Below are 115,343 nucleotides of genomic sequence, written 5' to 3'. Positions count from 1 at the left end.
CGCGTACGCACCGGCTTCCCCCGGGACGTCCGAGGCCATCATGCGGCGATCATCAGCGCCCTGCACGGCATCGTCGACCTGCCCACCGGCCCGCAGCGCTTCGGCAACTGGGAGGTGCGGGAGCGCCTCGGCGGTGATGACATCGTCACCGAATACCGGGCGGTCAACTCCGCCACTCGGCACTCCGGGGACTCGGCCCTGCTCCGGGTCTACCGGGCCGATCCGTTCCTGCCGGAGGAGGAGCGGCGGGCCGAGGAACGCCAGATCGCCAACGCCTACGACGCGCTGACCCGGATGGGCGGCCACCCGTGCGTGGTGGGGCGGCGGGACTTCTTTCCCATCGAGGACGGCAGCGCGTTCGTGCTCGTCCTCGACGACGTGGCCGGGCAGCCGCTCCGGACGTACCTGGACAATCCCCGGGCCGCGCTAGCTGCGGACGCGAAGCTCCGTGTGGTGGTCGACGTGCTGCGCGGTCTCGCCCACGCCCACCGCAACCGGGTGGTCCACCGGGCGCTCAGCCCCACCACCGTGCTGATCACCGAGAGCGGGCGGGCGCTGCTGACCGGTTTCGACTACGCCCGCCCGGCCGGGCCGCCCCGAGACCCCACCGTGCTGCGGCTCCTCGCCGACGCGCTCGACGAGCAGTACGTGGCCCCGGAGTGCCAGGCGCACCCGGAGAAGATGACCACCGCCTCCGACGTGTACGCGGCAGGTGTCATCGCCTACCGGGTGCTCACCGGGGAGTTGCCCTTCACCTCCTCCACCGACCAGTTCGAACGCGGCAGCGTCCTCCCTGACGCACCGATGGCGGAAGCAGGGCTGTCGGCGGGGCTCAGCGCGCTGCTCAAGCGGATGTGTGCGCAGGCCCCGTCGGCCCGGCCCAGCGCCGACGAGGCGCTCGACGAGATGCAGGCGGCGCTCGGGCGACGTCGGGAGCCGCCGACGCCGCCCCCGGCCGACCCCGCCGGCCCAGGCGGAGCGGACGAGCCGGACTTCTGGCGCCTGCCGGAAGGGTATCCGCTGACCCCGAAGTACACGGTGCGCCGCCGGTTGGGGCGCGGCCAGTCCAGCGTGGCCTACCAGGTCTACGACGACCTGGCCGGGGCCGACCGGGCGGTGAAGCTGGTGCTCCGGGACCGGGAGTCGGTGATCGAGCGGCTCCGCCACGAGTACAAGATCCTCGCCAAGCTGCCGCCGCACCCGAACGTGGTAAAGGTCGAGGTCGCCGACTACCTGCACGGCCGGCAGATCCCCTACCTCGCCTTCGAGTACGTCGAGGGGCGGGACGTCAAGGCGTTGCTCGCCGACAAGTCGTTGGGCCCGGCCGACGCGCTGGCGCTCGCCGCCGACGTGGCACGCGGCCTGGTCTTCCTGCACCAGAACGGCGTCTACCACTGCGACATCAAGCCGGCCAACCTCTACTGGAGCGAACGCGGCGCGAAGATCATCGACTTCAACATCGCGCTGCACAGCGAATCCACCCTCTCGCCGCCCGGGGGCACTCCCCGGTACGTCGCCCCGGACCTTCGCGGTAACCGCCACCTCGACCAGGCCGACCTTGCCGACCGGGACGTCTACGCGCTCGGCGTGACGCTCTACGAGTTGCTGACCGGCGGCGGCTACCCCTGGGATGCGGCGCAACCCGTACCCGGAGAGCCGCCGCGTGATCCGCGCAACTTCATCGGCCTCGGTGACCTGGCCGATCCGGTCGCCAAGATGGTCTGCCGAGCTATCGCGCCGCGTCGTAGCGATCGCTACGGCAGCGCCGAGCGGTTCCTCGCTGCTCTCGGCGAGATCCGGGAGATCCGCACGGCACCGCCCCCGCCGCCCGTTCCGGAGCCAGCCCCGGAGACCACCGGCGCGAACTCCTTCGTCGACTATCTTCAGACGCTCTACAGCCAGAGCGTCCGCAGCAACGCCGGCACCCGGGGCAAGGACACCCAGAAGCTCTACGTGGAGACCGCGCTGGACGACCGGCTTCGCCCGGCGGTGCTCAGCGGCGATCACGACCTGGTGATCATCACCGGGAACGCGGGTGACGGCAAGACCGCGTTCTTAGAGCGACTCGCCGAGCAGGCCGCCGAGCGGGGCGCGGTGACCGGTCCGCCGCGCTCCAACGGCGTCGACTTCCAGCTCCCCAGCGGTCGCTGGTGCCGGATCAACTACGACGGCAGCCAGGACGAGGGGGACACCACCAACGACGAGGTGCTCCAGGCGTTCTTCGCGCCCTTCGCCGGAAGGGACGCGTCGGCCTGGCCGCAGGACGAGACCCGGCTCATCGCCATCAACGAGGGCCGGCTGGTCGATTTTCTGAGCACTGAGGAGAAGGCGTACCCGAAGCTGGCCGAGTTGGTCCGGGCCGGGCTACGGGGGAGCCGACCCCAGCGCGGACCGTGGTGGTCAACCTCAACCGGCGAAGCCTGCTCGCCCCGACCTCCGAACTTCAGGAGTCGATCTTCGATCGGTTGCTGATCCGGCTCACCGACGAGCGGTACTGGTCGGCCTGCGGCGGCTGCGCCCTGGAGCGGACCTGCTACGCCCGGCACAACGCGCTCACCTTCGCACATCCCACCGCCGGCCCGCAGATCCGGGAACGACTGCGTGATCTCTACCGGCTCGCCGACCTGCGCGGCCGGCTGCACATCACCATGCGGGACCTCCGGTCGGCCTTCGCGTACATGTTGACCTCCGGGCGGGACTGCGCCTCGATCCACCAGTTGTACGCGGCCAACGACACCGACGCGATCCTCGACTCGCACTACTTCACCAGCTATGCCGGTCTGCCGGGCGGGCAGGACCGCCTCCTGCGGCTGTTGCGGGAGGTCGACCTGGCCAGCGCCCCGGCTCCTGCGCTCGACCGGCAGTTGGACTACCTCGGTCCGGCGGCGGGCCGGGCCCTGGTGACCGTCGACGGCCGCGGCGACCAGGATCAGCGGCTCCTCGCCCGGCTCGCCGAGCAGCTCACCCGAAGTTCGGCACCGGAGCAGGACGAACGGGCTGCCCATCGCCGATACGTCGCCGCAGCCCGCCGCCGGTTCTACTTCGAGAGCCTCGACCAGCGTCGGTCCCGCAGCCTCCTGCCGTACCGGGGCGCGGACCGACTGCTGACCCTGCTCAAGCACCCCGACAGCGTCGGGGAACGGCTGGACGAGTTGGTGGACGCGATCAACCGCAGCGAGGGGCTCACCGATCCCCGGCAGCTCGGGGACGTGCTGGCGCTACGGCTGCGTCAGGTGCCCGGGGAGACGATCCGCAGCTATCGGCTCTTTCCGAAGGACCGGCTCGCCCTCTCCGTCGGCGACGAGCCGAGCAATCCGTACCTGGAGAGCCAACCCGATGCCCTCGTGCTCCGATACCACGGTGAAGCAGGTCATCGCGCCCAGTTACGGATCCGACTCGACCTCTTCGAGCTGCTGCATCGGCTGGGGGCGGGCTATCTTCCGGGAGAAGCCGACCAGCAGGGACTCTACCTAGGATTGACGATCTTCAAAAATGAGCTCTCGGCCGCGCCGTACCAGGAGATCCTGCTCGCCTCCGCCCGGGGTGAGCTGAGCCGGGTCCGCCGGGAACCGGGCGGGCTGCTGGTGATGCATCGAGGCGAGACGGCGGGGGACCGGTAATGGGGCTGAAGCAACAGGACACCGACTTCCGTCACCCCGGGATCAGCTACATCGACTACAAGCTGCTCGACATGGACCGGGTGCTGACCGCTTTCCTGATGCGGCTGCACCACGGCGGCGCGCCGAGCCGGGTCTCCCGCAGCGCCGACCTCACCGTTGACCACTATGCCGAGGAGATGAGCGGGAGGGAGGAGAACCGGCACCTCTTCGAGGGCTTCGACGCGGAGACCACCCGGCGGTGGGTGGAGAGCCACCTGATCGACATGGTGAACCGCGGCAAGCCGACCCAGAAGATCGCCGGCCTCCGGCCGCTGTACGGCTACACCTACCGACTGCGCAACGCCCGGCACTCCCGTCCCTACGGAGCTGACGAACATCTCTACGAATTGCTCCGGCACGCTTCGGCGGGCCGCGACGGCGACACCCTGCGACTGCTGCGCGAGTTCTTCTTCCCCGACCTGAACGGTGCGCTCGGTCCATTGACCACCGACGTCGACGTGGAGACCCAGGCGCTGATCAGCTTGGTGGAAGCGGTCAAGAACAAGGTGACCGACACCCGGGACAACCGGGCACGCATGTCGTACCCGCCGTTGTTGCCGGACTCGGCGCAGCTTCTCGCCGACGACGTGGTTCGGCTGCTCTACCACCGACGGTTCATCCCCCGTAGCGTCATGATCGACTATCTCAAGATCCTCTTCGCCTTTCATCTGGGGCTCTACCACCTGAGGCTGCTCAAGACCCTGCCGGCGCTCACCGCTGGCCAGATCCCCGAGTCCCAGCACGGCTTCTTCCTCGACGTCGGTGGGACGCCGAACAGTCCAGCGGCGAAGCTCGCACAGCGCAGCGCGCAGACCTGGTACGCGCGGATCCCGGACTTTGTCCGGTCCAGCTACCTGGTCAAGAAGCTCGACGACTTCGCTCGGCATCTCCAGCGGCGCGGCAAACGGGTCACGGGTGCGGAGGGACCGGTGCCGGTGGTCGACCTGCTCCGCCTGCTCGGGCCGAGCTGGAACAAGGACCGGGACGCCTTCGGCACCTACAAGCTGACCGGACTGCTGGAGAGCACTGCGGCAGACGACCGGGAGCGGGAGATCAGAGAGATCATCGATCTAGGGCTCGACGACTTCACCACCTACGTCGAGATCGTCACCGCCTACAAGGTCAACTTCCACCGCAAGTACCTCACCGAGTGCCTCGACGCGCTGTTGCTGAAGAACCGCTCGGGCGCGATGATCGCCCAGCCCCGCCGAGGGCAGCGGCGCTTCGTCCTCGACGGTCGGCTACTCGAGGTGCTGTTGCAGATCGCCCTGCTCACGCCGGCGCCGGGCGGTGGCATGCGCACCGCCGAGCTCCGGGTCGACGAGTTCCTGGCGATCCTGCGGAACCGCTACGGCTTGTACGTGGACCGGCTGCCGCCCGGCGACGGCTTCGACCGGGCGACAATCACCGACCACGCCGCCCTGCGTGCCAATCTGGACGCCTTCGTCAGCAGGCTGCGGGAAATCGGCTTCTACTCCGACCTGTCGGATGCCTACCTCAGCCAAACCATAACCCCACGCTACGTGGTGAACACGGACGGGACGACGCGGTGAGCACGGGGCTACGAGAACTGACCGAGGACGACCTCGACAACGCGCTGGAGCGACTGCTCGCTCCCCGGCTGGTCGACATGCTCCGTCACCGGGCACCGGGTCACTGCATGCGGAACACCGATCTCGACGTGGCGCTCGCAAGCCGGCTCTGCGACGGTGTCCGCCGCGCATTGGGTCCCGACGGGCAGGTGTACGTGCTGGCCGGTGCGGACTCCGCCGCCAGCGACAACGCCGTCACCAGCACCAAGCTGATCGAGCTACGGAACCCCGACGTGCACGGCGACCCCCGGCCGCCGCTGCTGGTCTTCGTCCCCCCGGGCACCCGCGCCAGCGCCGAGGACTCCTTCGGCATCGCCACCTTCGAGCAGATCGAACTCGGCGACGTCTACGCCGACTTGGCCGACCACCTGCTGGCGGAGCTTCCCCCAGCGCTGCGCGACGGCGTGATCGAGATCTTCGGAGTGCTCCGGGAGCGCCGGTGGGTTTATGCCACGGCGATCGCCCGTGCCCGCTACCTGCTCACCGTCATTCAGAACGACAGCGACCCACAGGCCGCCGGAGCGGCGATCTTCGAACTCGGCCTGGTCCCCGACTTCGCGCTCTTCACCGACCTGCGCAGCGTCCGCACCTGGACCACCCGCAACCTGGAGAGCACCGCCACCCTCGTCGACTCGGCCAGGCCCGCGCGGCAGCGGGTCGTCGAGTTGCAACTCACCGACCCGGCGTTCCGGGCGCGGCTGGCCGACTTCCTCGCTACGGCCAGCGCGTCGGCGGAGGCCGCCGGCTTGACCGATCCCCGCCGCTGGGCTCGCCGGATCGTCGTCGACCGAGTTAACTGGCGATTCTCCTTCCAGCAGTGGCCGCTGCGCCAGGTACAGGCCGACGTCGCGCTCCGGATCACGGTCGGCGAGCTGGACCTGCCGCGCGCCGGCACCGACCCCCAGCACGTCAACGACCCGGTACTCCAGAACATCAGTGGCCAGCTCTACCTACCGACCGGAACGCACGGTCGGAACGTGCTTCCGGTCAGCTTCCAGGTCGAGCCGGACCCACGACAGGTCACCGGGCTGGCCAAGTTCGCCGTGGAGCTCGTCCCCGAGGAGGGCGGCCCGACGGGCGTGGCTACCAAGGTCAAGGTCAGTACCCTCGCCAAGTCGACGTACCGGGCGAATCTCAGGAACCTCCGCGCGGCCGGGCTGACCGCGGGCTGGCACTACGTACGGGTACTGCCGGTCGACTCAGAAGGCATCCCGCTTCCGGTCGAGACCACCCAGCCCGACCAGCCCGGCAACGAGAGCGACCGCTTCTTCGTCGTGCCCGACGGGGACGTCGACGAGCCGGAGCCGCGACAGAACCGACGCGATGTCGGGCTCACCCACGCCCTCCTACGCTGCGCTTTCGACGCGCCCGGTGACGCCGTCGAGGTACACCATCGGGCCTGGCAACACGACGGTGATCTCGTCGAGGTCAGCTTCGGGACCGCCGGTCGCGTCACCATCCCGCTCTCGCCGGTGTTGACCCGGATCCAGCGCGCTATCCTCGCCAATCCCAGACGTCTCGCCCATTGGCGGGTGTCGTCCGGCATCGGTGCCGACTCGGGCGCAACGGAAGCGCAGTCGCTGGCGTGGCCTGACCACCTCACCGAGGTGGTCGAGCGATTCCACACCGCGCGACACAGCGTCTTCACTGCTGTCCGAGGTGACCAGGAGTACATCGTCGAAGGCTGCGACCTGCGCGAGATCCGGGAAACCAGTCGGGAGTACGCCGAGCGCTATGCCGAGCTGATCGCCTGGCAGCTACGGCGAGCCGAACGCGCCTCGCCCGACGAACTCCCCGCCCGCCTGCGCGAGCTCTCCGAGATTCTCCGGGTGGACACCATCGCCGTCGAACATGTGGACGCGTACGGTGTCCGCTCCGAAGTCCTGCTGGTCGCTCCCACCCACCCCCTCCGCCTTCTTTGGCTGGTTACGTGGGCCGAATTGGGTCAGCGCTGGCTCAGCGACGTCCGGGATCAGGACCCGGAGGCGGCGGAAAGCGCGCAGGCGGCGTTGTTCCAGCTCACTCCCACCGGCTTTCCCCTTACCGTCCCGCGTTCGGGCGGTCGTCTAGCGGTGGCGGCGGAAGGTCCATTCACCTACTGGGGGGTCTATCTGCCATCGGACACCGCCGACCCGCAGGATGTCCTGGCGGGCGTCGCCGCCACCCTCCGACTGCCGGACCCGGCCGGACAGCCGGATGCCGGCCTGACCGGTCGACGACTCGCTGATCGCATCGAGCGTTACCTGCGGCTTCACCCCTACGTCACGACGCTGGCCCTGAACGCGGTAAACGCCGGCCGGGCCGAACACCTCGCGGCCGCCCTCGTCGAGTTGCAGGGTCGAGCCGAATGCGCGGACCTCAGCTACGACATCCGGCTCTTCCTGCCCAACCCGGGTCACCCCGACGCCGGAGCCGCTCTCGCCGACCTACTGGGCGGTACCTGGAGCAGCGTGGCCGAGGCGGAAGCATTCCATATGCCGGTCCCGGGCATCGTGCCGAAACTCTCGGTCGCGCTGCGGCCGATCGCCGAGTTTCGATCCGCAGCCGGAGACACCTCGGCACATCTGACCGTGCTCTTCGACGCGTTCGGTGGCGAGCAGATCGACGCGGCACCCGCAGCGCCGCCTGTTCCCGCGCCCGTCCACGGGCTCCGCCAAGACCTGGTCTCAGAGTACGGGCAGGACGCCGAGTTGACCTCGTGGCGGAAACTGCCCAGACACGGTCCGGCCTACTCGCTGCCGGGGGCCGAGGAGCTCTCCGACCTGCTCTCGTCACTTCCAGCGCTGATCTCCGCGAGCACCGCCACCGTCGCTACCGGCGAGCCTGGTGCGCAGTCGGTGCCACGGATCACTCTCTCCCTGACCGCGCAGGACCGCGCGCTGATCCACAAAGCGCATACTGTCAGCGACTGGGTGCTTACCATCGACCGTACTCTCGGCCTCGACTACTTCGACGAGCCGGGGAGCGGCGAGCGCCACCACTACGTGATCGACCACGACTCGGACCTGGGTAATCCGCTAGACCATCACGTGGTGATCAGCAGCCGATCCGTCGAGGAGTTGCGGGCGCTGCTCGACCCCGTCATCCGACAACACGGCTTTCCGGTCCACGAACGGCACGTCGCCTCGTTCTTTGATCAGCTTCGGCTTCTTTCCGGACGGCTCGCCTTCAAACTCGCCTCGACCGCGCCGACCCAGCGGACCGAAGTGTTCGGTCTTGCCTTGGCACGGCTGTACCTCGACTATCAGGGAGTCCTGTCGGACCAGGTGCTGCTTCCGCTGGACTCTCACCTGGATCTCTACCAGGAGACGCGCCGCCGTGCCGACGCCGTCGGCGAACGCACCCGGCTGCACCGGAGCGATCTCGCCCTGTTCAGCCTGGATGCTCGTCGTCGGACGATCACCTGCCGGCTGGTGGAGGTGAAGTGTTATTCGACGCTGGCTGACCCGGGTGCCTACCAGCACTTGAAGGATCGGATGCAGGCGCAGCTCGACGGTAGCCAGCGTGTTCTGGCTGAGCTCTTCGACCCTGAACACCGCCAGCCAGACCGAGTGGATCGGGTGCTGCACAACCACCGGCTGGCCACGGTCCTCCGCTTCTACCTCGATCGGGCAGTCCGCCATCGGATCATGCATGCGGCAGCAGCACGCGAAGCGCGGTGGCTCGTCGACCGGCTTGACGACGGCTACCACCTCGAGTTCACCCGCACCGGCTTGATCTTCGACCTCAATGGTCACGGTTGTGACACCGAGCACGAGGGAGGTACCGAGTTTCACCGGGTGGGCCGGGAACTGATCCAGGAGCTGATAGCGGCAATCCCCACAGACCCCGCCAGCCTCACCGCCGAGCACCCCGACGGGACGACGTTGGCCGGAGAAGACCTCTCCGTTCCCCGGCTCTGGACGGCGGCGTTCCGGGCACCGTCACGCAGCCACGACGTCCCCGCCGACGACACTGTTATCCCCGCCTACGCCACGGCTGTCAATGACGGCCCGCCACTGCCGCCGGACGTTTCGATCGACGCGGTAACCCGGTCGGCAGCCCTTGGCAGGGACGACGGCCAACCCGACGCCGCTGCCGACGAGAGCGAGCCATCCATCTCCGACCCGACCGAAACCGGACAACCCGGTCGGGAGCCGGCCGCTCTCGCCGAGGGCGAACCGACGATCGACGGAGTACCCCATCAGGCCGTCGCGCCCGCCGTCGAGTCTCCGGACACCGACCCAGGCTCCAGGGACACGAACGCAATCGGCACGGTGGTTCGCCCGGACGTGGTCTTGGGCGCAACCCGCGATTCGCCTCAATTCGGGTTGTTAGGCGAGAGTGCCGGCCTCAGGGTGGCACTCGATCTGAACGAGACCCACACCATCAGTCTCTTCGGTGTCCAAGGCGGTGGAAAGAGCTACACCCTTGGCACGATCATGGAAATGGCCCTGCTTCCGACGCCACCGGTAAACGTGGTGCCCCACCCACTGGCGACCATCGTCTTCCACTACAGTCAGACACAAGAGTACGCCCCGGAATTCACGAGCATGGTCGAGCCGAATGACGACCCCGACCAAGTACGTGAGCTCCAGACCAAATACGGCATCGCCCCCGAAGGGCTTTCCGACGTCGTCATGCTGGTGCCGGAGGATCAGCTTGAGCAACGCCGAGCCGAGTACCCGCAACTGATTGTGCAGCCGCTGAAGTTCGGCTCCGCTGAGCTGCGCGCCGAGCATTGGCGTTTTCTCATGGGTGCAGTGGGCAACCAGTCGACGTACATCCGGCAACTACAACGGATCATGCGGGCACATCGAAACGATCTCCGAATCGACGTCATCCGGCAGGGGATCGACAGTTCGGGCCTGCCGGATCATCTCAAGCAGCTGGCGCATCAGCGCCTCGATCTGGCCACCGAATACGTCGACGACGACGCTCGCATCAGGGAGCTGGTCCGCCCCGGCCGCATGATCATCGTCGACCTCCGTGACGAGTTCATCGAAAAGGACGAGGCACTTGGGCTCTTCGTGGTGCTCATGCAGCTCTTCGCCGAGGCTCAAAACGGTGGACGACGATTTAACAAACTCGTGGTCTTCGACGAGGCACACAAGTACATCGACAGCCCGGACCTGGTCGCGGGCCTGGTGGAGAGCGTACGAGAGATGCGACACAAGGGCATGAGTGTCCTGGTCGCCAGCCAAGACCCACCGTCCGTACCCATCTCGCTGATCGAGCTCTCCAATCATGTGATCCTGCACAAGTTCACGTCGCCCGCGTGGCTCAAGCACTTGCAAAAGGCGAACGCCGCATTGTCGGAGCTCACTCCAGGCAAGATGGCCGACCTGGCACCGGGTGAAGCGTACGTCTGGTCGAGCCGAGCCACGAACCGCTCCTTCACCACCAAGGCGATCAAGATCCGAGCTCGACAGCGCATCACCAAACACGGCGGAGGTACGAAGACAGCCGTGGAGGCACTGCCTCCGGGCGGCCCCTGACGATCGGAACACCGCTGGAGTTGGAGGTCAGGACCAGGCGCGCTGGAGGGCCACCCGGGCCTCCAACTCCAGCAGGTGCACCTTCCGGGGCAGACCGCCGCCGAAGCCGACCAGCTTCCCGCCCGCACCGACGATCCGGTGACACGGCACGATCACCGGGACCGGGTTCCGGTTGCAGGCCACCCCGACCGCCCGCGCCGCGCCCGGGTCGCCGACCGCCTTTGCCACCTCGCCGTAGGTGAGCGTCTCCCCGTACGGGATGTGGGTCATCTCCCCCCACACCGCCCGCTCAAACTCCGAGCCCCGGCGGATCGCCAACGGCACGGTGAACTCGGTCAACTCACCCGCGAAGTACGCGTCCAACTCCGCGACCACCTGCCGGGACAGCTCGTCGCGAGCCGGCCCGGCCGACTCCACCCGCCCGAAGTGCACGCCGCAGACCGCCGCGTCGGCCACGGCCACGGAGAGGTCCCCGATCGGGGTGTCCAGCACGGTCCAGCGCATGACCTCGATTGTCCCGCCTCCGACAGCAGGCAAACTTCCGGCACCCCCGGGCGTCTGTAGGGCGGAGGTGGACGGGTGACAGAGGTGACCGACCGGGAGTTCACCGCGTTCGTCAACGAACGGGGTGACGCGCTGCTGCGCGTCGCGTACGCCCTCGCCGGCAACCAGCACAGCGCGGAGGACCTGTTGCAGAACGCGCTGGCCAAGGCGTACGTCCGGTGGCCCCGGATCCGGGGCGACGCGGAGCCGTACGTCCGGCGGATCCTCTACCACGACCAGGTCTCGGGTTGGCGGCGGCGCAGCCGTCGCGCCGAGGTGCCGGTCGCCAACCCGCCCGAGCGGCCGGTGCCCCGGGAGGACGACCACGACACCGCCCTGCGGCTACTGCTGCGGGACGCCCTGCTGGCCCTGCCGCCCCGGCAACGGGCCGTGTTGACCCTGCGGTACCTGGAGGACCTCAGCGTCGAGCAGACCGCCGAGATGCTCGGCTGCCGGGTGGGCACGGTGGCGAGTCAGGCGTCCCGGGCGCTGGCGAAGCTCCGCCGCTCCGTCCCGGCCTTCGACGATCTGGTGACCCGTGAGGAGGTGAACCGGTGACCCGGTCACAGGAGGAGACGCTGCGGGCGGTCGTACACGAACTGGCGGGAGCCGCCGAGCGCGTGCCGGGACTGGCGGCGGCGGCGCTGACCCAGGGTCGCCGGCTGCGCCGCCGCCGGCGAGCCGCCACCGCCGGCGGCGCCACGCTGGCGGTACTCGCCCTGGTCACGCCGTTCCTCCTACTGCGCCCGGAGCGGGCAGCGCCGGATCCGACCGCGCCCACGCCCACCGTCACCCCGAGCGTGGTGGTGCATCCCACGCCCGGAGCGGACTGGACGACGAGGCCACTGGTGCTCCCCGGCGGCTGGGTGGTCGTCGGGGCGACCTCCACCGGTACGCCCGCCCGGACCGGCTACGTCCTCAACCGCCACCGCGACACCTACCTGACCAACAACCGTTACGAGGAGGTCTGGGCAGCACCACGGGGGACCGTCGCCGTGGCGGTCGACTACGACCGTCCGCAGGAAACCGGTCTGGTGGACATGGTCACCGGCAGGGTGCGCTGGGTGCGGACCGGTCAGCCGACGCTGAACCCGCACTGGTCCCCCGACGGCAGCCGGCTGGTGCTGACCCTGCACCGCAAGGACTCTGGCGAAGACTCCTTCGGCGTGCTCGACACCAACGGTCGGTTCCGTACGTTTCCCGTGGACACGCGGGTCAGGTATTTCTGCACCGACTGGTGCGTCTTCACCTGGAGTCCGGACGGCCGGGAGGTCATGCTCCAGCAGACCGACCCCGCCGCGCAGCTCTCGGAATCGGAGCCGCACGCGCGGCGCGGAGTGCAGTTCTTCTCCGCCGACGACGGCCGGCCCACCCGGTTCGTCGCGATGCCCGGTGATCCCGCCGGCCCGTGGGCCTGGTCCCCGGACGGCCGGCTGGTGGTGGTCAAGGGGCAGACGGGCCCACTGCTCGTCGAGGTCGCCACCGGAAAGGTGTGGGGCAGCGCCCCGGCCGAGGACGCGGTGTGGGTGGGCAACGACCGCCTGCTCTACCGCGACGGGGACGGCATGGTGCTCACCCGGCTCGACGGTCAGAAGCTGGAACGCCAACCCCTGCCCCAGGAACTGGGGTTCCTCCAGCTCTCCCTAGCCCCACGCTGAGCCTCACGCGTCTGGCCTGGGGTGGCCCGCATCCAGGTTGCCTGAGGTAACTAGCGTGCGGGTGTGGCCACCGGAACGCTCGTCTTCCTCATCATCGGCGCGGTGAGCGTCGCGGTGCTGGCGATCGCCCTGCTCGGCGGGGAACTGCTGCACGTCGTCCACCCCGACGTCGACGGGCCGGTCTCGCTAGAGGTGATCGCCGCCTTCGCCGGGGCCCTCGGCTTCGGCGGGGCCATCGCCAACGAGCTGATCGGCGGCGGCAGCCCTGCCATGATCGCCGGGGCGGCGGGGGTGGGCGCGCTCGCCGCCGTACCCGCGGCGTGGTTCGCGGGCCGGCTCAGCCGGGCCGCGCGGACCATGCGCACCGACCCGACCCCCACCCGCGACCACATGGTCGGCGCGCTCGGCCTGGTCGTCACCCCGATCCCCGCCACCGGGTACGGCGAGGTCCGGGTACGCCTCGCCGGGCAGCCGGTGAAGCTCAACGCCCGGGCGGACCGCCCGATCCCGGCCGGCACCCAGGTCTTCGTGGTGGAAAGCCTCAGCGAGACCAGCGTGCACGTCGAGACGTACTGAAAAACTTTCCCAGAGAGACGGACCCCCTCATGCCTCTCCTCATCGCCATCGGCGGAGCGGTACTGCTCCTCCTCATCCTCGTCATGTTCGTGCTCTCCCGGATCAAGGTGGCCGGGCCGAACGAGGCGTTCATCGTGACCGGCCGCAAGGGCCGGACCACCCAGAACGCCGACGGCGGCCGGTCCACCGACATGTCCGGACAGAAGGTCGTCCTCGGCGCGTCGGTCTTCGTCCTGCCAGTGGTGCAGAAGCTCCAGTCCCTCGACCTGTCCAGCCGCCGAATCGACGTCGGCATCAAAGGTGCGGTGAGCAAGCAGGGCATCCGCACCGACCTGCACGGCGTCGCCATCGTCAAGGTGGGCGGCACCGAGGACGCGATCCGGGCCGCCGCCCAGCGGTTCCTGCACCAGCAGGACGAGATCGAGGACTTCACCCGCGAGGTGCTGGCCGGCGCGCTGCGTTCGATCGTCGGTCGGCTCACCGTCGAGGAGGTCATCCGGGACCGGGCGGCCTTCGCCAGCGCGGTCGCCGAGGAGGCCGAGCACTCGATGACCAACCAGGGCCTGGTGCTGGACACCTTCCAGCTCCAGGACATCCTCGCCGAGGGGTCGTACCTCCAGGACCTGGGCCGGCCGGAGGCGGCACGGGTGCTCAAGGACGCCTCCATCGCCGAGGCACGGGCCCGGCAGCAGGCCGAGCAGGAGCGGCTGCTCGCCGAGGAGGCGATCGCCGAGGCGAACCGGAACCTCGCGTTGAAGCAGGCCGGCATCCAGGCCGAGATCGACGCGGCGAAGGCCAAGTCGGCGGCGGCCGGTCCGCTCGCCCAGGCCGAGCGGGACCAGGCGATCCTCACCGAGCAGCAGAAGGTGGCCGAGCGCAACGCCGAACTGAAGCAGCGTCAGCTCGACACCGAGGTCCGCAAGCCGGCCGACGCCGCCCGGTACAAGGTCGAGCAGGAGGCCGAGGCGGCCCGCAACGCGGCGGTGCTGAACGCCGACGCGCAGCGGCAGGCCACCATCGCCGCCGCCCAGGCCTCCGCCGAGCAGGCCCGACTGACCGGTGAGGGTGAGCGGGCCCGCCGGGCCGCGCTGGCCGAGGCGAACGCGATCGAGGGCGCCAAGGAGGGTGAGGCCGAGCAGCGCCGGCGTTCGGCGATCGCCGAGGCGGTCGAGCGGGAGGGCCGCGCCGAGGCCGAGGCGATCCTGGCCAAGGGACAGGCCGAGGCCGAGGCGATGGCCCGCAAGGCCGAGGCGTTCGCCGCGTACGGCGAGGCCGCCGTGCTGGACCTGCTGGTCCGGGTGCTGCCGCAGGTCGTCGAGGCGGCCAGCGCCCCGATCGGCGCGATCGACAAGATGACCGTCATCTCCACCGACGGCGCGTCCTCGCTGACCAAGTCGGTGGCCGGCAACGTCGCCCAGGGGCTCCAGCTCGGCTCCGACCTGACCGGCATCGACCTGCCCGGCCTGCTCGCCCGCCTCGGCGCGGCCCGAACCGACAACGGGACCCCGGTGACGACCACCGCCGTCGACACCAAGTAACCCAACGCCACTACGGACAGCCCCGCCCGCACTCCGGGCGGGGCTGTCCGCTCGCTGGCCCCCTGACATCTCCACGTTGTCGGGGGGTTTGTCACACCGGGCTGGTAGGTGTCGCGGTATGGAATCTGCCGTGTCGTTTCAATCGCCCGTCGTGGTCGCCCTGCCGATCGCCGACCGCCAGGAGTCGTACCGCTTCTACCAGGAGGCCCTCGGCTTGACGGCGGTCGGCGAACTGGCGTCCGACGGCGTCCCCGAGCCGTTGCAGTTCACCGTCAACGAGGGCCTGCACCTCATGCTGGTGCCCAGCGGTGGCTTCGGCTGGGCGATCAGCCCGCACGAGGTCGCCCCGCGCGGGCAGAGCGAGTGCGTCGTCAACCTGGGTGTCGCCTCCCCCAAGGAGGTCGACCGGGCGATCGAGCGGGCCCGGGGCGCGGGCGCCGAGATCGTCCGTAAGCCCGCGCAGCAGCCCTGGGGATACACCGGCACCTTCGCCGACCCGGACGGACACCTCTGGACGCTGACCGTGTCGCCCGCCGGCTGAGCCGGCACTGTTCCTGCCCGGTGGTCCGCCTCCGACAGGCGGATCCGGGCAGTAGTGGCGTGGCCGGGTGCCCTACTCGCGCTCGGCCACGTACGTCCCGCGCTGCGGCACGGTCATCGCGAGGCCACGTTCGCGCAGTAGGCGGACGGCTGCCCGAGCCGTTCCCCGCGAGATGCCGAACTCCTGTTGCAGGTGCTTCTCGCTCGGGAGCGGATGGAGGGGCAGCAACTCTCGGCGCTCGATCCTGCCGGCCAACACATCGGCGACCTGCACGTAGAGCGGCGTCGGGCTCAACGGATTGACCACGGCACCGAACCTAGGAAGGACTGAACGATCAGAAGCGTTCGGTACGTCTATAGACGTACAGGTACGTACAGGGTTACCTTCTGTAGGTGCAGGTAAACGTTCCGACAGGGGGTCCGCCCGTGCCCGGGAGAAGGACGCCGTCTCTGGTCCAGTCCGCCTGGTACGTCCTCGAGTACCACCGCCACCACGACTGCCCGCGCTGCACCAGGAGTGGCTGGTGTCCAGCGGTCGAGATGGCCCGGACCAGGATCATCGCGTGGCGTCGCTACCGCAGGCCGTGAACCGCCGCCCCGCCGGACCGCCCGCCGGACCACCACTCAAGGCCGGCGACCTCCTCGAGATCACCGCAGCGGCGAGCGTCCAGTTCGTCGCCCGGCCGATCGTGTTCCGCCTGATCCGGGTGCTCGACTGGGTCACCTTCGACGGGTGGGTCTGGCTCGACGGCTACCAGCTCGACGCCAGAGGTGACGCCGTGGCCCGGCGGTCGATTTTCGTACAACCGGCGGGGTTACGGAAGCTGATCGAGGTCAGTGCTCCGCGCCCCCGCCGAGCGCCCAACGCCGGACGACACGGCCCGACGCGTACGGCACGACCCGCCCGACCTCCGGCCAGCCGGGCCGCTTCGTCACGCTTCGACGAGCGATGAGAGCAGGGCCGCGGTTTCGGCCGGACGGACCAGCACACCGACGTGGCTGACGTCGAGCGACCGGACGTCGAACCGGTTGTCGGGGGTCAACGCGTCGGCCTCGGCGATGAACCGGTCCTGGAGGGCGATCGGCATCGACCGGTCGGCGGTGAGCCGCACGTAGGTGCGGGGGATGGTGCCCCAGGTCGCGGCGTCGGCCCGCTCCTCGCCGGCGTCCAGGCTCTCGTCCGGCTCCAGGGTGTTCAGGTACCCGTGGAACTCGTCGTCGGTGCCGTCGGCGAGGGTGGCCTCCCGGAGCGTGGCGAGCAGCGCGGGGTCGGCGGTACGCCAGTTGAAGCGCAGCGCGCCGAGTTCCATCGGGTTCGCGGTGATCAGGGCGGCGACGCCGTTCAGGGCGCTCGACGCGTTCTCCGCCGAGGTCTGGTAGCCGGCCGGGGTGTCGGCCACGCAGCACCACGCCGAGATGTAGACCAGCCGGTCGACCAGCTCCGGCGCGGCGTTACCGACCCCGGTCAGAGTGAGCCCGCCCCGGCTGTGCCCGACCAGGATCACCGGCCCGTGGGCGCGCACCTGCCGCAGGACGTCCAGCACGTGCGCCACGTTGTCCGCGTGGCCGATACCGGCCATCACGCTCGGGGCGGTCGCCAGGGCGGCGAGGTCCTGCGGTGCCTGGTACGCCGCCGGGAACGTCGCGCCGAACCCGTGACCGGGCAGGTCGACGGCGAGCGAGCGGTGGCCGCGCAGAGCCAGCTCGCGCTGCATGGGCGCCCAGGTGAACGAGTTGCTGCCGGCACCGTGGACGAAGACGAAGGTGGGAGCGGTCATTCGACGATCCCCTCGGCGCGGGCCCAGCGCAGCAGCTCCGCCTCGGCGGCGTCCCGGTCGAGTGGGCCCTGCTCCAGGCGTACGTCCTTGAGGTGCTTCCAGGCCTGGCCGACGATCGGCCCCGGCGGCACGCCGAGCAGCTCCATGATCGCGTTGCCGTCCAGGTCCGGGCGGACCCGGGCCAGGTCCTCCTCGGCCGCGATCCGGGCGATCCGCTCCTCGAGAGCGTCGTAGTCGGCGGCGAGCTGGGCGGCCTTGCGCCGGTTGCGGGTGGTGCAGTCCGAGCGGGTGAGCTTGTGCAGGCGGGACAGCAGGTCACCGGCGTCGGTGACGTACCGGCGCACCGCCGAGTCGGTCCACTCGCCCCGGCCGTACCCGTAGAAGCGCAGGTGCAGGCCGACCAGCTTGGTCACCTGGGCGGTGACGTCCTTCGGGTAGCGCAGCGCCTTCATCCGGGCCTTGGTGAGCCGCGCGCCGACCACCTCGTGGTGGTGGAAGCTGACCCGACCGTCCGGGCCGACCGCCTTGGTCGCCGGCTTGCCCACGTCGTGCAGGAGCGCGGCCAGCCGGAGGATGAAGTCGCAGCCGTCGTCCTCCAACGCGACCGCGTTGCTGACCACGGTCAACGTGTGCTCGTAGACGTCCTTGTGCTGGGCGTGCTCGTCGATCTCCAGCTTGAGCCCGGTCAGCTCGGGCAGGAAGCGCTCGGCCAGCCCGGTGTCGACCAGCAGCCGCAGCCCGGTGACCGGGTCCACGCCGCAGAGCAGCTTGGTGAACTCGTCCCGGATCCGCTCGGCGGTGATCCGGTCCAGGTCGGCGGCCATCCGGGTCATCGCCGTCCGGACGTCCGGGTGTACGGCGAAGCGGAGCTGCGCGGCGAACCGCGCCGCCCGCAGCATCCGCAGCGGGTCGTCGCCGAAGGACTCCCGGGGCGTGCCCGGGGTACGGATCACCCGCGCGGCCAGGTCGTCCAGCCCGCCGTACGGGTCGGTGAACCGGTGGTCGGGCAGGCTGACCGCCATCGCGTTGACGGTGAAGTCGCGGCGCTTCAGGTCGTCGTCGAGGTTCGTCCCGTACGCCACCACCGGGTTGCGGCTGACCTGGTCGTACGACTCGGCGCGGAAGGTGGTGATCTCCAGGCGGAGGCCGCCGCGCTGCGCGCCGATGGTGCCGAACTCCCGCCCGGTCTCCCAGATCGACTCGGCCCAGCCCTTGAGCACCTTCAGCGTCTGGTCCGGGTGGGCGTCGGTGCAGAAGTCGAGGTCCTCGCCGAGCCGGCCGAGCAGGGCGTCCCGTACCGAACCGCCCACCAGGTGCAGTTCGTGGCCGGCGCGGGCGAACCGGCGGCCCAGTTCGTCGGCGACCGGGGAGACGCGGAGCAGTTCGGCGACGGCGTTGCGCTGCGCGGCGGTGAGCTGGCGGCGGTCGGCGGCGTGGGGTACGGAGGCTTCGGACATCGGAGCGCCAGCCTAGCGGTCCGGGGGGTGAACTGGTCCGCCGGGCGCAACCTGGGGATGCGTTGACTAAGGTCTTGGACGTGTACGGGCCCGTGCCCGACCATCTCGTACCCCCTGGGAGGATCGATGAGCGGCGGGCTCTACCGCAGCGCGAACGCCGGTTGGGGGAACGACCAGCGGCCGGACGGTGCCACCTTCATCTCCGCCGAGCCGCTGAACCAGCCCGCCCTGGAGTCGACCGCCCCGCCGTCCGAGCAGGTGGCGGAGGCCAGCGCGGCGACGAACAGCGCGGTCATGGCGATCGGCAGCCTGGTCAGCCGGGGTACGGGTTTCCTGCGTACGCTCGCGCTGACCGCCGCGCTCGGCGGCGCGCTGGTCGGTGACGCGTACACCACCGCGCAGATCCTCCCCGGGATGGTCTACGAGTTCCTGCTCGGCGGCATCCTGACCAGCGTCCTGATCCCGGTGCTGGTACGCCGCCGCAAGGCCGACGCCGACGGCGGCCAGGCGTACGCCCAGCGGCTGCTCACCCTGGCGGTGCTCGCGCTCGGCGTCGCCGTGCTGCTGGCGCTGGTCTTCGCCGCGCAGCTCGCCACGCTCTACGGCGGTGACCAGTCGGGTGAGGGCTACCAGGATCTGGTCAGGCTGCTGTCGTACCTCATGTTGCCGATGATCTTCTTCACCGGCCTGAGTGCGTTGATCAGCGCGGTGCTCAACACCCGGGGGCACTTCGCCGCCCCGATGTGGGCGCCGATCCTGAACAACCTGGTGGTGATCGGCACCGCCGGGGTCTACATCGTCGTCTTCGGCGCGGAGATCATCGAGCCGAAGGACATGACCGCCGGCCGGATCCTGCTGATCGGCGGCGGCACCCTGCTCGGCGTGACGATCCAGTCGATCGGGCTGCTGCCGGCGCTGCGGAAGGTGGGCTTCCGGTGGCGGCTCCGGTTCGACTTCCGGGCCCTGGGGCTGGCCGAGCTGGGCCGGCTCGGTCTGTGGATGTTCTGCTACGTGGCGGTCAGCCAGATCGGCCTGATCGTCCTGTTCAACCTGCTCAACCGGGCCGGTCGGGAGAACGCCGCCGGTCCACTGATCTACAACAACGTCTTCCTGCTGCTGATGATGGCGCACGGCATCATCGCGGTGTCGATCATCACTGCGCTGATGCCCCGGATGAGCGCCGCCGCCGCCGACGGCCGGTACGCCGACCTCGCCGCCGACCTGTCCCGGGGCACCCGGACCGTGTCGGCGGTGCTCGCCCCGATCGCGGTCTGCTACGCGGTGCTGGCCACCCCGCTGTCGAACACCCTGTTCCGGTACGGCGCGTTCAGCGAGGAGAACGCCGAGGCCACCTCCCTGGTGCTGCTGGTCGCCGCCGTCGCGCTGGTCCCGTTCGCGGTCAGCCAGCTCTTCACCTTCGCCTTCTATGCGCTGCCGGACACCCGCACCCCGGCCCTGATCAACATCCCGGTGGTGGCGCTGCGGATCGGCGTGCAGATCGTGCTCTACGCCGCCTTCGCGGCGAGCTTCGCCGCCGCCGGCATGATGATCGGCAACGCGGTGTCGTACCTGGCCGCCGCGATCGCCTCAGCCTGGTTGCTGCGGCCCCGGATCGGGCGGATCGGGCTGGGCGGGATCGTCCGTACCCTCGGCAAGGTCCTGGTCGCGGCGGCCGGGGCCGCACTGGTCGGGTTGCTGGTCGTCGGACTGCTGCCGGGGGACGACACGCCGAGCCGACTGGAGGCGATCGTCCAGCTCGTGATCGGCGGAGCGGTCATCGCCGGCACGTACCTGGGGCTGGCCATGCTGCTGCGGATCGGGGAAATCACCGAGGTGGTCGGCATGGTTCGCCGCCGGCTCGGCCGCTGAGCGTCAACTTACGGACAGCGCGTGACGGTGGATCACCGCTGGGGATACACCTGTGGATAACTCAGCGAGCCACCGCTCAACTGCCGGTTCGGCCTGTGGATAACCAACCGTACGGATGAGTTCGATCAGCCGATCGGCGGGAACCCGGCGGCGGTCGAGCGGAGTGGACCGGTGCCGGTGGGCCCCTCCGGCCATCGCTTGCAGCCAGGCTCTAGATTTGGCACGTACATGTGCCAGCAACGTGGCCGACAACGGTCGTAACCGGACACGCCACCCATAACCGGCACCCTGTGCGGGTTCGGCGGCAAGATGACATGTCGGGGAGACACGCAACCCAGGTAAGGTCGCTCTCGACGGGTACGGCCGTCGGCGACGCTCCGCGTCGACGACGCGAGCCGGTTCCTTCACGAGGCAGAGCGGAAAGCCACATGCCCAGCAGTTCGGGTCCATCGATCGACACGATCACCGAGGGAGGACGGGTGACCCAGGTCGGCGAGGGTCAGGAGGCGGAGGAAAGCGCTCCGTCCGTCATGACCTTCGGTGCTCCCACGGTCGGTGAGATCCTCGCCGAACGGTACGAACTGGTCGAGCACATCAACGACGACAGTGCGGGCCGGCAGGTCTGGCGCGGGGTCGACGTCATCCTGCGCCGCCCGGTCGCGGTCGTACTGCGACACCCGGGTGGCGACTCGGCCACCGAGATGCTCCAGGCCGCGGTCGCCGCCAGCCGGGTGATCCACCCCAACCTGGTCGGCGTCTACGACGCCATCGACGAGGCCGAGCGGGCGTACGTGGTCCGGGAGTGGGTGGACGGCCGTTCGCTGCGGGAACTGACCGCCGAGGGGCCGTTGGATCCGGCGCGGGCCACCACCATCGGGCACGCCGTGGTCAGTGCCCTGGCCGCAGTGCACGCCACCGGGATGGTGCACGGCAACGTGCACCCGGGCACCGTGATGATCAGCGACGACGGCCGCGTGGTGCTCGCCGACGCACGGGCCGACGGCGCGGAAAGCCACGAGAACGACCTCCGAGCGGTCGGCGGCGTGCTCTACTTCGCGCTCACCGGACACTGGCCGCACGGCGAGGCGCCACTGCACGGCGCCACCGCCGGGCACGGTCGGGCCGCCATCCCGGACGCGGTCCGGGACGCGAACGGCGGCCTCGCCGCGCCCCGGCAGATCCGCGCGGGCGTGCCGGCATACCTGGACGACCTGACCATGGACCTGCTCGACCGGCAGATCGAGCCCCCCACGTCGGACGTGCTCGCCGCCGAGCTGGGCCGGTTGGACGTGCCCGCCGACGAGCAGTACCTCGAGCAGGCCGGCCCGCTCCGGTTCAGCGCCGACACGGAGGAGGAGCGTTCCCCGCTCTCCCCGGCCGGTGGCCGCAAGGTGATCTTCGGCATCGCCGGTCTGCTGGTGGTCGCCCTGGTCGGGCTGCTCATCGGCATCACCGCCTTCGGCGGCGGTAGTGACGACCCCGGCGGTCAGGCCGCGGAGCCGACCAACCCGGCGACCAACGGTGAGGCCCCGACCCCGGCGCCGGCCGCCATCCGCACCCTGAACCTCAGCCCCGACCAGGTACGCGTGATCGACCCGGACAGCCGGGCCCGGGACGAGTTCGACGGTATCGAGAAGGTCGTCGACGGCGACCAGGACGAGGCCTGGCAGACGGACAGCTACTACAACGCCAAGTTCAGCAACCTGAAAAAGGGCATGGGGATCCTGATCGATCTCAAGCAGCCGCAGACGGTGAAGTCGGTGGAGGCGCTGCTGTCCAACCGGGGCGCCACCGCGCACCTCTACGCCGGTACGGCCGACCAGCCGTCCACCTCTGCCGGCGACAAGGCCCTCGTCCAGGCGTACCAGGGCAACCAGATCGGGCCGACGCTGGAGAACCACGGCGCCAAGATGGTCTTCGACGGCTTCGAGGCCGACAAGCAGCACCGGTACCTCCTCTTCTGGGTCACCGACCTGCCCGAGATCGACCCCGGCAGGTACAAGCTCATCGTCCAGGAGATCACGGTCCAGGTGCAGTGAACCGGCGGCCACGGCGACCCGACCACTCCGCTGCGCGGGGGAGTCGATGACCGGGCGTGGCGCGGACCCTACGGGTGGCGGGCTGGGCAGCCCGCCACCTGTACTCGCCGCGAACACCGGTCCCTCCGATGCCGACCTGCTCCGGGCCCACGTCGCCGGGGACCGCGACGCCTTCACCGAGTTGTTCCGGCGGCACCGCGACCGACTCTGGGCGGTCGCGGTACGCACCATCGGCGACCGGGAGGAGGCGGCCGACGCCCTCCAGGACGCGCTGCTCTCCGCGCACCGCGCGGCGGCCCGGTTCCGGGGCGACTCGGCGGTCACCACCTGGCTGCACCGGATCGTGGTCAACGCCTGCCTGGACCGGATGCGGCGCCGGCAGGCGCACCCCACCGTCCCGTTGCCGGACGGCAACCGGTCCGACGACCCGGCGGCCACCGGCGGCGTCGAGCCGGCCGCCCCCGCCCCGGACCACGACACCGCGCTGGTGGTACGGCAGGCGCTCGCGCAACTGCCCGCCGAGCAGCGGGCCGCGCTGGTCCTGGTCGACGTGCAGGGCTACCCGGTGGCGGAGGTGGCCCGCATCCTCGGCGTCGCCGAGGGCACGGTGAAGAGCCGATGCGCCCGTGGCCGGGCCCGGCTGGCCGTCCTGCTCGGGCACCTGCGGACCGGCGGTGACGGGCCGCTGGACGGCGCGGTCGGCCGACCAGCCGGCAGGTCGGACGTGCCCGGCGTCACCAGTGGGAACCCACGGGCACCCGAGGGCGTCGGATCAGGACCGGGAGGCTCCCGGAAGCACACCGACCAGAGGGAGAACACGTGACGGCCGGGCGGTTCGGGGAGGTCGACCACGACCTGCTCGCCGACTACGTCGGTGGCGCGCTGGAGGGCACGCCCGACGAGGCCACGGTCGCCCGGTTGGTGACGGAGGACCCGACCTGGACTCGGGCGTACGACGAACTGGCCGCCGCGATGGACCGGGTCGGCAGCACGCTGGCCGCCTGGGGCGAGCCGACGCCCACCATGCCGCAGGCGGTGGCCGACCGGCTCACCGCCGCGCTCGCCGGGGCCGGGCCCGCGGCCCCGCCGACCGTGCCCGGACAGGCCGGCGGCGAGCCGAACCGGACGGTGGCCGTGATCGGCGCGTCCCCCCGACCCGCCACTCCCGGTCAGCGCCGGCGACGCTGGTCCCGTCGGACGGCGCCCGTGCTGGTCGCCACAGCGGCGATGGTCGCGGCCGGCTTCGGCGTGACCCAGTTCGTCGGCATCGGGGCCGGGCCGCAGGACGCGGGTTCGGCCCCGGAGAACGCGGTCGCGGGCGCCGCGCCGACCGGTGCGTTCCGGCTCATCACCGAACCCGTCCGCACCGACACCAGCTACACCCCCGACACGGTCGGGACGGCGATCCCCCGGCCCAGCCTGTTCGGTGCCACCGGCAGCCCTGACGGCCAGTCCGGCACCGAGTCGGGACCGCGCCGCCCGGCACCCTCCAGCGGCCTGAACCGGCTCACCGGTCGGGCGGCGCTCGACGCCTGCCTCGAGGCGGTCGGCACCGCGCATGGCCGGGGCCGGATCATCGTCGACCGGGTCGAGTACGCGGTCTTCCAGGACGCCCCCGCGCTGGTGGTCGGGTTGACGGACGCCGAGGGCACCCGCTGGATCGTGGTGACCGGACCGGAGTGCGGGGTGCCGGGATCCGGCGCGGACACCCGATACCGGACGCGGGTAGGGTGAGGTCGCGGTAACCGGACGTCCGAGGAATCACGTGACGTCACCCACCGGACGGCCAACCCGGGAATCCCCACTTCGTACGATGACGTTCTGCATGTCAGTTGCCGACGATGCCAGGCGTCGGTACTCAGATCGACATCGGTGCGCGCGCCGGTGACGAACACACACACTCGGGAGACGGCAGTGGACGAGGTCCGCAACCTGATCATCATCGGCTCGGGGCCGGCCGGCTACACGGCGGCGGTCTACGCGGCGCGCGCCAACCTCAAGCCACTGGTCATCGAGGGCGTGCAGTCCGGTGGCGCGCTGATGACGACCACCGAGGTGGAGAACTTCCCCGGCTTCGCCGACGGCATCCTCGGTCCCGAACTGATGGACAACATGCGCAAGCAGGCCGAGCGGTTCGGCGCGGAGTTCCTCACCGACGACGTGACCCGGGTGGAGCTGGTCGACACCGGCACGCCGGGCTCCGATGCGGTGAGCACCGTCTGGGTGGGCGAGACCGCGTACCGGGCCCGCGCCGTCATCCTGACCACCGGCTCGGCGTGGCGGCCGCTCGGGGTTCCCGGCGAGCAGGAGTACCTGGGCCACGGCGTGTCGTCCTGCGCCACCTGTGACGGCTTCTTCTTCCGTAACCAGCACATCGTCGTGGTCGGCGGCGGCGACTCCGCGATGGAGGAGGCCAGCTTCCTCACCCGGTTCGCCGAGTCGGTCACCATCGTGCACCGGCGCGACTCGTTCCGGGCCAGCAAGATCATGGCGGAGCGGGCGCTGGGCAACGACAAGATCAAGGTCGAGTGGAACACCGTCGTCGAGGAGATCCTCGGCGCGGACAACAAGGTCACCGGCGTCCGGTTGCGTAACGTGCACACCGGCGAGGCGAAGGTGCTCGACGTCACCGGCGTGTTCATTGCGATCGGTCACGACCCGCGCAGCGAACTCTTCCGGGGCCAGGTGGACCTGGACGACGAGGGTTACGTCCGGGTCGAGGCGCCCAGCACCCGCACCAACATCCCCGGTGTGTTCGCCGCCGGTGACCTGGTCGACCACACCTACCGGCAGGCGATCACCGCTGCCGGCACCGGCTGTGCCGCCGCGCTCGACGCCGAGCGGTTCATCGCCACCCTGAGCTGAAAGCCCCGAACACAGTCCTGGAGGAGGGTCAATAGTGGGTACAACGACGGCGGTAACCGACGCCAGCTTCGCCACCGACGTGCTCAAGTCCGACAAGCCGGTCCTGGTGGACTTCTGGGCCGAGTGGTGCGTGCCGTGCCGGAAGGTCGCGCCGCTGCTCGAGGAGATCGCCAGCGAGATGGGCGACCAGGTCCGGATCGTCAAACTCAACATCGACGAGAACCCGGAGACCGCCCGGGCCTACCGGGTGATGTCCGTGCCGACCCTCACCGTCTTCAAGGGCGGCGAGCCGGTGCAGTCGATCGCCGGCGCCAAGCCCAAGGGCGAGCTGGTGAAGCTGATCCAGGCCGCGCTCTGACCGACCCGGTCCACACGGAACCCCGTACCCCCCACCCCGGGGGTGCGGGGTTCCGCTTTCTCCGCTTCCGGGTGGGAGCGGTCCGATGCTTCCGGCAACCGAGAACACGGCGTGGTCGGTCACGGTACGCTCCGTAAGCATCCTCGACGAAGAGAGCCCCTGCGTACGACCGCGGTGGGTGGCGAGAAGTCAGCAGCCGCTAAGGGGGTCGTCCGTGCGTCCGATCCGTCCCGGTGACCGGGGGCCCGCCGTACACGAGATCCGTCGGGTCCTGGCCGACCTCGACCTGCTTCCCGCCCCCAGGAACGGAGCGTCGACGCGTTCGACGCGGTCACCGAACGGGCCGTCCGGGCCTTCCAGCAGTCCCGGGGCCTGAGTGTGGACGGCCGGGTCGGCCCGGAGACCTGGCGGGCGCTGGACGCGGCCCGCTGGCGGCTCGGCGCCCGCACCCTCTACCACGCCGTACCCGAACCGATCACCGGCGAGGACGTCCGGTCGTTGCAGGAACGCCTGCTGGAGATGGGGTACGACGTCGGTCGCGCCGACGCCGTCTACGGCGCACGGACCGCCCGCGCCGTCGCCCAGTTCCAGCGGGAGGTGGGACTCACCCCGGACGGTTCCTGCGGTCCGCACACCCTCGACGCGCTGCGCCGGCTCGGCCGGAAGGTGGTCGGTGGCCGCCCGCAGTGGCTACGCGAGTCCGACGCGATCCGCCAGTCCGGGCCGGCGCTGGTCGGCCGGACGGTGGTCATCGACCCCGGCCACGGCGGCACCGACCCCGGTGTGGTGGTGCGCGACGGGCCGCTGCGCTGGACCGAGGCGGACCTGGTGCACGACCTGGCCAGCCGACTCGAGGGGCGACTCGCCGCAGCCGGCGTCCGGGTGCAGCTCACCCGGGGACCATCGCCCCGGCACTGCCTGCCGGACACCGACCGGGCCGAACTGGCGAACTCCCTCGGCGCGGACGTGTTCATCTCCCTGCACACCGACGAGCACCACAACCCTGATGCCGAGGGGGTGGCCACCTACCACTACGGGACGGACAACGGCGTCACCTCGGCCACCGGGGAACGGCTCGCCGGGCTGGTGCAGCGGGAGATCGTCGCGCGTACCGGGCTGCGGGACTGCCGTACCCACGCCAAGACCTGGGACCTGCTCCGGCTCACCCGGATGCCGGCGGTACGCGTCGAGGTCGGCTACCTCACCTCGCCAGCGGACCGCCGTCGGCTGGTCGACCCCCGCTTCCGGGACCGGGTGGTCGAGGCGATCGTCGCCGCCGTGCAGCGGATGTACTTCCCCATCGAGCGGGACGTACCGACCGGCTCGATCGACGTCAGCGAGCTACGCGCGGTGGTGGCCGCCGGCCGTCTGACGGAGTGACCCCGCGCGCCAGCGTCCGACCCGGCCGCCGCCGTGCGGGGTCAGTTGGTGGTGCTGCTCGTGGCGGGGCGGACCGGGCGGAGCAGGCTCTCCGGGCTCATCGAACCGAGGAGCTTCTCCAGGGCGTACTCGACGTCGGACTTCCAGGACAGCGCGGTGCGCAGTTCCAGCCGCAGGCGTGGATAGCGCGGATGCGGGCGTACCGTCTTGAAGCCGACCGAGAGGAAGTAGTCGGCGGGGGCGACGCACCCACCCGACGTCAACTCGTCGACGTCGCCGAACTTCGCGTCCCCGAACGCCTCGATCGCCTTGATCCCGCGCTTGGTGAGATCCCGGGCGACACCCTGCACCAGCATCCGGCCCAGCCCGCCCCCGGCGAAGGCGGGGACCACGTGGGCGGTCGTCAGCAGCGCGGCGTCGGCGGAGACCGGGGAGGTGGGGAAGGCCATCGAGCGGGGCACGTACGCCGGCGGGGCGAACATCACGAACCCGGCCGGCATGCCGTCGACGTAGACGAGCTTGCCGCAGGAGCCCCACTCCAGCAGCGTCTGCGAGACCCACGCCTCCTTCTCCAGGCCCGGGTCACCGGCGGCACAGGCCCGGTCGGCGGAGACCGGATCCAGCTCCCAGAAGACGCACTGCCGGCACGGACGGGGCAGGTCTTCCAGGGTGTCGAGGGTCAGGCTGACCAGACGTCGCGACATTGGCGCATCCCCACAATAGGCTTGAAGGTGACGACACCGCGGAGCACGCCGCCGCGTTTGTCCCCGACGAGCGATCGTACGCCGCAAGCCGGCGCGGTGGGAGGGGACGCGCAAAGACCACCGGAACGAAGAGGCCCCTCCCCGGTCCGGGATGTGGACCCCTGCTCACATTCCATACCCGTCTCGACCAGGGCGGACTACGATCGACCAACGGTGTTCCGCGTCTCGCCACGGGCCACCCGACGGGGCAGGGGCGCCCGCCGGGCGGACCGCCGCCGGGCGGGAGCCGCCCCGAGGAACCGATGAGGTGATGTCATGACCGGCACGACGCTCGACGACTACACCGACCGGTACGCACGGCGGGTGCGTGGCATGACCGCGTCGGAGATCCGCGCACTCTTCTCCGTGGCCAGCCGTCCCGAGGTGGTGTCCCTCGCCGGAGGCGCACCGTACATCGCCGCACTGCCGCTCGACGCGGTGGGCGAGATGCTCGGCCAGCTCGCGGCCGAGCACGGCACCACCACCCTCCAGTACGGCATCGGCCAGGGCCTGCCGGAGCTACGCGAACGGATCTGCGAGGTGATGGCCCTCTCCGGCATCGACGCCTCGTGTGGCGCCTCCCCGGAGGACGTGGTGGTGACCGTCGGCGGGCAGCAGGCCCTCGACCTGGTCGCCCGCCTCTTCCTCGACCCGGGTGACGTGGTGCTCGCCGAGGGGCCCACCTACGTCGGCGCGCTCGGTGTCTTCCAGTCCGCCCAGGCCCAGGTCGTGCACGTGCCCATGGACGACGAGGGGCTGATTCCGGAGGCGCTGGAGGCGGCCGTCGCCGACTGCGCCCGGGCCGGGCGGCGGGTCAAGTTCCTCTACACCATCCCCACCTACCAGAACCCGGCCGGCGTGACGCTGAGCGAGGAGCGGCGGGAACGGGTGCTCGACATCTGCGAACAGGCCGGTCTCCTGGTGGTGGAGGACGACCCGTACGGGCAGCTCGGTTTCGAGTCGGAGGCGCCCCGCCCGCTGCGGGCCCGCCGTCGCGACGGCGTCTTCTACCTGAGCACGTTCTCCAAGACCTTCGCTCCCGGGCTACGGGTCGGCTGGATCCTCGCCCCGCACGCGGTCCGCGACAAGCTGGTCATCGCCAGCGAGGCGCAGATCCTCTGCCCCAGCGGGTACGCCCAGGCCGCCGTCTCCACGTACCTGGGCACCATGCCCTGGCGCGAGCAGCTCAAGGTCTACCGGGAGGTGTACCGGGAGCGGCGGGACGCCATGCTCACCGCCCTGGCCGATCTGATGCCGGCCGGCACCACCTGGACCCGACCGGCCGGCGGTCTCTTCGTCTGGGCCACCCTGCCAGAGGGGCTGGACTCCAAGGCGATGATGCCCCGGGCCATCGCCGCCCGGGTGGCGTACGTGCCGGGCACCGGCTTCTACGCCGACGGCTCCGGCAGCAACCACATGCGGCTCAACTTCTCGTTTCCCGCCCCGGAGCGGATCCGGGAGGGTGTCCGCCGCCTGGCCGGCGTGATGGATCAGGACATCGCCATGCGGCGGGTGTTCGGCCAGGTCAGCCAGCCGGGACGGCGTGGGCAGGCCGGCGCGGACGCGCCCGGACCCGACTTGGCATGATCTGCCCATGCCTGTCAGCCTGACCGACCCCGCCGGCTCCACCAGCTCCCCGTCGCCCGGCCCGGCCGTCGAGGAACTGCGGGTCCTCGTCCTCGCCGGTGGCCTGTCGTACGAACGCGAGGTCTCGCTGAAGTCCGGCCGCCGAGTGCTCGACGCGCTCCGCGCGGCCGGGGTGGACGCGGAACTGCGGGACGCCGACGTCGCCCTGTTGCCCGCGCTGGAGGCCGACCCGCCGGACGCGGTGGTGATCGCGCTGCACGGCGCGACCGGTGAGGACGGCTCGCTCCGGGGCGTGCTGGACCTCTGCGGAATCCCGTACGTCGGCTGTGACGCCCGGTCCGCGCGCCTCGCCTGGGACAAGCCCTCCGCCAAGACGGTGCTCCGCGAGGCGGGCATCGCCACCCCCGACTGGGTGGCTTTGCCGCACGACCGTTTCTCCGAGTTGGGCGCGGTGGCCGTGCTGGACCGGATCGTCGATCGGCTCGGGCTGCCGGTGATGGTGAAGCCGGCGCAGGGCGGTTCCGGTCTGGGCGCCGCCGTGGTCCGGGACGCCGCCGCGTTGCCGGCCGCGATGGTCGGCTGCTTCGCGTACGACTCGACCGCACTGGTCGAGCGGTACGTCTCCGGCATGGACGTGGCGGTCACCGTGATCGACCTCGGTGACGGGCCCCGGGCCCTGCCGGCGGTGGAGATCGTGCCGCGCAACGGTGTCTACGACTACGCCGCCCGTTACACCGCCGGCCGGACCACCTGGCACGCCCCGGCGCGACTGACGGACGAGACGGCGGCCCGGGTGGCCGAGGTCGCACTCGCCGCGCACACCGCGCTCGGGCTGCGGGACCTCTCCCGGGTCGACCTCATCGTGGACGACTCCGGCCAGCCGCACGTGCTGGAGGTGAACGTCTCACCGGGCATGACCGAGACCTCACTGCTGCCGCTGGCGGTCCAGGCCGCCGGGCTCGACTTCGGGCGGGTACTCGGCTCGCTGGTGGCACGGGCCGCCGGTCGGCACCCGTAGCAGCCTCAGTTCCCGCACCACAGCATCAGGGCCGGGCGGTGTCACTCCGCCCGGCCCTGCGCTTTTCGCGTCGCCTCGCCCGTCATGGATCGCTCTCAGCTTTCCACCGTTCGCGTCGTCCTCGCTTGTAGTGGATCGCCGCTCGGGTCTCTGCCGAGTGGGTGCCCCGCGAGGCGACGCCGCCCAGGGACCGGGTAGCTCCGATCAGACCGGTTCCGGCCGGTCCGCCTCGCCCACGTTGGTCTGCCGTACGTTCGGCGGCTGGTCCGGGTCGGTCCGCGGCGCGGGAATCCGCCCGACCGGATCGCCGGTGCTCTCGGCCGCCTCGATCACCGAGCCGGAGCTGACCTCCGTCCGCTCCGCTCCCATCGCGGAAACACTGAAGCTCGCCGGAGCCTGCCACTGGATCCGGGACGGCGCGGCCAGCGGACGCCCGCCGAACTCGCCGAGCCACGCCGCCACCAGGGCCAGGTTCTCCCGCCACTGTGCCTCGGAGATCGGCGGAAGGATGGAGTCCCACAGAGAGAGGAACGTTCCACGTAGTTGCAGGCGGCCGTACGGGCGGGCCAGGAACCACAGGTGCAGGTGCGAGGAGCCGTCCCCCCAGCGGTTGACGTGCACCCGAGCCACCCCGTCCAGCGATCGGATCGCCCGCTCCAGGCGTACCGTCAGCACGCCCAGCTCGGCCGCGAGCAGGTTCGACAGGTCCCCCAGGTCGAAGTGGGAGCGGGACTCCAGGATCAGCACCATCGGCAGACCCGTCGGCCGGTCCATCGCCCGGACCCGCCATCGTTCGTCCACCCAGATGTACGCCTCGTCCGGGGCGCTACAGGCGATGCATTCCCGATCCCCCTCACCCTTGCGGGGCGGCTCGACCGCGACCGGATCATCGAGTCGCTTGACGCGAAGTTCGCCCTCGAAGGGGAAGGAGGGCCATTGAGCGAAGTCCGGGACGGAGGGAGGGGTATCGGGCACGAGGCTGACCCTAGCCGAGTCCGCGACCGCTGTCCCCACCCGATTTCACAGTCCGGTCGACACCTGCCGCCGGGGCCTCTGGGCATCGCTCGCCGGACACGCACCGCCACCCTCGGCCATGATCCATCAGGTCCCACTCTTGCCCGTGAGTCGCGGATCACACCGGTAATCCACAGGCTGGTGTCGCGTTCCACGCGCTGTTTCACGTGAAACGGGACAGCCTGTGGATAACTTCTGTGGATATCCACGGGGGCGGCGGGCGGCGCTGTGGACAACGAGCGGCCACGCGCTGTAGCGATCGGAACGCCGCCGCCCGGACTCCCCGCCCCGGACTCGTCGGCGCCTGACCGCCGCCTTCCTGCGCTCGCCTGGCCGCGCGGGGCAAGCCCCGTTTGCGTCATCTATCGCTCGCGCGGGGCGGCGGCGTTTCACGTGAAACGGCGGGCGGCGGGCGGCGGGCGGCGGGCGGCGGGCGGCGGGCGGCGGGCGGCGGGCGGCGGGCGGCGGGCGGCGGGCGGCGGGCGGCGGGCGGCGGGCGGCGACGAAATATAAAACGACCGCGAGCCGGATCGGGTTCCGGGTCGCGGTCGCTTCTTCGACAGCGGAGGCGTTTCCCCCGCTACGCGAATGGGGTACGGCTCAGTCCTCCGGTTCCTCCGGCTCTTCCTGCCCGACCCCGATCAGCCCGACGATCCGCTCGAGGTCGTCCACGGTGGCGAACTCGATGGTGATCTTGCCTTTGTTCCGCCCGATGTCCACCTTCACCCGGGTGTCGAACCGGTCGGAGAGGCGGTCGGCGAGATCGGTCAGGGCGGGCGCGTGCGCCTTCGGTCGACGTCGGGCAGCCGGCGTCTTCGCCGTCCCCTCTTCGCTGAGCGCGAGAGAGACGATCTCCTCGGTCGCCCGCACGGAGAGCCCCTCGGCCACGATACGCAGGGCGAGCTTCTCCTGGGCCTCGGCCTCGTCGAGGCTCAACAGGGCACGGGCGTGCCCGGCGGAGAGCACCCCGGCCGCCACCCGACGTTGGACCTGGGGCGGCAGGTTGAGTAGCCGGATGGTGTTCGAAATCTGTGGACGGCTACGCCCGATCCGGCGGGCCAGTTCCTCGTGGGTCGCCCCGAACTCCTCCAGCAGCTGCTGGTAGGCCGCTGCCTCTTCCAGCGGGTTCAGGTTGGCCCGGTGGATGTTCTCCAGCAGGGCGTCCCGGAGCATCGCGTCGTCTTTGGTGTCCCGGACGATCGCCGGGATGTTCTCCCGGCCGACCGCCTGAGCGGCCCGCCATCGCCGCTCGCCCATCACCAGTTCGTACTTCTCGCCGTCGAGCTGGCGAACCACGATGGGTTGGAGGAAGCCGACCTGTTCGATGGAGGTCTTCAGTTCCTCCAGCGCCGCTTCGTCGAAGACCTGCCGGGGCTGCTTCGGGTTGGGGACGATCGCGTCGACCGAGATCTCGGCGAACCGCGCTCCCGGCACCGGGGAGAGCGGGATCGTCGCGGGCGCCGCCTCGGGCGTCGGAGCAGGGGCCGGCGCGGCAACAGCAGGTACGGCTGCGGCAGTGGCGCGGTCGGTCTCGGCCAGGTGTGTCGGTGTCGTGGTCTCCGGCGTCTCCGCAGGACCGGTGGGAATCAGTGCCCCCAGCCCTCGGCCCAGTCCGCCACGCGGACGGTTCTTCATGCGACGCCTCCCAGCGACTTGCCCGCACTACCCATTCCGGCTCACCGGCTCCTTTACCCCACGCTCGGCGATCTCCTGCGCGGCTGCGAAGTAACTGGTGGCACCTCGTGAACCGGGATCGTAGGTCATTACCGACTGGCCGTAACTCGGGGCCTCGGAGACCCGGACGTTACGAGGGATAACCGCCTGGAGCACCTTGTCCCCGAAGTGGTTCCGCACGTCCTGCTCGACGGCGTCCGCCAGTCGGGTACGCCGGTCGTACATGGTGAGCAGGATCGTGGAAACCTCGAGCGCCGGGTTCAGGTGCTTACGGACCAGGTTGATGTTGTTGATGAGCTGGTTGAGCCCCTCCAGCGCGTAGTACTCGCACTGGATCGGGATGAGCACCTCCTGCGCCGCCACCAATGCGTTAACGGTGAGCAGGCCGAGGGACGGCGGGCAGTCGATAAACACGTAGTCGAATTGGCCGGGGTACGCGGCGATCGCCCGAGACAGCCGGGACTCCCGGGCCACCACCGAGACCAACTCGATCTCCGCACCCGCGAGATCGATGGTGGCGGGGACGCACCACAGGTTCGGGATACCCTCCACCCCCTGGGCGACCTCTTCGAGGGGCACACTGTCGATCAGGCAGTCGTAGACGTCCGGCACCCCGGTGTGGTGCGGGACGTTCAGCCCGGTCGAAGCGTTGCCCTGCGGGTCCAGGTCGACCACGAGGACCCGGTTTCCGTGCAGGGCGAGCGCCACCGCCAGGTTCACCGTGGTCGTGGTCTTCCCCACGCCGCCCTTCTGGTTCGCGACGCACATCACCCTGGTCCGCTCCGGGCGCGGCATGGTGACCTCGCCACTGGGATTCAGGATCTGCACGGCGCGCATAGCCTCCATAGCCAACGGTGGGTCATCCTCTTCGCGCGTCGGAGTTTCACGTGAAACGTACGCGTCGTCGACCGGTTCCCCGTACGGAGAGCCGACTGGCGACGTGGGCGTGTCGATGGTGCCGAACGGTGGTCCGGAGACCGCCGCCGGAGCGGGCTGGTGCGGCACGACCGGTGCCGGAGAAGGGTGGACAGGGGCGACGACCTCGACGACCCGTCGGCCCGGTTCGTGGCCGACCGCAGGCCCGGTCCGATACACCCCGGAACCGGACTCGTCGGCCGTCCGAGGTGGCTGGTCGGTAGTGGACTGTCCATCGCCGTATCCGGACGAGGATCGTCCGCCGTAGACCGTCCCGCCCCAGGGGTTGGCCGGGACTGCCCGGCCCGCCGATGCCAGGTCGTCACTGTCACCGCCGGAAACCGGCCAGGCCGCTGGTTCGGTTTCACGTGAAACAGGGGCGGCCGTGGTGGGTTCTGCCCGTCGTCCGGTCACCCCGGGATCGTCGTCGTACCTGCCGTCGTCATGCACCTGTCATCCCTGCCCGCTTCGGATGGTCGGTCCGCACACCGTCGCTGCCGCACATACCCGCTCCACGAAGCGTACGGCCCGGCGGGGGCGACCGGGACCCGGTGACACCGACCGCCGTCCGCCCCACACTATCGACGCGCGGCCAGCCTACGGGGGACGGGCGGAGAAGGTCCATGCCGAGAATCACCGGCGTTGAAGGTCTCGCACAGGTTCAACGACCGGAGGAGCGGTCCGACGCCGGTCTGCTCTCCCGCCGGGCACTCTGGGCCGCCACCCGGGCACCGTGATCGGCGAGCAGCATGGCCAGGTCGACGCGGGACGGGTCGACGCTCTGCGCCACCGCCGGGGCGCCGCAGCCGCCCCGGTGCCTCTGTATGGAGGTGCCGGGGTCAGCGCCCCCACGACCGGCCGCCACGATGCCTCTGCGCGGAGCCGTGGGGGTGCCGGGGTCAGCGCCCCCACGACCGACCGCCACGATGCCTCTGCGCGGAGCCGTGGGGGTGCCGGGATCAACGCCCCGCCGCCTGCCGCCCAGTGCCTTTGGTGGAGCGGGGGCGCCGGGATCAGCGCCCCCGCGACCGACCGCCACGGCGGTTCGCCCGACGTGGCCCGCGTACCGGGCCGACCACTCGTTCCCGCACGATCTCCACGACGGTCGTGGGTGGATCGATCACCCCCGCCCCACACCGGTGCACGGTCGGTTCACCGCCACCGAGCCGTTCGACCGTCGCCGCGTGCTCGACGATCTCGTCGGCGACGGAGGAGCCCTTCAGAGCGACAAGGCGTCCACCTCGGACGGTCAACGGCAGGCACCAGGTGGCCAGCCGGTCGAGCGGCGCTACCGCCCGCGCGGTGACGACGTCGGCGCTGAACGGATCGCCGCCAGCCGGACCGGCGGCGGCTTCCTCCGCCCGGCCGCGAAACACCCGGACCATCCGAGTCAGCCCGAGCCCTTCGACCGCCTCGATCAGGAAAGCGGTCCGGCGGGCGAGCGGTTCGACCAGGGTGACGCGGAGATCGGGACGGGCAATGGCCAATACCAGCCCCGGCAGCCCCGCCCCGGAACCGACGTCGATGACGGTGGCGTCCTCGGCGATCCGCTCCGCCACCGCCGCACAGTTGAGCAGGTGCCGGTCCCAGATCCGTGGGGCTTCCCGAGGGCCGATCAGGCCGCGCACCACGCCGTCGGTGGCGAGCAGTTCGGCGTACGCGGCCGCCAGGTCGAGCCGGTCGCCGAAGAGGGTCCGGGCCGCCTCCGCCAGCTCGGGCGGCAGCGTCGCGTCCTGCGCGGAGGGCAACGGGTCACCGGCACCGCGCCGGTTGTCGGAATGGCTCTGCGGCGCGGAGAAGTGATTGGCTGACCGGGGGTCGACAGGCGACGGCCCGGGTGGCGTACCACCCGGGCCGGAAACGCCAGCCGTGGCGTCGAAGGTCACCCGATCAGTCCGTCGGCCGAACGATGATCCGCCGGTTGGGCTCGACACCCTCGGACTCGCTCTCCACACCGTCCATCGCGTTCACCACGTCGTGCACGCACTTGCGCTCGAACGCGGACATCGGCTCCAGCCGGACCAGCTCGCCGTACTCCTTGACCTTCTCCACCGCATTCTTGGCGACGGCGGCCAACTCCTTGCGACGGTTCGCCCGGTAGCCGCCGACGTCCAGCAGCAGTCGGCTCGGCGTACCGGTCTGCCGGAACACCGCCAGCCGGGTCAGCTCCTGGAGCGCCTCCAGGGTCGCGCCGCGCTGTCCGACCAGGTTCTGCAGGCGGGTGCCAACCACCTCGACGACCGGCCGGCCACCCGACACCAGCTCGTCGATGTCCCCGTCGTAGTCGAGGATGTCGAGCAGACCCTCGACGTAGTCCGCCGCGATCTCGCTCTGCCGGAACAGCTCACTCTCGGCCGGCGCCTTCTTTACGCGCGCCTCGGCGTCGGTCCCGGCTTCCTCGGCCCCCTTCTCCGCAGTCGGAGCAGTGTCCTCATCCGGGGCCTGGTCGGCGCGGGGAGTGCTGGTGTCGGTCACGGTTCATCTCCGTACTTCGTTCGGCCGGACCGTCGGGTCCGATGGTTCCCCGGCGTCGGCGGAGGTCTCGCCGGTGCCACCGGGCACGTCTGTACGGGCAGTGTCGCCCGTGACCGCGCGGTCGCGCGGGAGATCCGCCCGACACCGGTACGGATCCGGCCAGCGCCGGACATCCCGGCGGCGGCTCCTGGATCGGTCAGCCCCGCCGCTTGGCGGGCCCGCCCTTCTTCGGGTTGACCGGCTTGGCACCTGGCTTCGGGCCGGCGACCTTGGGAGCGGCGGGCTTCGGCGGGACCGGCTCGGGCTTCTTCCGGCCCAGCAGGCCAACGGTCTTGGCCGGCTGCGCGGTGCTACGGCCGGCGGTGCCCGCCTTGGCGGTCATGCTGGGCGGCGGCGGGTACTTGCGGAGCACCCACTGCTGCTGGCCGAGGGTGAAGAGGTTGTTGGTGACCCAGTAGATGATCACGCCGATCGGGAAGATCGCGCCGGAGACCAGCAGCGACAGCGGGATGCCGTAGAGCATGAGGCGCTGGATCATCCGCTGCTGCGGGTCCTCCGCCCAACCGGTCTTGAGGATCATCTGGCGGCTGGTCAGGTAGGTGGTACCCATCATGACCAGGACCAGGATGCCGGCCATGACCTTGACCGTGGTGCCGTTGGCACCGAGCCGGGCCAGTTCGTCGGCGGTCGAGCCGAACTTGCCGGCGATCGGCGCGGTGAAGAGCTTCGCCGCGGAGGCGCTCTCGAACTGCTCGACCGTCCAGCCGTAGAGCGTCTTGTTGACCTTGGCCGGGTCGAGGCGGCGCAGCACGTGGAAGAGGCCCAGGAAGACGGGAATCTGGAGGAACATCGGAAGGCAGCCCATAAGCGGGTTGGCCTTTTCCTTCCGGTAGAGCTCCATCATCTCTTTCTGGAGCGTCTCCCGGTCACCCTTGTGCTTCTCCTGGAGCGCCTTGACCTGCGGCTGCAACGCCTGCATGGCCCGCTGCGACTTGATCTGCTTGACGAAGACCGGGAAGAGGATCACCCGGACGGTGACCACCAGGAAGATGATCGCCAGGATCCAGGCCCAGTTCGTCCCCAGGACCGCGCCGTCCGGCACCCCGATGGCGTCCCAGGCCGCATGCCAGGCCAGGAGGATCCACGAAATCGCGTAGTAGATCCAGTCGAGACTAAACACTCAGGCTCCAGTCACGTCGGCGCGGCGGCGGGCGCCCGGCTCCGGCACCGGGTCGTATCCACCGGGGTGAAAGGGGTGGCAGCGCAGCAGCCGCCGGATCGTCAGGCCGGCTCCCCGGAGCGCACCGTGTCGCACGACGGCCTCCAGGCCGTACGCGCTGCACGACGGGTAGAACCGACAGCGGGCCGGCAGTGCCGGGCTTATCCAACGACGGTACGCGATGATGGGTCCGACCAGCATCCGGGCACCGATTGTCGCCGGCCGGGACGGGACGGGGCCGCTGCTCACCGGGACCGCCGGCTGCGGGGCGCCTGTGCTGCGGCGACGGCTGCGTCCAGGTCGGTGCCGAGCCGGGCGTAACTCGCCTCGGCTGCCGCGGGGAGGGCGCGCACCACGAGGATACTGCCGGCGGGCAGCGCGGCGAGCCGTTCGCGGACCAGGTGCCGCAGTCGGCGGCGTACCCGGTTACGGACCACCGCCGGGCCAACCGCCTTGGACACGACGAAGCCGGCGCGGGTCGGTGCGGAGGGGTGCTCCGCATCCGCTGTCCGCGCCGGCTCCGGCAAAGACGATGCCTCGGACCCGAGTGTCGGCGGCAGTGCCAGGTGGACGACGACCGCGCCACGGCCGGCGCGCCGCCCACCACGGATCACTGCGGCGAAGTCGGTGCTGCGCCGCAGTCGCTGCGCGGCTGCCAGCACGACTGCCCACGTCCTCCGAACGGGCCCGGCCGGCGTCAGGCCGACAGGCGGGCGCGACCCTTGGAGCGACGGGTCGAGATGATGGCGCGGCCGGCACGGGTACGCATGCGCAGCCGGAAGCCGTGGGTCTTCGCGCGCCGGCGGTTGTTCGGCTGGAAGGTGCGCTTGCTCACGTCAGGCTCTCCGTTTTCCGTACGCCCCGCGCGGCGGATCGCCGGGGTGTGTCGTGGTCCAGGCCACGTCGTGGCCTACGATCGGCGCTGCCCAGCGATGCGGAACCTCCACGTTCGGAACCTCGATATTCAGAACTCGACGTTCAGAAACTCGACGTTCGGAACCTGGACGTGCGGGCACCACGACGACGGACAGCAGGCACCCATCACCCTAGCAGAGGGCGACAGCGCAGCCGTTCCACCCTACGCAGGGCCGCAATGACCGTCAAACACCCCTTCCCACCGCCAGACCGGGCGGTCAGGCCGGCCGGGGCAGTGCGACGCGCCCGGGGACGAACGGTGGTTTTCGCTGATGCCGACAAGGGGCACGCCGCCCCAGCGGTTGAAGCGGCGCGGACAACGCTGTTAGCGTGCGCGCTTGCGGTCAGCGTTGTGATCGGGAGTTTCGTCCGGTGCCGCTGGCAGGCAAGACCGGACCGGGCGGTGGATCGTTCGGCACGGTGAACCCGCTTCAGCACCCGTTCAGGCAGGGGGGCAGGTCCCACCCGCATCCGGCGGGCAGCCACAATCGGTCGGTACACAGGCTGTGGATAACTTGTGGATGGGCGATCGGTCAGCCGTCCGGGCGGATGGTGTGCCGGCCGTCCGGACGCGGTGGCGAGCCCGGGACGACCGCTGGGGGAAAGCGGCGGCCGGGAGCAGAGGCGAGGGGGGTGGCACGACGATGGCCGGAACGACCGACCTTGCCGCGGTGTGGACCGCGACGACGGACGAGCTCGCCGACGAGATCATTTCGGCGCAGCAACGGGCCTACCTCCGGCTGACCCGGTTGCGCGCGATCGTCGAGGACACCGCACTGCTCTCCGTGCCCGACGCCTTCACGCGGGACGTGATCGAGTCGCGGCTCCGGCCGGCGATCACCGAGGCGCTCACCCGGCGACTGGGCCGGCCGATCCAGGTGGCGGTCACCGTCCGGGTCGCCGAGGACGGCGCGGGCCGTCCGGCGGGCACCGTGTACCGCAGCGTGCCCGAGACCGAGGCGCCCGAGCTGCCCTTCCCCGGCTACGACGCCGGCCCCGAGGCGCCGGCCCCGTTCCGGGAGGACCCGTCGGCCGTCTTCCATCAGGAGCCGGCCGTCTTCCATCCGGAGGAGGAGGACGGCACCGGCACCGGATCGCCGGCCGGTCCGGTCCGGGGCGGACCGCCCGGCGACGACGCCCTGCGCCTGATCCCGACCAGCCGGGGCAGCCAGGAACCCCTCTTCACCGCCAGCTTCGCCGAGCCGCTGCGGGGCAACCCGCCCGGACCGGACCGGCGGGGGTACGACGATCGCGACGGTGGCGGCCCCGACCGCCCGTACGACCGGCGGTACCACGACGACGCCGGACCGGTACAAAACCGGCTGCCCCGCGACGGCGGCACGGACAGCGGGCCGGGACGCGGTGGCCTGGACCACCGGCCGGGCGGGCGGGACGACCGGCGGCTCCCCGGGGGAGTGGAGACCGGCGGGAACCGGCTCAACCCCAAGTACATGTTCGAGACGTTCGTCATCGGCTCGTCCAACCGGTTCGCCCACGCGGCGAGCGTGGCGGTGGCCGAGTCGCCGGCCAAGGCGTACAACCCGCTGTTCATCTACGGCAGTTCGGGGCTGGGCAAGACCCATCTGCTGCACGCCATCGGGCACTACGCCACCACGCTGGGCAACGCCCGCTCGGTCCGGTACGTCTCGACCGAGGAATTCACCAACGACTTCATCAACTCGCTGCGCGACGACAAGACCAGTGCGTTCCAGCGCCGCTACCGGGACGTCGACATCCTGCTGATCGACGACATCCAGTTCCTGGAGAACCGGGAGCGGACCCAGGAGGAGTTCTTCCACACCTTCAACACCCTGCACAACGCCAACAAGCAGATCGTGATCACCTCGGACCGGTCGCCGAAGCAGCTCGCCACCCTGGAGGACCGGCTGCGGACCCGGTTCGAGTGGGGGCTGCTCGCCGACATCCAGCCGCCGGACCTGGAGACCCGGATCGCGATCCTGCAGAAGAAGGCCGCGCAGGAGCGGCTGTACGCGCCACCGGACGTGCTGGAGTTCATCGCCTCCCGGGTGTCGAACTCGATCCGGGAACTGGAGGGCGCGTTGATCCGGGTGACCGCGTTCGCCAGCCTCACCCGCTCGACGGTGGAACTCTCGCTCGCCGAGGAGGTGCTGCGGGACTTCATCCCGGACGGCGCCGGCCCGGAGATCACCGCAGACCAGATCATGGTCTCCACCGCCGACTACTTCGGGGTCAGCCTGGAGGACCTGCGCGGCCACTCCCGGTCCCGGGTACTGGTCAACGCCCGGCAGGTCGCCATGTACCTCTGCCGCGAGCTGACCGACCTCTCGCTGCCCCGGATCGGTCAGGCGTTCGGCGGGCGGGACCACACCACCGTCATGCACGCGGACCGCAAGATCCGCCAACAGATGGCGGAGCGTCGCTCGCTCTACAACCAGATCGCCGAGCTGACCAACCGGATCAAGCAGACTTCCTGACCCGCCCCGCCCCGCCCCGCCCCGCGCCGCGCCGGCCGTTGGCCGTTGGCCGACCTGCGTCACACCTCCACCTCCGCGACGGAGCCTCCTGCTGTCCGCTCACCCGCGTCCACGGGGCTGTGGATCACGTCCGGGATACCCACAACCCCGTTTCGCTGTCCACAGCGGGACGCGGTTGTCCACAGCAAGTTATCCACAGGCAGTGGAAAACTACGGTCTGCTCGGGTTCGGTTACCCACAGGTTGTGGACAAACCCTGGGGACGACACTGTGGACGACTGTGGACAGCCGCTCGGTTATCCACCGGTCGACGGGTGCCTGTGTACGACCTGTTGAAGGTTCTGGGGACAACGGTCGTCGGAGCCGATCCGCCTGTCCACAGACCTGGGGAGAAAAGCAGTGGATAACCGGTGGATTACCTGTGGACGACGGTGGACAACTTCGCGCCGGACGCCGCCTGTGGATGAAGACAGGAGTTTTACCCACGGTTCTCCACAGGTAAACCACCGGTGGATAACCACTCTGAGCTGCGAAAACGCGACTTACCCACAGTTTGCACAGGTGCGATGAAGACGATGGGTTATCTCTTTGAAGAGAACAAAAACCAATCATCACCGTTGGACTTCCTGTGGATCGGGCCGCTGGCCTCCGGCCGGAGCGGGCTGGCTACCGATGCACGGGGTCGGGCGCACAGCCGATACCCCCGCGCCCTAAGGTGCGATGGGTACCCGCACGGTCGGGCGGGACGGTGGGCAGCGGTCGGCATGAGAGAGTTGTCGCTGACGTCGACGCGGAGGCATTGATGAAGTTCCGAGTGGAGCGCGACGCGCTCGCCGAGGCTGTGGCGTGGACCGCGAAGAGCCTCCCCAACCGGCCGTCCGTACCGGTGCTCGCCGGGGTGATGCTCCGGGTGAGCGACGGCAACCTCCAGGTTTCCGGCTTTGACTACGAGGTCTCCAGCCAGGTCACCGTCGAGGTGCAGGGCGACGCCGACGGGGCCGCCCTGGTCTCCGGCCGCCTGCTCGCCGAGATCACCAAGGCCCTGCCCGCCAAGCCGGTCGATATCGCGGCGGTCGGCGCACACCTCGAACTGGTCTGCGGCAGCGCCCGGTTCACCCTGCCCACCATGCCGGTGGAGGACTACCCGGCTCTGCCGGAGATGCCGGAGAGCGCCGGCACCGTGGATGCCGCCGCCTTCGCCGCGGCGGTCGCCCAGGTCGCGGTAGCCGCCGGCCGGGACGAGACGCTGCCGATGATGACCGGCGTCCGGCTGGAGCTGAACGGCGACACCCTGGCCATGCTCGCGACCGACCGCTACCGGCTCGCCCTGCGCGAGATGCAGTGGCGGCCGGACGACGCAGGCGTCAGCATCAACGCCCTGGTTCCGGCCCGTACGCTGCATGACACCGCCAAGGCCCTCGGCCCGCTCGGCGGCGAGGTGACCCTCGCCCTGTCCCAGGGCAAGGCCGGCGAAGGCATGATCGGCTTCTCCGGCGGCACCCGACGGACCACCAGCCGGCTGCTCGACGGGGCGAACTACCCGCCGGTTCGGTCGCTCTTCCCACCGAGCCACAACGCCGAGGCCCGGGTGGCGGTGAGCACCCTGATCGAGGTGGTCAAGCGGGTCGCCCTGGTCGCCGAGCGAACCACCCCGGTGCTGCTCAGCTTCAGCTCCGACGGCCTGGTCGTGGAGGCCGGCGGCACCGAGGAGGCTCGCGCCAGCGAGGCCATGGACGCGACCTTCAGCGGGGATGCGCTGACCGTCGGCTTCAACCCGCAGTACCTGATCGACGGCCTGGCGAACCTGGGTAGCCAGACCGCCATCTTCGCCTTCGTCGACGCGTTGAAGCCCGCCGTGATTTCCCCGGCCGGTGAGGATGGCGAGGCCATTCCTGGGTACCGGTACCTGATCATGCCGATCCGGGTCTCCCGCTGATCGCGTAGTCCCGACCCAGAACCACCGGAGGTAGGTACAGATGCAGCTCGGCCTGGTAGGACTCGGCCGGATGGGCGGCAACATGCGCGAGCGGCTGCGCGCCGCCGGGCACGAGGTGGTCGGCTTCGACCACAACGCGGAGTTGACCGACGTTGCCTCCCTGACGGAACTGGTCGAAAAGCTCGATGCGCCCCGCGCCATCTGGGTGATGGTGCCGGCCGGCGTCACCGACGCCACCATCGACGAACTGGCCGGCGTGCTCGGCGCGGGCGACATCATCATCGACGGCGGCAACTCCCGGTTCAGCGACGACGCTCCCCGCGCCGAGCGGCTGAACGAGCGCGGCATCGGCTACCTCGACGTCGGCGTCTCCGGCGGGGTGTGGGGCCGGCAGAACGGCTACGCGCTGATGGTCGGCGGCTCCGAGGAGCACGTCGCGCGGCTGATGCCGATCTTCGAGGCGCTCAAGCCGGCGGGCGAGTTCGGCTTCGTGCACGCCGGCCCGGTCGGCGCCGGGCACTACGCCAAGATGGTGCACAACGGCATCGAGTACGGCCTGATGCACGCCTACGCCGAGGGCTACGAGCTACTCGCCGCCTCCGAGCTGGTGACCAACGTGCCGGGCGTCTTCAAGTCCTGGCGCGAGGGCACCGTCGTCCGCTCCTGGCTGCTCGACCTGCTCGACCGGGCCCTCGACGAGGACCCGGAGCTGGCCGAGCTGAGCGGCTACACCGAGGACACCGGCGAGGGGCGCTGGACGGTCGACGAGGCGGTCCGGCTCGCCGTACCGCTGAACGTCATCACCGCCTCGCTCTTCGCCCGGTTCGCCTCCCGCCAGGACGACTCGCCGGCGATGAAGGCGGTCGCCGCGCTGCGCCAGCAGTTCGGCGGGCACGCCGTCCGCAAGCGCTGACGGGTATCCACAGCCTGTGTACGTCCGCCGGCTCGAACTGGTCGACTTCCGCTCGTACGAGCGGGTCGGCGTCGACCTCGAACCGGGGGCGAACGTCCTGGTCGGGGCGAACGGGGTCGGCAAGACCAACCTCGTCGAGGCGCTCGGCTACGTGGCGACCCTGGACAGTCACCGAGTCGCCACCGACGCTCCGCTGGTCCGGCTCGGCGCCGAGTCGGCGGTGATCCGCTGCGCGGTGGTGCACGAGGGCCGGGAACTCCTGGTCGAGTTGGAGATCGTCCCCGGCAAGGCCAACCGGGCCCGGCTGGGGCGGTCACCGGCCCGCCGGGCGCGGGACGTGCTCGGCGCGCTGCGACTGGTGCTCTTCGCCCCGGAGGACCTCGAACTCGTCCGGGGCGACCCGGCCGAACGCCGCCGCTACCTGGACGACCTGCTGGTCCTCCGGCAGCCCCGGTACGCCGGGGTGCGGGCCGACTACGAGCGGGTGGTCAAGCAGCGCAACGCCCTGCTGCGTACGGCGTACCTGGCACGCAAGACCGGCGGCACCCGGGGCGGGGACCTCTCCACCCTGGCCGTGTGGGACACCCACCTGGCCCGGCACGGCGCGGAACTGCTCGCCGGGCGGCTGGAACTGGTCGCCGCGCTCACCCCGCACGTCACCAAGGCGTACGACGCGGTGGCCGCCGGCCGGGCGGAGGCCGGCATCGTGTACCGGCCGTCGGTGGAGCTGGTCGAGCCGGTGCCGGACCGGGCGGCCCTCACCGAGGCGCTGACCACCGCGCTGGCCGAAACCCGCACCGCCGAGGTGGAGCGCGGGACGACCCTGGTCGGCCCGCACCGCGACGACCTCGTGCTCACCCTCGGCCCGCTCCCCGCGAAGGGGTACGCCAGCCACGGCGAGTCCTGGTCGTTCGCCCTAGCCCTGCGGCTCGCCGCGTACGACCTGCTCCGCTCGGACGGGATCGAGCCGGTGCTGGCGCTCGACGACGTCTTCGCCGAACTGGACGCCGGCCGCCGGGAGCGGCTGGCGGAGCTGGTCGGCGGGGCCGCACAGCTCCTGGTGACCTGCGCCGTCGACGACGACGTGCCGGTGGCCCTGCGGGGCACGCGATACCAGGTCGGCGAAGGGACGGTAAGCCGTGTCGAATGACCCGCCCATGCCCCGTCGCACTCCCGGCGCGGCCCGGGACGCCGCTGGCGGCCGCTCGGCGGAAACCAGCGCGAGCACCGGTGCCGACCTGTCGGCCGGTAAGTCCGGCCCGGAGCTGGCCCGTGCGGTGCTGGACGCGGCGAAGGCCCGGCGCGAGGCGGCCCCCCGGCGGCGCGGCACGGCCGGCGGCGGAAGCGAAACCGGCCAGCGCCGCCTGCGCGGCTACTCCGGACCCGGACCCGACCCCCGCGACCCGCAGCCGCTCGGCGTGGTGCTCAGCCGGCTGATGAAGGCCCGGGGGTGGGAACAACCGACGGCGGAGGCCACCGTCTTCGGGGCGTGGGAACGGGTGGTCGGCCCGGAGATCGCCCAGCACAGCCGGCCGGTGAAGCTCGAGGACGGGGAACTCACCGTCGAGGCCCGGTCGACGGCGTGGGCCACCCAGCTCCGGCTGCTCGCCGGTTCGCTGCTCCAGCAGATCGCTCGGGAGGTCGGCCACAACGTGGTGCGCCGGCTGCACATCCACGGTCCCGCCGCACCGTCCTGGTCCCGGGGGCCCCGACGGGTACGTGGTCGCGGCCCCCGCGACACCTACGGCTGATCCGTCCCGCCCACCCGGCATCGGCGCGGGCGGAAACGGTCAGGTGGCGGCGTAGACGGCGAAACCGCGATCGGCGCAGCGCCGGTAGAAGGCGGCCAGGACGGCCAGCTCGGCGCAGGTGAAGGTCCACTGCGGCGGGTCGCCGGCCTCGTCGCGGAGCCCGTCGAGTCGGGTGTCGAGCCAGCGGAGCTGCTGCTCGGCGAGACGACCGTCGCCGAGCAGCGCGCGCAGCACGGCACTGACCGACTCGAAGGTGACCGCCTCGCCGTGCTCGCGGTGCCGGGCGACGAAGCGCTCCAGGCCGTCTGCGATCCAGGAGCAGCCGTCCGGGTCGATCACCGGGTCCTCGTCCTCGGCGGCGTTCTCCGTGGCGTAGAGCACATTTTCCAGGCCGAGCAGGAGATCCACGAGCTCCGTGTACGCGGTCGCCCGGACCGTACCGGTCTGGGCGATCAGCTCGGCCAGGGCCGCGGTCGGCGAGGAGATCTGGGGCAGCTCCAGGATCTCGCCGAAGTCCACGAACTCGGCCGGCGCCACCGGATCGTAGAAGCGGCCGGTCCGCGGCCAGAGCACCGCGACGTTGTCCAGCCCCATCAGGCGTCACCTCTTCAGTGCACGTGTCGAGCCAGTTGGTCCGATCGTCCGATTCTGCCGCTCGAAGATCAAGAGCGGCACCCCGGGCGGCGCCGCCAACGTACGGCACTGTGTGTACTCGGCGCGACCCCGGGGCGTACCGGTTGCGGCGGGTGGCCGTGACCCGACCGTCGGCGACCGCGCCCGCGAACAGGGCCACTCGTGTAGGGGGAGTTGCGGGAGGCGCGGTTCGGGCCGCAGCGGAGGTCTGAGCCGCCTTCAAGGGGTGCCGAGTGGCGGTTCTGTCGGCTGCGCACAGTAGGATTGGGGACGAGACGAAGATCTGACGCGGAGCGACGCCATGGACCCCGCCGGGCCCCGACGCGCCACGTCGTATCGAGTTGATCGCGATCCGCGGGCAACCGCGGCGACCGGCGCGTTCGGCCCGTGCCCCGGAATGTACCTGGTGCTGGTCCACGCGCTTGACGTCGCGTCCCGCCGAACCCGCGCCCGACGCGCCCTCCCGGCGCGGACGGCGCGAGAAAGTGGCCGAGGGTGGCAGACCAGGACAAGCAGGAGTACGGCGCCAATTCGATCACCGTCCTCGAGGGTCTGGAGGCGGTCCGGAAGCGGCCCGGCATGTACATCGGGTCGACCGGCGAACGTGGTCTGCACCACCTCGTCTGGGAGGTCGTCGACAACGCGGTCGACGAGGCGCTGGCGGGCTACTGCGACACCATCGACGTGGTGCTGCTCGGCGACGGCGGCGTCCGGGTCACCGACAACGGCCGTGGCTTCCCGGTCGACCTGCACCCCAAGCTGAAGAAGCCCGGCGTCGAGGTCGCGCTTACCGTGCTGCACGCCGGTGGCAAGTTCGACGGCAAGGCGTACGCGGTCTCCGGCGGTCTGCACGGCGTCGGTGTCTCCGTCGTGAACGCGCTCTCCACGAGAATGGCCGTGGAGATCCACAAGGACGGCTTCGTCTGGCGGCAGCAGTACCTGGCCTCCAAGCCGGACCCGCTGGACAAGGGTGAGACCACCGACCGCACCGGCTCGGCAGTCTCGTTCTGGCCCGACCCGGACGTCTTCGAGACGGTCGACTTCGACTTCCAGACCATCTACCGGCGGCTCCAGGAGATGGCCTTCCTGAACCGGGGCCTGACCATCCATCTCCTCGACGAGCGCGCCACCGACGAGGAGGGCAAGGCACGCGAGGTCACCTTCTGCTACAAGGGCGGCATCTCCGACTTCGTCCGGCACCTCAACGCCTCGAAGAACCCGATCCACAAGACCGTGGTCGAGTTCGGCGGCGAGGAGGAGGGCATGTCCGTCGAGATTGCCATGCAGTGGAACGAGTCCTACGGCGAGTCGGTCTACACCTTCGCGAACACCATCAACACCCACGAGGGCGGTACCCACGAGGAGGGCTTCCGCGCCGCGCTGACCACCCTCGTCAACAAGTACGGCACCGAGAAGAAGCTGCTGAAGGCCGACGAGAAGCTCTCCGGCGAGGACATCCGCGAGGGACTCGCCGCGATCATCTCGGTCAAGCTGGCCAACCCGCAGTTCGAGGGACAGACCAAGACCAAGCTCGGCAACACCCCGGTGAAGAGCTTCGTGCAGCGGGTCTGCAACGAGTGGCTGGTCGACTGGTTCGACCGGAACCCGGCCGAGGCGAAGGTCATCATCACCAAGGCGTCCCAGGCCGCCCGTGCCCGGATCGCCGCGCAGCAGGCCCGGAAACTGGCCCGCCGCAAGTCGCTGCTGGAGTCCGGCTCGATGCCGGGCAAGCTGGCCGACTGCCAGTCCACCGACCCGCGCGAGTCCGAGGTCTTCATCGTCGAGGGCGACTCGGCCGGTGGCTCGGCCAAGCAGGGGCGCGACCCGCGGACCCAGGCGATCCTGCCGATCCGGGGCAAGATCCTCAACGTGGAGAAGGCCCGGATCGACCGGGTGCTGAAGAACAACGAGGTCCAGGCGCTGATCACCGCGCTGGGCACCGGCATCCACGACGACTTCGACATGGAGAAGCTGCGGTACCACAAGGTCGTGCTGATGGCCGACGCGGACGTGGACGGCCAGCACATCCAGACCCTGCTGCTCACCCTGCTGTTCCGCTTCATGCGTCCGCTGGTCGAACTGGGGCACGTCTACCTGGCCGCTCCGCCGCTCTACAAGATCAAGTGGAACAAGAAGGGCGACGACGCCCAGTACGCCTACTCCGACCGGGAGCGGGACGGGCTGATCGCGTTGCGCCAGCAGAAGAAGCCGAACGCCCGGCCGGACGACATCCAGCGGTTCAAGGGTCTCGGTGAGATGAACTACCCCGAGCTGTGGGAGACGACGATGAACCCGGCGACCCGCACCCTGCGCCAGGTCACGCTCGATGACGCGGCGGTTGCCGACGAGTTGTTCAGCGTTCTGATGGGTGAGGACGTCGAGGCGCGCCGCTCGTTCATCCAACGTAACGCCAAGGACGTGCGCTTCCTGGACATCTGACGGTCGCCGGAGAGCCGCCGGGAAGCTGCCGGCGGTTCACCGGTCCACAGAGTTATCCACAGGTTCGCCGGTATCCACAGCCGTTATCCACAGCACGAAACCGACTCTGAGTCTGATAAGGGTTAACAGTGACCGATACTCCCGAGTCCACCCCTAACGAGCCGGAGACCCCGGAGGGCGCCGCCGTGGTGGCGCACGACCGGATCGAGCCGGTCGGCCTCGAGGTGGAGATGCAGCGCTCCTACCTCGACTACGCGATGAGCGTCATCGTGGGCCGGGCGCTCCCGGACGTCCGGGATGGGCTCAAGCCGGTCCACCGCAAGATCCTCTACGCCATGTTCGACTCCGGCTACCGGCCGGACCGGGGCTACGTGAAGTGCTCCCGCGTCGTCGGCGACGTGATGGGGCAGTTCCACCCGCACGGCGACTCGGCGATCTACGACGCGTTGGTCCGGATGGCGCAGACCTGGTCACTGCGGTACCCGCTGGTCGACGGCAACGGCAACTTCGGTTCGCCCGGAAACGATCCGGCTGCCGCGATGCGTTACTGTCTGACCGGAGATGCCCGGATTCGCACCCTTGACGGGTCGATCCGGATCGACCAGGTCGTGCCGGGCGCCGCGCCGAGCAGCGAGACCGAGATCGAGCTCAAGGTCCGCGACCGCAACGGCGACCTGGTCCGGGCCTCTAAGTTCTTCCACTCCGGCGAGCACCCCACGCTGCGGCTGCGCACCCGCGAGGGGTACGAGCTGACCGGCACCCACAACCACCCGGTGCTCTGCCTGGTGGCGGTGGCCGGCGTGCCCACCCTGCTCTGGAAGCTGCTTGCCGAGATCTCCCCCGGCGACCGGGTGGTGCTCCAGCGGACCGTGCCGGACGAGATCGGCTACCCGATGCTCGAGCACGTCGAGGCGGCCGTCCTCGCCGGTGCCTTCGTCAGCGAGGGCTGGGTGTCCGAGGGCCGGGCCGGCTTCAACAACACCGACCGGGAGTTCTTCGTCCGGGTGCTTGCCGCCTACGACCTCGCCGTCGGCGGCCCCCGGTACGTCGGCCAGCGCACCATCGCCTCCGGCAGCGTCCTGCACGAACTCGATGTCCAGGACCTCACCGCCCTGCGTACGAGCGTTCTCGGTGAGCTGGTGGGGGCGCGGAGCGCGGCGAAGTTCGTACCGGAGTTCGTCTGGCAGGGGCCGGCGGCCATCAAGCGGGCGTTCCTCCAGGCCCTCTTCGAGGGGGACGGCTCCTCATCGCTGCTCCCGCGCAACACCATCCAGATCTCGTACTCGACCCGCAGTGACCGCCTGGCCCGCGAGGTCCAGCAGTTGCTCCTGGAGTTCGGTGTGGTCAGCCGGCAGTGCCGGTACGACAACGGTGAGATCAAGGTCGTGGTGACCAACCGCCGCGACGCCCGGATCTTCGCCGCGCACGTCGGCTTCCTCGGCCGCAAGCAGGCCAAGCTGGAGTCCGAGCTGGCCTCGGTGCCGGCGACCAGCACCGCGCTCTCCACCGACCACGTCCCCTTCGTGGCCGACTTCGTCCGGGCGCACGGCGCCACCCGGTGGACCGAGCAGGACTGGCTGCGCCGGCACAACGTCGACCGGGTCGAGCGTTGGGAGCGGGACCGCGCGGAGATCGCCTCCCGGATCACCGAGGCCGACGTGCTCGACGTGGTCGAGCCGCTGGTGGACGGGCGCTTCTACTACGCCGAGGTGGCCACGGTCGAGGACGCGGGCGTCCAGCCGGTCTACAGCATCCGGGTCGACACCGACGACCACTCGTTCGTCTCCGACGGCTTCGTCAGCCACAACACCGAGTGCAAGCTCGACCCGCTGGCGATGGAGATGCTGCGGGACATCGACGAGGACACCGTCGATCTCCAGGACAACTACGACGGCCGGGCCAAGGAGCCCACCATCCTGCCGTCCCGGATCCCGAACCTGCTGATCAACGGCTCCGAGGGCATCGCGGTCGGCATGGCCACCAAGATCCCGCCGCACAACCTGCGGGAGATCGGCGCGGCCGTCCAGTGGTGCCTGGAGCACCCGGAGGAGGACGAGGCCACCACCCTCGACGCGCTGCTGGGGATCGTCAAGGGACCGGACTTCCCGACACACGGCCTGATCGTCGGCACACAGGCGATCCAGGACGCGTACCGCACCGGGCGTGGCTCGATCCGGATGCGCGCCGTGGTGGAGGTCGAGGAGGACAAGCGGGGCCGCCCCTGCTTGGTGGTCAGCGAGCTGCCCTACCAGGTCAACCCGGACAACCTGGCCGAGCGGATCGCCGAGCTGATCAAGGAAGGCAAGCTTGGCGGCATCGCCGACATCCGGGACGAGTCCTCCGGGCGTACCGGTATGCGGATCGTGCTGGTGTTGAAGCGCGACGCGGTCGCCAAGGTGGTGCTGAACAACCTCTACAAGCACACCCAGCTCCAGGAGACCTTCGGCGCGAACATGCTGGCGCTGGTCGACGGGGTGCCGCGCACGCTCAACCTGGCCCAGTTCATCCGGTACTACGTCGAGCACCAGATCGAGGTGATCCGGCGGCGGACGGCGTTCCGGCTGCGCAAGGCCGAGGAGCGGGCGCACATCCTGCGCGGTTTGTCCAGGGCGCTGGACGCGTTGGACGAGGTGATCGCGTTGATCCGACGCTCGCCCACGGTCGAGGACGCCCGCCAGGGCCTGATCCAGTTGCTGACCATCGACGAGACCCAGGCAACCGCGATCCTGGACATGCAGCTGCGTCGCCTCGCCGCGCTGGAGCGGCAGCGGATCCTGGACGACCTGGCGAAGCTCGAGATCGAGATCGCCGACCTGAAGGACATCCTGGCGAAGCCCGAGCGGCAGCGTCGGATCGTCTCCGAGGAGCTGGGCGAGATCGTCGCCAAGTGGGGCGACGACCGGCGGACGCAGATCGTGCCGTTCGACGGCGAGGTCTCGATGGAGGACCTGATCGCCCGCGAGGACGTCGTGGTCACCATCACCCGTACCGGGTACGCCAAGCGGACCAAGGTCGACCTTTACCGCTCCCAGCGCCGGGGTGGCAAGGGGGTCAGTGGCGCCACGCTGCGGCAGGACGACATCGTCAGCCACTTCTTCGTCTGCTCGACCCACGACTGGATCCTGTTCTTCACCAACAAGGGGCGGGTATACCGGGCCAAGGCGTACGAGCTTCCGGAGGCCAGTAGGGTGGCCAAGGGCCAGCACGTGGCCAATCTGCTCGCCTTCCAACCGGAGGAGCAGATCGCACAGATCATCGAGATCCCGAACTACCAGGTAGCCCCCTATCTGGTACTGGCCACGAGAAACGGCCTGGTGAAGAAGACGAAGCTCGAGGAGTTCGACTCCAACCGCTCGGGCGGCATCATCGCGATCAACCTGCGCGATGAGGACGAGCTGGTGGGTGCTGCCCTCTGCGCGCCGGAGGACGATCTGCTGCTGGTCTCCAAGAACGCTCAGGCCATTCGGTTCAACGCGACCGACGAGGCGCTGCGGCCGATGGGACGGGCCACCACGGGCGTGATCGGCATGCGGTTCAGCGACGAGGACGAACTGCTCGCCATGGAGGTCGTCCGGGAGGGCATGGACGTCCTGGTGGCCACGAACGGGGGATACGCGAAGCGGACCCCCATCGAGGAATACCCGGTGCAGGGTCGGGGAGGTAAGGGCGTGTTGACCGCGAAGATCACTGAGCGCCGTGGGGGTCTTGTCGGCGCTGTCGTGATCAGCCCGGACGACGAGCTCTTCGCGATCACCAGTAACGGTGGAGTTATTCGGACTCCGGTGAAGCCTGTACGCCGCACGCGGGATCGGAACACAATGGGGGTCAAGCTGATGGACCTCCCGGACGGCGTGACTATCGTGGCGATTGCTCGCAATGCCGACGAGCCTGACGAACAGGACTAGTAATGACGGAGACACAGGCGAAGTCGGGGAACACGGGGCCCTCGGCCAAGCCGGCCGACGAGGACGCGGCGAAGGGCGGTGCGTCTGCTGCCAGCCGCGCCGCCGTGGGCCGGGCCACGGTCCCCGCTGACGCGCCTGCCCCGAAGTTCACCCGGGCTCCCGGGATGGCACCGCCGCCTGAGAAGCCCGCCGAGGGTGCGGAGAAGGGCGACAAGACCGAGGCGATCAACGTCGACACGGCGACATCCGCCGGGATGACACCGGTCTCCGCCGCCGCCCGTCCGGGCGCGACACAGCCGATCCCGACGAAGGCGGCCCAGCCGACCGCGACCACGGGTACCCAGCCCCGGGTCGGGGTCGGCACCCCGCCGGACGCCGCGCGGCCGGGCGTCGCCCGGCCCAACGGGGGCGGTCTGCCGCCGGGGATCGGCGGTGCTGCGGCGGTCGGGGCCGCGCGGGTCAACGAGGCGGTACGCGCGGCGCGCAGCTCGGTCAGCTCCGCGGCCTCACGCGGTCCCCGCCGGGCCCGGCTGAACCTGAAGCGGATCGACCCGTGGTCGGTGATGAAGTTCGCCTTCGCGGTCTCCGTGGTGCTCTTCATCGTCGTGGTGGTCGCCACGTCGGTGCTCTACCTGGCCCTCGACGCGATGGGTGTATTCCAGAGCGTCAACGAGAGCCTCACCGACCTGGTCAGTGCCGGTGGTGGGCAGGGCGCGGACGGCTTCCAGATCACCGCCAAGGGCGTGATCCTCAGCTCGGCGCTGCTCGGGTTGGTCAACGTCGTCCTGTTCACGGCGCTCGCCACGCTCGGAGCGTTCGTCTACAACGTCTGCGCCGACCTGGTCGGCGGGGTCGAGCTGACCCTCGCCGAGCGGGACTGAGCAGGTCCGGAAACTCGCGACGCCGGGGCACCGCGAAAGCGGTCGCCCCGGCGTCGGTCTTACGGGTAAGTTCATCACCGACGGTGCGTGACACCCGACCCCGATTTGGGGCCGGCTACGCGGATGGGTTAATCTTGCTCGTCGCACGCGGGGCTATAGCTCAGTCGGTTAGAGCGCAGAGCTGATAACTCTGAGGTCGCTGGTTCGATTCCAGCTAGCCCCACCGCACACCGTCCGACGGCAGTCGAGCGCAAGGGGACGCCCCATGGTGAAGAAGCTTCTGTTGCTGGTCGGCGTGGTTGGTGTGGCGGTGCTTGTTGCCCAGCGGATCAAGGCGTCGAACGACGAGCGCGCCCTGTGGCACGAGGCGACCACCGCTCCCGACCTTCGGTAGGTTCCGACCTGCGGCGGGCTCTTCCCGCCCCTTCGGGGCCCTAGCTCAACTGGCAGAGCACTGCCTTTGCAAGGCAGGGGTTAGGGGTTCGAGTCCCCTGGGCTCCACCATCCTCACTCCTGGCCTGGCTTTTCGCCGCTGGCTCGTTGAGCGGGCATGAGACCTCGGCGCTCGGCACCGAACCCGGCTCTCCTCAGAGATCGGCCGGGGTGGCAGAAGCGGACGGTACGCGCTCTACTGCCACAGTGACAATCAAGCGAGGTTGCTTTCCCTGTGAGAGCACCGCCCGGTTTGACGAGCTGCCACCGCGCGAGCGGATTGCAGGAGATGAGCACTGGCGCGTGGCGCATGCCGTAGGCACCGGGCTGCCAGGCTGGCTCGTACTCGTTCCGCGCCGTCACGTGCTCAGCATCGCTGACCTGACCGATGCGGAGGCCGCCGGGTTGGGCTACTGGCAGGTGCGCCTGTCGCGAGCACTGCATGCCGTGACTGGCTGCGAGAAGACGTACGTCGTGCAGTTCGCGGAGGCGGAGGGCTTCGGCCACGTTCACTTTCACGTGATCCCACGGGCGGCTGATCTGCCCGCTGACCGCCGGGGGCCGAACGTGTTCGGCTTCCTGGGAAAGCCGGACGGCCAGGGGGTGAACGTTGACGATATGGACAACGTAGCGAGCGCCCTCGCACGGTGGCTGGCTCGCGCAGCCGACATCAGTCAGGGCCATCATGGGCCCTCCATAGGCCAGTAACGGCGGCATGCAGCGGTCACGAGGGGGCACGAGATGAATCCCAGCGAGCCGGCGGCCGCAGGTGCTTCGGGCACGACCGGTTGGCGGTTCGAGGTCGAGGTCGAGGAAGCTTTCGCCATTGCAGGTCGCGGCACCCTTGTGGTCGGCGAGCATCTCGGAGGTGTGATCCCGGCCGTTGGACCTGCCGTGCGGTGTGTCAGAGGGGCGCGCGAGGCGGTCGAGCGAGTGACAGTGGGAATGTTGGACCGACAGCGCGGCGGACGGCATGAGGGGCAGGTCGGACTGCTCCTCCATCGCGTTGACAAGGACCGTGTCCCGGCCGGTGCGGTGGTCCGCTCCATCGAGGAACAGCGGCCGCGGCCAGGTACACGTGGGACATGCTGAAGAGGGTGCAGACTGCCCGGGAGCCGTCGTTAGCGTTGGTCAGCGAGAGGACTCCCGTCGCTGAATCTCCAGGTCGGGTACCTCTCGGCCAGATAAGAGCGATGGCTGTCCCAGTCAGCCGGCCCGAGCAACCGCACCGGCGATAGTTGTAGCCGGTTCTCCGGATCCTGGTTGTAGCCCCAGGCGAACCCGGCCAGAGGAACGACGAATCGCCGGTCAAGGTCCCAGGGACCGATGGTCAGGAAGCTGTGTGCCTGCCATTGCACAGCACCGGAGCGCCACCGGGACGGAGCATCGAACAGCACCGGCCGGAACCCGTACCAGGCAAACGGTGCGCTGGAGTCAGCGAACAAGTCGAACGGGTCGACTTCGAATCGGTCTGTCGCGTTGGGCTCGCGGACCAGTTGCACCCAGCCCAGCAGCGACCGGTAACCGCAGGCACTGAATTCCACGGACGCAGTACATACCGGCATGCCCAGTTCACGCTCGCTCTTACCAAGGGCTACCGGATCGGTGCTCGGTACAACCTCTACTGACACACGGCCCTGATCATCACCGAAGTCAAACCGAATCTCCACGCAGTCATCCTCGCACCCTACTGGTGTACTTAAATGCCGCGATGCGCGTCGGGGACTGCTACCGGTGGTCGTAACCTTGCAAGGGGTCGGGTTTGCGGGCCAGCAGGCAGGCCTGCGGCCTTGTGCCGCCCGGCTCCTCGACGAGTCGTGCAGTGACGACCATTCCGGCCCGGTGCAGCAGCTCCCCGAGGTCGTCGGGCTGGAGGAGATGGGTGTCGTAGGAGACCGGGTGGCCGTAGGCGCGCTCGGGACGTAGCCGCCCGTCGCCGACGTGGAAGCCGACCAGCAGAAGACCGCCGGGGGCCAGCGTCCGGTGGAACTCCGCGAACACCACCGGCAGCGCCTCCGGCGGCAGGTGGAAGATCGACCACCAGGCGACGATGCCGCCGAGGTGTCCGTCGGGGAAGTCCAGCGCGGTCATCGAGCCGACGTCGAATCGCAGGGCCGGGTACGCCCGGCGGGCGATCTCCACCATCCGTGGCGAGAGGTCGACACCGGACGCGGAGACGCCGAGGGAGTCCAGGTGGACCGTGACATGGCCGGGGCCGCACCCGACGTCGGCGACCGGCCGTCCGCCGTTGGCCCGTACGGACTCGGCGAACGCGGCCAGCATTCCGCGCCCCAACGCGTCCTCCGCGAACCGTGCCGGCGCGACGTTCACGTAGTCGTCGGCGACCGTGTCGTACGACTCCCGGATAGCGGCGAGGTAGGAGGGCTCGGTCATGCCGGCGACCCTAGTGTCCTGACGGTGTCGACCTCCGGCCCGGGCGGGCGGGCTCAGCTCAGCAGGTCGTGGACGGTCGTCGCGATGAAGATCAGGATGACCAGCTCACTGACCACCCACGCGTGGGAGTCTGCCCAGTTCCGGATCTTCGGCAGTACGGCCAGGGCGCGTTGGCCGAGGGCGAGCAGCGACAGCAGCGGCAGCGCGAGCAGCAGCAGCGTCAACCCCGCGAACGGGAGCAGATGCCACCACGGCCGATGGTGGCCAGCCAGGCTCGCGGCCACCGTCAGCATGGTGGCCTCGTCGGTGGGCATGGCGGCGAGAAGCAGGAAGCCCAGCCCGAAGGCGAACCGGGGGTTGGCCTCCTCCAGCCGCTTCATCCATTTCGGCTGTCGGCCGCGCCGCGCGTAGACCATCGGTATCAGTGCCACCAGTACGACGAGCACCACCCAGTCGAGGAGCCGGTGTCCGCCCCCGCCCCCGCCGGTCGCGTCAGCGGTGTGTCGGACGGTGCGGAAGACGATGTACCAGACGCTGAGCGCGAGGAGCAGGGCGAGCCCGGCTCCCAGGACGAAGGCCAGGGAGTTGCGCCGCGCGTTCCGGGTGGAGGCGAGGAAGATCGCGCTGATGATCTGCGGGCCGGCGATCATCACCAGGGCGAGCGGTAGGACGCTCGGCAGGTTCACGTTTCGCCCCCCTTCGGCCCCATTCTCGCCGTGCCGAGCCGTCCCGGTCGCTGCTTCATGCGATACCGGCCGACCGCGTCGGACGTCGGTGGAACCTGCCGGATCTGGTGGATCAGTGCGGTGGGGGCTGGGCCTGGTCGGCGAGGTGCCGGACCAGTCGGCGCAGGATCCGCCACGTGGCGTCGTCGTCGGGGCTGCCGGTGTGTGGCCGGCGGAACCGGTCGACGTCCACCGCGAGGTCCTTGACGTCCCACTGGAGGCGGTACAGCTCGAGCATCGCCGGCCGGGGGGTCACGCCGGTCGCGGCGGCGTACGCGGTCAGGATCGACCCATCCCGTCACGGTACGAGCCGTGACCCGACCGGCCAACCGGATTGCCGCCGGGCGGTCCGGTGCACGCGGAGCGCGCCCGGCCGGGTCGACCTGTGGTGCATGGTCCGCGACGGCCAGGGTACCGCAAGTGGGTACGAACCCCCGGGAAAGTGAGGTGTGACAGCCATGCCGATCGCACGTGACATCATGACGAACGACGTGACCTGTGTCCGTGAGCAGGACGATCTCAAGTTCGCAGCTCGCCGGATGGCCGAACTGGGGGTCGGCTCGCTGCCGATCTGTGGCGCGGACAACCGCCTGAAGGGCATGCTGACCGACCGCGACATCGTGGTGAAAGTGCTCGCCGAGGGGCGCGACCCGGCCGGGGTGACCGCCGGCGAACTGGCCCAGGGCGAGGCCGTGACGATCGGCGCGGACGACGACGCGGCCGAGATCCTGCGCACCATGGGCAAGCACAAGGTACGCCGGCTCCCGGTCATCGACGGGCACGACCTGGTGGGGATCGTCGCTGTGGCCGACGTGGCGCGGTGGCTGCCGGAGCGGCCGGTGGGTGACCTGATCGAGGCCATCTCCGAGCGCGGCTGACCGCGTCAGTCCTGGCGGGGCCCCTGCGAACAGCAGGGGCCCCGCCAGGACTCAAGAGACCGACCGGAGTGCGGTCAGGACGGTGGTCGGGGCAGCCGGTCCACCAGCCGGCTGAGCGCGCCGTTGCCCAGCGTGGCGCCGAGCGCGGAACCGGTGGCGATGGTCCAGCCGACCGGGCCGAGCGGCGTGCAGCCGAAGAACTGGCTGACTCCCGGGGTCTGCACCACCGCGACCAGCGCCCCGATCGAGGCCGCGGTGGAGGCGAGCACGGTCGGGCCGGTGCCCCCGGCCATCACGGTCTGCCCGAGTTGGGTGCCGACCAGGGAGGCGAGGGCCACCGTGCCGGCCCGTCGCTGGCTGCCCGTCCAGCGGGCGAGCGTCCAGCCGGCGGTCGCGCCGAGGGTGGTGGCGGCGGCACGCAGCCCGATCTCCCGGTTCAGAGTTTCCCCGAGGGAGGTGTCCGGTCCCTCGCGGAGCAGATGGTCGCCGTCGTGGAGGCTGGGTGGCCGGACCGCGATGGCCATCGCCGGGACCAGGTCGGTGAGGAGGTTGACCAGGAGCAGTTGCCGTCCGGTGAGCGCGGACCGGCCGGTCGCGGCGGCGGTGAGCACGCTGAACGCGATCTCCCCGAGGTTGCCGCCGACCAGGATGCTCAGCGCGTGACGGACCGAGGACCACATGGCCCGCCCCTCTACCAGGGTGGCGATGATGGTCTCCAACCGGTCGTCGGTGACCACCAGGTCGGCGGCGGCCTTCGCGGCCGGGGTGCCCCGCTGGCCGAGGGCGATCCCGACGTCGGCCAGGCGGATCGCGGGCGCGTCGTTGGCGCCGTCCCCGGTCATCGCGACGACCCGGCCGCCCTTCTGGAGCGCCTGGATGATCCGTACCTTGTGGGTGGGGGTGCAGCGGGCGACCACGTCGGTGCGGGTGAGGCGGGCGGCGAGCGCGTCGTCGTCGAGCTGGTCCAGCTCGGTGGCGGTGACCACCCGCTGGTTGGTGTCGTCGGTGCTGATGGTCGCGGCGATCGCCTCGGCGGTCGCCGGATGGTCGCCGGTGATCATGATGGTGTGCACGCCGGCCTGCCGGATCCGGTGGACGGCCGGCGCGGCACTCTCCCGCACCCCGTCGGCCAGGGTCAGGTAGCCCACGAAGACCAGGTCGCGTACGTCGTCGTCGGTGACCTCCCGGCCGGTCACCCGCCGCTCGGCGATGGCGAGCACCCGGTGCCCGGCTCCGGCCCGCTCGGCCAGGGTCTCGTTCAGCCGGGTCCGGCCCGGCTCGTCCAGCGGCCGGTCGTCGCCGCCGGGCATCCGGTGAGCGACGCAGCGGGGCAGGACCCGTTCCGGGGCGCCTTTCACGCTGAGCAGCAGACCGTCGTCGGTCTCGCCGAGCGTGGCGTGGTAGCCGCGGGACGGCTCGAACGGCAGCCCGCCGACCGATCGCCAGCCGGTGGCCCCGACCTGCTCGGTGACCCCGTCGACGGTACGGGCGCCGATGCGGATCGCCCGGTCGGTCTGTTCCGGCAGCTCCTCCGGGTCGTCCGCCTCCGGGGTGGCCCGCAGCGCCGCCGCGAACGTGGCCCGCAGGTGTGGGCTGCCGGCCAACTGGTCCATCGAGGCGTACCGGTCACCGTTGCCGAACCCGGCGAGGCGGAGCTGCCCCTCGGTGAGGGTGCCGGTCTTGTCGAAGCAGAGCACGTCCACCCGGCCCAGCGCCTCGATGGTGCGTGGGTTGCGGACCAGTGCGCCGTGCTCGGCCAGGCGCCGGGCCGCCGCCAGTTGCGCGGCGCTGACCAGGAACGGCAGCCCCTCCGGCACCGAGGCGACGGCCAGGTTCGCGGCGGTCGCCGCCGTCTCGGCCAGGGGTACGCCCCGTAGTAATCCCGCCCCGGCGACCGAGATCGCCGAGGCGGCGGCCAGCGGAAGCGCTGCCCGGGTCAGGCTGCCGAGCCGGGCCTCCACCCCGCCGGCCGGTGCCCCCTGCCGGGCCAGCGCGAGACTCCGTCCCGCCTCGGTGTCGGCCCCGGTGCCGACCACCACGGCGGTGCCGTGTCCGGCGGCGACGGTGGTGCCCTCGTAGAGCATCGAGTGCCGGTCGGCGACCTCGGCGGCCACCACCGGTCGGTCGGTCTTGGCCACCGGTAGCGACTCGCCGGTCAGCGACGACTCGTCGGCCTCCAGTCCCGCCGACTCCAGCACCCGGCAGTCGGCGGGTACCGCGTCCCCCGGTTCGAGCAGGATCACGTCGCCGACCACCAGGTCGTCGGCGGCGACCACCTGCTCGGTGCCGTCGCGGCGGACCCGGGCGGTCACCGCCGTACGGGAGAGCAGCTTCGCCAGGGATCGTTCGGTGTTGCGTTGGTGCACCGCTCCGATCAGGGCGGACCCGCCGACCACCCCGCCGACCAGGGCGGCGTCGACGACCGAGCCGAACGCGGCGGATAGGGCCGCTCCGACGGCGAGGACCGGGGTGAGCGGGTTGGCGAGTTCGTCGAGCAGCGCCCGGAGCAGGTTGCCGCTCTCGGGTCCGCCGCCGGTGTCCCGGCCCCGCCGGCTGGCCGCCTCGGCGGCGCTGAGTCCGTCCGGGCCGGTGTCGAGCCGGTCGAGGACCACGTCGACCGGCATCAGGTGCCAGGCGGTGACGGTCGGGGCCGGGGTGTCCGTCCGTTGGGGCAGGCGCCGGGCCCGCCAGACCCCGTGCGCGAAGGCCAGCGCGGCGGTGCCGTTGACCGCGGCGAGAGCCCGGCCGGGCAGGAGTTCCGGGGCGGCGGTGAACGCCCCCAGCGCGCCGAGCCCGGCGCCCACCTCGGCGAGCCGGATGTTCTGCCGGCTCATCCGGCGGGCCACCCCGGTCGCCTCGACGACCAGCGCGCAGGTTCGCAGGTCGGTGCCGACGAGCAGGTGCGCGCCCCAGGGCGGCGGGTCGTCGGGTCCGCCGATGCCGAGACCGCAGTCGGAGACGCCGAGAGCCGCCCGGTCGGCGGAGACCAGCATCACCACCGCGCCGTCGAACTGGAGGGCCCGTACCGTCTCGACGAGGCGGGGACCACCCGGGAGAACGGCGTCGGCGAAGTCGTACCGCCGGGCGGCGTCGCCGGCCACCACCAGCCGAAGGCCGGCCTGCCGGGCGGCGACCGACAGCGCGTCCACGCCCGGGGCCGGCTCGGGCTCGACCTGCAGCACCGCCGTCAGGGTCTTCCCCTTGGCCAGCCCGAGCAGCAGACCGCCAGCGTCCCGTAGCCGCCGGCTGGCGTCGTTGTCCCCCGGGTGACGTACGTCGAGCCGGTCCAGCGGGGCGAGTCGCCAGCCCTCGATGTCCTGCTGCTGTCGTGGTGCGGCCGGGTCGAAGAGGGTGAAGGCGCGGGAGGCGACCTTCTCCGGGTCCGCGTCGGCCAGCGGGGCCAGGTCGACGAGGGACCCCCGGTCGGAGCCGAGCACCGCCGCGTCCAGGACCAGGATGTCGATCCGGTCGAGTTCCCGCAGCACGGCACGGTTCATCGCAATGACACCCCGGCGGGCCAGGATCCGTCCCAGTTGGGCGGCGTACCCCTCGCGACCGGAACCGGGGGCCTTCGGTAGGGAGGCGAGGGCGAGCGCGGCGGCCCGTTTCGCGCCCACCGCCGGCAGGGCCGCCGCCCCGGCCGCCGCGCCGGCGAGGAGCATCCGGTTGATGTACCGCTCGATCGGTCCGTCCGGCTTGGCGCGGGGCCGGTGGTGCGTGGGCGCGCGGGCGACGGCCCGATCCGGATCGCCGGTGAGCTGCGGCTCGGCGCGTTTCCACGCGGTCTGCTGGGCGCGGGCCTCGCCCCACTGCACGACCCGCTGCGCGCCGTCGAGCACCAGGCCGGTCCAGCCGCCGGAGAGGCCCTGCACGACCGCCTCGGCGAGTGGAAAGAGCAGGTCGGCCCGGGGGTCCGCGCGTAGTCCCCGGTTGGCCAGGGCGTGCAGCCTCGGGTGCAGGTCGATCGCGCCGAGAAGTCCGGCGACCTCGCCGGGCAGCGGGGTGAACGGCAGGATCCGGGTGGCGGCGGAGAGGGTCAGACCGAACACGTCGGAGGCGAGCCCACCGAGCGTGCGTGGGGTCCGGGGGCCCTCCTCGGGCGGGTGCGGCGGTGGGATCCCCGGGTCGGGTTGGTGTTCGCAGCGCCGCTCCACCCGCTCGATCGTCTGGATCAGGTCACGGAGGCGGGGCTCGGGTGTCTCGACGGCCACCACCACCCGACCGGACGGGGCGTTGACCCGTGCCCAGCTCACCCCGGGCTGTTTCTCCAACGCCCGCTCGACCTGGTGGGCCAGGCGGTCGCCGCCGTCCTGGCAGACCCCGTGCACCTCGATGTGGTGCCGGCCGGGCCGGGACCAGACCCGGCGGGAGGTGAGTCCGGCGGTACGGGCCAGGCGTACGGCTGCGGTGCCCGCGCCGCGGGAGGCGTCGGCCACGAGCCGTGGCACGGCCACGGGAAGGACGCGGCCGGCGATCCGACCCAGCGAGGTCATCCGACGGTACGACCGGCCAGGTGCCGGTCCGGTCCCCCGTCACCGTCGTGCAGATCGTCCGCCATCTTGCCTCCCACGCCGTGCTTCACCCGCCTCGCTTCGCCCGGCCTGGCTTCCCACCCTTCGGCCCGTCATGCCCGGTCACGAGGGGTTTTTCCGGCCGCAACCCGGACGAGGGGTCGGACACGTGGGGCACGTTCTGTGGCGCGCCCGCAGCCGCTGCCTCCGCTGTCCGGCATGAATCTGGTCGGGGGTGGAATGCGGCGGTGACGGCACAGTCGACCGAGGGGGAACAGAGATGAGGACGGAAGAGCGGCACGAGGCACGCGAGCGGGTCTGCCGCTTCGAGCGGCGGGTGGACGTTCCGCTGCTCGGTGAGGTGACGCTGCCGCCGGACAAGGTCGCCTACTACGTCGGGGTGGGGGTGCTGGCCGCGCTCCAGGTGATCGAGTGGCCGTTGGCTTTGGTCATCACCGCCGGGCATCTCCTGGCCGACCAGCATCTCTCCGGGTTGGCGCGGGGCGTGGGAGAGGCGCTGGAGACGGCCTGACGACCGCTGACACTGCCGGGTCACCCGCCGCGACCGGGGTCCGGCACCCGTCCGGGGGAAGCTGTCCCAGACGAACCCGTCACCGGCTCGCGTTCGCCCTACCGTGACCGCATGCTCACACTGGTCATCGTCATGATCCTGTACGTCGCCGGGTTCGTCTTCCTTTACGGCGTGATCCGGGTGTCCGTCCGTCACGCCCTCGAGGACCTGGACGCCCGCCGGGCGGAGACGCTGCGGCCCGATCCGCCACAGGAGCGCCCGTTCGTGCCGCAGACCTTCCTCGCCGGCAAGTGACCGGGACCGGGTGACGGCGGGGCGGGTGTCGCCAGCCGACTTCGGGCGGGTGTCGCCGGGCGTGCTGCTTCGCTTGGACGGGTGCCACCGGCCGTGCTGCCTCGCGCAGGCGGGTGCCGGCGCGGGGCGGTCGGGCGGGCGGCTCGGGACGAAGGGGGCGGACCCGGTGCGCGTTTCCGCTGGCCAGGTGCGAGGATCGCGGTGTGATGGGGACCCTGAAGACCGAGCCCGCAGGCACCCGACCGGACCTGCTCGCGCCGCCGGTCGCCGCCGCACTCGAACGGTGGCCCGTCGACGCCCCGGTCGACGTGTCGGACGTGCTGGTCGCGCCGATCGACGCCACGCTCGCCGACACCGCCGCCTTCTGCGCCGCGTACGAGGTGGGGCTGGACGAGTCCGCCAACTGCGTCGTGGTGGCCGGTAAGCGGGAGGGTGGCGTCCGCTACGCGGCGTGCATCGTCCTCGCCACGACCCGGGTCGACGTCAACGGGGTGGCCCGGCGGACGCTGGACGTCCGCAAGGCGAGCTTCGCCCCGATGGCCGAGGCGGTCGAACTGACCGGCATGGAGTACGGCGGCATTACGCCGATCGGGCTGCCCGAGGGGTGGCCGATCCTGGTGGACAGCCGGGTGGTCGCCATGCCGTACGTGATCGTCGGGTCGGGCGTACGACACAGCAAGATTGCCCTGCCGGGGGCGGCGCTCGGCGCCCTGCCCAACGCTCAGGTGATCGAGGGGCTGGCCAAGCCCATCGGGTGATGCACGTGCGTCGATGTTGTTGCACGTGAAACATGGGTTGAGCCGTCGGTCATCCGGCCGACGACTCCCGGCGCTCCACTTCGGCCAGTGCGGCGAGGAGCGTCTCCGGTTCCTGGGCGCCGCTGACCGCGTACTTGCCGGCCAGAACGAAGGTCGGCACGCTGGTCACCCCGACGCTCCGGGCCTCGGCCAGTTCCGCCCGGAGTTCGGCCACCCCGGCGTCCGAGTCGAGGAAGTCGCGGACCTCGGTCTCGTCGAGGCCGACCGTGGCGGCGATCGAGGCGAGCGCGGGTCGTGAGCCGATGTCCACGCCGTCGGTGAAGTGGGCCTGGAACAGGGCCTCGATCATCTCGGCCGCCCGGTCGTGCGCCTCGGTGAACCGGACGAGCCGGTGCGCGTCGAAGGTGTTCGCGGTGACCGCACGGTCGAAGTCCAGCTTCAGCCCGACTCCGGCCGCTGCCCCGGCGACGTGGTCGGCCATCTGCCGGGCCCGCGCCACCCCGCCGAACTTCGCGCCCAGCCCCTCGAGCAGCGGCCGGGGCTCGGCGACCGGGGTCGGATCGAGCTGGAACGGCCGGTAGCGGAGGGTCACGCTGCCCTCGTACGCCGCCAGAGCCTGTTCGAGCCGGCGCTTCCCGACGTAGCACCAGGGGCAGACCACGTCGGCGTAGATCTCGATCTCCATGCTCCGGGTCAACCCGCCGCCCGGCGGATCTGTTCCCGCCGACCCGGGCCCCGGCGCGGTCATCAGGGAGCAGGTGGCCGGCGTGGTGCCGCCAGGACATCGCGTCCCGGTGCCGCAGCGACGTGGTCGCCAGGGTCAGCAACGGCGCGGGCCGCCGACGAGCCTCAGCCGACCTGTTCGCGGACCTGTCGCTTGAGTCGGGCCAGGATCGCCGAGCCGCCGCGTACCCGGAGCGGGCTGATCGCCTGGGCGAGCCCCATCCGCTGGTACAGGTCGTCCGGGACGGCGAGCACCTGGTCGGCGCTGGCCCCAGCCAGCCCCTCGGCCAGGATGCCGGCGAAGGCCCGGGTGGTCGGGGCCTCGGGCGGGCAGTCGAAGAGGGTGGTCACCGTTCCGTCCGGGGCGACCCGGGCCCGGAGGAAGAACGCCGTCTGGCACTCCGGCACCTGCTCCATGCCCGCCCGGTCGGCCTGGTCCGGCGGGAGCGGGGGAATGACGTCAGCGAACTCCAGCAGCATCTCGAGCACCACCTCGCGCGGGGCGGCGGCGAACTCGTCCACGATCTCGGCCAGCTTGGACGGCATCTCGGGCATCCCGTCAGGCTACCGGCGTGGTTGCAGGGGACCCCTCCTCGGCGGAAAACGGTAGGAGGGGTCGCCTGCAACCACCTCAGACAGCCGGCGCCTGCTCGCTGATGTCGCCGAGCGCCGAGTTCGGGTCGAGCTGCCGCGCCAGGTCGCCGAGGGAGACGATCCCGACCAGCTTCCGGTCGGCGTCGCAGACCAGGATCCGCCGGATGCCGCGCTCGCGCATCAGGGCCGCCGCCTCGGCCGCCGAACAGTGCTGCTCGATCATCACCACCTCACGGGTGATGATCTGGCCGATCGTGGTGGTCGCCGGGTCGCTGCGCTCGGCCACCGCCCGGACCACGATGTCCCGGTCGGTGAGCATGCCGGCCAGGGTGGCGCCCTCGGTGACCACGACGTCGCCGATGTCCGCCTCCTTCATCACCCTGGCCGCTTCGTCCAGGGGCGTCTCCGTCGACAGGTAGACCACCTGTCGGGTCATCACGTCACTGACCCGGTAACCGGACATCGAGAGCCTCCGCGAATCGACACAGCAGTTGTCACAAGCGGTACCCAGCGGCGGCAGCGCTACACCAGGTCGGACGGCACCGGGGAGAGGCCGGTCAGCGCGCTGGTCAGCTCGACCAGCGGCAACTCCGTACGGTCGCCCCGGACCCGGTCGCGCAGCTCCACGTACCCGTCGGCGAGACGGCGGCCGACCACGACGGTGCGCGGGATGCCCACCAGCTCGGCATCGGTGAACTTCACCCCGGCCGAGACGTGCGTACGGTCGTCGACCAGCACCCGTAGGCCGGCGGCGGAGAGCCGTCCGCCGAGGTCGAGCACCGCCTCGAGCTGCGGCCCCTTCCCCGCCGCGACCAGGTGTACGTCGCACGGCGCGACCGCCGCCGGCCAGCACAGTCCCCGGTCGTCGTGGTGCTGTTCGGCGATCGTGGCGACCAGCCGGGAGATGCCGATGCCGTAGCAGCCCATCAGCGGCCGAACCGGCTTGCCGGCCGGACCGAGCACGTCCACCGTGAAGGCGTCGGTGAAGCGGCGGCCGAGTTGGAAGACGTGCCCGATCTCGATGCCGCGACGCATGGTCAGCTCACCGCCGGGGCAGGCCGGGCAGGGGTCACCGGCGCGGACCTCGGCTGCCTCGATGGTGCCGTCCGGGATGAAGTCCCGGCCACAGACGACGTCGACCGCGTGCCGGCCCGGTTCGTTGGCCCCGGTCAGCCAGGCCGTGCCGGGCACCACCCGGGGGTCGACCAGATAGCGGATGCCGAGCTTCGCCATGATCTGCGGGCCGAGGTAGCCCCGGACCAGCTCCGGCCGGTCGGCGAAGTCGTCGAAGACGGTGACCGTCGCCGGGTGCAGCGCCGCGCCGACCCGCTTCAGGTCCACCTCCCGGTCGCCGGGCACCCCGATCACCAGCAGCTCGGCCTCCTCCACCCCCGGCCGGCGTACGGCGAGCACGACGTTCTTCAGCGTGTCGGCCGCGGTCCAGCCGTCCCGTCCGCCGAGGCGACGGGCGTTGGCCAGCTCGACCAACGTGGCGATGGTGGGGGTGTCCGGAGTGTCGTGCACGGTGGCGGCCGGGTGTGCGTCCGGGTCGGTGGCCGGCGGCGCGGGCGTGGTGACCGCCTCGGTGTTCGCCGCGTAGTCGCAGGCGTTGCAGGCGACGTAGCTGTCCTCGCCGACCGGCGTGGCGGCGAGGAACTCCTCCGAGGCGGAGCCGCCCATCGCCCCGGACATCGCGGTGACCACGGTGTATTCCAGCCCCAGCCGGTCGAAGATCCGTTGGTACGCCGCCCGGTGCCGGGCGTACGCCTCGGCCAGCCCGGCCTCGTCCAGGTCGAACGAGTAGGCGTCCTTCATCAGGAACTCGCGTCCCCGCAGCAGACCGGCCCGGGGTCGGGCCTCGTCGCGGAACTTGGTCTGTACCTGGAACAACGTCACCGGAAAGTCCCGGTACGAGGTGAACAGGTCCTTCACCAGCAGCGCGGCCAACTCCTCGTGGGTCGGCCCGAGCAGGTGCTCCGCCCCGCGCCTGTCGGCGAGGGTGAAGATGTCGTCGCCGTACTCCGTCCACCGTCCGCTGACCCGGTACGGCTCGGCCGGCAGCAGCGCCGGGAAGTGCACCTCCTGACCGCCGATCGCGGTCATCTCGGCCCGGACGACCTCGGTGACCCGATCCAGCACGAGCTTGCCCAGCGGCAGCCAGGTGTAGCCGCCCGGGGCGGCCCGGCGGACGTACCCGGCGCGCAGCAGGAGCCGGTGGCTCGGCACCTCCGCCTCCGCCGGGTCCTCCCGCAGGGTCCGCAGCAGCAGCGTCGACATCCGCAACATCATGGGCGCAGCGTAGGGCTTCGGCAGAGGGCCCACGATCTATTTGCCGGGATGCCTGGTGGTCCGGGCGTCAGCGGCTGCCGAGATCGGGCTCGATTGCCATGAGCAGTTCGTACATGGTCGACGAAGGATTGTCGGCGGGGAAACGGGTCTGATTCGCAGCATGGCGTCGATCGAGAGTCGCAGCTCGACGCGCGGCCACTTTCCTCAGTTCCGCGTAGCGTGGTCCGTCAATCCGTTTGCCAGGCCGGCCGTCGAGCTTCCGGCTCCGCCGTTCCGCCTCGGTCGTGGTCAGGAAGGCCGTCTGGTCGGTGAAGTGGAGGATCAGCCACAGCTCGAAGCAGGGATTCGATATCGCGAGTCGGATTCCGTGCCGGGTGGCGAGCTGGACCGCCTCTGCGAGCCGTGGGTGGTTCTGCGGCCATTCGACGTCGAAGACGCACCAGCACTCGTCCACCTCGTCGTCTTCGGCACGAGCCATGGCTCGCTGGACGAGCGTGATCGGCGCCCCCTGTCTCGGGTCGACCTCGATGCTGATGGCGGTGTTGTCGCGTACCTCTGGCAGCCGCTTGAGCGCGTTGAGGTAATCGGGCTCCGAGGCCTCACCTTCGCAGAAGACGACGATCGTCCTGCGCTCGGGCCGTCGGGCAACCGGCCGTCGCAGGTCCTTGGCCCGGGTTCTTCTTGTCGACACCCGCTCAGCCGATCAGGCCGAGTGCGCGGAGGACCTCGGTCCTGTCGACATCGGGAAGAGCACCGAACCTTCCGTGAAGGTACGCCTTCTCCAGGTTCTGCGACCGGCGCACGCGCTCGCCGGCGAACTCGGCGAGCGCGCCGAGGCGCGTCGAACCGTCCGCACCCTTCTCGGTGAGCCACACCTCGTCCCTGTTCAGGTGGTTGAGCAGGCTCGTGTCGTGTGAGGTGAAGACCAGTTGCGCCCCGGACGGATTCGTCACCGGGTCACCGAACAGGCTGATCACCTGTGCCGACAGCGTGGGGTGGAGGCTGGCGTCCAACTCGTCGAACAGGAGGAGAGACCCGGACTTCAACGCACTCAGGATGGGCCCGATGAGGTGGAACCAGGTGCGGGTTCCTTCGGACTCGGCGGAGAAGTCGAATGGGATCTTCTCGGTGGTGGTGCTGTGTACGAGACGAATTCTCCGCTGTCTCCGGCTGCGCCCGGTTTCCTCGACGCCAGAGAAGGCCGTCTCCGGTTCGTCGATCACTACGTCGTCGATGCCGAGGTCGGCCATCCGTAGGAGAGCCAGGGCCTGGGCGCGATCGGCGACGAACTCGTCGTGTGGGTCGCTGAACCCCGGCAGGACGGGTTGCTCCATTCGCTTGGGTTCCTCGAACCAACGACGAGTCGACGCACCGGCTGCCGCCGCACCCAGGAAACGGTGGTTGACCCGCTGCCCGAACGTCTGAATCGACAGGACGTAGCGAGCGAAGTCCGACACGAGCGGCTCGCCGAACCTGCGTGCGATGGAGAGCACCAGGGAACGGTCGGTCAACAACTCGCGAGTGCCGGACAGACTGCCGAGCCCACGCTGAAGCGTCAGGTTCGTCGCTTCTCGTTCGAACACCCGTCGGCGCTTCTTCTCGGGGTAGTGGAAGAGCGCCTCGTAACGCACCGCGTCCCGGTCGACCTCGACGACGTACTCGAAGCGAACCCCGCCGATGACCGCCTCGAGTGTGAACTCCGCAGCGTGCCCACGGCCCTCCGAGAAGGCGAAGGGCTCGACGGGAATGGCATCGTCCCAGAAGCGGAGCGACTCCCAGACAGCGTTCCGCAGCCAGGTCATGGCTGCGATGACGTTGGACTTGCCGGAGGCGTTGGGGCCGAAGACCGCGGCGACCGGCAGCAGGCTCTCGTTGATGTTGGGGACGGGACGGGCCTCTGTCCGGTCCTTGTCGATTGCGACCATCGACAACTCGACCGGGGCGAGGATCGAGCGGAAGTTCGCAGCCTCGAAGCGGATCAGCATGGTTCTCCCGTCATACCTGCCGCATCATAGCCTCCATATCGTCAAAAACCTACGAAAGACTGCTTCTGCTTGCAGCCTGGAAGCGTAGTTCGTCGGGGCTTCGCTGATGGCGTTGCGCACTTCGTCAGTAGGCAGGGCCCGGGGCGCAGACGGCTGGTGCGAGACTGGCCGGGCACATACGCCGGATGTTCGGAGGAACGACGTGCGCTGGCGCAGCTTCGTGGCGGTGGGCGACAGCTTCACCGAGGGCATGGACGACGCGTACCCGGACGGCACCTACCGGGGTTGGGCGGACCTGGTGGCCACCCGGCTCGCCGTCGAGGCCGGCCCCGACTTCCGGTACGCCAACCTCGCCGTCCGGGGCAGGCTCTTCCCGCAGGTGGTGGCCGACCAGGTGCCCGCCGCGCTGGCGATGCGCCCCGACCTGATCAGCTTCGCGGCCGGCGGCAACGACGTGCTGCGTCGCAACTTCGATCCGGAGGCGCTGGTCGGCCGCTTCGACGACACGGTCCGGCAGTTGCGGGGCGACGGGGCGGACGTGCTGCTGTTCCGGTTCGCCGACGTGATGGCCCGACTGCCCGGCCAGCGCATGGTCGCGCCCCGGGCGCAGCTGCTCAACCGGGCGGTCGGCGAGACCGCCGAACGGCACGGGGCGATCCTGGTCGACCTGTACGCCGACGACACCTACCTCAACCCGATGCTGTGGAGCACCGACCGGTTGCACCTGTCGGAGGCCGGGCACCGGCGGGTGGCCGGGCAGGTGCTGACCGCGCTCGGGGTCGGCTGCGACGAGGAGTGGCTGCTCGTCCCGCCCCACCCGGAGCCGACGCCGTGGCTGGCCGCCCGCGCGGCCGACCTGCGCTGGGCTGGCCGGCACCTGGCGCCGTGGATCAAGCGGCGGTTGACCGGCCGGTCCTCGGGTGACCTCGTCACCGCGAAGCGGCCGCAGCTCGGCCCGATCTCGGACTGAGGCCATGGCGACCACCGTCCACGCGGCTACCCTGCTGCGCCACGAACCCGACGGCGAACCGGCGGCGGGGTGGGCCGTGGTGGTGACCGGGGACCGGATCGCCGCCGTCGGGCCGCTCGACGACCTACTCGGGGCGTACCCGGGGGCGCGGGTACGGCGGTGGGCCGGCACGCTCGGTCCGGGGCGGGTGCACGACGGGCCGCTCCCACCGGCTCCGACGCCCCGCGAGCGGGTGCACGCGCTGTTTCAGCTCGGGGCGACCGCCGTGCTCGCCACCCACCTCGACGAGCCCGGTCTGCGAGCCGTGCTGGACCGGAGCGAGGTGGCCGTGCTGACCGCCCCCGGACCGGTGACGCTGGCCCCGGGCGGCCGGGCCGACCTGGCCGTCCTGGCCGACGACGGCCGGTGCGTCGCCACCGTGGTCGCCGGGCGGCTGGTGCACCGGCGCGCCTGAGCCTGGTGCCCGTACGCGCGGATCCCCGGCGCGCCTTGAACCTGGCGCACCGTACGCGTGGATCCGGTCGCGCCCGAACTGGCGCGTGCGCGGGTGCGTTCCCGCGCCAGATGCCCGGATCGGGCGTATTTTGGGGCTCATGGCTGTGCCGAACGACCCGAACCCCCGTCTCCAGTCGTACGCCGACCCGCAGCGTCTCGTCACCACCGAGTGGCTCGCCGAGCACCTCGGCGCCGAGGGCCTGGTCGTGGTGGAGTCCGACGAGGATGTGCTCCTCTACGACACCGGCCACCTCCCCGGTGCGGTCAAGGTCGACTGGCATCTGGAGCTGAACGACCAGGTCACCCGGGACTACCTCGACGCCAGGAGCTTCGCCGAGCTGTGTGCGGCCAAGGGCATCGGCCGGGACGACACGGTTGTCTTCTACGGGGACAACTTCAACTGGTGGGCCGCGTACGCCCTCTGGGTCTTCTCCCTCTTCGGCCACCGCGACGTCCGGCTGCTCGACGGCGGCCGGCAGAAGTGGATCGCCGAGGGGCGGGAGCTGACCAGGGAGAAGGTCACCCGTCCGCGCGCCGAGTACCCGGTGCCCACCCGGAACGACGCGCCGGTCCGGGCGTTCCGCGAGCAGGTGATGGCGCACGTGGCGGCCGGTCGGCCGCTGGTCGACGTCCGGTCCCCGGGCGAGTACACCGGCGAGATGCTGCACATGCCGGACTACCCGCAGGAGGGCGCGCTGCGTGGCGGACACATCCCCGGCGCGGTGAGCAAGCCGTGGAAGTCGGCGGCGAACGAGGACGGGACGTTCCGCTCGGCCGAGGAACTGCGCACGATCTACGCCGACCAGCTCGGGCTGAGCGCGGACGACGACGTGATCGCGTACTGCCGGATCGGCGAGCGATCCAGCCACACCTGGTTCGTGCTGCGGCACCTGCTCGGCTATCCGCAGGTGCGCAACTACGACGGCTCGTGGACCGAGTGGGGCAACCTGGTCCGGGCTCCCGTCGTCCGGGGCGACCAGCCCGGCGGCCTCAACCCGTGACGACAAGCCGCCCGGCGCGGGGCGGTTGACATCGGATTACGCTTGCCGGGTGACGGTGGAGCAACAGGCGGCACAGGGCGGGACGAACGGTACGACGGGCACGGGCCGGCGACGGTCCCGCCGGGACGAGATCCTGGACATCGCGGTTGGTCTCTTCGCCGCCCGGGGTTACCACGGCGTCTCGATGGACAACATCGGGGCGGCGGCCGGGGTGACCGGGCCGGCTCTCTACCACCACTTCGCCAACAAGGAGGCGATGCTGGCCGCGGCCCTGATCCCGGTCAGCGAGGGGCTGCTCGCGGGCGGCCGGGAACGGGCCGCCGGGCAGTCCGACGACCCGCGTGCCGTACTGGAGTCGTTGATCGACTTCCACGTCGACTTCGCGCTGGCCCATCCGGCGGTGATCGCGCTGCACCTGAACGAGCTGGACCGCCTCCCGGACGAGCCCCGGCGGACGATCCGCCGGTTGCAGCGCCTCTACGTCGAGGAATGGGTGAACGTGCTGACCGTGCTCCACCCCGGCCTGCCCGACGGGGAGGCCCGGGTGCTCGCTCACGCCGCGTTCGGTCTGATGAACTCGACGCCCTTCCTCGGCGGCGAGGTGGACCGGCTTCGTCGGGCCGAGCTGTTGCGCGGTGCGACGCTCGGTGCCCTGCTCGCGCGGACCGACTCGTAGAAGACGGTCGAAGCGTGGTTTCCTGACATCGTCCACCACCCCAGGACGTTGGAGGGAACATGATCGAGTCGCTGCTGGTCGCCAACCGCGGTGAGATCGCCCGCCGGATCATCCGTACCGCGAAGCGGCTCGGGATCCGGACGGTGGCGGTCCACTCGGAGGCCGACGCGGGGCTCCCGTTCGTCACCGAGGCGGACGAGGCGGTGTGCGTGGGACCGGCCAACCCGGCCCAGAGCTACCGCAACGCCGAGGCGATCATCGCCGCGGCCAAGTCCACCGGTGCCCAGGCGATCCACCCCGGCTACGGCTTCCTGTCGGAGAACGCCGACTTCGCCCGTACCGTCGAGGCGAACGGGCTGATCTGGGTCGGGCCCGGCGCGGACGCGATCACCGCGATGGGCGACAAGATCAACGCCCGGAACCTGATGGCGGCGGCCGGCGTGCCGGTCGCGCCCGGCACCACCGACCCGGCGGCCGACCTCGACGCGGCGGTGGCCGCGGCGGCGGAGATCGGCTACCCGGTGATGGTCAAGGCCGCAGCCGGCGGCGGTGGCATGGGCATGGGCGTGGCGGCCGACGAGGCCGCGCTGCGCACCGAGTACGACAAGGTGCGCGGCTTCGCCGAGCGGATGTTCGGCGACGGCTCGGTGCTCATCGAGCGGTACTTCCCCCGGGTCCGCCACGTGGAGGTGCAGATCCTCGGCCTGGCCGACGGTCGGGTGGTCGCCCTCGGCGAGCGGGAGTGCTCGGTACAGCGACGCAACCAGAAGCTGGTCGAGGAGTCGCCGTCCCCGGCGGTCTTCCCGGAGCTGCGGGAACGGTTCCTCGCCGCAGCGGTTCGGGCCGGCGAGGCGGTCGGCTACCGCAACGCGGGCACGGTTGAGTGCCTCCTGGATCCCGCTACGAACGAGTTCTTCTTTTTGGAGATGAACACCCGGCTCCAGGTCGAGCATCCGGTCACCGAGCTGGTCTACGGCGTCGACCTGGTCGAGGAGCAGCTCCGCGTCGCCGCCGGCCTCGCGCCGACCTTCGACCCGGACGCGCTCACGCCGCGCGGGCACGCCATCGAGCTGCGGATCAACGCCGAGGACCCGAAGCGATTCCTGCCCGGTCCGGGCACGGTCAGCATCTGGACCGAGCCGACCGGTGAGGGCGTACGGGTCGACTCCGGCTACGTTGCCGGCAACACGGTCACGCCGTTCTACGACTCGCTGATGGCGAAGCTGATCGTCTTCGGTGCGGACCGGGCCGAGGCGATCGGCCGGGCGCGTGCCGCGGTGGCCGGCTTCGAGGTCGTCGGCCCGAAGTGCAACCTGCCCTTCTTCGCCGAACTGCTGGAGAACGCCGAGTTCGTCTCCGGCGACTACGACACCGGCATCGTCGGCCGCATGCGCTGACCAGCCCGGCCGACGCTACTGCCCACCTGGCCGGGCGCGATGGTCGGCCCGGTCAGGTGGACGGCCGCCCGGGTGTGGCCGGTGGCTGCCCGGGTGTGGCCGGTGCGGGAAACCGCCCCGGCACGCCCTGCGTACGCCCGGGCTGGCCCACTGCCGGTTCCGCGTCGGACCGGTGCCAGATCCCCTCGACCCACCAGGTCGCCTCGTGCCCCGTCGTCCCCGGCCGTCCCAGAGTCACGATGTCCGGCCGGTGCCCGGCCGCTGGGCGAGCGGCGCCCCGCTGACCGGCTGGAACAGTCCGCCCGGCCGGCGGCACCAGCGGCGGGAAGTGCCCGTCGTTACGAATCCCGCGTTGCTGCTCCGAAGGGCGGGACGACCCGTCCGACGGCTGCCCGCCGCCGGGCCCACGGTGTGCCGGGCCGTCGAGGGCCGCCCGCAGGCGACCGTTCTCGGCCTCGCTGGCCGCGAGCCGTTCCCGGGTGGCGGCGAGCTGGCGGCGGAGCATGACGTTCTCGTGGCGTAGTCGGGTCAACACCCGTTGGAGGGGCGCGCTGCCCGAGGTGTCCTGGCCCGTCGCCGTGGCGTCGTCGCCGGTGGGCCGGGGCGGCTCGCCCATCGGAGGCCGCTCGCCCCGGGCCGCCTCGTGGAGGTCCGCGAACCGGTCCAGGGCGGCTGCCCGTTCCGGCTGGGGCAGCGTGTGTTCCACCACCAGCACCACGGTCCGCCACGGCGGTCCCTTCGACTCCGTGGTGAAGTGCCGGGAGAGGTCCCGGCGCCACTTGTCCCGGTTCCGGTACGGGTTGTCGCGGCAGATCCGGTTCGCCAGCCTGCGCCAGGTGTCGACCGGCCCGATCCCGGGGCAGCCCTCGACGACGTCCCGCACCGCCAGCGCGTACTCCGCGACCGCGACGGAGCCGTAGACGGTCAGGTAGTCCGCCGCTAGCTGCTCACGTGGGACGAGCCGTCGCCGGGTCCGCCCCTGGAACCGCGACGCCGCATCGTTGTCGATGGTCAAGTCGGCCCTCTTCCCAAGACGCTCGTGGCTCGGACCCGTATTTCTACCGTCTCCGCTCGACGGCTGGGGGCGTGGCGCTGCGCCATCGGTCAGTTTCTGGCCGGGCGACTGTCCGGGTAGGACCGCCAGCGGAACCCGACAGTCCAAACCCGCCCCCGGCCTCCACCCCGCCGCCGCGCCCACGGAGAGCAGGGCGCGGCGCGACGGACGGGGTACGGCGGGGCGGGGGCGCTCGAATGGGGCCACCTTCGCTGGCCGGGGTGCGGCAGCGCAACCCGGCCAGAACGCCGGACGGGCCGTCCCGGCCGCTCGTTGTCCCTCTCGCGCACCAACGGGTGCGGGTGCAGCAGCCGCCGGGATCCGACGGCTGTCGATCCGGGGAGGAAGAGGAAGTCGATGGAGGGCAGTGGCACCGGTCAGTCGGACGACGGGCGGCGCGCGGTTCGGATGCTGCGGAGGGTGGCGCTCTGCGTTGACGCAGCGGGCATGGTGGCCGTGCTGATGGGCCGGCAGGACGCGGCGACCTGCGCCGGCATACTCGCGGTCGTGCTGCGGTGTGTCGCGGAGTGCCGGGAGGGAGCCGCCCGACGCTGACGTTCCGGGCCGTGTCGGTAACCGACCGTGTCCCACTGGCATCCGCCCCCGCCGCTCTGCTTCCCTGGAGGCGACACCGCCGTCCGGTCTCCGGACGACCCACCGGTGCAGCAGCGCAGCGGGCGGCGGAACCGGTCCGCCGACCCACGTCACAGTGAGGTGACCGATGAGCCAGATGCCAGACTTCGTGTCGATCCGCGAGGTCGGGCCGCGCGACGGGCTCCAGAACGAGGAGCCGATTCCGACCGACGCCAAGGTGCGGCTGCTCGACGCCCTCTCCAGCACCGGCGTACGGCGGATCGAGGCGGTCTCGTTCGTACACCCGAAAGCGATCCCGCAGATGGCCGACGCCGACGAGGTGTGGCAGCGGGTGGCGCGGGCACCCGGGGTGCGCTACTCCGCCCTGGTGCCGAACAGCCGGGGCGCGCAGCGCGCCCTCGACGCCGGGTTCGGCGAGATCGAGGTGGTCGTGTCGGTGAGCGACACGCACAACCGGCGCAACGTCAACCGCTCCACGGGCGAGTCGCTGGACGACATCGCCGAGCTGATCGACCTGCTGCACGGGGCCGGGGCGCAGGCCGAGGTGGTCGTCGCGACCAGCTTCGGCTGCCCGTACGAGGGGGACGTCGACCCGCGCCGGGTCGCCGCCATCATCGACCGGGTGGTCGCCGACGGCGCCGACCGGGTGGCCTTCGGCGACACCACGGGCATGGCGACCCCGCGCCGGGTCCGCGAACTGCTGACCGAGGTACGGGACCGCCACGCGCACATCCCGGTGCTGCTGCACTTCCACAACACCCGAGGGACGGCGCTGGCGAACATGCTGACCGCGCTGGACCTCGGGGTCACCGAGTTCGACACCAGCGTCGGCGGTCTGGGCGGTTGCCCGTACGCGCCGGGGGCCAGCGGCAACCTGGCCACCGAGGAGGCGGTGCACATGCTGCACGACATGGGCATCGACACGGGCATCGACCTGGACGCCCTGCTGGAGGTGGCGGAGTTGGCGGAGCGTCTGGTCGGTCGTCAGCTTCCCTCCGGCGTCCTCCGCGCCGGCCCCCGTACCCGCCTGACTCCCCTCCCCACCCCCTGACCCCCGCCTTGCTGCGGTGATCAAGAAGTTCGCGTCAGCGTTCGCGCTTCGGGCTGACGCGAACTTCTCGATCAATCCCGGTGGAAACGGGAAGGGTGGGGAAAGGCGTGGGGGTGGGGTAGCCTAACGATCGTTCAGGTGGGTGGCCCGTGGGGGCCGAGACGCGGCTAGGGAGTCGGCGTGACGCTCGACGGTGAGGCACTGGAGCAGCTCCGCAAGCGGGCCCGGGCCGGCGGCGCGGACAAGTACCACGCGGCCAACGCGGCCAAGGGCAAGCTCTTCGCCCGGGAGCGGGTCGCGCTCCTGGTGGACGAGGGGTCCTTCGTCGAGGACGGGCTGTACGCCAACGCGCTGGCCGAGGGACTGCCGGCGGACGGCGTGGTCACCGGCACCGCCACGATCGACGGCCGGCAGGTCTGCCTGATGGCGAACGACTCCACGGTCAAGGCCGGAAGCTGGGGCGCGCGTACCGTCGAGAAGATCATCCGGATCATCGAGCGGGCGTACGAGACCAGCGTGCCCATGGTGTACCTGGTCGACTCGGCCGGCGCGCGGATCACCGACCAGGTCGACCTCTTCCCCGGCCGGCGGGGCGCCGGCAAGATCTTCTGGAACCAGGTCCGGGCCTCCGGCGCCATTCCGCAGGTCTGCGCGCTGTTCGGGCCGAGCGCCGCCGGTGGGGCGTACATCCCGGCGTTCTGCGACGTGGTCGCGATGGTCGAGGGCAACGCCAGCATGTACCTCGGCTCCGACCGGATGGTCGAGATGGTCACCGGGGAGAAGACCACGCTGGAGGCGATGGGCGGGGCCAAGGTGCACTGCGCCGAGTCCGGCGTCGGGCACTTCCTCTGCAAGAACGAGGCCGAGGCGCTCGACGTGGTCAAGCGCTACCTGTCGTACCTGCCGGCGAACTGGACGCAGCGCCCGCCGGCCGCACCCGCCGTCGAGGCGTCCGCCAAGGTCGACCTGGCCGCGCTCGTGCCGGCGAGCGAGCGGCAGGCGTTCGACATGCGCCGGTACGTCAAGGGTCTGCTCGACGACGGCTCCTTCTTCGAGATCCAGGCGCTCTGGGCCAGGGAGCTGACCATCGGCTTCGGCCGGCTGAACGGCGAGGTCGTCGGGGTCGTCGGCAACAACTCGATGTTCAAGGGCGGAGTGCTCTTCGTCGACTCGGCCGACAAGGCGACCCGGTTCGTGCAGCTCTGCGACGCGTTCAACGTGCCGCTGCTCTTCCTCTCCGACGTGCCCGGGTTCATGGTCGGCAGTGCGGTGGAGAAGCAGGGCATCATCCGGCACGGCGCGAAGATGATCACGGCGATCTCCGAGGCGACCGTACCGAAGATCTGCGTGGTGGTGCGCAAGGCGTACGGCGCGGGCCTCTACGCGATGGCCGGTCCCGGATTCGAGCCGGACGCGACGATCGCTTTGCCCACCGCGAAGATCGCGGTGATGGGCGCGGAGGCTGCCGTGAACGCGGTCTACGCCAACAAGATCGCCGCTATCGAGGACGAGACCGAGCGGGCCGCCTTCGTCGCCGCGAAGCGCGAGGAGTACGAGCGGGACATCGATGTCGTCCGGCTCGCCAGCGAACTGGTGATCGACGCGATCGTGGAGCCGCACGAACTGCGGGCCGAGCTGGTCCGCCGGTTCACCGCCGCGCGGAGCAAGGAGCGGCACTTCTCCCGGCGTCGGCACGGCGTCACCCCGGTCTGACGCCGGTACGCCGGTCGGTACGACTCCGCTGCACCCGGCGTCACGAGCGTCCGGCGGCAGCCCGTCCATTCAGGAGGAACCCATGGACTTCCGGCTCACCGAGGAGCAAGAGGCGCTACGGGAAAGCGTCCGGGACTTCGCCCGGGACGTGGTCGCGCCGGTCATCGCCGAACACTACGAGCGGCACACCTTCCCGTACGAGGTGATCCGCCAGATGGGCAAGATGGGGCTGTTCGGGCTCCCCTTCCCCGAGGATTACGGCGGCATGGGGGGCGACTACTTCGCACTCTGCCTCGCCCTGGAGGAGCTGGCCCGGGTCGACTCGAGCGTGGCGATCACCCTGGAGGCGGCGGTTTCGCTCGGCGCGATGCCGATCTACCGGTTCGGCACCGAGGAGCAGAAGCGGAAGTGGCTGCCGAAGCTGCTCAGCGGCGAGGCGCTGGCCGGCTTCGGCCTGACCGAGCCGGGCTTCGGCTCGGACGCCGGGGGCACCCAGACCCGGGCGGTGCTGGACGAGGCCACCAACGAGTGGGTGATCAACGGCTCGAAGGCGTTCATCACCAACTCGGGCACCGACATCACCGTGCTGGTTACCGTCACCGCGGTCACCGGCACCCGACCGGACGGCTCGAAGGAGCTGTCGACGATCATCGTCCCGTCCGGCACGCCCGGGTTCACCGTCGCGCCCGGGTACTCCAAGGTCGGCTGGAACGCCTCGGACACCCACGAACTGACCTTCGACGACTGTCGGGTGCCGGCGGAGAACCTGCTCGGCGAGCAGGGCCGGGGCTTCGCCCAGTTCCTGCGGATCCTGGACGAGGGGCGGATCGCCATCGCCGCGCTCGCCGTCGGCCTCGCCCAGGGCTGCGTCGACGAGTCGGTCAAGTACGCGCGGGAGCGCCACGCGTTCGGCCAGCCGATCGGCAACTACCAGGCGATCCAGTTCAAGATCGCCGACATGGAGATGAAGGCGCACACCGCCCGGCTGGCGTACTACGACGCGGCGGCGCGGATGACCGCCGGTGAACCGTTCAAGCGCCAGGCGGCCATCGCCAAGCTGCACGCCAGCACCGTGGCGGTGGACAACGCCCGGGAGGCCACCCAGATCCACGGCGGGTACGGATTCATGAACGAATACCCGGTCGCCCGGTTCTGGCGGGACAGCAAGATCCTGGAAATCGGCGAGGGCACCAGCGAGGTCCAGCGGATGATCATCGCCCGCGACCTGGGCATGTGACGAGGTCTCGGGCACCGTCCACGGCGGACCTTTGAACCGGACCGGTACGCTGCGGTCCGTCCGGTTGTCGATCACCACGCGGGAAGATTCTGTGCGGTCGTGGCTCCTTGATCGACACCTGGTCGAACCGGCACCTCCGCTGGCCCGGGTGACGCCCACTGTCGGATATCCCGCACCGTCGCGTCGGCAGGACGACGCTTGGCTGCCGAACGTCGGACCCTGTCCGTACGCTTCCTGCCCATGACTCCCGATCAACGTCGTTCGCGGAGTTCGGACAGTGGCCCGGCCCTGCCGGCCCTGCTGCGCGGGCACCGGCTCGCCGTTGGCCTCACCCAGGCCGAACTGGCGACCCGGGCCGGTATCGGCGTGCGGACCGTCCGTGACCTGGAGCGGGGTCGGTCGTCCCGACCGCAACGGACCACCGTGGACCTGCTCGCCGACGCACTGCGGCTGGGCGACGCGGACCGGGCAGCCTTCCTGACCGCCGCCCGCCGCCGGGTGACGGCCGAACCGCCCGTGGGAGCAGCCGCTGTGGCCTCGCCGGCCACGGTGGCGCCCGGCACGACAACGCCCGGCGGGATCGCGCCAGCCACCGTGGCGTCCCCGACGACCTCCGTGCCGGTCGCCCGCTCCGGCATGGAGGAGACCGACCCGCTCGGCGAACTGTCGGTGGACCTGCCACCCCCGGTCGACCTGATCGGTCGGGATCACGACCTCGCCGAGCTGACCAGACTGCTCGGCCGGGACCGGGGCACCCCCGTGGTCAGTCTGGTGGGACTGGCCGGCGTCGGGAAGTCGGCGCTCGCCCTGGCGGTCACCCGCCAGGTGGCCGACCAGTACCCCGGCGGCATCGCCGGTGTCCTGGTCGGTGAGGGCTCCGACGCCAGTTGCGTGCTCTCCGCGGCGGCGGCGGTATTCGGCGTCACCGGTCCGGCCGAACTCGTCGCCCGGCTCACCGGTGTTCCGACGCTGCTCCTCGTCGACGCCGTGGAGCGGGCGCCAGAGGCGGTGGCCGAAGCCCTGGACCGGCTGGTCCGGGTCCTGCCCGAGCTGCGGGTGCTGACCACCGGCCGGCACCCGGTCGGCCTGCCCGGTGAGCGGGTCTGGCCGGTGCCCCCACTCGACGTGCCGCCGGACGACAAGGCCGGGCCGGATCCACGGGCGCTGGCCGACCACCCGGCGGTGCGGCTTTTCACCGACCGGCTGGCCCAGGTACGCCGGGAGCCGCCGACCCCGGAGGAACTGCCAGCCCTCGCCGCGCTGGTCCGTCGCCTCGGCGGGCTGCCGTTGGCCATCGAGCTGATGGCGGCCCGGGGCCGGATCCTCGACCTCAACGAGCTGCTGGACCGGTACGGTGACCGGGTTCTCGACCTGGCCGCGCCGCCGCCCCCGGGGGAGGCGGTCGCGGTGACCCTGCGGGAGGCGGTCGCCGCCAGCTACCGTCTGCTCGCGCCGGACGAGCAGGCGGCCCTGCGCCGCCTTGCCGCGTTCCGCAACCGGTGGTCCGTGGGGCTGGCCGAGGAGATGCTTGCCGGGGACGGGACGGCGGGACCCGCCGATCCGGTACCGCTGCTGGACCGGTTTCTCGAACTCGGGCTGTTGAGCGTCCGGGGCGCCGGATCGTTCCGGTTCCGGCTGCTCGACGCGGTGCGGGACTTCGCCACCGAGCAACTGGTCGCGGCCGGCGAGGAGACCCGGGTCCGACGCCGGCACGCCCAGATCGTCCTGCGGTTGGTGAACCGTACCGAGCCCGAGCTGACCGGCACCCGTATGATCGGCGCCCTGCACCGGCTCGACGAGCTGACCAGTGACATCGTGGCCGCCCTCACCCACGCTTCGGGCGACGACCCGCACACCGCCCTCCGCCTGGCGGCGGGGCTGTCCCGCTGGTTACGGCTGCGCGGGCGGGACGAGGCCGGCCGGCAGTGGCTGCGCCGGCTCCTGGCTGATCCGCGTACCGCCGACGCCGACCCGGCGGTGCGGGCGTCGGCGGCGCTCGGGCTGGCCCGGCTCACCACGGTGCACGGCGTGGGCCCGGTGGACGTCCCGGCGGTCCGGGACGCGCTCGCCGTCTTCCGACGCCTCGGGGACGTCGCGGGGGAACTCGACGCGTACGGCGTACTCTGCACGCTCCTGATCTGTGCCGGCGCGAACGACGAGGCCCGCGAGCAGGCGGAGGCCATGCTGGCGGTGGCCCGACGGCACGACCGGGTACGCGACATGGCGGTCGCCCAGCGCAGCCTGGCCTGGCACGACGTCCGGGCCGGCGACCTGGGTGCGGCGCGGCGGCGGCTGGCCGCGGTCGACCGGCTGGCGGGTCGGTGCGGGGAACAACGGATTCGGGTGCTGGCCCGGGGGGACCTGGCCGAGGTGATCCGCCTGGAGGGTCGGTACGCCGACGCGGTCGAGCACGGGCGGTGGACGGTGGCGGCGCTCGCCGAACTCGGTGAGTCGGGGTACCGCCGCCGGGTCCTCGGTACGGTGGGCCTGGCGCTCGCCCAGGACGGCCGGTTGGTCGAGGCGGGTGAGGTGCTGGCGGAGTTGCGGGCGACCGTACCGGCGCAGTGGGTTCCGGAACACGTGGAGGACGGCTGCTGTGCGCTCCTGGAGGCGACCATCGCGCTGAACCGGGGTGACCGGGAGTGGGCGGCGGAGTGGTTCGCGGCGGCGGCGGAGGCGGTCGGACGGGGTCGGCGCAGTGCCGTGGAGGCGCTGGTCGGGCTGGCTGCGAGCACCGGGGACGTCGCGCTGCTCGACCAACTGGACCAGGCCTGCCGGAAGAACGGGATCCGGCTGTTGCCGCAGGAGGAGACCCTGCTCTACGCCCTGACGGCGGCCCGGTCCTGAGCGGAGTGCCGGTTGGCTGGCCGCGCGGGCGGCAGTTCCGTCGGCGCGGTTCCGGTGGTGTGGCACGGCCGGTGTGTCGGTAAGCGCGGCACGGCCGGTGCGGTTCGGTCAGTGCGGTTCGGTTCGGTCAGTGCGGTTCCGTCGGTACGGCCTCCGGGAAGGCGCGAGCGAAGAAGCCCCCTTTGTGGTGCTACCCCTCGCTCATCGCTCGCGCCGTCACCCCCCGGTGTCCCCGCTGAAAGGGAAGGTTAGCGGTGGCCATTGGAAGCCGTTGTCCATTTTCTCCGGGATGATGGCGGGTGTCGGTCACTTCTGCCGGTCGTTCTGCCGGTGCCTGTCCCCCGATGACACTGGCCGTACGATCCGGCGCGTTCCGATCACCGCCGCCCGGCATGAATGGCGGGCTGTTCCGGTTTCATCGGTGCCGCGTCGTCTGGTGCGGAATCCTGGCTGCCTGCGGTGGCCCCTGGGTGAACCGCGTCGCGAACCTTGCGGAGGGCGTGCAGCAGCGCCGCCAACTCGGCTGGCTCGAGCTGGCCGGTGAACCACTGATCGATGATCATCAGGTGGCCGGGCAGGGTCTTGTTGAGCCGGTCCAGCCCGGACCGGGTGACCACCGCGTACGAACTGCGGCGGTCGGAGGCGCAGGCGCGGCGGCAGACCAACCCGTCCCGCTCCATCCGATCCACCACCCGGGTCACGCCGCTGGTGGAGAGCGAGGTCTGCGCGGCCAGGTCGGTCATTCGCAGTTGGTTGGCGGGGGACCGGGCGAGTCGGGTGAGCACTTCGAACTCGACGGCGGAGAGGCCGTTCTCCTCGTACTGGGTGGCGAATCGGGCCAACAGGCCGGCATGTGCCTCGACGAGCAGGCCGACAGCGGTGATTCGAGGGTCGTCCATGACGTTCTTGGTCACTCGGGCATCCTATCAGTCATTGATGTTGGGAATTTTGTTGAGTGGATATCTGCTAGCGCAATTAACTTGCCTCCATGTCGGGTGCTCGGGTCGACACCCCCGCCGTCGGCGCCCGTCGGGCGGGCAAGGGTGGTCGCTTCGTCGCCTGGGCACCACCATGCTGGACCAGGGTCACAAGTGGGTCGGGTTCCACTCGTCGCACGAAGGTGGGCAGAGCGTGCCTGTGACGTATCTCCACAGTTCTCGGCAAATCTATGTTCTTGAATAGAATGTAGGGTGGTCGTACCGGAGGGATGGATCGGATGCGGCGGGGCGGGTGCGATTTGTCACGGGTTGCTCGTTGCTCGTCCTGTGCCGTACGGACCACGACCGGGTAGGGATACGGCAGGCGCCTTCCCGTCGGGGCCGTGGGCGTGACCTGTGTCGACCACGGGCCACGACCTCTGGCCCCGACGCGGGCGGTGCTCCTAACGTGGAAGACCACAACGCGCCGTCGCCGGTCCCCCGGGCCGCGCCGACCGCGCCTCGCGCCGGGAGGACAGATGGGCAGAGACGTCGTGCAGGGCGCCTTCTCCCGAGAGGACCGGGTCCGCTACCGGCAGAAGGTCCGGCGATGTCTGGACGTCTTCGCGCTGATGCTCGACGACTTCGGCTTCGACGCGGACCGCCCGATGACGGGGCTGGAGATCGAACTCAACCTGGTCGACGCGGCGGCCGAACCGGCGATGCGCAACGACGAGATCCTCGCCGACATCGCCGACCCGCTGTTCCAGACCGAGCTGGGCAGGTTCAACCTGGAACTGAACGCCAAACCCCGGCTGATCGGCGGCCGGGGCTTCACCGAGTACGAGCAGGACCTGCGCGGCAGTCTGTCCCGGGCCGGGGAACGGGCGGCGCGGTCCGACGCCACCATCGTCATGGTCGGCATCCTGCCCACCCTCACCGATGAGCACCTGATCGCCGACAACCTCTCCAAGGACGAGCGCTACCGGGTGCTCAACGACCAGATCGTGGGGGCCCGGGGCGAGGACATCGAACTCGACATCCGGGGCGTGGAACGGTTGCAGACGCACACCGACTCGATCGCCCCGGAAGCGGCCTGCACCAGCCTTCAGTTCCATCTCCAGGTCGCCCCGGACAGCTTCGCCGACTACTGGAACGCCTCCCAGGCCATCGCGGGCGTCCAGGTCGCCGTCGGGGCGAACTCGCCGTACCTGTACGGCCGCCAACTCTGGGCGGAGACCCGGATCGCCCTCTTCGAGCAGGCCACCGACACCCGGCCGGACGAACTCAAGGCCCAGGGGGTACGCCCGCGGGTGTGGTTCGGCGAGCGGTGGGTGACCTCGATCTTCGACCTGTTCGAGGAGAACGTCCGCTACTTTCCGCCCCTGCTGCCCATCTGCGACGACGAGGACCCGGTCGACGTGCTGCACGCCGGTGGCGTCCCCGAGCTGAGCGAGCTGCGGCTGCACAACGGCACCGTCTACCGCTGGAACCGCCCGGTGTACGACATCATGGACGGCCGGCCACACCTACGGGTGGAGAACCGGGTGCTGCCCGCCGGTCCGACGGTGGTGGACATGCTGGCCAATGCCGCCTTCTACTTCGGGCTCGCCCGGGGGCTCGCCGAGTCCGACCGCCCGATCTGGAGCCAGCTCACCTTCAGTTCTGCCGAGGAGAACTTCCACGCCGCCGCCCGGCGTGGCCTGGGCGCGGTGCTGCACTGGCCCCGGCTGGGTGAGGTGCCGGTCGGCCAGTTGGTGCTCGACGTGCTGCTGCCGAAGGCGGCTACCGGACTGGACCGGTTCGGCGTCGACCCGGCCGAACGCGACCGGCTGCTCGGCATCATCGAGCAGCGCTGCCGTACCGGCCGCAACGGTGCGGTCTGGCAGACCGAGACGGTCTGGGCGGCCCAGCGGCACCGGGGCATGGACCGCGACGCGGCGTTGCAGCACATGGTGCGGCGCTACGCCGAGCTGCAACACACCAACGAGCCGGTGCACACCTGGCCGGTCGACTGAGGCCGCCGGGCCGCCGGGCCGCCGGGCCGCCGGGCCGCCGGGCCGCCGGGCCGCCGGGCCGCCGGGCCGCCGGGCCGCCGGGACGGCCGGCGGCCCGGGACGGCCGGCCAGTCGCGGGGCCACCAGCCCGCGCGGGGCGGCTGGCTGGCCGTCAGTCGCGGGGGCGTCGGGACGCGGCGCGGCCCCGGGGCCGGGGTTCGGAAGCCGGTCCGTCGGCGGACGGGGTTCCGACTGCCCCGTCCGGTTCGGCGGTATCCGGGGTGGGCCCGCCGGGGGCCACGCCCCCTTTGGTGGCCGATTCGGCTGGTCCGGGGCCCGGGTCGACAGGCGGCTTCGCGCGGCGGGGGCGGGGCACTCTCGGCGTAGACCTGGTGGCAGGACGACGCGACGCGCCGGTATCCGACTCCAGGGGTGCCGCCTCCAGCACCACCGCTTCTCCCGCCGGCACTGCTTCTCCCGCCGGCACCGCTTCTTCCGCCGGCACTGCTTCTTCCGCCGGCACTGCTTCTCCCGTAGGCACCGCTTCCCCCGCCGGGGCCGGCTCTCCGGTCGGTGCCGGCAGAGCCGGTGCGGCCGCCGGGGTGGCGGCGTCGGCATCGGCATGGGCGTTCGCGGCGGTCTGTTCCGCGTCGGCCGTCGCGGTGGTGACCTCCGGACTGCCCGGCACGGTCTTCGCCTCCCGGCGCTGGGCCAGGGCGCTGACCAGGGCCGAGCCGGCAACTCCGGCGACCACCGCGTACGCCGCGACGAGTTGCGCGGAGAGTTGCTCGGCGTCGATCTGGACCAGTCGGGGCACCGTCAGCAGAAAGGCAACGGCGACCAGGAGCGGCCCCGCCGTTCCGGAGACGGCGGCCCCGACCCGCAGGTGCGTCGAGCGGGCGGCCCGGCGCGCCGCCAACGCTCCAACGACCAGGGCCGAGCCGAGCGACAACACCGCCGTCGGCCAGTAGAAGTCACCGAGCCAGTACGCGGGACGGTCGGCGGAGAGCTGCCAGACCCCGAGTCCGGCACTGGTCGTCCCCCGACCGGCGAGCACCGCGTCGACGACCGCGACCACTGCGAGCAACCAGAGCCAACCGACGCTGGCGACTATGTTGGCCGCCGCTGCCGGTGACCGCAGGGCCCAGACCGCGAAGAGGACTCCGACCACCACGCCCGCCCCGGCGTACGCGGCGGCCACGCTCTGCGGCTCGGTGCTGTCGGTCGGGTTCGCCGCGCCGGCCGGTACCGCCACGAGCAGCACGGTCACCAGCGCGCCGAGGGCCGCCGCCAGGGCGGAAGGGATCCCGCTCGGACGGCTCCGGGCGTGAGCGCCGCTGGTGGACCGCCGGGTGAGGCGCTGTGCGCCCACCGCCCCGGCGACGGTCGAGGTGGCCGCGATCCAGGTGGCCCAGGCCAGGCCCGCCGTCCAGACCGGGTCGGGCAACCCGCCGGCAGCGGTGTCCGGAGGCGTCCAGGTGACGATGCCCAGCCCGTAGCCGAAGCCGAGTTGGGCGGCGCCCACGGCGGCAGCGATGCCGACGGCGGTCGCCAGCGTTCCTCCCCAGCCCCGTACGGCCATGCCGGGCAGCGTAGCGCCCCGCTGGTTTTCCGGCGACCGGTGGCGCGGGGCCGGAGAGGGCGGGAGGGCGGGGTCGTACGCCGGAACTGGCCGGCGGGCGCCGCCGGTGGGGCAACCGAACCGGATGACAGCCTGGGCGGTTGTTGATGATTCGCAGTTGATCGCCGTTAAGAGAGTAGTTTGGACGGTAGCGGGCCTGATGTCCGCTTGGCCGCGAAGGACGTGCCATGAGCGACGACCGCCAGGAACCGTGGACCGGAAAGACGCCCGAGGGTCGGCCGGGAGGCGTCGCACCGTCGGGTGGCCGGCCGCCGGACGGACGTCCGGACACCCCGGCCGGGCCGCCCAGGGAACCCACGCGGGTACGACCGGCGACCACCGCCTGGTCGGGTCGGGCGGAGGTACCCCCGCCGAGGTCCGCCCACGACGCGGAGGCCGCGCCGGCCGAGTGGTACGTCGAGGACCAGGGTGATCGACGATGGTGGATGCCGATCGTGGTGGCCTCGGTGGCACTGGCCGCCTTCGCTGTGCTGGGTCTCGGCCTGTGGCTGGTCGCCCGAACCGGACCGGAGGCCACCCCACGGTCGCCGCTGCCCTCGCCGAGTGCGGAGCCGCCGACCAGCGCACCGCCGACCTCGCCGAGCACCAGGGCACCGACCACTCAGGCCCGGGTGCCGATGCCGAACCTGGTCGGGCTGCCCCGGTCAGCCGCCGAGGCCGCGCTGGACCGGCTGGGCCTGGGGTACCGGTCAGAACTGCGTCGCTCGGACCGGCCGGCCGGAACGGTGCTCGGGACCGAGCCGAAGGCGGGCGAGCGGGTGCCGGTCGGTACCGACGTCACCCTGGTCGTCTCCGAGGGCAGCCAGCCGACCAGCCCATCCGGAGCCTCCCCGGCCCCGACCCCGCCGCCGACCACCGGCCGTACCCCGACTGCCGCCGCGAGCCGATGAGCGCTCACCACCTCCGGCGGCGCGATCCGACGATGCCCAGGCCGGTCAGGGAGATGGCCAACCCGAGCAGACCGGACCAGACCAGGGATCGGTGGAGATCCTCCGGCGGACCGCCGCCCCGGTCCGGTCCGGCGCCCCGGGGCGGGGCCGCCCGCCGGGCGTCGACCGTCGGAACGGTCGACCCGACAGGCGGGGAAGGTACGTTGTCCCGTTGTCCCGCGCCCGTCCCGTTCCGGTGACCGACGGTGCCGGAGTTCGTCAGATCGGCCGGTCCTCCGCCCGCCGGGACTCCGCCGTGTGCGGAGAGGCTCGGCGGGGCCGGAGCGGTCAGGTGGGTGGTGGAGTGGGCCGGTACCCGGACCACGACCACGAGCGCGGTCGCGGCGCCGATCAGGGCGAGCAGGCCGGCGGCGTAGCCGACACGGGACAGCGGACGCCGACGGGCGGCGGTGTGGTTGAGCATGGTCATCCCAGGTTCAGGGTCCGGGACGTGCGGGGTGTCGCCTGCCGGGGTGGGCAGGTCCAGTCTAGGGCCGCCGCCCGTGCCGTACCCGGGAAATGCCCAGCTCAGCCCACTCGGACCGGAGTTCTGGCGGCCGGCCGCCGGGCCGCCGGGACGGCCTGCGGCCGAGGCTCGGGCGCGGCCTTGACCAGCGCCAGACCAGCGCGTTGCACGAAGATCGATCTTTTGCTGACCGCCTCGCCCGCCGGGTTCAGTTCGTAGCCCTCGAGCCAGAGCCAGCCGTCGAAGACCGGCAGGTCCAGCACGCGGATCACGCGGAACAGTATCGACCGGCGAAACTGCACGCTTGCCGCACGAGTCACGTGCAGTACGTCACCAGAGCGGGGAAGCACATCGGCTCCTGTGAGGGATCGGCCGGCGACACGCCGGCGGAAGGCGTGAACGACATTTCCGGCCCGAACGCGGGGTACCGCGGGGACGGACCGGCATGGTGAGGTGATGCTGGTGGGGCCGTGCCCGCTGGTGGCGGACCCGGCACCCGACCAACATCCGACTGCTTCCGGCTACCGCTCCCGCCGCCGAAGCCGACAGGCGTCCAGCGGCGAGGTCCTTACTCCGGAGGCAGGTTTGTTTGTCCTGTTCGGGTAGGCTTTGTCCCGGTTGTTCGCGGCGCGTTGACCGCGCTGTGGAGCCAAATCGAAACGGTGCGTAACCCGAGCCATGCGGACAGACTGCACGAGTGACCTGCCGCATGCAAGTTGCACGTCGACTTTTGCCGATACCTGAACGCTCTGCCCGTCGAAACCTCCGCGATCGCCGCCGCTTGATGCCGTGGTCAGGGAACCGGCACACTGGACGCCGGCCTTTCGCCGTCGCGGCCGGCCGATGACCGCAACCATCCCCGCCGCGAACGATTGCCCGCCGGCCAACGGTCGCGCCCCCGGCGGGTGGACCGGTACGGGCGCGATCGACCGGAGGTACCCCGGTGAGCGCGATAAGTGCTTGCGAGTCCGACTGCCGTACGACAGCGGTCGGGACAACCCGTGGGAGTAGCGGACCGGCGGGGCGGGTGGCCGGGTGGAAGGGGCCGACCCGGTGAGTGAACGCCGGAGCCCGACTATCCGGCGTCGCCGCCTCGGCGCCGAGTTGCGCCGGCTGCGCGAGTCCGCGGGGATCACCATCGAGGCCGTGGCCGAGCGGCTGGAGTGTTCGGCGTCGAAGGTCTCCCGAATCGAGACCGGCCACACCACCGCCACCCCACGCGACGTACGGGACATGCTCGCCATCTACGGGGTGTCGGAGGTCGAGCGCGAGGAGTTGGTGCAGATCGCCCGGGAGGCGCGTCAGCGCGGGTGGTGGTACCCGTACAACTCGGTGCTCTCCGGGGCGTACGTCGGACTGGAGGCCGCCGCCAGCTCCGTGCGGGCGTACGAGCAGCAGGTGGTGCCGGGTCTCCTGCAGACCGCCGACTACGCCCGGGCGATGATCGAGTTCGCTCGCCCGGACATGCCCGCCGACGAGGTGGACCAACGGGTGCGTGTCCGTTCCAACCGCCAGTCGTTACTGACCCAGGACGATCCGATCGATCTATGGGTGGTGCTCGATGAGGCGGTGGTGAGCCGGCCGGTGGGCTGTGACGAGGTGATGCGGGCGCAGATGGCGCGGCTGGTGGAGGTGGCCGAGCTGTCGAACGTCACCATCCAGGTGCTGCCCTTCAGCGTCGGGGCTCATGCGGGCATGGACGGCTCGTTCACGATCCTCGACTTTCCCGAGCCCGGTGATCCAGATGTCGTGTACGCGGAGAACGGTACGGGTGGGCTCTTCCTCGAGAAGAGCGACGAGCTTCAGCGCTTCAACTACATCTTCGACCAGATTCGAACCCAGGCCATGCGACCGGAGGCGTCTATCGCACACATCGCAGAACTGGCAGAGGAGCCGTTGTGGAAATGGCGACCAAGAGGGTCCTCGCGGACCTGACGCACGCATCGTGGTTCAAGAGCTCGCGCAGCGGGCCGAACTGCGACAACTGCGTGGAGGTGGCGTTTGTGACCGGAGCGGTCGGGGTCCGCGACTCGAAGGACCCGACCGGACCCGCTCTGGTCTTCGCCCCCGGTGACTGGCTCGCCTTCGTCGGCGGCACCAGGCACGAGGCGTTCGGCCGCAACTGAATCGGCCGACATGGCGTCGGCGGAGGGCCCGCATTCGGGTTGGGCCCTCCGCCGGTGCCCGGTGTGACAGTGGGCGCGGTCCCGTACTCCCGGCAAGGTGCCCGGGGGCGGGGGCCGCGCCCTCGTCATGTCGGCGAGGAGTACGGGGCCCGCCCTCGTCATGTCGGCGAGGAGTACGGGGCCGCGCCCTCGTCATGTCGGCGAGGAGTACGGGGCCGCGCCCTCGTCGTGTCGGCGAGGAGTACGGGACCGCACTGCCAGTGCCGGCGGGGGACCCTGCTGTCAGTGCAGGTAGCAACCATCGGCGAGGGCCACCGCCGGACCAGACCCGTCGCCACTTCCGTCCCACCTCGTTGTACCTCTCGTCATCGGTTGGCCGAACGGTCGGCCAGGCAGATCCGCAACCGAGCGAGGCAGGTGGACGGGTGACGACGATCGGATCAGAGAACCTCACCAACGGGCCGGGCAAACCGGAGCGGTTCGGCGGCAAGTACCGCGGCGCCCGCCGGGACACTGTCCTGACGGAGGTGGTTTCCACCGATTCCGACCTCGGCAGCCGGGAGGGCGGTGGGACCGCCGAGTCGGCCGGACCGTTGTCCCTGCCGTCGCTGGACACCAACCCGCTCACCGAGCCGTCGTTCCCCCCGGCCGGGTGGCCGGTCGAGCCCGCCGAGCCGCTGGCGGACCATCCGCTCCTGCGTGGCCTGTTGCTGGAGTTGCCGCCCCGGGGCAGCGTGCCGCCGCCGGGCTGGTTGGACCGCTGGTTCGAGGCGACCCGGGCGATCCTGGAACTGCTATACGTGCAGGGTGGCGGTCGCGGGCGCTGACCCCACCGTCGGGGGCGACGCGCCGGCCACCTCCGGTCCGCCGGCCACACGCGACACGAGCGATGCGCCGGCCAAGTGCGGACCGTCCGCCACGGGTGACTCGTCCGCACCGACCGGTGCCGCCGGTCCGCCGGTGCCGGGGCGGGCCCGGGCGGCGAGCCGACTGTGCCGCAGCACGTGGCGTACCCCGATCGCCGCGATCCCGACCAGGACCACCGTGCGGGCCGGTGCGGCGAGCAGGCTGCCGGCGGCTGGGCCGAAAGCGCCGGCGGTGACCACGGCCGGCACCATCGCCAGGCCGGCTATCTGGAGTGGCAGCCCGACCAGCGGGTGGGCGGCGTGGGCGCGCAGACCGGGCGGGACGGGTGCCCGGGGCGCGGCGGCGAACGCGCCGGCGCCGGCCCGGAGCCGGTGCAGACGGCGTACGGTGCTGACCGCGACGACCAGTGCGGGCAGCGCCGCCAGGGCGAGCGCGGCGCCGGCCCGGTCGGCGTGGGTGGTGCCGGCGGTGCCCAGGGCGGCGAGTGCCACCGCCGCCATCAGGCTGAGTCCGGTCAGGCTCAGGACGATCAACCATCCGGTACGCTGCCGCAGGGCGTGCACCCGGTCCAGTCGAGGCAGTCCGTCGGCGACCATGCCGGCGGTGAGCCAGACTCCCGCGACGGGCAGCAGGGCGACGAGATGACTGTCCATGCCAGACATCCTTTCCCGTTCGGCGGTGTGCCGAATCCGGGCCCGCCCCGGCTCGTGCCGGCGAATTCCCCGTAGGGGGCATCCCATCGAGTTATTGACACTTCGACATGTTTATCTTGATCTCGGTGCCGACCTAGCCTCAGTTCGATTGGCGATCATCGATCCACCCAAGGGGGTGGACCGTGCGCCGGTCGGAGGGGAGGTAGGGAGATGCGTCTCCCACGCAGGTCGATTCTGGTCGGAGTGGCTGCCATGTCGATGGCAGCGACCGCCACACCGGCCCTGGCAGCCGAGTCCGTCGGCAGCATCCTGAACGCCGGCGGCGCCACCGCTGTCGCCGACAGCTACATCGTCGTGTTCAAGGACACCACGGTCGCCCAGACCAAGGTCAGCGACAACGCCAAGCGGCTGGTCGGCAAGCACGGCGGCACGGTCGCCCGGACCTACAGCGCCGCGCTGCGCGGCTTCGAGGCCCGCGTCGACGCGAAGACCGCGGCTCGGATCGCGGCGGACCCCGCCGTCGCGTACGTCGAGCAGAACCACACGGTCAGCATCGCCGCCACCCAGGCCCCGACGCCGTCCTGGGGCCTGGACCGGTCCGACCAGCGGGCGCTGCCGCTGGACAACTCGTACACGTACCCCGGTACGGCGAGCAACGTCACCGCCTACATCATCGACACCGGCATCCGGACCACGCACACCGACTTCGGTGGCCGGGCGACCTGGGGCACCAACACGGCCGACACCAACAACACCGACTGCAACGGGCACGGCACGCACGTCGCCGGCACCGTCGGCGGTACGGCGTACGGCATCGCCAAGGGCGTCCGCCTGGTCGCCGTCAAGGTGCTCAACTGCCAGGGCAGCGGCACCAACGCCGGCGTCATCGGCGGCGTCGACTGGGTGACCGCGAACGCGCAGAAGCCGGCCGTGGCGAACATGAGCCTCGGTGGCGGTGCCAACGCGACGCTCGACACCGCGGTCCGCAACTCGATCGCCTCGGGCGTGACCTACGGTCTGGCCGCCGGCAACAGCAACAACGACGCCTGCACCGGCTCGCCGGGCCGTACCGCCGAGGCCATCACGGTCGGCGCGACGACCAACACCGACGCCCGGTCGTCCTTCTCGAGCTTCGGCACCTGCCTGGACATCTTCGCGCCGGGCTCGTCGATCGTCTCGGCCTGGAACACCAACGACACCGCCACCAACAACATCAGCGGCACCTCGATGGCGACCCCGCACGTGGTCGGCGCGGCGGCCCTGGTGGCCGGCGCCAACCCGACCTGGACCCCGCAGCAGGTCCGCGACAGCCTGGTCAACAACGCCACCAACGGCGTGGTGACCAACCCCGGGGCGGGTTCGCCGAACAAGCTGCTCTACGTCGTCAACGACGTCACCCCGCCGACCAACGACTTCTCCGTCTCGGTCTCGCCGGCCTCCGGCTCGACCGCGCCGGGCGGCGCGGTGACCGCCACGGTCAACACCGCCACCACCAACGGCTCCGCCCAGTCGGTCAGCCTCTCGGCCAGCGGGCTGCCGTCCGGGGCGACCGCCTCGTTCAACCCGGCCACCGTCACCTCGGGTGCCTCCTCGGCGCTGACCATCAGGACCTCGGAGACCACCCCGCCCGGCACCTACTCGGTGACCGTGACCGGCACCGCGGCCTCGGGCAGCAGGACCGCGACCTACTCGCTGACGGTGACCGGCAACGGTGGCGGCAGCTGCTCCGGCACCAACGACACCGACGTGGCGATCCCGGACCCCGGCACCGCCACCAGCTCGATCACCATCTCCGGCTGCGGCCGGGCCCCCTCGGCCACCTCGACCGTGGCGGTGAACATCGTGCACACCTACCGTGGTGACCTGGTCATCGACCTGCTCGCCCCGGACGGCACGGCGTACCGCCTGAAGAACTCCGCCCTCTTCGACGGCGCGGACAACGTCATCGCCACCTACACCGCGAACCTCGCCGGTGAGGCGGCCGACGGCACCTGGCGTCTCCAGGTGCGGGACGTCTTCAGCGGCGACACCGGCTACATCAACACCTGGTCGCTGAACCTCTAGGCAGCGCCGCAGCACGAGGGGCTCCTCCTCCGGGAGGAGCCCCTTCGCGCTTGGGACTAGGTCAGACGGCGAAGCTGGACGGGCGGTCGGTGGCCGGCGCGGGCGGCCGGGCCTTCCACAGGCCGGTCTTCTGCGCGCCGAGCCGGGCCAGGTAGGCCGGGTTGAGGATGACGTACCGCTTCCAGAGCCGCTTCGGCTCCAGACCGAGCCGCCAGAACCACTCCAGCCCGGCCCGCTGCATCCACGGCGGCGGGTTGCGCAGCAGCCCGGCGTGGTAGTCGAAGGCCGCCCCGACCGCCATCAGCGGCATGTCCAGCAGCGGACGCATCGCGTACGTGAAGATCTCCTGGCGGGGGCAGCCCAGCCCGACCAGGACGAGCCGGGCCCCACTGGCCCGGATCCGGTCGGCGATCTCGACGTCCTCGCCCGGCTGCACCGCGCGGAACTTCGACGGCTCCACCCCGGCGATCTTCAGGGCCGGGAACATCCGCTCCAACGCTGGGATGAGCCGGGTGAGGGTCTCCTCGGTCGAGCCGTAGAGGTAGACCGGCAGGCCCTCGTCGGCGAAGCGGGCGAGCACCCGCAGGGTCAGCTCCGGGCCGTAGACCCGGTCGCTCAGCCCGGCGGAGTGCAGCAGGTTGAGCGCCCACCGCACCGGCTGGCCGTCCGGGGTGACCACGTCGAAGGAGTTGAGCCGGGCGTTGTGCGCCGGGTCGAGGACACCCGTCATCACCCCGTGCACGGCCAGCGCGGTCAGCGCCAGCGGCCGCCGCTCCCGAGCGGCCCGGACGACCTCCTCCGAGGCGGCGGAGTAGTCGGTGGCGTCCACCAGGACGCCGAGCACGTTGCGCTTGCGCGAGGTCATGACTGGGGCATCCACTTCTCGACGTTGGCCTCGTGGATCTCCCGCAGGATCATCGGTACGTCGTAGACCTGCTTCCAGTCCGGGTAGTCCCGCTGGAACGCCTCGTTCGACCCGATCCACCACTTGTGGTCGCCGATCCGGTTCGCCTCGACGTACTCCGTGATCATCTCCTGGCCGGTGATCTGCTCGGCCACCGCGAACGCCTCTCGGTGGGAGGTGTTCGAGTGCCGGCCGCCGCCGAGGTTGTACACCGCCGCCGAGCGCGGGTTGCGGAAGAACGCCTCGAACGCCGAGACCACGTCCGAGCTGTGGATCGCGTCGCGGACCATCTTGCCCTGGTAGCCGAAGATCTTGTACGTCCGGCGCTCCATGTTGCAGCGCATCACGTAACCCAGGAAGCCGTGCAGTTCGGTCGCCGAGTGCGCCGGGCCGGTGAGCGTGCCGCCCCGGAAGCAGGCGGTCTTCATGTCGAAGTAGCGGCCGTACTCCTGCACCATCACGTCGGCGGCGACCTTGGACGCCCCGAAGACCGAGTGCAGGCAGGAGTCGATCGACATGTCCTCCCGGATGCCCTGCTCGTACGGGTGGCCGGACTCGATCTCCCAGCGCGTCTCCAGCTCCACCAGGGGCAGGCTGTTCGGCCGGTCGCCGTAGACCTTGTTCGTCGAGCAGTGGATCACCGGAGCGTTGATGCAGTGCTCGCGGACGTTCTGCAACACGTTGAGGGTGCCCACGGCGTTCACGTCGAAGTCGGTGAACGGGTCGCGCACGGCCCAGTCGTGCGAGGGCTGCGCGGCGGTGTGGATCACGACGGCCACGTCGCGGCCGTACCGCCGGAACAGCGCCGCCAGCGCGTCCCGGTCCCGGATGTCGATGCCGTGGTGCGAGTACGCCGCGCCGAGTTCGTCGGCGAGCCGGCGTACATTCCACGCGGTGGACGCCTCGGCGCCGAAGAACTCCTGCCGCATGTCGTTGTCGATGCCGACGACGTCGAGGCCGAGACCGGCGAAGTGCCGAACCGCCTCCGAGCCGATCAGACCGCCCGAACCGGTCACCACCGCGACACTCACACGCCACTCCATCGGTCAAAGGGGGCAGGGGAACCATCGGAGCATAACGTGACGGCCCGTACGGTTCCGCAGACGCGACGAGGGCCCCGCTGCTGCGGAGCCCTCGTTTTCTGGTGGGGAAGGAGGGAGTTGAACCCTCACGCCCTTTCGGGCACACGGACCTGAACCGTGCGCGTCTGCCATTCCGCCACTTCCCCGTGGCATGACCCGGATCACTCTAATGCGTGCCGCCCTCGCTGTTGTCAGTGGGGGTGGCGGGGACATCGTACGTGCTCCTGGCCGTTGCCGCGATCGGTTACCGTTCGTGGCGGGGAGAAGAGTAGCACGATGAACAGGGCCCATCCGAACGGGCCGACAGCAGGCGGCCGAGCGGCGTGTGAGCTGCGCGAGCGAAGGCCGGATACCATCATGTCCTCGGGACCCGAGGAGGAGCCGGTGAGCGTGCTGCAACGCTTCGAGAAGCGTCTGGAAGGTTTGGTCGAGGGGGCCTTCGCCAAGGTCTTCAAGGGGGTAGTCCACCCTGTGGAGATCCTGAACGCCATGCAGCGGGAGGCTGAGGCGCACAAGGCGATCCTGGCTGGTGGGCGCACCCTGGTGCCCAACCGTTACGTGATCGACCTTTCCCCGTACGACCACAGCCGGCTGGCGCCGTACGCCGCCGCGCTCGCCCAGGAGCTGGCCCAGTCACAGGCCGAGTTCATCGGCGAGCAGGCGTGGACGGTCTACGGCGACGTGATCGTCGAGATCGAGCGGGGCGAAGGGCTGGACACGGGCATGTTCCGGGTCACGGCCGAGGTCTACACCGGTGGCGAGGTGGCCCCGGTGTCGGCGCCCGGCTACGACGCCGGCCCGCCCGGATACCCGTCGTACGACCAGGGCGGTGGCTACGGCCCGCCCCCCGGCCACGGTGGTGCCCGCAACGTCCGGCTGGTGTCCGGCGACGGCCGCACCTACCCTCTCCAGATGGGTTCGACCGTGATCGGCCGGGGCGACCAGGCCAACCTGCGCCTGCCCGACGTCGGCATCTCCCGGCGGCACGCCCGCCTCGACTTCGACGGTGGCCAGGTCGTGCTCACCGACCTCGGCTCGACCAACGGCACCATGGTCAACGGACAGCGGGTCTCCGCCGTCGCGTTGAACCCGGGTGACATGATCCAGCTCGGCACCACCACCCTGACCTTCCGCGTGGACGGCTGATCCGCCTTGCCCGAACTCGTCATCACCGTCGCCCGGTTCGGGTTCCTCATCCTCCTGTGGATCTTCGTGTTCACGGTGGTGGGGGTGATCCGGCGGGACCTCTTCGCGGGGGCCCGCTCCGGCCGGCTGGTGGCCGCCCCCCGTACGGTCGGCGCCGCCACCAACCAGCCGGCGGCGAAACCGGCGAGGGTCAAGCGGGGGCGGGCCGCCCACCAGCTCGTGGTCACCGCCGGACAGCTCGCCGGCACCCGGATCACCCTCGGCGAGGCACCGATCACCATCGGCCGGGCCGAGGACTCCACCCTCGTCATCACCGACGACTACGCCTCCGCCCGCCACGCCCGGCTGCTCCCCCGTGACGGACAGTGGTACGTGGAGGACCTTGGCTCGACTAACGGCACCTATCTGGAGCGCGATAAGGTCACCGGACCAACCCCCGTCCCCCTCGGCGTGCCGATCCGGATCGGCCGCACTTCTCTCGAATTACGGCCATGACTCTGACCCTGCGCTATGCGGCCCACAGCGACCGCGGTCTGATCCGAGACGGTAATCAGGACTCCGTCTACGCCGGACCGCGGCTACTCGCCGTCGCCGACGGCATGGGCGGCATGGCCGCCGGTGACGTCGCCAGCAACATCGTCATCGGTGCCATGGCGCCGCTCGACGAGGACGTCCCAGGGGACGCGCTCGTCGACGCGCTGCGACAGGCCGTGGACACCGCCAACCAGCAGCTTCGCGACACGGTGGACGCCAACCCCCAGTTGGAGGGGATGGGCACCACACTCACCGCGATCCTCTTCTCCGGCACCAAGCTCGGCATGGTGCACATCGGCGACTCCCGTGCCTACCTCCTCCGCAACGGCGAGTTCGCCCAGGTCACCAAGGACGACACCTACGTCCAGATGCTCGTTGACGAGGGCCGGATCAGCGCGGAGGAGGCGAGCAGCCACCCCCAGCGCTCGCTGCTCACCCGGGCCCTGGACGGCCGGGACATCGACCCGGAGTACAGCGTCCGCCAGGTCCTCCCCGGCGACCGGTACCTCATCTGCAGCGACGGCCTCTCCGGCGTGGTCAGCGCGGAGACCATCGCCGACACCATGCGCGAGTACACCGACCCGCAGCAGTGCGTCGAGCGGCTGGTGCAGTTGGCCCTGCGCGGCGGCGGGCCGGACAACATCACCGTGATCATCGCGGACGCTACCGACCACGACATCGTCGAGGCGAGCCCGATCGTCGGCGGCGCGGCCGCCCGGGACCGGGGGATGGCCACCTCGGCCGACGTCTCCACCCCGGCGGCCCGCGCCTCGGCGCTCTCCGCGCCCCGCCCGGCGACGCCGGAGGAGTCCTCGGCGAACCGCGACGAGGAGCCGGAACGCCGTCGGCGCCGGCCGGTACGCACCGCCCTGCTGCTGGTCGTCCTGCTCGCCATCCTCGGCGGCGGCCTCTTCGCCGGCTGGAGCTACACCCAGCGGCAGTACTACGTCGGCGCCACGGACAACGGCCAGCTCGCCGTCTTCCAGGGGGTGCCGGGGCAGATCGCCGGCCTCGACCTCTCCAACATCCACCGCACCAGCGCCGCCGACCTGGAGGATCTCACCCCCGCCGCGCAGGAACGGGTCAAGCAGGGCATCCAGGCCAAGAGCGAGTCGGACGCCACCCGGCGGCTGGCCGAGCTGACCGACGACGACCCGGCCAACCCGAACCTGAAGCCGATCTGTCCGCCGAGCCCCACGGCCACGCCGACCACCGCCGCGACCACGCCGGTGCCCACGGCGACCCCGGCCAGCCCGGCCGCCAGCGGTCGGGTCACCCCGAGCCCTGCGGCCACACCCAGTGCCACCCCGACCCCGGACGCCCTGCCCACCGATACGGTTCCGCCGGTCCTCGAACCGGCGGGCTGCCGGTCGCCCGAGTGAGCACCGGCCCGACCTCGAGGATCCGAACGTGACCGCCCAGGCCACCCCGGCAGTCTCGCCCGGCACGACGGGCGAGCAGCCCGGCGTACGCCTGGCCCGTGCCCGGCGCAATGCGGAGCTGTCCCTGCTCGCGGTGGCCATGCTGCTGGTCGCCGCGTACGGGGCCACGGTCGAGGCGAACGTGCTCGACGAGGTCACCGGCGACTTCTGGATCCCGGCCGTCGCGCTCTCCGCGGTCTTCCTCGGCATGCACGTGGTGATCCGGTACCTTGCCCCGTTCGCCGACCCCGCCCTGCTGCCTGCCGTAGCCCTGCTCAACGGCCTCGGCGTCGGCTTCCTGCGCCGGCTCGACCTGGCCGACGCGCCGGCCGCCGAGCGGGCCGACCTGGCCATCTTCGCCGGCACCGGTGGGCGGCAGTTGGCCTGGACCCTGGTCTCGGTGGTCCTGGCGGCGGGGTTGCTGGTGCTGATGCGGGACCACCGCGCGGTCTCCCGGTACGCCTACACGCTGGGGCTCGCCGGCATCGTGCTGGTGATGATCCCGGCCGTGTTGCCCGGCCGGTTCTCTGAGATCAACGGTGCCAAGCTCTGGATCCGGATCGGCAGCTTCTCCATCCAGCCCGGTGAGTTCGCCAAGCTCGCCCTGCTGGTCTTCTTCGCGTACTACCTGGTGCGTAAGCGCGAGGTGCTGTCGCTGGCCAGCCGGCGGTTCCTCGGCATCGACTTCCCCCGTGGCCGGGACCTCGGCCCGGTGGTCGTGGTCTGGATGTTCAGCCTCCTGGTCCTCGTCTTCGAGAAGGACCTGGGCACCGCGCTGCTCTACTTCGGCCTCTTCGTGGTGACGCTCTACGTCGCCACGGAACGGGTGAGCTGGCTGATCATCGGCCTGGTGCTCTTCTTCGGCGGCGTCTACCTCGCCTACCTGCTGGGCAGCACGATCGGCGGCCCGTTTGCCAACTTCTACGACCGGGCGGAGATCTGGCTCGACCCGTTCGCCGACCCGACCGATGCCGGCTACCAGTTGGTGCAGGGGCTGCTCGCCCTCGGCACCGGCGGCCTGTTCGGGGCCGGGCCGGGCGGCGGTGCCCCGGACGTACTGCCCGAGGTGCAGAACGACTTCATCTTCGCCGGCATCGGTGAGGAGATCGGCCTGTTCGGTCTCTCCGCCCTGCTCGTGGTCTACCTGCTGATCGTCCAGCGCGGGCTGCGCGCCGCGCTCACCGTCCGGGACTCGTTCGGCAAGCTGCTTGCCGGCGGTCTCGCCTTCACCCTCGGGCTCCAGGTCTTCGTGATCGTCGGTGGCATCAGCGGGCTCATCCCGCTCACCGGTCAGACCACGCCGTTCCTCTCTGCCGGTGGTTCCTCGCTGATGGCGAACTGGCTGCTGGTCGCCACCCTGCTGCGGATATCGGACGCCGGTCGGCGGCCGGTTTCCGCTGGGCCAGCGGCCCGCGCGGGCAACAGCGCTGGTCCGCCCGAGCAGCTCCACGGTGCCCCTACGGAGGTGATCCGCCCGTGAACGCACCGCTCCGTCGGGTCGGCGTGGTCGTGATGGTCCTGTTCAGCCTGCTCTTCCTGAATCTGAACTGGGTCCAGGCGTACAAGGCCGACGAGTACCGCACCAGCGACTACAACGGCCGGGTCCAGGTCGCCGAGTACGACCGCAAGCGCGGCAACATCGAGGCTGGCGGCACCCCGGTGGCCACCAGCAAGGAGACCAACGGCAGCCTGAAGTACCTGCGGACCTACCCGAGCGGCCTGAAGTACGCGCACGTACTCGGCTACAAGCCGGTCAACCTCGGGGACACCGGCATCGAGCGGGCCGAGGACGACTTCCTCGCCGGCACCAGCGACCAGCTCTTCGCCGACCGGTTCCGGGACATGCTCCGGCTGTCCGGCGAGCCGTCCGGCGGTGGCAATGTGCTGCTCAGCATCTCCAAGGGGGCACAGGACACGGCGTACAGCGAGCTGGGCGACAACCGGGTGGGCGCGACCAAGGGCGCGGCGATTGCGCTCGACCCGCGGACCGGTGCCATCCAGGCCCTGGTCTCCATGCCCAGCTTCGACCCGAACCCGTTGGCCAGCCACGACACCGACGAGGCGTCGGCGGCATACAACAAGTTCGAGAGCGACCCGAACGAACCGCTGAAGAACCGGGCGCTCGGCGAGGTGCTGCCCCCGGGGTCGACCTTCAAGATCGTGGTGGCCGCCGCCGCGCTGGAGAACGGGGTCACCCCGGAGACCATGATCCCGGCTGGGTCGAGCTACACCGCACCGACCTCCGGTACGCCGATCCGCAACGCCGCGCCGTCGATCTGCCCCGAGGACGAGGTGACCCTGGCCAACGCGGTCACCGAGTCCTGCAACACCGGCTTCGCCAAGCTCGGCGTCCGGCTCGGCGCCGACACGATCAAGGAGAAGGCCCGACAGTTCGGCTTCGAGCAGGAGGACCTGACCGTCGGCCACCTCAACGAGGCCGGCATCCCGGTTGCCGCCAGCCGTACCGGGGACATCAAGAACCCGGACGGTGGGGACGACCCGGCCGGTCTGGCGCAGTCCTCCATCGGCCAGTTCGACGTCCGGATGACCCCGTTGCAGGGTGCGCTGATCGCCGCCGCAGTGGCGAACAACGGCACCCAGATGCGGCCGTACCTGGTCCAGCAGCTACTCGGCCCGGACCGGACGACCAACTACTACACGGCCGACCCGAAACAGCTCCGGCAGCCGGTCAGCGGCCAGGTCGCCAGCGACCTTCGGGACATGATGGTCAACGTGGTGACCGACGGCACCGGCCGCAACGCCCGGATCAACGGGTACACGGTCGGCGGCAAGACCGGCACCGCCCAGGCCGGGGAGACCACCGACGACCACGGCTGGTTTATCGGCTTCGCCCTGGACAAGGACGGCAAGCCGGTCTCCGCCGTCTGCGTCATGCTGGAGTCGGCGGGATCGGGTGGCAGCGCCGAGGCCGCCCGGATCGCCGGCCAGATCATGCGGGCGGCCATCGCGGACCCCGGGGGGCGGTGACACATGCTCAGCCCCGGCGTCCAGCTCAACAACCGCTACCGCCTCGACGAGCGGATCGCCAGCGGTGGCATGGGCGACGTCTGGCGCGGCACCGACCAGGTGCTCGGCCGGGTCGTCGCGGTGAAGAGCCTGCTCCCCGCGTTGCTGGACGAGCCGGGGTTCGCCGAGCGATTCCGGGGCGAGGCGCGCACCATGGCGACCATCAACCACCCCGGCGTGGTCGACATCTACGATTTCGGTAGCGACCAGCAGATCGCCTTCCTGATCATGGAGTACGTCGAGGGGGACGCCCTCGCGGCGACCCTGAACCGGGTCGGCCGGCTCACCCCGGCCCGGACGATGGCGCTGGTGGCCCAGGCCGCGGACGCCCTGCACGCCGCGCACGGCAAGGGCATCGTGCACCGCGACGTGAAGCCCGGCAACCTGCTGGTCCGCCCGAACGGCACGCTGGTGCTGACCGACTTCGGCATCGCCCGTTCCGAGCTGGTCGGCCAGCTCACCGCCGCCGGTTCGGTGCTCGGCACCGCCTCGTACATCTCGCCGGAGCAGGCGTCCGGCGCGGTCGCCACCGCGGCCTCCGACGTCTACGCCCTCGGCGTGGTCGCCTACCAGTGCCTCGCCGGTCGTCGGCCGTTCGAGGGGGACAACCCCCTGGAGATCGCGATGCGGCACGTCCGGGAGACCCCGCGTCCGCTCCCGCCGGACATCCCCCCGTCGGTGCGCGCGCTCGTGGACCGGGCCATGGCCAAGGACCCGGCGGCCCGGTGGCCGAGCGCTGCCGCCCTGGCCGGCGCGGCCCGCCAGGTGAAGGCCGCCCTCGCCCAGCAGAACCGGCCGGGCGGTCGGGCCCGACCGGTCTCCGCCGCTCCCGGGTCGCCGGCCACCCCGCAGGCCCGGGCGCAGGTCCGGCCGCAGCAGCAGCCTCGCCCACCGGTCGTACCGCAGCACCCGCAGGCCCACCCGCCGGCGGCGGCGCGGCCGGTCGCCTCGGTCCCGGTCTCCCCGCCCCGCCCCGCGCCGTCGATGATGGCCCGACCGGTCCCCCAGCCGCCGGTCACCCCGGCGCGCCCGCCGGTGACGCCCGCCGGCTATCCCCGGGGTGCCGCCCAGGTCCCGTCGGCTCCGCTGCGGCCGGTCGGGTACGCCGCCCAGCCCGTTCCGCTGCCTCCGCCGTCGAGCGGGCCGCGGGCCCGGACGGTGCTGCTCGTCGTTGCGCTCGCCGTACTGGTCCTGGTCTGCTCCGGCGTGATTTCCTACAGGTTGCAGGACAGCGACTCGACGGCGAGTTCGGCCGGCATGCAGCGGTCACCGAATGTGATGTTCGAGGTGCCGGCGGTCAGCGGAGATGACGACGTCACCCCGGCGTCGTACCGTCGGGTGGGACGATCCGTGCCGGGTGGCGACGGGACGACGACGAGCGAAGGACGACAGACGCGATGACTGCGCAGGCCCGCCTGCTGGGTGGCAGGTACCAGGTCGGCGAGCTCCTCGGCTACGGCGGTATGGCCGAGGTGCACCGCGGTCGCGACCTTCGGCTCGGCCGGGACGTCGCCATCAAGATGCTCCGGGCCGACCTGGCCCGCGACGCGACCTTCCAGATGCGGTTCCGCCGGGAGGCGCAGAACGCCGCCTCGCTCAATCACCCCGCGATCGTCGCCGTCTACGACACCGGCGAGGAGACCGCCCCGACCGGCGAGACCCTGCCCTTCATCGTCATGGAGTTCGTGAACGGGCGGACGTTGAAGGAGGTGCTGGGCGCGGAGGGCCGCCTCCAGCCCCGCCGGGCCCTGGAGATCACCGCCGACATGTGCGCGGCGCTGGAGTTCAGCCACCGGCACGGGATCATCCACCGGGACATCAAGCCCGGCAACGTGATGCTCACCCTGACCGGCCAGGTCAAGGTGATGGACTTCGGTATCGCCCGGGCGCTGGCCAGCGGCGCGACCACGATGACCCAGACCAGTGCCGTGATCGGCACCGCCCAGTACCTCTCCCCCGAGCAGGCCCGGGGCGAGGCGGTGGACGCCCGCTCGGACGTCTACGCCGCCGGTTGCGTCCTGTTCGAGCTGGTCTGCGGCCACCCGCCGTTCGTCGGGGACAGCCCGGTCAGCGTGGCTTACCAGCACGTCCGGGAGGCGCCGCCGACGCCGAGCGACATCAATCCGGACGTCACCCCGCCGATCGACGCCATCGTGCTGAAGGCGCTGTCGAAGAACCCGCTGAACCGTTACCAGAGCGCCGGGGAGATGCGCGCCGACCTGCTCCGCGCCGCCGCCGGGCGACCGGTGGCCGCCACTCCGGTGCTGCGCGAGGACGAAACGGCGGCGATGGGGCCGGCCCCGGCGGCAGCCGCCTTCCCGGGTGCCGCGACGAGCCCGCAGACCCGGCAGATGCCCGCCCGGGTGGGTGACCCACGGCAACGCCGCGCCTCGTCCTGGGTGATCGCCACGCTCGCCGGTCTCGGCGTGCTCGCGGTGATCGCCCTGATCGCCGGCCTGCTGCTGCTCAGCAACAAGGAGAACACCGTCCCCGTGCCCGAGCTGGTCGGCAAGACCCAGCAGCAGGCGGCCGCCGATCTGACCAACGCGAAGCTCAGGCCCGAGATCGGCGATCCGGTGCTCAACAGCGACTGCAAGAAGGACACCGTCTTTCGGCAGGACCCGCCGGCCGGCGAGGAGATCAACGAGAACGAGACGGTCACGCTGCACATGTGCGGCGGCAAGCCGGTGGTGACCATCCCCGACAACCTCATCGGTTCCAAGTTCGAGAACGTCGAGGCGCAGCTCAAGGCGTTGGGGCTCGTGGTGAAGCGGAAGGACGTCAACAGCGACGAACCCGAGGGCCTGGTCACCAACCTGAACCCGCCGTCCGGGCGGAGCGTCGAGGAGAGCAGCGAGGTCGTCGTCGAGGTTTCCCGGGGCAACGTCCGCGAGGTGCCGGACGTGGAAGGCGAGACCCAGGAGGACGCCGTCGAGGAACTGCGCGACGCCGGCTACGAGGTCAGTATCCGCAAGGGCAAAGAGGTGCCGGCGGACCAGGCGGGCCGGGTGACCAGCCAGAACCCGAAGGGCGGCTCGTCGCTGGCCCGTGGTGCGAAGGTGACCATCACGGTCACCCAGCCGGAACCCGAGCCGGACCCGAGCGTGACCCCGCCACCGGGTGGGGTAACCCCGACGCCCACGCCGACCGACGGTGGTGGCGGCGGTGGCCTGCTGTTCCCGACGGCCCCGCCGCCCCGTAACGAAACCGCTGGCCAAGACTGACCTGCCGGGCCAGCCGGCCCTGCCCGGTCTGGCCGGGTCGGCGGGCCGGGGCTCGGCCGGACCGGGCGGTAACCCGGCCGGCTCAGGTGGTGGCGAAGGCGGCCAGGCGACGAGCGTCGACCTCGGCGGCCAGTTCGGGAGCCCGCTCCCGAGCCGCCGGGAAGCCACAGGTGGCCAGCCAGTTCGCCAGCATCAGGTGACCGCCTTCGGTGAGGACGGACTCCGGGTGGAACTGGACCCCCTCCACCGGCAGCGTCCGGTGGCGCATCGCCATCACCACGCCGGAGCCGGTCCAGCCGGTCACCTCCAGCTCGTCAGGCAGGGTCTCGGGCAGTACCGCCAGCGAGTGGTAGCGGGTCGCGGTGAACGGATCCGGCAGGCCGGCCAGGACGCCGGTCGAGGAGTGCCGCACCAGCGAGGTCTTGCCGTGCAGCAGCTCCGGGGCGCGGGCCACGGTGGCCCCGAACGCCTCCCCGATCGCCTGGTGGCCCAGGCAGACGCCGAAGATCGGTAGTTTTCCGGCGTACCGGTGGATGACGTCGAGGCAGATGCCGGCCCGGTCCGGGCTGCCCGGACCGGGCGAGAGCAGGATGCCGGCCGCGCCGAGCCGGCCCACCTCGTCGACGCTGATCTCGTCGTTGCGCCGTACCTCGCAGTCCACGCCGAGCTGGCCGAGGTACTGCACCAGGTTGAAGACGAACGAGTCGTAATTGTCGATCACCAGTACGCGCATCGACTCACCTGTCCGGAGAGGGGGGTGGGGTGTTGTTCTGCTCGGTGTCGTACGGCAGGTCGTGTCCGTCGCCGGACGTGCCGGCGTCCTCCCCGGCCGGGCCACCGGGCACCTCGGCGTCCTGGGTGACCTGCACGTCGTCGAAGGGAAGCAGCGGCTCGGCCCAGGGAAAGACGACGTACCAGAGCAGCGCGACCATCGTCGAGGCGAGCAGCAGCGAACCGATCAACTTCCCGGGGAACCCGAACGGGAGCTTTCGCCAGATCCACGCGTACACGGCTCAGCCCTCCAGCTCGGCCGGGCGACCCGCCGACTTGTCCTGCGAGCGTTCCATCTCCGCGTGGATGATCAGCCGCTCGTAGTTGTCGAACTTGGGGTTGCAGGTGGTGAGGGTGAGCATCCGCTGCCTCGGTTCGTTCCCCGGCTGGCCGGGCACCGGGGCGACCACCTCGACCTGCGACGGCTTGACGATCCGCGACTGGGAGACGCGGTAGACGAACCACTTCTCCTTGGTCTCGACCACGATCGCGTCACCGTCGTCCAGCTCGTCCAGCCGCCAGAAGGTGGCCCGGTTGCGGTGGCCGGCGACGGAGAAGTTGCCCAGCTCGCCGGGCATGGCGCTCTCCGGGTAGTGCCCGGGGGCGTACCGGATGTCCTTCTGGGTGACGCCCTCGACCACGATCCAGTTCTTGTCCAGCCGGGGGATGTAGAGCCCGGCGATCGGCTTACCGTTCACCGGAGGGGCCGGCGTGGCGCTCGGGCTCGGGGTCGCCGACGGCGCGACGGTGGGATCGCCCTCCGGTCCCCACACCTGCTCCAACTCCTGACTGAGGTCGCTCTGGTGGGCGTCGACGATGGCGGACTTGCCCCACACCTCGTACCCGGCGAAGAGGAGCACCACCAGGCCGAAGGTGACGAGGATCTCGCCGCTGACCCGGATACCGGAACGCAGCCGGGACCAGAACGTGGGACGAGTCAGCTCCGAGTAGACGCTCCGGTAGCCCTCGTCGGTCTGTTCCGGGCGTAGCTGCACCACCCGCTCCCCCCAACGGGGCTGCGGCGTGCCGGCGTCGGGCCCGGCGGCGGCAGGTGCGTCGTGGCGGTGCGGGGTGCGCGGGACGGCGCCCATCAGGGCTGTCGAGTCGAGCGCCGGATCGTGGGCGGTCCGTCGCCCGGTCTGCGGGACACCGACTCCGGGGCCGGACGGTCGGGTCGGGGCCCGGTCGTCGAACAGCCGGGCCGGGGCGCGGTCCGCGGCGGGTGGAGTCGAGGCCCGGTCGACGGCGTGGCGGGTCGGGTCGACCGACGGGATCAGCGCGGTGGACTCCTCGCCGCGCGGGTCGAGCGCGGCGATGACCACCGTCGGACCTTCGATGCCGCCCCCCGCCCGCGGATCGTCGACCGGCCCGGTGAACGGCGGGACGGGACGCTGGTCACCGCCATGGCCGGGACCCTGGCTATGCCCGGGAGCAGCGGGGCGGAGGCCGCCACCGGCCGGCGTCGACGTGCCGGCCGCCGGTGCGGCGTAACCGGTCGGGTTGGTGGGCCAGGCCGGGGACGCAGCCGGACGATGGGCTGCCGGCGCGGTGGAGTGGCCGGATGCCGGGGCCGCATGCGGCGAGCCGGCCGGTCCCGGTGCGCCGGGAGGTCGGAACATCGGCGGGGGGCCGGCGCCGGGCGCGGGTGGTCCGGCCGGCGGCGCCGAGCGGAGCGAGCTGGCCGGTGATGCCCACGGTTGCGGTACCGGCGGCGGCACGGACCGGGGCGGGCCGGTCGGCGGTGCGGCGGTCGTGGGCGGGGCACTGGGACGCGGCGGCACCGGGTCCGGCCACCGTCCACCGGTGGGCATTGGCTGCTGCTGCGGCTCGGCGTGCTGGCCGACCCTACGGATGACGGCGGTGGGTTCCTCCAGATGATCGGTGTCGGGCCACCTGTCGTGGCCCGCGTGCCGGTCGTCGGGTGTTCCGGTCACCGGGGCACCTTCGCCGAGCGGAGCGCTGTCGAACCCTCGAACGCCGGCACGCTGACCGTGGCGACGGTCTCGCGGTAGCCGAGCTGGTAGTGGTCGACCGCGTCCTTGAACAACCGGACTCCCTCAGATGCGGCGAGGGCCTGCTGGAGCGCAGCGGGCTCGCCGATTGCTACGATCTTGAATGGAGGGGAGTACACCCGGCCGTGCAGTAGCAGGGTGTTACCTACGCAGCGTACCGCGCTGGTGCTCAGAACGCGGACATCCATGATTGACATGGCCTCCGCGCCGCCTGCCCAGAGCGCGTTCACCACCGCCTGGACGTCACCCTGGTGGACGACCAGGTCGTCGTTGCTCGCCCCGTCGGGCAGGCTCTCCAGCCGTCGGGCGTCGTCGAGTTCGACGGTGACGCCGGGGCCGGTGAGCGCGGTGAATCCGGCGGACTGTCGGCTGGCTGCCGCCCGGCCGCGCTCCGCGGCGATCGGCTGGTCGGTGTCGGCGAGCGCCTCGGTCTGCCGCTCCACGTCGGCCCGGAGTCTCGCCGCCTCCGCCTCGCTGACCGCCACCCGCTCCCGGGAGTCGTCGATGAGCTGGGCGAGCTGGGGTCGGCGGTCCTCGCGGAGGGCGGTGCCCCCGGCGGTGGTGGCGGTGGTGGTGAAGAGCAGCCCGGCCGCCGCGGCGATCAGCGGTACGCCGAGCGACCACCCCGGGCGTCGCTGGCGTGGCCGTCGGGGCAGCAGGCCGGCCACCGCTCGCCGGAGCACCTTCTGCCAGGACGCCGCGCCTGATGTGTACTCCATCGAGCGATCCTTCCCCTGGTGTCACCCGTCAGAACGGGTTCGGCACCCGACCAGTTCCGCTCTTTTCGGTCACTACCCGCATTCGATTGACCCCGTTCGTGGCCTGAACGGGTCTACGGGACTACGCTAGCTGTCGAAACATTATTGGCCATGGACCGTCGCCCCCGCGCCCGGTTGTCAGGCCGGACGAGGTCGTATCCCCTCTGGAGAGCGTCGTGCCCAAGTCACAGGTCCGCAAGAAGAAGGTGTACACCCCGCCGACGGACGTGCGTCCGACGGCAACGGCGGCGACGCGGAAGCCCAGCCCGGTCTGGCTGCCCGTCGTGGCGGTCGCGCTGATCGTCTTCGGCATCGGCTGGCTGGTGGTGTACTACCTCTCCGAGCAGGCGTACCCGGTCGCCGCGTGGGGCTACTGGAACCTCGCGGTCGGCTTCGGCGCGATGGTCGCCTCGCTGGTCGTACTGTCCCGCTGGCGCTGAGCGCCGGGGTGGTCTCCCGGTTCGGCGCGGCGTCGCCGTGCCGAACCCCTGACCCGCACAGGTCGCCGTCTCCTTCTAAGGTGTCCGCAGGGCGGCGCAGCCAGGTGCGAGGTTCCTCACGTTACTAACGGGTAACCTTGCGCGTAGGCTGCACTGCATGACCGAGCGGAGCAAGGTCATCGACCAGGCGGGTTGGGGTCGCGGCGGTCAGCCGGCGGCGCGACGTCCGACCCCGGTCGCCGAGCCGCTCGCCAGGCAGTAGACCGGGGAGGCCAACGCTATGGGCAGCGTCCAGCTCGTCACGACGATCCTCGCCGCCGCCATCACCGCACTGGCGGTGTGGGTGGCCGTGCAGGCGGTGCTGCGGATCGTGGCAGTCGTCCGGCTCGGGCAGCCGGATCCCGGGCGGTTCGGTGACCCGGTCACCCGGACGAAGGCGATGCTGGCCGAGACGGCCGGGCACACCCGGATGCTGCGCTGGAGCGTGGTGGGTGCCGCGCACTGGTTCGTCATGGTCGCCTTCGTCGTGCTGTCCCTGCTGGTGCTCGAGGCGTACTTCGAGGTGGTCTCACCCACCGGCGGCCTGCCGTTGATCGGTGGCTGGGCGGTCTACGGTCTGGTCACCGAGCTGATCGCCGTACTCGGGGTGGTCGGCATCGTGGTGCTGATCGCCATCCGGATCCGGAACCGGCCCGGCCGGCCCGGCGGGCGTTCCCGGTTCACCGGCTCGACCATGTGGCAGGGCTACTTCGTCGAGGCGGTGGTCCTCGCCGTTCTGATCATGGGCTTCCTGATCCGGGGCTTCAAGGTCGCCACCGACCACTTCGAGTACCCGGCCTGGGCCACTCCGGTCAGTCACGCGGTCGGCGCGGTGCTGCCCGACTGGGAGTCCGGGGTCAGCGTCGCCGCCCTCATCAAGATCATCATCTCGATGACCTGGCTCATCGTGATCGCCCTGAACGTGACGATGGGTGTGGCCTGGCACCGCTTCCTGGCTTTCTTCAACATCTTCTTCAAGCGTGACCCGGGCCGCGTCGGCTCCGGTCTCGGCGGGCTCCGCCCGATGACGAGCAACGGCAAGCCGCTGGACTTCGAGGAGGCCGACCCCGAGTCCGACCAGTTCGGGGTGGCCCAGGTCGAGCAGTTCACCTGGAAGGGCCTGCTGGACTTCAGCACCTGCACCGAGTGCGGTCGCTGCCAGTCACAGTGCCCGGCCTGGAACACCGGCAAGCCCCTCTCGCCGAAGCTGCTCGTGCTCAGCCTGCGCGACCACGCGTACGCGAAGGCCCCGTACCTGCTGGCCGGGGGCGGCAAGGACCTCACCGGCGAGGAGAAGGCCACCGCCGCCCAGCTCGCCCACGTGGACGTGCTCGCCCTCGCCGAGGCGGAGAAGCCGCTGATCGGCGGGGCCGCTGACGGCGGCGTCATCGACCCGGACGTGCTCTGGTCCTGCACCACCTGTGGAGCCTGCGTCGAACAGTGCCCGGTCGACATCGAGCACGTCGACCACATCGTCGACATGCGGCGTTACCAGGTGCTGATCGAGTCCAGCTTCCCGTCCGAGGCCGGCGTGATGCTGCGCAACCTGGAGAACAAGGGCAACCCCTGGGGCGCTCCGCAGAACACCCGGGAGGACTGGACCAAGGGCCTCGACTTCGAGGTGCCCCGGGTCGGCGAGGTGGAGGACTTCGAGTACCTCTTCTGGGTGGGCTGTGCCGGCGCGTTCGAGGACCGGGCCAAGAAGACCACCCGGGCCGTGGCCACGCTGCTGCACGAGGCCGGCGTCTCCTTCGCGATCCTCGGCGAGGGCGAGACCTGCACCGGCGACCCGGCCCGCCGGATCGGCAACGAGTTCGTCTTCCAGATGCTCGCCCAGCAGAACGTGGAGACCCTGAACGAGGCGTTCGAGGGTCGGGAGAAGAACAAGCGCAAGATCGTCGCCACCTGCCCGCACTGTTTCAACACGCTCGGCAACGAGTACGGGCAGCTCGGCGGCGAGTTCGAGGTGGTGCACCACACCCAACTTCTGGCCCACCTGGTCTCGACCGGCAAGCTCACCCCGGTCCAGCCGGTCGACGGCGGCGTCACCTACCACGACCCCTGCTACCTGGGTCGGCACAACCGGGTCTTCGCCCCGCCGCGCGAGGTGCTCGGCTCCTCCGCCAAGGAGGCCGTCACCGAGATGCCGCGTAACAGTGAGCGTTCCTTCTGCTGTGGTGCCGGCGGTGCCCGGATGTGGATGGAGGAGCGGATCGGCAAGCGGATCAACGTGGACCGCGTCGAGGAGGCGATGTCAACCGGCGCGAAGACCATCGCGGTCGGCTGCCCGTTCTGCTCCACGATGCTGAGCGACGGGGTCAACGGCAAGGGCGCCGGGGAGCAGGTCGAGGTGGTCGACGTCGCCAGCGTGCTGCTCCGGTCCGTGAAGCCGGAGCAGGCCCGCGACGGCCAGGAGGCTGAACCGGTCGCCGGCTGAACCGGTCGCCGGCCGAACGGGGTGGCGGCTCGGGCCCGCCCTCGGGCGTGACTCGACGGTGGCTGGAGACCGTGGCTTCACGGTTCTGCGTACTCGTCCGGTAGTAGGCCGTCGTGGGAGAATCTCGCCGAGGTGAGACGGTCATCGACGGTCTGGTGCTGACCACGCTGCTGCCCCTGCTCGGCTTCCTCCTGCTGACCGTGGGCAACGCGTTCTTCGTCGCGGCCGAGTTCGCCTTGGTCACCGTCGACCGGGCGGAGATCGACCGACGGGCCGCCGCCGGGGACGGCCGTGCCGGGACGGTCCGCCGGGCGCTGCGCGAACTCTCCTTCCAGCTCTCCGGGGCGCAGCTCGGCATCACCATCACCGCGCTGCTCACCGGGTACCTCGCCGAACCGGCGCTGGCCCGACTCTTCGCCCCGCTGCTACGCCCGGTCGCCGGCGACGCCACCGCCCGGTTCACCCCGCTGCTCGCCCTGGCGCTGGCGACCCTCGTCTCCATGCTCGTCGGCGAACTGATCCCGAAGAACGTGGCACTGGCCCGGCCGCTGCCCGCCGCGTTGGTCACCGCCGGCCCGATGCGGGCCTTCTCCCGCTCGTTGGGCTGGCTCATCCGGGGCCTGAACGACTCGGCCAACTGGTTGGTCCGGCGGCTGGGCGTGGAACCGCAGGAGGAGTTGGCCAACGCCCGTGGCCCGGAGGAACTCGGCTTGCTTGCCGCCATCTCGGCGCGGGCGGGTGCGCTGCCCCCGGAGACCGCGATGCTGATGCGGCGGACGATCCGGTTCGCGGACAAGCGGGCCGCCGAGGCGATGACACCCCGCGTCGACGTGGTCGCGTTGCGGGCCACGGCCACTGTCGCCGAACTGCTCGCCCTGGCCCAGCGGACCGGGCGTACCCGCTTTCCGGTCTACGAGGAGACCCTGGACCTGGTGACCGGGGTCGCCGGGGTGCCCGACGCGCTCGGCGTCCCGCTGATCCGGCGGCCGGCCACCACCGTCGGGCAGATCGCCCGCGACCCGGTGTACGTGCCGGAGAGCCTGGACCTCGACGGCGTGCTGACCGCGTTGAAGACCGCCGGCGCGGACCTGGCCATCGTGGTCGACGAGTACGGCGGCACCGACGGGGTGGTGACCGTTGAGGACCTGGTCGAGGAACTCGTCGGTGAGATCGCCGACGAGTTCGACCCCGCCGCTATGCCAGAGGGCGGAGCGGTGGAGCGCGCCGTCCCGGGCGGGGAACGGTCCCTCCTGGTGGACGGGGTGCTCCGCGCCGACGAGTTGGTCGAGCGGACCGGCTTCCGGCTTCCCGACGGCCCGTACGAAACCCTCGGTGGCTTCCTGATGGCCCGGCTCGGGCGGATCCCGGTGCCCGGCGAGACGGTCGGGGAGGACGGCTACGAGTTCACCGTGGTCGAGGTCGAGCGGCACCGGGTCGAGCAGGTGCGCGTGATCCGTCCCGAGGAGGCCGTGGAGCGTGCTTGAGCTGCTGACCGGCGTCGTCCTGCTGCTCGGCAACGGGTTCTTCGTGGGCAGTGAGTTCGCGCTGATCGCGTCCCGCCGTACGGTGATCGAACCGCTCGCCGCGACCTCGGCGCGGGCTCGGTGGGCGCTGTCGGCGATGAACCAGATCCCGCTGATGATCGCCGGCGCCCAGCTCGGCATCACGGTCTGCTCGCTGGGTCTCGGCGCGATCGCCGAGCCGGCCCTGGCTCACCTGCTGGAACCGCTTTTCCACGCGGGCGGCCTGCCCGCCGGGGCGGTCCACCCGGTGGCCTTCGTGATCGCCCTCGGCGTGGTGGTGTTCCTGCACACCGTGGTCGGCGAGATGGTGCCGAAGAACCTCACCCTGGCCGGGCCGGAACTGTCCGCGCTCTGGCTGGGCCCGGCGATGCTGGCCTTCTGCCTCGCCACCAAACCGTTGCTGCTGGCGATGAAGTGGGCGTCCCGGCGGGTGCTGCGGTTCTGGCGGATCGAGACGGCGGACGCGGTGAAGACCGTCTTCACCGCCGAGGAACTGTCCGGCCTGGTGTCGCAGGCGCGCACCGAGGGACTGCTCGGCTCCACCGCGCACGCCCGGATCACCGCGGCGCTCGCCCTGCACACCCGTACCGCCGCCGACGCGCTGCAGCCGTGGTCCACGGTTACCACGGTGGCCGAGGACGTCTCACCGGCCGCGCTGGAGGTGCTGGCGACCCGTACCGGACGGTCCCGCTTCCCGGTGGTGCACCGCACCACCCGCCGGGTGCTCGGCTTCGTGCACGTCAAGGACGTGCTCGGGTACGGGGGCGCGAGTCGGCGTACCCCCGTGCCGGCGGAGGTGTACCGGCCGCTGGCGGTGGTGCCGCCGGACCGTACCCTGGCCGACCTGCTGCTCTCGATGCGCCGTGAGCGACGGCACATGGTGTTGGTCAGCGACGGGCGGCACCCGCTCGGCGTGGTGACGCTCGACGATGTCCTGACCGCCATCGTCGGTGGATCTGGCACGGTGGGTGTCCGTTCGGTAGCCGGAGCGTAGTGTGAAACTCCTTGTCTTGATATCGCTGCGTGGCTTCCCTAATGTGGGGCACCGGCTGCTGTGGATCGTCTGCCTCGCCCGCTTCTTCCCCGCGAGGCGCCCAGTGGTCTGGTCGCCAAAGGAGTTCGTGCCGGTGGCAACCCCGCCCCCTCAGCGTCACGCACCGGATCAGCTCCCCACTCGTCCGGGTGGGCTGCGCCGGTTCGTTCGACACCTGGTCACCCTGGCCGCCGCCGCCGTGGTCGGTGCCGGCCTGCTCGCTGCTCCCGCGTACGCTGCGCCCACTCCCGAGGAGATCGAGGCGCAGATCGACAAGCAGTGGGAGCAGTTGGAGCCCACGATCGAGAAGTACAACGAGGTCCGTAGCCAGCTCAAGGTCAACCAGAAGAAGTCGACCGAGCTGCAGAAGAAGATCGAG

General features: G+C 71.0%; 98 protein-coding genes, 3 tRNA genes and 1 pseudogene (2 of these 102 only partly in view). 63 read left to right on the top strand and 39 right to left on the bottom strand.

The window, feature by feature from the left end:
* The 4 genes in view from mads6 to mads8 are tightly spaced (each overlapping or abutting the next) and all read left to right on the top strand, a layout consistent with a single transcriptional unit that may run on beyond the window.
* Window positions 1–2,472, top strand: the 3' portion of a protein-coding gene (mads6, locus tag GA0074692_RS25205) for a methylation-associated defense system protein kinase MAD6 (RefSeq protein WP_091648264.1). It extends 456 nt beyond the left edge of the window; 2,472 of the gene's 2,928 nt are visible here — the last part of the coding sequence; the start codon falls outside the window, past its left edge; it ends in the stop codon at window positions 2,470–2,472.
* The gene (locus tag GA0074692_RS25200; RefSeq protein ID WP_141725402.1) at window positions 2,397–3,620 is read left to right on the top strand and encodes a hypothetical protein; all 1,224 of its coding nucleotides are present in this window, start codon (window positions 2,397–2,399) and stop codon (window positions 3,618–3,620) included. The genes mads6 and GA0074692_RS25200 overlap by 76 nt, the downstream gene beginning before the upstream one ends.
* A complete protein-coding gene (mads7, locus tag GA0074692_RS25195; RefSeq protein ID WP_091648260.1) occupies window positions 3,620–5,212 on the top strand; it encodes a methylation-associated defense system protein MAD7 in 1,593 nt (530 codons plus the stop codon). The genes GA0074692_RS25200 and mads7 overlap by 1 nt, the downstream gene beginning before the upstream one ends.
* Window positions 5,209–10,728, top strand: coding sequence for a methylation-associated defense system ATP-binding protein MAD8 (gene mads8, locus GA0074692_RS25190; protein ID WP_091648257.1), 5,520 nt, complete (start codon window positions 5,209–5,211; stop codon window positions 10,726–10,728). Before mads7 ends, mads8 begins: the two co-directional genes overlap by 4 nt.
* Window positions 10,729–10,755: 27 nt before the next feature.
* On the opposite strand, the gene GA0074692_RS25185 is transcribed toward mads8, so the two are convergent.
* Window positions 10,756–11,232: a methylated-DNA--[protein]-cysteine S-methyltransferase gene (locus GA0074692_RS25185; protein WP_091648254.1), complete on the bottom strand. Its 477-nt coding sequence runs from the start codon at window positions 11,230–11,232 to the stop codon at window positions 10,756–10,758.
* 75 nt (window positions 11,233–11,307) lie between these two features.
* Here GA0074692_RS25185 and GA0074692_RS25180 point away from each other — a divergent pair, with 75 nt between their 5' ends.
* The 5 genes from GA0074692_RS25180 to GA0074692_RS25160 all read left to right on the top strand — a co-directional run bounded on the left by GA0074692_RS25180 (window position 11,308) and on the right by GA0074692_RS25160 (window position 15,584).
* Window positions 11,308–11,829: a SigE family RNA polymerase sigma factor gene (locus GA0074692_RS25180; RefSeq protein WP_091648252.1), complete on the top strand. Its 522-nt coding sequence runs from the start codon at window positions 11,308–11,310 to the stop codon at window positions 11,827–11,829.
* Window positions 11,826–12,929: a hypothetical protein gene (locus GA0074692_RS25175; protein ID WP_091648249.1), complete on the top strand. Its 1,104-nt coding sequence runs from the start codon at window positions 11,826–11,828 to the stop codon at window positions 12,927–12,929. Before GA0074692_RS25180 ends, GA0074692_RS25175 begins: the two co-directional genes overlap by 4 nt.
* 63 nt (window positions 12,930–12,992) lie before the next feature.
* Entirely contained in the window at window positions 12,993–13,505 is a 513-nt protein-coding gene (locus tag GA0074692_RS25170; RefSeq protein ID WP_091648248.1) for an NfeD family protein, read from the top strand.
* Window positions 13,506–13,534: 29 nt separating this feature from the next.
* A complete protein-coding gene (locus tag GA0074692_RS25165; protein ID WP_091648246.1) occupies window positions 13,535–15,043 on the top strand; it encodes a flotillin family protein in 1,509 nt (502 codons plus the stop codon).
* Window positions 15,044–15,161: 118 nt separating this feature from the next.
* Entirely contained in the window at window positions 15,162–15,584 is a 423-nt protein-coding gene (locus GA0074692_RS25160; protein ID WP_091648244.1) for a VOC family protein, read from the top strand.
* A 72-nt stretch (window positions 15,585–15,656) separates the two neighbouring features.
* Here the strand turns inward: GA0074692_RS25160 and GA0074692_RS25155 are convergent, their stop codons facing one another.
* Window positions 15,657–15,890, bottom strand: a complete 234-nt coding sequence (locus GA0074692_RS25155) for a GntR family transcriptional regulator (protein WP_091648242.1) — start codon at window positions 15,888–15,890, stop codon at window positions 15,657–15,659.
* A 277-nt stretch (window positions 15,891–16,167) separates the two neighbouring features.
* Here GA0074692_RS25155 and GA0074692_RS36175 point away from each other — a divergent pair, with 277 nt between their 5' ends.
* A complete protein-coding gene (locus GA0074692_RS36175; protein WP_245730747.1) occupies window positions 16,168–16,536 on the top strand; it encodes a hypothetical protein in 369 nt (122 codons plus the stop codon).
* Here GA0074692_RS36175 and GA0074692_RS25145 read toward each other — a convergent pair.
* Together GA0074692_RS25145 and GA0074692_RS25140 are read right to left on the bottom strand one after the other, a co-directional pair.
* On the bottom strand, window positions 16,516–17,361 hold the full coding sequence (locus GA0074692_RS25145; protein WP_091648240.1) for an alpha/beta fold hydrolase: 846 nt from the start codon (window positions 17,359–17,361) through the stop codon (window positions 16,516–16,518). The genes GA0074692_RS36175 and GA0074692_RS25145 overlap by 21 nt on opposite strands.
* Window positions 17,358–18,818, bottom strand: a complete 1,461-nt coding sequence (locus tag GA0074692_RS25140; protein WP_091648238.1) for a CCA tRNA nucleotidyltransferase — start codon at window positions 18,816–18,818, stop codon at window positions 17,358–17,360. The genes GA0074692_RS25145 and GA0074692_RS25140 overlap by 4 nt, the downstream gene beginning before the upstream one ends.
* A 126-nt stretch (window positions 18,819–18,944) precedes the next feature.
* On the opposite strand from GA0074692_RS25140, the gene murJ reads away from it, so the two are divergent.
* The 7 genes and pseudogenes from murJ (at window position 18,945) to GA0074692_RS25105 (ending at window position 27,329) form a co-directional block, all read left to right on the top strand.
* Window positions 18,945–20,687, top strand: a complete 1,743-nt coding sequence (gene murJ, locus GA0074692_RS25135; protein ID WP_091648236.1) for a murein biosynthesis integral membrane protein MurJ — start codon at window positions 18,945–18,947, stop codon at window positions 20,685–20,687.
* Between the two features lie 428 nt (window positions 20,688–21,115).
* Window positions 21,116–22,726: a protein kinase family protein gene (locus GA0074692_RS25130; protein WP_091648235.1), complete on the top strand. Its 1,611-nt coding sequence runs from the start codon at window positions 21,116–21,118 to the stop codon at window positions 22,724–22,726.
* Between the two features lie 46 nt (window positions 22,727–22,772).
* Window positions 22,773–23,549: an RNA polymerase sigma factor SigM gene (gene sigM, locus GA0074692_RS25125; protein ID WP_091648234.1), complete on the top strand. Its 777-nt coding sequence runs from the start codon at window positions 22,773–22,775 to the stop codon at window positions 23,547–23,549.
* On the top strand, window positions 23,546–24,460 hold the full coding sequence (locus tag GA0074692_RS25120; RefSeq protein ID WP_091648232.1) for a hypothetical protein: 915 nt from the start codon (window positions 23,546–23,548) through the stop codon (window positions 24,458–24,460). The genes sigM and GA0074692_RS25120 overlap by 4 nt, the downstream gene beginning before the upstream one ends.
* A 180-nt stretch (window positions 24,461–24,640) precedes the next feature.
* A complete protein-coding gene (gene trxB / locus GA0074692_RS25115) occupies window positions 24,641–25,591 on the top strand; it encodes a thioredoxin-disulfide reductase (RefSeq protein ID WP_091648227.1) in 951 nt (316 codons plus the stop codon).
* 34 nt (window positions 25,592–25,625) lie between these two features.
* Window positions 25,626–25,949 carry a thioredoxin gene (trxA, locus tag GA0074692_RS25110; RefSeq protein WP_091648225.1) on the top strand — a complete coding sequence of 108 codons (324 nt, stop codon included), beginning with the start codon at window positions 25,626–25,628 and terminating at the stop codon, window positions 25,947–25,949.
* Window positions 25,950–26,163: 214 nt separating this feature from the next.
* A pseudogene (locus GA0074692_RS25105) lies at window positions 26,164–27,329 on the top strand (N-acetylmuramoyl-L-alanine amidase).
* Window positions 27,330–27,370: 41 nt separating this feature from the next.
* Here GA0074692_RS25105 and GA0074692_RS25100 read toward each other — a convergent pair.
* A complete protein-coding gene (locus GA0074692_RS25100; RefSeq protein ID WP_091648222.1) occupies window positions 27,371–28,033 on the bottom strand; it encodes a GNAT family N-acetyltransferase in 663 nt (220 codons plus the stop codon).
* A gap of 315 nt (window positions 28,034–28,348) precedes the next feature.
* Here GA0074692_RS25100 and GA0074692_RS25095 point away from each other — a divergent pair, with 315 nt between their 5' ends.
* Both GA0074692_RS25095 and GA0074692_RS25090 read left to right on the top strand, forming a co-directional pair.
* Window positions 28,349–29,659: an aminotransferase-like domain-containing protein gene (locus tag GA0074692_RS25095; protein ID WP_091648219.1), complete on the top strand. Its 1,311-nt coding sequence runs from the start codon at window positions 28,349–28,351 to the stop codon at window positions 29,657–29,659.
* A 7-nt stretch (window positions 29,660–29,666) separates the two neighbouring features.
* Complete coding sequence (locus tag GA0074692_RS25090) at window positions 29,667–30,677, top strand: D-alanine--D-alanine ligase family protein (RefSeq protein ID WP_245730444.1); 1,011 nt, start codon at window positions 29,667–29,669, stop codon at window positions 30,675–30,677.
* 204 nt (window positions 30,678–30,881) lie between these two features.
* Here GA0074692_RS25090 and GA0074692_RS25085 read toward each other — a convergent pair whose 3' ends face one another.
* The 9 genes from GA0074692_RS25085 to rpmH form a co-directional block, all read right to left on the bottom strand.
* The gene (locus GA0074692_RS25085) at window positions 30,882–31,652 is read right to left on the bottom strand and encodes a hypothetical protein (protein ID WP_245730443.1); all 771 of its coding nucleotides are present in this window, start codon (window positions 31,650–31,652) and stop codon (window positions 30,882–30,884) included.
* Between the two features lie 639 nt (window positions 31,653–32,291).
* Complete coding sequence (locus tag GA0074692_RS25075; protein WP_091648214.1) at window positions 32,292–33,326, bottom strand: ParB/RepB/Spo0J family partition protein; 1,035 nt, start codon at window positions 33,324–33,326, stop codon at window positions 32,292–32,294.
* A gap of 27 nt (window positions 33,327–33,353) precedes the next feature.
* Window positions 33,354–34,730, bottom strand: a complete 1,377-nt coding sequence (locus tag GA0074692_RS34970) for a ParA family protein (protein ID WP_091648211.1) — start codon at window positions 34,728–34,730, stop codon at window positions 33,354–33,356.
* A 563-nt stretch (window positions 34,731–35,293) separates the two neighbouring features.
* On the bottom strand, window positions 35,294–36,166 hold the full coding sequence (gene rsmG / locus GA0074692_RS25065) for a 16S rRNA (guanine(527)-N(7))-methyltransferase RsmG (protein WP_425413357.1): 873 nt from the start codon (window positions 36,164–36,166) through the stop codon (window positions 35,294–35,296).
* 4 nt (window positions 36,167–36,170) lie between these two features.
* Entirely contained in the window at window positions 36,171–36,755 is a 585-nt protein-coding gene (locus GA0074692_RS25060; RefSeq protein ID WP_091648206.1) for a Jag family protein, read from the bottom strand.
* Window positions 36,756–36,951: 196 nt separating this feature from the next.
* Window positions 36,952–37,935 (bottom strand): membrane protein insertase YidC, encoded by a 984-nt coding sequence (yidC, locus tag GA0074692_RS25055; protein WP_091648203.1) that lies wholly within the window; start codon window positions 37,933–37,935, stop codon window positions 36,952–36,954.
* Window positions 37,936–38,175, bottom strand: a complete 240-nt coding sequence (gene yidD, locus GA0074692_RS25050) for a membrane protein insertion efficiency factor YidD (RefSeq protein WP_218106708.1) — start codon at window positions 38,173–38,175, stop codon at window positions 37,936–37,938. It abuts the gene before it with no gap.
* A gap of 44 nt (window positions 38,176–38,219) precedes the next feature.
* A complete protein-coding gene (gene rnpA / locus GA0074692_RS25045) occupies window positions 38,220–38,636 on the bottom strand; it encodes a ribonuclease P protein component (protein ID WP_091648198.1) in 417 nt (138 codons plus the stop codon).
* A 35-nt stretch (window positions 38,637–38,671) separates the two neighbouring features.
* On the bottom strand, window positions 38,672–38,809 hold the full coding sequence (rpmH, locus tag GA0074692_RS25040; protein WP_088981365.1) for a 50S ribosomal protein L34: 138 nt from the start codon (window positions 38,807–38,809) through the stop codon (window positions 38,672–38,674).
* A 724-nt stretch (window positions 38,810–39,533) separates the two neighbouring features.
* Here rpmH and dnaA point away from each other — a divergent pair.
* The 5 genes from dnaA (at window position 39,534) to GA0074692_RS25015 (ending at window position 45,944) form a co-directional block, all read left to right on the top strand.
* Window positions 39,534–41,345 carry a chromosomal replication initiator protein DnaA gene (dnaA, locus tag GA0074692_RS25035; protein WP_091648196.1) on the top strand — a complete coding sequence of 604 codons (1,812 nt, stop codon included), beginning with the start codon at window positions 39,534–39,536 and terminating at the stop codon, window positions 41,343–41,345.
* Between the two features lie 801 nt (window positions 41,346–42,146).
* Window positions 42,147–43,280: a DNA polymerase III subunit beta gene (gene dnaN / locus GA0074692_RS25030; protein ID WP_091648194.1), complete on the top strand. Its 1,134-nt coding sequence runs from the start codon at window positions 42,147–42,149 to the stop codon at window positions 43,278–43,280.
* Window positions 43,281–43,320: 40 nt separating this feature from the next.
* Window positions 43,321–44,193 carry a phosphogluconate dehydrogenase (NAD(+)-dependent, decarboxylating) gene (gnd, locus tag GA0074692_RS25025; RefSeq protein WP_091648192.1) on the top strand — a complete coding sequence of 291 codons (873 nt, stop codon included), beginning with the start codon at window positions 43,321–43,323 and terminating at the stop codon, window positions 44,191–44,193.
* A 16-nt stretch (window positions 44,194–44,209) separates the two neighbouring features.
* Window positions 44,210–45,343 (top strand): DNA replication/repair protein RecF, encoded by a 1,134-nt coding sequence (recF, locus tag GA0074692_RS25020; protein WP_091648190.1) that lies wholly within the window; start codon window positions 44,210–44,212, stop codon window positions 45,341–45,343.
* 7 nt (window positions 45,344–45,350) lie between these two features.
* On the top strand, window positions 45,351–45,944 hold the full coding sequence (locus GA0074692_RS25015) for a DciA family protein (protein WP_091648188.1): 594 nt from the start codon (window positions 45,351–45,353) through the stop codon (window positions 45,942–45,944).
* A 39-nt stretch (window positions 45,945–45,983) separates the two neighbouring features.
* Here GA0074692_RS25015 and GA0074692_RS25010 read toward each other — a convergent pair whose 3' ends face one another.
* The gene (locus GA0074692_RS25010; protein ID WP_091648186.1) at window positions 45,984–46,538 is read right to left on the bottom strand and encodes a hypothetical protein; all 555 of its coding nucleotides are present in this window, start codon (window positions 46,536–46,538) and stop codon (window positions 45,984–45,986) included.
* 534 nt (window positions 46,539–47,072) lie between these two features.
* On the opposite strand from GA0074692_RS25010, the gene gyrB reads away from it, so the two are divergent.
* The 7 genes from gyrB (at window position 47,073) to GA0074692_RS24980 (ending at window position 54,942) form a co-directional block, all read left to right on the top strand.
* The gene (gene gyrB, locus GA0074692_RS25005; RefSeq protein ID WP_091648184.1) at window positions 47,073–49,016 is read left to right on the top strand and encodes a DNA topoisomerase (ATP-hydrolyzing) subunit B; all 1,944 of its coding nucleotides are present in this window, start codon (window positions 47,073–47,075) and stop codon (window positions 49,014–49,016) included.
* Between the two features lie 128 nt (window positions 49,017–49,144).
* Complete coding sequence (gene gyrA / locus GA0074692_RS25000; RefSeq protein ID WP_091648182.1) at window positions 49,145–52,921, top strand: intein-containing DNA gyrase subunit A; 3,777 nt, start codon at window positions 49,145–49,147, stop codon at window positions 52,919–52,921.
* Between the two features lie 2 nt (window positions 52,922–52,923).
* Complete coding sequence (locus GA0074692_RS24995) at window positions 52,924–53,802, top strand: DUF3566 domain-containing protein (protein WP_091648180.1); 879 nt, start codon at window positions 52,924–52,926, stop codon at window positions 53,800–53,802.
* A gap of 149 nt (window positions 53,803–53,951) precedes the next feature.
* Window positions 53,952–54,025, top strand: a tRNA-Ile gene (locus GA0074692_RS24990).
* Between the two features lie 42 nt (window positions 54,026–54,067).
* Window positions 54,068–54,196 carry a DLW-39 family protein gene (locus GA0074692_RS35445; RefSeq protein ID WP_218106707.1) on the top strand — a complete coding sequence of 43 codons (129 nt, stop codon included), beginning with the start codon at window positions 54,068–54,070 and terminating at the stop codon, window positions 54,194–54,196.
* Between the two features lie 34 nt (window positions 54,197–54,230).
* A tRNA-Ala gene (locus GA0074692_RS24985) sits at window positions 54,231–54,306 on the top strand.
* Between the two features lie 135 nt (window positions 54,307–54,441).
* Entirely contained in the window at window positions 54,442–54,942 is a 501-nt protein-coding gene (locus tag GA0074692_RS24980) for an HIT family protein (protein ID WP_218106706.1), read from the top strand.
* Between the two features lie 413 nt (window positions 54,943–55,355).
* Here GA0074692_RS24980 and GA0074692_RS24975 read toward each other — a convergent pair whose 3' ends face one another.
* From GA0074692_RS24975 to GA0074692_RS24960, 4 genes are all read right to left on the bottom strand, one after another.
* Window positions 55,356–55,904, bottom strand: coding sequence for a hypothetical protein (locus GA0074692_RS24975; protein WP_141725401.1), 549 nt, complete (start codon window positions 55,902–55,904; stop codon window positions 55,356–55,358).
* Window positions 55,905–55,962: 58 nt separating this feature from the next.
* Window positions 55,963–56,628: a class I SAM-dependent DNA methyltransferase gene (locus GA0074692_RS24970; protein ID WP_091648174.1), complete on the bottom strand. Its 666-nt coding sequence runs from the start codon at window positions 56,626–56,628 to the stop codon at window positions 55,963–55,965.
* Between the two features lie 53 nt (window positions 56,629–56,681).
* Complete coding sequence (locus GA0074692_RS24965; protein ID WP_091648172.1) at window positions 56,682–57,314, bottom strand: GAP family protein; 633 nt, start codon at window positions 57,312–57,314, stop codon at window positions 56,682–56,684.
* Between the two features lie 112 nt (window positions 57,315–57,426).
* The gene (locus tag GA0074692_RS24960) at window positions 57,427–57,609 is read right to left on the bottom strand and encodes a hypothetical protein (protein WP_091648169.1); all 183 of its coding nucleotides are present in this window, start codon (window positions 57,607–57,609) and stop codon (window positions 57,427–57,429) included.
* 202 nt (window positions 57,610–57,811) lie between these two features.
* On the opposite strand from GA0074692_RS24960, the gene GA0074692_RS24955 reads away from it, so the two are divergent.
* Window positions 57,812–58,231, top strand: a complete 420-nt coding sequence (locus GA0074692_RS24955; protein ID WP_091648168.1) for a CBS domain-containing protein — start codon at window positions 57,812–57,814, stop codon at window positions 58,229–58,231.
* Window positions 58,232–58,305: 74 nt separating this feature from the next.
* On the opposite strand, the gene GA0074692_RS24950 is transcribed toward GA0074692_RS24955, so the two are convergent.
* Window positions 58,306–62,724, bottom strand: coding sequence for an HAD-IC family P-type ATPase (locus GA0074692_RS24950; protein ID WP_091648165.1), 4,419 nt, complete (start codon window positions 62,722–62,724; stop codon window positions 58,306–58,308).
* A gap of 298 nt (window positions 62,725–63,022) precedes the next feature.
* Between GA0074692_RS24950 and GA0074692_RS24945 the strand changes: the two genes are divergently transcribed.
* The 3 genes from GA0074692_RS24945 (at window position 63,023) to GA0074692_RS24935 (ending at window position 64,326) form a co-directional block, all read left to right on the top strand.
* Entirely contained in the window at window positions 63,023–63,274 is a 252-nt protein-coding gene (locus GA0074692_RS24945; RefSeq protein ID WP_091648162.1) for a hypothetical protein, read from the top strand.
* Window positions 63,275–63,385: 111 nt separating this feature from the next.
* Window positions 63,386–63,568 carry a hypothetical protein gene (locus GA0074692_RS24940; protein WP_091648160.1) on the top strand — a complete coding sequence of 61 codons (183 nt, stop codon included), beginning with the start codon at window positions 63,386–63,388 and terminating at the stop codon, window positions 63,566–63,568.
* A gap of 206 nt (window positions 63,569–63,774) precedes the next feature.
* Window positions 63,775–64,326: a YbaK/EbsC family protein gene (locus GA0074692_RS24935; protein ID WP_091648157.1), complete on the top strand. Its 552-nt coding sequence runs from the start codon at window positions 63,775–63,777 to the stop codon at window positions 64,324–64,326.
* Between the two features lie 49 nt (window positions 64,327–64,375).
* Here GA0074692_RS24935 and GA0074692_RS24930 read toward each other — a convergent pair whose 3' ends face one another.
* The 6 genes from GA0074692_RS24930 to GA0074692_RS24905 form a co-directional block, all read right to left on the bottom strand.
* Window positions 64,376–65,011, bottom strand: a complete 636-nt coding sequence (locus GA0074692_RS24930; RefSeq protein ID WP_091648155.1) for a DsbA family oxidoreductase — start codon at window positions 65,009–65,011, stop codon at window positions 64,376–64,378.
* A gap of 164 nt (window positions 65,012–65,175) precedes the next feature.
* Window positions 65,176–65,604 (bottom strand): SufE family protein, encoded by a 429-nt coding sequence (locus GA0074692_RS24925; protein WP_091648153.1) that lies wholly within the window; start codon window positions 65,602–65,604, stop codon window positions 65,176–65,178.
* Between the two features lie 76 nt (window positions 65,605–65,680).
* Window positions 65,681–66,106 (bottom strand): CBS domain-containing protein, encoded by a 426-nt coding sequence (locus GA0074692_RS24920; protein ID WP_091648150.1) that lies wholly within the window; start codon window positions 66,104–66,106, stop codon window positions 65,681–65,683.
* Between the two features lie 59 nt (window positions 66,107–66,165).
* A complete protein-coding gene (locus GA0074692_RS24915; protein WP_091648148.1) occupies window positions 66,166–67,932 on the bottom strand; it encodes a proline--tRNA ligase in 1,767 nt (588 codons plus the stop codon).
* 67 nt (window positions 67,933–67,999) lie between these two features.
* On the bottom strand, window positions 68,000–68,623 hold the full coding sequence (locus GA0074692_RS24910) for an RloB family protein (RefSeq protein ID WP_091648146.1): 624 nt from the start codon (window positions 68,621–68,623) through the stop codon (window positions 68,000–68,002).
* 4 nt (window positions 68,624–68,627) lie between these two features.
* Window positions 68,628–69,917 (bottom strand): AAA family ATPase, encoded by a 1,290-nt coding sequence (locus tag GA0074692_RS24905; RefSeq protein WP_091648144.1) that lies wholly within the window; start codon window positions 69,915–69,917, stop codon window positions 68,628–68,630.
* 202 nt (window positions 69,918–70,119) lie between these two features.
* Here GA0074692_RS24905 and GA0074692_RS24900 point away from each other — a divergent pair, with 202 nt between their 5' ends.
* The 5 genes from GA0074692_RS24900 to GA0074692_RS24880 all read left to right on the top strand — a co-directional run bounded on the left by GA0074692_RS24900 (window position 70,120) and on the right by GA0074692_RS24880 (window position 74,456).
* Window positions 70,120–70,887, top strand: coding sequence for an SGNH/GDSL hydrolase family protein (locus GA0074692_RS24900; protein WP_091648141.1), 768 nt, complete (start codon window positions 70,120–70,122; stop codon window positions 70,885–70,887).
* A 4-nt stretch (window positions 70,888–70,891) separates the two neighbouring features.
* Window positions 70,892–71,341, top strand: a complete 450-nt coding sequence (locus GA0074692_RS24895; RefSeq protein ID WP_091648139.1) for an imidazolonepropionase-like domain-containing protein — start codon at window positions 70,892–70,894, stop codon at window positions 71,339–71,341.
* 139 nt (window positions 71,342–71,480) lie between these two features.
* The gene (locus GA0074692_RS24890; protein ID WP_091648136.1) at window positions 71,481–72,383 is read left to right on the top strand and encodes a sulfurtransferase; all 903 of its coding nucleotides are present in this window, start codon (window positions 71,481–71,483) and stop codon (window positions 72,381–72,383) included.
* 49 nt (window positions 72,384–72,432) lie between these two features.
* Window positions 72,433–73,059, top strand: a complete 627-nt coding sequence (locus GA0074692_RS24885; RefSeq protein ID WP_091648133.1) for a TetR/AcrR family transcriptional regulator — start codon at window positions 72,433–72,435, stop codon at window positions 73,057–73,059.
* A 59-nt stretch (window positions 73,060–73,118) separates the two neighbouring features.
* Complete coding sequence (locus GA0074692_RS24880) at window positions 73,119–74,456, top strand: acetyl-CoA carboxylase biotin carboxylase subunit (RefSeq protein ID WP_091648131.1); 1,338 nt, start codon at window positions 73,119–73,121, stop codon at window positions 74,454–74,456.
* A 52-nt stretch (window positions 74,457–74,508) separates the two neighbouring features.
* Here the strand turns inward: GA0074692_RS24880 and GA0074692_RS24875 are convergent, their stop codons facing one another.
* Window positions 74,509–75,471, bottom strand: a complete 963-nt coding sequence (locus tag GA0074692_RS24875) for a hypothetical protein (RefSeq protein WP_091648129.1) — start codon at window positions 75,469–75,471, stop codon at window positions 74,509–74,511.
* A gap of 396 nt (window positions 75,472–75,867) precedes the next feature.
* Here GA0074692_RS24875 and GA0074692_RS24870 point away from each other — a divergent pair, with 396 nt between their 5' ends.
* From GA0074692_RS24870 to GA0074692_RS24850, 5 genes are all read left to right on the top strand, one after another.
* Complete coding sequence (locus GA0074692_RS24870; protein ID WP_091648127.1) at window positions 75,868–76,065, top strand: hypothetical protein; 198 nt, start codon at window positions 75,868–75,870, stop codon at window positions 76,063–76,065.
* A gap of 175 nt (window positions 76,066–76,240) precedes the next feature.
* The gene (locus tag GA0074692_RS24865; protein WP_176738737.1) at window positions 76,241–77,155 is read left to right on the top strand and encodes a hydroxymethylglutaryl-CoA lyase; all 915 of its coding nucleotides are present in this window, start codon (window positions 76,241–76,243) and stop codon (window positions 77,153–77,155) included.
* Between the two features lie 180 nt (window positions 77,156–77,335).
* Window positions 77,336–78,868 carry an acyl-CoA carboxylase subunit beta gene (locus GA0074692_RS24860; RefSeq protein ID WP_091648123.1) on the top strand — a complete coding sequence of 511 codons (1,533 nt, stop codon included), beginning with the start codon at window positions 77,336–77,338 and terminating at the stop codon, window positions 78,866–78,868.
* Window positions 78,869–78,950: 82 nt separating this feature from the next.
* On the top strand, window positions 78,951–80,105 hold the full coding sequence (locus tag GA0074692_RS24855; RefSeq protein WP_091648122.1) for an acyl-CoA dehydrogenase family protein: 1,155 nt from the start codon (window positions 78,951–78,953) through the stop codon (window positions 80,103–80,105).
* Between the two features lie 240 nt (window positions 80,106–80,345).
* The gene (locus GA0074692_RS24850) at window positions 80,346–82,952 is read left to right on the top strand and encodes an ATP-binding protein (protein WP_091654050.1); all 2,607 of its coding nucleotides are present in this window, start codon (window positions 80,346–80,348) and stop codon (window positions 82,950–82,952) included.
* 377 nt (window positions 82,953–83,329) lie between these two features.
* Here GA0074692_RS24850 and GA0074692_RS24845 read toward each other — a convergent pair whose 3' ends face one another.
* On the bottom strand, window positions 83,330–83,866 hold the full coding sequence (locus tag GA0074692_RS24845) for a MarR family winged helix-turn-helix transcriptional regulator (RefSeq protein ID WP_091648119.1): 537 nt from the start codon (window positions 83,864–83,866) through the stop codon (window positions 83,330–83,332).
* Window positions 83,867–84,408: 542 nt separating this feature from the next.
* On the opposite strand from GA0074692_RS24845, the gene GA0074692_RS24840 reads away from it, so the two are divergent.
* A complete protein-coding gene (locus GA0074692_RS24840) occupies window positions 84,409–85,887 on the top strand; it encodes a glutamate-cysteine ligase family protein (protein WP_091648117.1) in 1,479 nt (492 codons plus the stop codon).
* Window positions 85,888–86,038: 151 nt separating this feature from the next.
* On the opposite strand, the gene GA0074692_RS24835 is transcribed toward GA0074692_RS24840, so the two are convergent.
* Window positions 86,039–87,448: a hypothetical protein gene (locus GA0074692_RS24835; protein ID WP_176738568.1), complete on the bottom strand. Its 1,410-nt coding sequence runs from the start codon at window positions 87,446–87,448 to the stop codon at window positions 86,039–86,041.
* Window positions 87,449–87,675: 227 nt separating this feature from the next.
* Between GA0074692_RS24835 and GA0074692_RS24830 the strand changes: the two genes are divergently transcribed.
* On the top strand, window positions 87,676–88,398 hold the full coding sequence (locus tag GA0074692_RS24830) for a Stk1 family PASTA domain-containing Ser/Thr kinase (RefSeq protein WP_091648115.1): 723 nt from the start codon (window positions 87,676–87,678) through the stop codon (window positions 88,396–88,398).
* A 4-nt stretch (window positions 88,399–88,402) separates the two neighbouring features.
* Here the strand turns inward: GA0074692_RS24830 and GA0074692_RS24825 are convergent, their stop codons facing one another.
* Window positions 88,403–88,867: a hypothetical protein gene (locus GA0074692_RS24825; protein WP_091648112.1), complete on the bottom strand. Its 465-nt coding sequence runs from the start codon at window positions 88,865–88,867 to the stop codon at window positions 88,403–88,405.
* 98 nt (window positions 88,868–88,965) lie between these two features.
* The gene (locus GA0074692_RS24820; protein ID WP_091648110.1) at window positions 88,966–89,253 is read right to left on the bottom strand and encodes a hypothetical protein; all 288 of its coding nucleotides are present in this window, start codon (window positions 89,251–89,253) and stop codon (window positions 88,966–88,968) included.
* A 703-nt stretch (window positions 89,254–89,956) separates the two neighbouring features.
* Here GA0074692_RS24820 and GA0074692_RS24815 point away from each other — a divergent pair.
* From GA0074692_RS24815 to GA0074692_RS24805, 3 genes are all read left to right on the top strand, one after another.
* Window positions 89,957–90,838 (top strand): helix-turn-helix domain-containing protein, encoded by an 882-nt coding sequence (locus GA0074692_RS24815; RefSeq protein ID WP_091654047.1) that lies wholly within the window; start codon window positions 89,957–89,959, stop codon window positions 90,836–90,838.
* A complete protein-coding gene (locus tag GA0074692_RS24810; protein ID WP_091648108.1) occupies window positions 90,808–91,029 on the top strand; it encodes a DUF397 domain-containing protein in 222 nt (73 codons plus the stop codon). Before GA0074692_RS24815 ends, GA0074692_RS24810 begins: the two co-directional genes overlap by 31 nt.
* 425 nt (window positions 91,030–91,454) lie before the next feature.
* Window positions 91,455–91,856 carry a hypothetical protein gene (locus tag GA0074692_RS24805; protein ID WP_091648106.1) on the top strand — a complete coding sequence of 134 codons (402 nt, stop codon included), beginning with the start codon at window positions 91,455–91,457 and terminating at the stop codon, window positions 91,854–91,856.
* Here GA0074692_RS24805 and GA0074692_RS24800 read toward each other — a convergent pair.
* Window positions 91,824–92,549 (bottom strand): hypothetical protein, encoded by a 726-nt coding sequence (locus GA0074692_RS24800; RefSeq protein WP_245730442.1) that lies wholly within the window; start codon window positions 92,547–92,549, stop codon window positions 91,824–91,826. The two genes, GA0074692_RS24805 and GA0074692_RS24800, sit on opposite strands and share 33 nt — an antisense overlap.
* A 210-nt stretch (window positions 92,550–92,759) precedes the next feature.
* Between GA0074692_RS24800 and GA0074692_RS24795 the strand changes: the two genes are divergently transcribed.
* Window positions 92,760–94,613, top strand: a complete 1,854-nt coding sequence (locus GA0074692_RS24795) for a S8 family peptidase (RefSeq protein WP_091648105.1) — start codon at window positions 92,760–92,762, stop codon at window positions 94,611–94,613.
* Between the two features lie 61 nt (window positions 94,614–94,674).
* Here the strand turns inward: GA0074692_RS24795 and GA0074692_RS24790 are convergent, their stop codons facing one another.
* The 3 genes from GA0074692_RS24790 to GA0074692_RS24780 form a co-directional block, all read right to left on the bottom strand.
* Window positions 94,675–95,478 carry a WecB/TagA/CpsF family glycosyltransferase gene (locus GA0074692_RS24790; RefSeq protein WP_091648103.1) on the bottom strand — a complete coding sequence of 268 codons (804 nt, stop codon included), beginning with the start codon at window positions 95,476–95,478 and terminating at the stop codon, window positions 94,675–94,677.
* A complete protein-coding gene (locus GA0074692_RS24785; RefSeq protein ID WP_091648101.1) occupies window positions 95,475–96,548 on the bottom strand; it encodes an NAD-dependent epimerase/dehydratase family protein in 1,074 nt (357 codons plus the stop codon). Before GA0074692_RS24785 ends, GA0074692_RS24790 begins: the two co-directional genes overlap by 4 nt.
* A 111-nt stretch (window positions 96,549–96,659) precedes the next feature.
* Window positions 96,660–96,745: transfer RNA gene (locus tag GA0074692_RS24780), tRNA-Leu, on the bottom strand.
* A 211-nt stretch (window positions 96,746–96,956) separates the two neighbouring features.
* On the opposite strand from GA0074692_RS24780, the gene GA0074692_RS24775 reads away from it, so the two are divergent.
* Genes GA0074692_RS24775 through pknB form a run of 7 tightly spaced genes read left to right on the top strand, consistent with a single transcriptional unit; the run spans window position 96,957 to window position 105,951 of the window.
* A complete protein-coding gene (locus GA0074692_RS24775; RefSeq protein WP_091648098.1) occupies window positions 96,957–97,745 on the top strand; it encodes an FHA domain-containing protein in 789 nt (262 codons plus the stop codon).
* A gap of 6 nt (window positions 97,746–97,751) precedes the next feature.
* Entirely contained in the window at window positions 97,752–98,240 is a 489-nt protein-coding gene (locus tag GA0074692_RS24770) for an FHA domain-containing protein FhaB/FipA (RefSeq protein WP_091648095.1), read from the top strand.
* Window positions 98,237–99,661 carry a PP2C family protein-serine/threonine phosphatase gene (locus tag GA0074692_RS24765; RefSeq protein WP_091648092.1) on the top strand — a complete coding sequence of 475 codons (1,425 nt, stop codon included), beginning with the start codon at window positions 98,237–98,239 and terminating at the stop codon, window positions 99,659–99,661. The genes GA0074692_RS24770 and GA0074692_RS24765 overlap by 4 nt, the downstream gene beginning before the upstream one ends.
* Window positions 99,662–99,689: 28 nt before the next feature.
* Complete coding sequence (locus GA0074692_RS24760; RefSeq protein WP_091648090.1) at window positions 99,690–101,180, top strand: FtsW/RodA/SpoVE family cell cycle protein; 1,491 nt, start codon at window positions 99,690–99,692, stop codon at window positions 101,178–101,180.
* Complete coding sequence (locus GA0074692_RS24755; RefSeq protein ID WP_091648087.1) at window positions 101,177–102,688, top strand: peptidoglycan D,D-transpeptidase FtsI family protein; 1,512 nt, start codon at window positions 101,177–101,179, stop codon at window positions 102,686–102,688. Before GA0074692_RS24760 ends, GA0074692_RS24755 begins: the two co-directional genes overlap by 4 nt.
* Before the next feature lie 3 nt (window positions 102,689–102,691).
* Window positions 102,692–104,128, top strand: a complete 1,437-nt coding sequence (locus tag GA0074692_RS24750; protein ID WP_091648084.1) for a serine/threonine-protein kinase — start codon at window positions 102,692–102,694, stop codon at window positions 104,126–104,128.
* The gene (pknB, locus tag GA0074692_RS24745; protein ID WP_091648082.1) at window positions 104,125–105,951 is read left to right on the top strand and encodes a Stk1 family PASTA domain-containing Ser/Thr kinase; all 1,827 of its coding nucleotides are present in this window, start codon (window positions 104,125–104,127) and stop codon (window positions 105,949–105,951) included. Before GA0074692_RS24750 ends, pknB begins: the two co-directional genes overlap by 4 nt.
* Window positions 105,952–106,033: 82 nt before the next feature.
* Here the strand turns inward: pknB and GA0074692_RS24740 are convergent, their stop codons facing one another.
* The 4 genes from GA0074692_RS24740 to GA0074692_RS24725 form a co-directional block, all read right to left on the bottom strand.
* On the bottom strand, window positions 106,034–106,684 hold the full coding sequence (locus GA0074692_RS24740; protein WP_091648079.1) for an aminodeoxychorismate/anthranilate synthase component II: 651 nt from the start codon (window positions 106,682–106,684) through the stop codon (window positions 106,034–106,036).
* A gap of 4 nt (window positions 106,685–106,688) precedes the next feature.
* The gene (locus GA0074692_RS24735) at window positions 106,689–106,961 is read right to left on the bottom strand and encodes a hypothetical protein (RefSeq protein WP_091648076.1); all 273 of its coding nucleotides are present in this window, start codon (window positions 106,959–106,961) and stop codon (window positions 106,689–106,691) included.
* Window positions 106,962–106,964: 3 nt separating this feature from the next.
* Window positions 106,965–108,533, bottom strand: a complete 1,569-nt coding sequence (locus tag GA0074692_RS24730; protein ID WP_091654045.1) for a class E sortase — start codon at window positions 108,531–108,533, stop codon at window positions 106,965–106,967.
* A gap of 119 nt (window positions 108,534–108,652) precedes the next feature.
* Window positions 108,653–109,453, bottom strand: coding sequence for a DUF881 domain-containing protein (locus GA0074692_RS24725; protein ID WP_091648074.1), 801 nt, complete (start codon window positions 109,451–109,453; stop codon window positions 108,653–108,655).
* Between the two features lie 215 nt (window positions 109,454–109,668).
* Here GA0074692_RS24725 and GA0074692_RS24720 point away from each other — a divergent pair, with 215 nt between their 5' ends.
* The 5 genes from GA0074692_RS24720 to GA0074692_RS24700 form a co-directional block, all read left to right on the top strand.
* On the top strand, window positions 109,669–109,932 hold the full coding sequence (locus tag GA0074692_RS24720; RefSeq protein WP_091648071.1) for a cell division protein CrgA: 264 nt from the start codon (window positions 109,669–109,671) through the stop codon (window positions 109,930–109,932).
* A 280-nt stretch (window positions 109,933–110,212) separates the two neighbouring features.
* Window positions 110,213–112,408, top strand: coding sequence for a (Fe-S)-binding protein (locus GA0074692_RS24715; protein WP_091648068.1), 2,196 nt, complete (start codon window positions 110,213–110,215; stop codon window positions 112,406–112,408).
* 170 nt (window positions 112,409–112,578) lie between these two features.
* Window positions 112,579–113,892, top strand: a complete 1,314-nt coding sequence (locus tag GA0074692_RS24710) for a hemolysin family protein (protein WP_091654042.1) — start codon at window positions 112,579–112,581, stop codon at window positions 113,890–113,892.
* Window positions 113,885–114,925 (top strand): hemolysin family protein, encoded by a 1,041-nt coding sequence (locus tag GA0074692_RS24705; RefSeq protein ID WP_091648065.1) that lies wholly within the window; start codon window positions 113,885–113,887, stop codon window positions 114,923–114,925. The genes GA0074692_RS24710 and GA0074692_RS24705 overlap by 8 nt, the downstream gene beginning before the upstream one ends.
* A 127-nt stretch (window positions 114,926–115,052) precedes the next feature.
* A protein-coding gene (locus GA0074692_RS24700) for a C40 family peptidase (protein ID WP_091654040.1) crosses the window boundary here: on the top strand, window positions 115,053–115,343 show its 5' end (the start). 726 nt of this gene lie beyond the right edge of the window; 291 of the gene's 1,017 nt are visible here — the first part of the coding sequence; the start codon lies at window positions 115,053–115,055; its stop codon lies off the right edge, out of view.

This window comes from Micromonospora pallida, assembly GCF_900090325.1.
Taxonomy (GTDB): domain Bacteria; phylum Actinomycetota; class Actinomycetes; order Mycobacteriales; family Micromonosporaceae; genus Micromonospora; species Micromonospora pallida.
Note: the sequence above shows the minus strand (reverse complement) of the source record. Positions and strands in the feature narration are given on the sequence as shown.

What these genes read in the sequence shown, in the direction of transcription:
- GA0074692_RS24855 (WP_091648122.1), top strand. Translation starts at nt 78,951, where the DNA reads ATGGACTTCCGGCTCACCGAGGAGCAAGAGGCGCTACGGGAAAGCGTC.
- GA0074692_RS25140 (WP_091648238.1), bottom strand. Translation starts at nt 18,818, where the DNA reads ATGTCCGAAGCCTCCGTACCCCACGCCGCCGACCGCCGCCAGCTCACC.
- GA0074692_RS24725 (WP_091648074.1), bottom strand. Translation starts at nt 109,453, where the DNA reads ATGGAGTACACATCAGGCGCGGCGTCCTGGCAGAAGGTGCTCCGGCGA.
- GA0074692_RS25090 (WP_245730444.1), top strand. Translation starts at nt 29,667, where the DNA reads ATGCCTGTCAGCCTGACCGACCCCGCCGGCTCCACCAGCTCCCCGTCG.
- GA0074692_RS24810 (WP_091648108.1), top strand. Translation starts at nt 90,808, where the DNA reads ATGGCGACCAAGAGGGTCCTCGCGGACCTGACGCACGCATCGTGGTTC.
- GA0074692_RS24950 (WP_091648165.1), bottom strand. Translation starts at nt 62,724, where the DNA reads ATGACCTCGCTGGGTCGGATCGCCGGCCGCGTCCTTCCCGTGGCCGTG.
- yidD (WP_218106708.1), bottom strand. Translation starts at nt 38,175, where the DNA reads ATGCTGGTCGGACCCATCATCGCGTACCGTCGTTGGATAAGCCCGGCA.
- GA0074692_RS24715 (WP_091648068.1), top strand. Translation starts at nt 110,213, where the DNA reads ATGGGCAGCGTCCAGCTCGTCACGACGATCCTCGCCGCCGCCATCACC.
- GA0074692_RS25185 (WP_091648254.1), bottom strand. Translation starts at nt 11,232, where the DNA reads ATGCGCTGGACCGTGCTGGACACCCCGATCGGGGACCTCTCCGTGGCC.
- GA0074692_RS24830 (WP_091648115.1), top strand. Translation starts at nt 87,676, where the DNA reads ATGAGCGACGACCGCCAGGAACCGTGGACCGGAAAGACGCCCGAGGGT.
- GA0074692_RS24765 (WP_091648092.1), top strand. Translation starts at nt 98,237, where the DNA reads ATGACTCTGACCCTGCGCTATGCGGCCCACAGCGACCGCGGTCTGATC.
- GA0074692_RS25095 (WP_091648219.1), top strand. Translation starts at nt 28,349, where the DNA reads ATGACCGGCACGACGCTCGACGACTACACCGACCGGTACGCACGGCGG.
- GA0074692_RS24890 (WP_091648136.1), top strand. Translation starts at nt 71,481, where the DNA reads ATGGCTGTGCCGAACGACCCGAACCCCCGTCTCCAGTCGTACGCCGAC.
- GA0074692_RS24730 (WP_091654045.1), bottom strand. Translation starts at nt 108,533, where the DNA reads ATGCCCACCGGTGGACGGTGGCCGGACCCGGTGCCGCCGCGTCCCAGT.
- GA0074692_RS24895 (WP_091648139.1), top strand. Translation starts at nt 70,892, where the DNA reads ATGGCGACCACCGTCCACGCGGCTACCCTGCTGCGCCACGAACCCGAC.
- GA0074692_RS24740 (WP_091648079.1), bottom strand. Translation starts at nt 106,684, where the DNA reads ATGCGCGTACTGGTGATCGACAATTACGACTCGTTCGTCTTCAACCTG.
- GA0074692_RS24940 (WP_091648160.1), top strand. Translation starts at nt 63,386, where the DNA reads ATGCTCACACTGGTCATCGTCATGATCCTGTACGTCGCCGGGTTCGTC.
- GA0074692_RS25100 (WP_091648222.1), bottom strand. Translation starts at nt 28,033, where the DNA reads ATGTCGCGACGTCTGGTCAGCCTGACCCTCGACACCCTGGAAGACCTG.
- GA0074692_RS24790 (WP_091648103.1), bottom strand. Translation starts at nt 95,478, where the DNA reads ATGACCTCGCGCAAGCGCAACGTGCTCGGCGTCCTGGTGGACGCCACC.
- GA0074692_RS25075 (WP_091648214.1), bottom strand. Translation starts at nt 33,326, where the DNA reads ATGAAGAACCGTCCGCGTGGCGGACTGGGCCGAGGGCTGGGGGCACTG.
- GA0074692_RS24920 (WP_091648150.1), bottom strand. Translation starts at nt 66,106, where the DNA reads ATGTCCGGTTACCGGGTCAGTGACGTGATGACCCGACAGGTGGTCTAC.
- GA0074692_RS24925 (WP_091648153.1), bottom strand. Translation starts at nt 65,604, where the DNA reads ATGCCCGAGATGCCGTCCAAGCTGGCCGAGATCGTGGACGAGTTCGCC.
- GA0074692_RS24905 (WP_091648144.1), bottom strand. Translation starts at nt 69,917, where the DNA reads ATGCTGATCCGCTTCGAGGCTGCGAACTTCCGCTCGATCCTCGCCCCG.
- GA0074692_RS24935 (WP_091648157.1), top strand. Translation starts at nt 63,775, where the DNA reads ATGGGGACCCTGAAGACCGAGCCCGCAGGCACCCGACCGGACCTGCTC.
- GA0074692_RS25165 (WP_091648246.1), top strand. Translation starts at nt 13,535, where the DNA reads ATGCCTCTCCTCATCGCCATCGGCGGAGCGGTACTGCTCCTCCTCATC.
- pknB (WP_091648082.1), top strand. Translation starts at nt 104,125, where the DNA reads ATGACTGCGCAGGCCCGCCTGCTGGGTGGCAGGTACCAGGTCGGCGAG.
- GA0074692_RS24795 (WP_091648105.1), top strand. Translation starts at nt 92,760, where the DNA reads ATGCGTCTCCCACGCAGGTCGATTCTGGTCGGAGTGGCTGCCATGTCG.
- GA0074692_RS24800 (WP_245730442.1), bottom strand. Translation starts at nt 92,549, where the DNA reads ATGGACAGTCATCTCGTCGCCCTGCTGCCCGTCGCGGGAGTCTGGCTC.
- GA0074692_RS24930 (WP_091648155.1), bottom strand. Translation starts at nt 65,011, where the DNA reads ATGGAGATCGAGATCTACGCCGACGTGGTCTGCCCCTGGTGCTACGTC.
- GA0074692_RS24970 (WP_091648174.1), bottom strand. Translation starts at nt 56,628, where the DNA reads ATGACCGAGCCCTCCTACCTCGCCGCTATCCGGGAGTCGTACGACACG.
- GA0074692_RS24865 (WP_176738737.1), top strand. Translation starts at nt 76,241, where the DNA reads ATGCCAGACTTCGTGTCGATCCGCGAGGTCGGGCCGCGCGACGGGCTC.
- GA0074692_RS24915 (WP_091648148.1), bottom strand. Translation starts at nt 67,932, where the DNA reads ATGATGTTGCGGATGTCGACGCTGCTGCTGCGGACCCTGCGGGAGGAC.
- GA0074692_RS24750 (WP_091648084.1), top strand. Translation starts at nt 102,692, where the DNA reads ATGCTCAGCCCCGGCGTCCAGCTCAACAACCGCTACCGCCTCGACGAG.
- GA0074692_RS24880 (WP_091648131.1), top strand. Translation starts at nt 73,119, where the DNA reads ATGATCGAGTCGCTGCTGGTCGCCAACCGCGGTGAGATCGCCCGCCGG.
- GA0074692_RS24775 (WP_091648098.1), top strand. Translation starts at nt 96,957, where the DNA reads ATGTCCTCGGGACCCGAGGAGGAGCCGGTGAGCGTGCTGCAACGCTTC.
- gnd (WP_091648192.1), top strand. Translation starts at nt 43,321, where the DNA reads ATGCAGCTCGGCCTGGTAGGACTCGGCCGGATGGGCGGCAACATGCGC.
- GA0074692_RS24955 (WP_091648168.1), top strand. Translation starts at nt 57,812, where the DNA reads ATGCCGATCGCACGTGACATCATGACGAACGACGTGACCTGTGTCCGT.
- dnaN (WP_091648194.1), top strand. Translation starts at nt 42,147, where the DNA reads ATGAAGTTCCGAGTGGAGCGCGACGCGCTCGCCGAGGCTGTGGCGTGG.
- murJ (WP_091648236.1), top strand. Translation starts at nt 18,945, where the DNA reads ATGAGCGGCGGGCTCTACCGCAGCGCGAACGCCGGTTGGGGGAACGAC.
- GA0074692_RS25010 (WP_091648186.1), bottom strand. Translation starts at nt 46,538, where the DNA reads ATGGGGCTGGACAACGTCGCGGTGCTCTGGCCGCGGACCGGCCGCTTC.
- GA0074692_RS25015 (WP_091648188.1), top strand. Translation starts at nt 45,351, where the DNA reads ATGCCCCGTCGCACTCCCGGCGCGGCCCGGGACGCCGCTGGCGGCCGC.
- GA0074692_RS24840 (WP_091648117.1), top strand. Translation starts at nt 84,409, where the DNA reads ATGGGCAGAGACGTCGTGCAGGGCGCCTTCTCCCGAGAGGACCGGGTC.
- GA0074692_RS24850 (WP_091654050.1), top strand. Translation starts at nt 80,346, where the DNA reads ATGACTCCCGATCAACGTCGTTCGCGGAGTTCGGACAGTGGCCCGGCC.
- GA0074692_RS24870 (WP_091648127.1), top strand. Translation starts at nt 75,868, where the DNA reads ATGGAGGGCAGTGGCACCGGTCAGTCGGACGACGGGCGGCGCGCGGTT.
- GA0074692_RS24835 (WP_176738568.1), bottom strand. Translation starts at nt 87,448, where the DNA reads ATGGCCGTACGGGGCTGGGGAGGAACGCTGGCGACCGCCGTCGGCATC.
- GA0074692_RS35445 (WP_218106707.1), top strand. Translation starts at nt 54,068, where the DNA reads ATGGTGAAGAAGCTTCTGTTGCTGGTCGGCGTGGTTGGTGTGGCGGTG.
- GA0074692_RS25145 (WP_091648240.1), bottom strand. Translation starts at nt 17,361, where the DNA reads ATGACCGCTCCCACCTTCGTCTTCGTCCACGGTGCCGGCAGCAACTCG.
- GA0074692_RS24825 (WP_091648112.1), bottom strand. Translation starts at nt 88,867, where the DNA reads ATGACCATGCTCAACCACACCGCCGCCCGTCGGCGTCCGCTGTCCCGT.
- GA0074692_RS25160 (WP_091648244.1), top strand. Translation starts at nt 15,162, where the DNA reads ATGGAATCTGCCGTGTCGTTTCAATCGCCCGTCGTGGTCGCCCTGCCG.
- sigM (WP_091648234.1), top strand. Translation starts at nt 22,773, where the DNA reads ATGACCGGGCGTGGCGCGGACCCTACGGGTGGCGGGCTGGGCAGCCCG.
- GA0074692_RS25130 (WP_091648235.1), top strand. Translation starts at nt 21,116, where the DNA reads ATGCCCAGCAGTTCGGGTCCATCGATCGACACGATCACCGAGGGAGGA.
- dnaA (WP_091648196.1), top strand. Translation starts at nt 39,534, where the DNA reads ATGGCCGGAACGACCGACCTTGCCGCGGTGTGGACCGCGACGACGGAC.
- GA0074692_RS24945 (WP_091648162.1), top strand. Translation starts at nt 63,023, where the DNA reads ATGAGGACGGAAGAGCGGCACGAGGCACGCGAGCGGGTCTGCCGCTTC.
- GA0074692_RS24995 (WP_091648180.1), top strand. Translation starts at nt 52,924, where the DNA reads ATGACGGAGACACAGGCGAAGTCGGGGAACACGGGGCCCTCGGCCAAG.
- mads7 (WP_091648260.1), top strand. Translation starts at nt 3,620, where the DNA reads ATGGGGCTGAAGCAACAGGACACCGACTTCCGTCACCCCGGGATCAGC.